Raw genomic sequence first — 115343 nt, 5'->3', positions numbered from 1 at the left:
CCTGTTCGTCGCGGCGACGCTCGCCGACGCCGGGGAGACGGCAGGCGCGTGATGCCGAGTGCCGCGGAGATCCAGCGCGCCTTCCAGGGAGCATGGGCGCTGCTCCTGAACCGCAAGGACGGGATGCTGGCGTTCGACCTGTCGATCGACGGCTTCTACCGGTCCTTCGGCGCGGTGTTCCTGGTGGCGCCGCTCTACGCGATCGCTGCGCTGGCCGAGGTCCGCCTCCTGCAGTTCGACGGCGCGCCGGTCGATGGCTTCCCGCTGGTCTGGTTCTTCTTCTGGAAGTTCGCCGGTCTCGGGGTCGACTGGCTGGCCCTGCCGATCGTGCTGGCGCTGCTTGCCCGCCCGCTGGGGCTCGCCGCCCGCTACGTCCCGTTCATCGTGGCGCGCAACTGGACCAGCCCGGTCGCCATGTCCATGTCGATCCTGCCGTCGGTGCTCTACGCCGCCGGGCTGGTCGGCCAGGAGCTGGCGGCGATCCTGTTCCTGGTCGTGGTGGTCGGGGTCATCCGCTACCAGTATCAGGTGGTCCGCATCGCGCTGCAGACCACCATCGCCATGTCCATCGCCGTGGTCGCCTTCGACCTGACGCTGAGCCTGGTGCTGGCCGAGCTGATGAGCCGCCTCGCGGGGTTCTGACGCCCCGTCGCTCCCGTCCCGCCGTGGCCTACCGGCCGAGCTGGCCCGGAAGCCAGGTGCCCAGCGCCGGGATCGCCACCACCAGGGCCAGCACGAACAGCTTGATGAGCAGGAACGGCGTCACCGCGGCGTAGATCTGGCGCATGCGGATCGACGGCGGCGCGACCCCCTGCATGACGAACAGCAACAGCCCGAACGGCGGTGTCAGGAGCGCGATCTCCATGGTCAGGAGGTAGACGACGCCCAGCACCAGCTCGTCGATGCCGGCCGTCCGCGCCAGCGGGATGAACACCGGGATCGTCACCATCAGCATGCTGATCTGGTCGATGAAGCAGCCGAGGAACAGCAGGATCAGGATCATCCCGACCAGGATCCACAGCGCCGAGAGGTCGAAGCCCTGGATCAGCCGGATCAGCCCGCCGGTGGCGCCGGAGAACGACAGGATCTGGCTGAAGGTCTGGCTGGCGGCGATGATGAACAGGATCATCACCGACAGCTTCACCGTCTCCATCACCGCGGTCGCCAGCGCGCCCGCCGACATCGACCGATAGCCGAAGCCGGCGACGATCGCGGCGAGGCAGCCGAGCGCGGCCGATTCGGTCGGCGTCGCGAGGCCCGTCAGCAGGCTGCCGATCACCACGATGAAGATGCCGGAGAGCGGCAGCACGTGGACCGCGAACGGCGTCCAGCGCTCGCGGAGCGTCATCGGCGGCTGTTCGTCGCTGGGCGCGAGGTCGGGGCGTATGGTGGCGGCACCGGCGATGAACAGCACGGCCAGCGCGGAGAGGATGATCGCCGGCACGATACCCGCCACCAGCAGCCCGGCGATCGAGATGCCGGCGAGCGAACCCAGCAGCACCGCCAGTGCCGACGGCGGGATCAGCATGGCGATTGCGCCCGACGCCATGATCGGGCCCATCGCCAGCGTCGGGTGATAGCCGCGCTTCAGCATCGAGGGCAGCAGCGTGGAGCCGAGCATCGCGGTGTTGGCGATGGTCGAGCCCGACAGCGCCGCGAAGATGGTGCCGCCGAACACCGTCACCACCGACAGCCGCCCCGGCACCCGCGTCACCACCCGGTCGATGGCGTCGATGGCGCGGTGGGCGACCTTGGTCTGGAACAGGATCTCGCCCATCAGGATGAACAGCGGGATTGGCGCCAGCGAGAACGACGAGACGGACTGGGTGGCGTTGCGCGCCATCTGGATCAGCCCGTTCTCGCCGCCGAGGATGAAATAGGCCCCGGCGATGTTGACGGCGATGAAGGCGAAGGCGACCGGCAGCCCGAGCGCCAGCAGCGCGACCAGGCCGCCGAGCATCAGGAAGAGGGTGGTGGACCAGTCCATGGGCTAGATGCCGCTCGCTTGCCTGTCGACGACGTCGACGCCGGCGATCGCGCGGCGGGCGAACTCGAGCGCCAGCAGCGCCCCGGAGATCGTCGGCGCCAGCAGCGGCCACCATTCGGGATAGACGAGGATGCCGCGGACCATCGAGCCGCGGCCGTAGCTGACGAGCACCGCCTGCAGCGCGCTCCAGCAGAGCGTCGCCGCGATCGCCATGCCCAGCACGCAGACGATGCGGGCGAGGCGCCGGCGGGTGGCGATCGGCAGCGCGGTGGTCAGCACGTCGACGGTCACGTGGGCGTTCTTCGACAGCACCCAGGGGGCGGCCAGGAACGTCGCCGCCACCATGCCGGCCTCGATGAGGTCGACCATGCCGTGGATCTGCGGGGCGTCGAGCGCCCGCAGCACGACGTTGGCGGCGATCGCCACCGCAATAAGAGAGAAGATCGCTCCCGCCAGAATGGCGAGAGCGTCCATCACGATCTGCAGCGTTTGGGAGAAGACGCGCATCCCGGCCGACTAGTTGGTCAGGCAGGCCCGCAGCTTCTTGGCGTTGTCCGCATCGATCGCCTCGATCGCGGCCCAGCCCTGCTCCTGCGCGGCCGTCAGCCATTTCTCGCGCTCGGCGCCTTCCAGGGTGATCGTCTCGATCCCGGCTTCGGCCTGCTTGGCGAACTCTTCCTCGTTGATCTTCGTGTTGTCGGCGTTCTTCGCCTCCACCCACTCGACCCCGCGCTGGAGGAGGTCCTTCTGCTCGTCGCCGAGGTTGTTCCAGGTGTCGAGGTTCATGATGAGGTCGACGTCCACCTGGTAGAAGCCCGGATCGACCCGGAATTTGGTCTGCTCGTCCCAGCCGAGGTCGAGCACGCCCTGGGCCGGCCAGCCGTAGCCGTCGATCGTGCCGCGCTCCAGCGCCGTGTAGACGTCGCCCGGCGCGGTGCGCACCAGGTTGCCGCCCAGCGACTGGAACATCGCCTGGTAGACGGGCGTGGTGCGGATCGTCAGCCCGGTGAGGTCGGCGCTCTCGATGGGCTTGGTGAGATAGAGGTGGAACGGGATCCCGTCGCCGGTGCGGCCGAGATACTTGGCGTTCATCTTCTCCTGGTGGAGCTGGTCGACGAGCTCGTAGCAGCCGTTCTTGCGCTGCTCCTGGATGGTGTTGGTGGCGAGCTTCAGCGCGTCGCCTTCCGGCAGCAGGTTCGTGTAGAAGGCCGCCGTCACGTTGGCGATGTCGATCACGCCGGAGGAGACGGCGTTGCCGGCCTCGAACGGCGGCACGGCCTCGGGGCCGCCGACCACGTTGATCTGCAGCACGCCCTTGCCGTTCTCGTTGATCCAGTCGACGAACGCCTTGAAGGGCCGGTCGAAGGTGGTGTCCGCGGCGAACGCGCTGGCGCCGCGCAGGGTGACCTCTTCGGCATGGGCGCAGATGCTGGTTCCCAGCAGCAGGGCGAGGCAGAGTGAGGTGCGTTTCATGGTGGTCCTCCCATCGCGCGCCGGGGCCTTCTCTTGAGGCTTTCAGGCGGCCGTGTGTTTCAGCAAGTGGCGCTATATTTCCATATTAGAATTGATATGGGCGGCACGTGAAGGCCGGACCTGCAATTTTGTGCATGTTTTCGGGGGGATTTGCCGGCCGCGCGCCAAGAAAAAACGCGCCCGGATTGCTCCGGGCGCGTTCGGCATTCTTAGGGTGTCGCGGGCTGGGATCAGTGCGCGACGTTGTTCCAGATCTTGCGCTTGGTGAAGTACAGGAGCCCGGCGAAGACGATGAGGAAGAGCATCACCTTGAAGCCCGTCTGCTTGCGCGCCTCCAGCTTCGGCTCGGCCGCCCACATCAGGAACGCCGACACGTCGCGGGAGTACTGGTCGACGGTCTCGGGCGAGCCGTCGGTGTACTCGATCTGGCCGTCGGAGAGCGGCGGCGGCATGGCGATCTGGTGCCCGGCCAGGAACGCCGTGTTGTAGTACATGCCCGGCGCCAGGGTGACGTCCTCCGGCGGCTCCTCGTAGTGGGTGAGCAGCGCGTGGATGTAGTCCGGCCCCTGCTCCTGGTACTGCGTGAAGGCGTCGAAGATGAAGGTCGGGAAGCCGGCGTGCGCGGCGCGCGCCTTGGCGATCAGCGACAGGTCCGGCGGGTAGGCGCCGCCGTTGGCGGCACGCGCGGCCTGCTCGTTCGCGAACGGCGAGGGGAAGTGGTCCGACGGCCGGGCGGGGCGCATGAACATCTCGCCCGAATCGTTCGGTCCGTCCTCGACCTCGTAGCCGTTGGCGATCTCCTTCACCGCGGCTTCCGGGAAGAAGGGGCCGCTCGGCGAACCCAGCGTGCGGATGGCGACGAATTCCATCGAGTGACAGGCCGAGCAGACCTGCTGATAGATCTTGAAGCCGCGCTGCAGCTGGGCCGGGTCGTAGTGCCCGAACGGCCCGGAGAAGCTCCAGCGCTCCCGCGGGATGTGCGGGCCTTCGCCTTCAGCGGCGTTGGCCGTCGAGGCAGCGCCCATCAGGAGGGCGCCGGTCAAACCGGCCGCAAGCGCCAGGCCGAGCCGAACGGTCATCTGAGTCTTCCGTTTCACGAGCATTCCTGGCTCACCCCTTGTCCGAAGGCGCGGCGGCGGATCCGGCCGGATGTGCGCTGCCACCCGACTTCTTGCCGAGCACCGATTCGGAGATCGAAGCCGGGAGAGGCTTGGTCCGCTCGACCAGTCCGAGCACTGGCAGGATGATGATGAAGAAGCCGAAGTAGTAGGCCATCGAGATCCGGGCGAGGATCACGTAGATGCCTTCCGCCGGCTGGGCGCCGAGCCAGCCGAGGAACACGCACACGGCCGCGAACACCCAGAAGAACTGGCGGAACAGCGGACGGAAGGCGCCGGAGCGGACCTTCGACGTGTCGAGCCACGGCAGGAAGAACAGGATGGCGATCGCTCCGAACATCGCGATGACGCCACCGAGCTTCGACGGGACGGCGCGCAGGATCGCGTAGAACGGCAGGAAGTACCATTCCGGGACGATGTGCGCCGGCGTCACCAGCGGGTTGGCCGGGATGTAGTTGTCCGCGTGGCCCATGTAGTTCGGGATGTAGAAGAGGAACCACCCGAAGAACAGGCAGAACACCACCATCGCGAACATGTCCTTGATGGTGATGTAGGGGTGGAACGGAACCGTGTCCTGCCCCGACTTTACCGACACGCCGGTGGGGTTGTTGTTGCCGGGAACGTGCAGCGCCCAGATGTGCAGGATCACCACGCCGAAGATCATGAACGGCAGGAGATAGTGCAGGGCGAAGAAGCGGTTCAGGGTCGGGTTGGCGATCGAGAAGCCGCCCCACAGCCACTGCACCACCGACTCGCCCACCAGCGGGATCGCCGAGAACAGGTTGGTGATCACGGTGGCGCCCCAGAAGGACATCTGTCCCCACGGCAGCACGTAGCCCATGAAGGCGGTTGCCATCATCAGCAGGAAGATCACCACGCCGAGCATCCAGAGGATCTCGCGGGGCGCCTTGTAGGAGCCGTAGTAGAGGCCGCGGAAGATGTGGATGTAGACGGCGATGAAGAACATCGAGGCGCCGTTGGCGTGCATGTAGCGCAGCAGCCAGCCGAAGTTCACGTCGCGCATGATCTTCTCGACCGATGCGAACGCCAGGCCGGTGTCGGGCGTGTAATGCATGGCCAGCACGATGCCGGTCAGGATCTGGACGACCAGCATCATCATGAGGATGGCGCCGAAGGTCCAGAAGTAGTTCAGGTTGCGCGGCGTCGGGAAGTCGATCGCCTGCGCGTTCATGAGGGTCAGGATGGGGAGCCGCGAATCAAGCCACTTCGCGAACTTGCCCTGCGGCTGATAGGTCGAGTGTCCGGACATCGTTACCGTTCCTTCTCGCCCGTCAACCGACCCGAATGACGGTGTCGGCGGTGAATGCATAGGTCGGGATCAGCAGGTTCTGCGGAGCAGGACCTTTGCGGATTCGGCCGGCGGTGTCGTAGACGGAGCCGTGGCAGGGGCAGAACCAGCCGCCATACTCACCGGACTCGCCGATCGGAACGCAGCCGAGATGGGTGCAGATGCCGACCATCACGAGCCAGGGCTCCTTGTCGGCGGCGGCCCGGTTGGTATCGATCGCCGGGGCATCTGCCTTCAGGTTCTCGTTCCGCGCGATCGGGTCCTTCAGCTCCTCGAGGGGCACGTTCTTCGCCTCCTCGATTTCCTGCTCGGTCCGGTAGCGGATGAACACGGGTTTGCCACGCCAGCTGACGGTGATCGACTGGCCCGGGGCCATGCTCGACACGTCAACTTCCGTGGTCGCCAGCGCCAGGGCGGCGGCGTCCGGGTTCATCTGGTCGATGAACGGCCACGCGACTGCCGCGACGCCCACTGCGCCGAACGCACCGGTTGCCAGATACATAAAGTCGCGGCGGGTCGGTTCCGACGAATCCATGCTCGCCAATGTCGGCTCCTCTAGATGCCGATGATGATCTTGTGTTCCGCGTGCGGGGCAGGCTCACAATGGCCTTGCAGCGTCCCCTCGACGGCCTTGAGGGATGCCGCATTTCACCGCGCGCGATCGGCTCTTTTAGAACCGCTTGCGTTTTTGCACCCCTTCATGCGGTTGTCCAGTAGCCAAGGTTGGCTTTGGACGGTTTGTCGCAAAATGCCAACGCATTGGCCGCGGTGCTGGATTTCCGGGCCGTTGTCATCCCCGGTTTGTTCCCGCGAAGCCGAATCCGCCCGCCATGCGCATCGCCCTCTTCCAGCCGGACATTCCCCAGAACACCGGGACCATTCTCAGAATGGCCGCCTGTTTCGAGGTGACGGTGGACGTCATCGAGCCCACCGGCTTCTCGCTCACCGACGGGGCGCTCCGGCGCGCCGGCCTCGACTATCTGGAGAAGGCGGCCCTGGTCCGCCACCTCTCGTGGGCGGCGTTCCGCGCGCATCACCAGGCGGCGGGCGGCCGGCTCGTGCTGTTCACCACGGCGGCGGAAAGCACCCACGCCGATTTCGCCTTCGCCGGCGACGACGTGCTGCTGTTCGGCCGCGAATCCGCGGGCGTTCCGGCCGAGGTGCACGCCGCGGCCGATGCCCGGCTCCGGATCCCGATGGTCGACGGCGCCCGCTCGCTGAATCTGGCCGTCTCCGTGGCGATCGCCGTCGGCGAGGGGCTCCGCCAGACCGGCGGGTTTCCGCCCGCCTGACGGGGCGCGGTGCCGGCGCCGCGCGGCGCTGCGGCGACCGATTTTGGGCTCGCGCGCTGATATCGCCGGCGATACCCTTCGGAGGCTCGGCCTGGACGGGAAACGGCAGGTGGGAAGGCGGAGGGCGGCATGATCTGTCGAGGGATCCGATGACGGACGACGGCGCGTCCTGGCCGCAGGTCATCCTCGTGAACGGGCCGTCGAGCGCCGGCAAGTCGACGCTCTGCCGGGCCCTTCAGGGCGCCATCGAGCACCCCTACCTGGTGGTCGGTTTCGACGATTTCATCTTCATGTCCGCGCCGCGCTACTATCTCGGCGCGGATACCGGCCGGCAGGATGCGCGGGACCGGTTCACGGCGCTGGGCGTCGAGATGGTCACCACGTCGCCGCCGGGGGCGCCGCCCGCCGTGGTCGCCCGCTTCGGCCCGGTGTTCCGCAGCCTGATCGACGGGATGGCGCCGGCCGTGCGCGCGCTGGTCGACGCCGGCAATTCCGTCATCTTCGACCACGTCCTCCACGACTGGCAGATGTACGAGAGCTTCCGGGCCGCCACGCAGGGGCTCGCGGTCTTCACGGTGGGCGTCACCTGTCCGCTGGCGGTGCTGGAAAGCCGCGAAGGCGCCCGCGGCGACCGCGTGATCGGCCGGGCCCGCGGGCTCAACGACGTGGTGCACGGCTTCTGCGCCTACGACGCGATGGTGGACACCGGCGCGCAGTCGCCGGAGGCCTGCGTCGCGCAGATCCTGCGCGCGCTGCCGGCGGCGGCCGCCTGATCCCCCGACTGGCGGTCTCGATCGATCGGACGCGGCCGCCCGGCCCGAAAGACGCGCCCGCAGGCATGTCTTTCGGGCCGAACGCTTGAGCCGCGACGGGGCGGGCGCCCTAGACCCCTTCCGGCTCGATCTCGCCGAGGAAGCCGCCCGACTGGCGCGCCCACAGCCGGGCGTAGATGCCGCCGGCCGCGATCAGGTCGGCGTGGCGACCCGTCTCGACGATGCGGCCCGCGTCGAGCACCACCAGCCGGTCCATGCGGGCGATGGTGGACAGCCGGTGCGCGATGGCGATCACCGTCTTGTCGCCCATCAGCGCCTCCAGGTCCTCCTGGATCGCCGCCTCGATCTCCGAATCGAGCGCGGAGGTCGCCTCGTCGAGGATCAGGATCGGCGCGTCCTTCAGCAGCACCCGCGCGATGGCGATGCGCTGCCGCTGGCCGCCCGACAGCTTGACGCCGCGCTCGCCCACGTGGGCGTCGAGGCCGCGCCGGCCGTTGAGGTCGACCAGGTCCGGCACGAAGCCGTCGGCGTGCGAGCGCTCCAGCGCCGCCTGGATCGACGCGTCGCCGGCGGCCGGCAGGCCGTAGCGGACGTTGTCGCGGACCGAGCGGTGCAGCAGCGAGGTATCCTGGGTCACCATGCCGATGGCCGCGCGCAGGCTCGCCTGGGTCACCTGCGAGATGTCCTGGCCGTCGATCAGGATCCGGCCGCCCTCCACGTCGTGGAAGCGCAGCAGCAGGTTGACCATGGTCGACTTGCCGGCGCCCGAGCGGCCGACCAGGCCCACCCGCTCGCCGGGGGCGATGGTCAGGTCCAGGTGGTCGATGACGCCGCGCGTCTGCCCGTAGTGGAACGACACGTCCTCGAAGCGGATCTCGCCGCGATCCACCGTGAGCTGCCCGGCCTCGGGCCTGTCGGTCACGGCATAGGGGCGCGAGATCGCCTCCATGCCTTCCGCCACCGTGCCCAGGTTCTCGAAGATCCCGGTCACCACCCACATGATCCAGCCCGACATGGCGTTGATGCGCATGACCAGGCCGGCCGCCAGCGCGATCGAGCCGATGGTGATCGCCTGCTCCTGCCAGAGCCACAGCCCGGTCCCGAGCGTCGCAACGATCAGGAAGCCGTTGATGCTCACCAGGGCGACGTTCATGCCGGTGATGCGCCGGGTCATGAAGTGGAACTTCGCGGTGTGGTCGACGATCGCCTCGCGGGCGTAGTCGTCCTCGCGCTCGGCGTGGGCGAACAGCTTCACCGTCATGATGTTGGTGTAGCTGTCGACGATCCGGCCCGTCAGCATCGAGCGGGCCTCCGACATCACCGTCGCCTGCTCCTTCACCTGCGGCACGAAGTAGGCGAGCACGCAGACGTAGGCGACGATCCACACGACCAGCGGCACGGCCAGCCAGAAGTCCGCCTGGGCGAACAGGATGAGCGCGCTGCCGGTGTAGATCGTCACGTACCAGATGGCGTCGATCATCGAGACCACCGCCTCGCGCAGCGACGGGCCCGTCTGGATGATCTTGTTGGCCAGCCGCCCGGCGAAATCGTTCTGGAAGAACGACAGGCTCTGGCGCAGCACGTAGCGGTGGGTCTGCCAGCGGATCAGGTTGGTCAGCCCCGGCTCCACCGCCTGGTGGACCATTAGCAGGTGCAGCGTCGCGGCAAGAGGTCGCAGGATTAGCGCCACGAAGCCCATCACCAGCAGCGTCGTGCCGTGCTGCGAGAACAGCTCGGCGGGCGGCGTGTCGGCGAGCATGTCGACGATGCGGCCGATGAAGTCGAACAGGCTGACCTCGATCAGCGCCACGCAGCCGGCGACCACCAGCAGGACGGCGATGACCTTCCAGGCCTGGCGGACGAAGTGCCAGATGAACGGCAGCATCCGGTCGGGCGGGCGCACCTGCGGCCGGTCGACGAGCGGATCGACGAGGGATTCGAAAAAGGAAAGCATCGGTAGGCTCCAGGCAAACGGCAGCGAACGGGAAAGAACCGCGCCGGATGCGGAGCCAGGCGGCCGTGAGGTGCGGCCGCGGAGCAGGCATGGGCGCGTCAGTGCGAGGGCGTGACGCGAATCTTCATGTCGTTCTCCATGTGGGGCGCCGGGCGCATCGTTCGAAGCGGTGCGGGCGGCGCGGCCAACGATCTACGCCAGGCGCGCGCGAAATTCACCCCCTGCTTCTCAGGATTTTGACGGCTGTGGCCTTCCGGCCACGGGCCGCCGTCCGCCCCGTCAGCCGAGCTCGAAGGTTGTGATGCCGAAGGTGCGGGCGGTTGGCAGGTCCGGCGCCGGTCCGGCGTACATGCGGGCCGTCTCGAACGACGGCGCCAGCCCGTGCCGTTCGGCCAGCGCGACGCCCTCCCGGTTGGCCTCCGGCACGTCGAGGCTGATCTCGGAGCCGGGGGCGACGGTGGCGGCGAGCGCTGAGAACAGCGCCTCGGCCACCGCCGGGTCGGCCGCGAACAGCGGCCCGATCTTGTGGCCGGCGCGGCAGGCGCGGATGACGCCGTACCCGACCAGCCGGCCGTCGCGCAGCGCCAGCCGGCAGCTTCGCCGCACGCCCGCTGCGGGCGCGACCCAGGCTTGCGTGAACGCGCTGCGGTCGGCCGGGAAGAAGGCGCGGTCGAAGGCCAGCACCGCCGCAACGTCGCCGGCGGCCAGCGGGCGTACCTCGACGCCGGAGGCGGGTGCGGCCGGCGGCTCCGCCGGTCCGGTGAAGCGCACGTTGCGGCCGGCCAGTACGAAGCCGCTCTTGCGGTAGTTGTCCTGCTGGGCCACCACGCCGTCGAGCCCGACCACGCGGTCGCCGAAACGCGCCATCGCGGCGTTCCAGATCGCCATCCCGTAGCCTTTGCCGCGCGCCTCCGGCACGACGATGTAGAAGCCCAGGAAGCCGTAGCGATCGCCGTAGCGGACGGCGGAGATGGAGGCCACCGGCCGTCCGTCGACGAAGCCGAGCAGCAGCCCCTCGGCATCGGCGGCGCGGAAGGTGCCCAGATCGTCGAGGCCGGGATTCCAGCCTTCGGCCGCCGCCCAGTCCACCGCGACGGAAAAGCCCTCGCCTTCGGCGGGTCGAATGTCGATCATGGGCCTGATCCTGCCGGTTCGTCGTGCTAGGTCGGACGTTGCGATGCCCCTCGGTCCGACGGCGCCAGTCTATCGGCGGCGAGGGGCGCTTGGAAACGGCGAACAGGCACCACGGGGGAACGACGATGGGGGACGGGACAGGCGGACCGCCGGACGGGGCGCGGCCGGGCAGGCTCGGCGCGTTCGGCACCGGCCGATGGGACGGGCCGGACCTCTTCCGCATCCTGGTCGACCACACCACCGACGTCCTCTGGCTGCTCGACGGGACCTACACGGCGCGGTTCGTCTCCCGGGCGGCTTCCTCGGTGCTGGGCTGGAGCGAAGACGAACTGATCGGCAGGACCCCGGCCGATCTGGTCCACCCGGGCGACATGCCGGCCATCGGAGCCTCGATGCAGCAGGCGATGCGCGAGGTCGTCGGCCCGCGCGCCCTGACCTGCCGCATCCGGCGGGCCGACGGCTCCTACCTGTGGGTCGAATGCCGCTCCCACGGCATCCGGCACCCGGACACCGGCGATGCGCTCGAGGGCGTCGTCATCGCCATGCGCGACATCTCCGAGCGGATCCGCTTCGAGGAGGAACTGGCGCGCCAGGCGATGACCGACGGGCTCACCGGCCTCGCCAACCGCCGGGCCTTCGACCAGGCGCTCGCGGCCGGCTGGTCGGAGGCGCTGGAGCGCGGCGCGGAGATCTCGCTGGTGCTGGCCGACATCGACTTCTTCAAGGTCTTCAACGACACCTTCGGCCACCAGGCGGGCGACGACTGCCTGCGCGTCGTCGGCCGGGCGCTGAGCCGGGTGGTGGAGGACACCCCCGGCGCGCTGGCCGCCCGCTACGGCGGCGAGGAGCTCGCCATCGTGCTGCCGATGACGCCGCTTGCCGCCGCGCTGGAGATCGCCGAAGCGGCCCGCGCCGCCGTCGAGGCCCAGGACATCCCTCACGGCCCCAACGCCTCCGGCCGCCGGATGGTCACCCTCAGCCTCGGCGTCGCCTCGGCGCTGGCGCGCGACGGCGGCACCATCTCGTCGGCGGAAAGCCTGCTGCTGGCCGTCGACGGCGCGCTCTACAAGGCCAAGAGCGAGGGCCGCAACCGGGTCGCCTCGTCGATCCTGATGGCCCAGAACGCCCATCCCGGCGGCGACGCGCCCGGGAGGACGTCGTGACCGTCCGCCGCATCGTCGCCAACCTCGCCGCCGCCGATCCTGCCGCCGCGGCGCCCTTCTACCGCGACGTGCTCGGCCTCGACGTGCTGATGGATCTCGGCTGGATCGTCACTTACGGCAGCGCCGCGGCGATGCCGGTCCAGGTGAGCGTCATGTCGGAGGGCGGATCGGGCACGCCGGTCCCCGACCTCTCCATCGAGGTCGACGATCTCGACGCGGTGCTGGCCCGGCTCGCGGCGGCCGGTATCGACCTCGTCTACGGCCCCGCCGACGAGCCGTGGGGCGTGCGCCGGGTGTTCGTCCGCGATCCGCTGGGGCGCCTGGTGAACATTCTCGTCCATCGCCCCTGACGCCGCGCCCGGCCGGCCCGATTGCGCCGCGGGCATTAATATAAGCTAATGCCGCACTGCCGCATGGCCGCTAGTATCCGCGCCGCTGCTGGAGCGGGGGCGCATTCCGGCAGCAGCACCCGCCGGGAACCGCGCGAGGGCCTAGGGCTCGCCGCGCAACCGGCCGTGCTACGATCCACGTCAAGGCCGATGACCGATGGCCCGCCGGCGGCCGAGCGCCGGCACGAGCCCGGCGTGGCTGGCCGTGGTGCGGCGGCGCACTGGCCGATCCGGCCATTTCTGACCAGGGGGCATGACGACATGCAGGCGAACGAGAACCCGATGCTGCGCAAGCTGCGCGTGCTCGAGCCGTTCTCCGAGGCGGAAGAACGCCTCCTCGACTCCCTCTTCACCCGCACCATCACCGTCGGGCCGCGCCAGGACATCGTCCGCGAGGGCGACCGGGCGCGCGAGTGCTGCATGCTCTTGTCGGGGCTGGCCTGCCGCTACTCGATGACGCCCGACGGAAAGCGCCAGATCACCGCGTTCATCGTGCCCGGCGACATCTTCGACATCCAGAGCTTCCTGCTGGAGGTGATGGACCACTCGGTTGCCTCCATCGCGCCGTCCACGGTGTCGATGATCCCCCACGAGGCGCTGATCGCCATCACCAAGGAATCCCCCCGCGTCGCCCGCGCGGTCTGGAAGGAGTCGCTGTTCGAGGCGGCGGTGTTCCGCGAGTGGATCGTCAACGTCGGCCGCCGCACCGCCTTCCAGCGCATCGCCCACGTGATGTGCGAGATGTACGCCCGCCACCGCCAGGTCGGCCTGGTCGACGGCCACACGGTCGTCTGGCCGATGACCCAGTCGGAGGTCGCCGACGCGACCGGCCTCTCGGTGGTCCACGTCAACCGCTCGATCCAGGCGCTGCGGTCCGACGGGCTGATCTCGCTCACCGGCGGCCTGCTCACCATCCACGACTGGAACGGCCTTGCCCGCGCCGGCCAGTACGACGGCCGCTACCTGCAGGGCGGCCTGCCGGAGGAGGCGCCGCGCGACACCGGCGACCGCACCCCCACGGGCATCTACGCCGAGCGGGTGAGGTAGACCGCGCCCGCCCTTGCGCTGCCTCGCCCTTTCCGCCACACCGGCCGCGTCATCAGCTGAGGGCGTGAGATCATGGTGAGTTCGAAGGTGCCGGACCGGCCGCTTCCCGACAATCTGGAGGAGAAGAAGGGCCGGGCGCAGGACTGGTTCCAGGCGCTCCGCGACCGGATCTGCGCGTCCTTCGAGGCGCTGGAGGACGAGGCCGACGGCGCGCCGGGCACCGACGGCCGCCCCGCCGGCCGGTTCGAGCGCGCGCCCTGGGACCGCACCGACGCCGACGGCGCCCATGGCGGCGGCGGCGTGATGAGCATGATGGGCGGCCGCGTCTTCGAGAAGGTCGGCGTCCACACCTCCACCGTCCACGGCACCTTTTCGGAGGAGTTCCGCAAGCAGATCCCCGGCGGCGACGAGGACCCGCGCTTCTGGGCCTCGGGCATCTCGCTGATCGCCCACCCGTGGAACCCCAACGTGCCGGCCGTGCACATGAACACCCGCATGGTGGTGACCACCCGCCAGTGGTTCGGCGGCGGCGCCGACCTGACGCCGGTGCTCGATCGCCGGCGTACCCAGGACGACCCGGACACGGTCGCCTTCCACGCCGCGATGGAGGCCGCCTGCGCGCCCCACGCGGTGGCCGACTATCCGCGCTACAAGGCGTGGTGCGACGAGTATTTCTTCCTGAAGCACCGGGGCGAGATGCGCGGCATCGGCGGCATCTTCTACGACTATCTCAGCACCGGCGACTGGGACGCCGACTTCGCCTTCACCCGCGCGGTGGGCGAGGCCTTCGCCGACATCTATCCCGTCCTGGTGCGCGGCAACGTCCAGACCCCGTTCACCGAGGCCGACCGCGACGAGCAGCTCGTCCGCCGCGGCCGCTACGTCGAGTTCAACCTGCTCTACGACCGCGGCACCATCTTCGGCCTGAAGACCGGCGGCAACGTCACCTCGATCCTGTCGTCCATGCCGCCCCTGGTGAAGTGGCCCTGAGCAATCCCAGGAAAAGTGCTCTTGCGGTTTTCCGTCCGGGATTGCGGGGAATAGAGCGGTCTTTAGCCTGCTCACGCCGAATGCGCTCACGCGCATCGGCTCCGCGAGGGCGCCCTGACCGGGCGGCGCGCGGTCGCGCGCTGGCGGGAGGTGTCCGGAAAGGCCTGTCGTGTGGCGGCCGTGCCATGCCCCACACTCCGCTCATTCCCGCGAAAGCGGGAATCCAGGGCCGCATACCGCAGCCTTCGAGTTTGTGGGAGGGGTCCGTAGAGGCCTGCCGTGTGTCAGCCGGGCCATGCCTCAATCTCCGCTCATCCCCGCGAAAGCGGGGATCCATAGGGCCTGTCAGGTGGTGCTGGCGGGATGACGTGGCATCCGGATAGGCCTGCCGTGTGTCACCCGGACCTCACCCCACACTCCGCTCATTCCCGCGAAGGCGGGAATCCAGGGCCGCATACCGCAGGCCCGAACCCTCCCTCCCGCACCGGGGATAGTGACGACGGCAGGCCCGCTTGCCCTCGCGCCGCCGTCCGGGATCGGCCAGAGTGGGCCGGCTGCAAGGTGGGGAGGCGGAGCCGGCCATGACCGACGTCGTACTGCAGGTGCTCTATCTGGTCGCGGTCAGCGCCGAGGCGATGACGGCGGCGCTCGCCGCCGGCCGGCGCAGCATGGACTGGTTCGGCGTCGCCGTGCTCGGCTGCATCACGGCGCTCGGCGGCGGCTCCATCCGCGACATGCTGCTCGGCCACTATCCGCTCGCCTGGGTGGCGCATCCCTCCTATCTCGCCGCCGCCATCGTCGCCGCCTGCGCCGCGATCGTCTTCGCCCGTTTCATGGAGCGGCTGCGCGGCATCTTCCTGTTTCTCGACGCCGTCGGCCTCGTCGTCTTCACCGTCATCGGCTGCAACGTCGCGCTCGGCATGAACCAGCCGCTGGCCATCGTCGTGGTGATCGGCATGATCACCGGCACCGCCGGCGGCGTGCTGCGCGACATCCTGTGCAACGAGATCCCGCTGCTGTTCCGCCGCGAGCTCTATGCCAGCGTGTCGATCGTCACGGCGGGGCTCTACGTGGGCGGGCTCGCCGCCGGCTTGCAGCACGACGTGGTGATGGGCGTCGCCATGGGCGTCGGGCTGGCGCTCAGGCTCTTGGCGCTGCGCTACAACCTGCACATGCCGCAGTTCGTCTACACCAAGGACCTGCATTGACCGCACGGCCGCCGCGCGGCACGGAACGACACCAGGACGGCGCGGCCGAGCGCGGAGAAGACGACGGGATGACCGACAGAGTGCAGCGCGCGGCGGACGCCACCCCCCTCAGATACCGCCATTCCCGCGCCTTCCACGCGGCGCGCACCGGCGTCGGCGTGCTGGTCTGCATCGGCCTGACCACGGCCCTCCACGTGCCCCACGGCCTGTGGACCACCATCTCGTTCCTGGTGGTCATCACCGGGCTGCAGCACCACGGCAACATCCGCCGCAAGGCGCTGGAGCGCGTCGTCGGCACCCTCGTCGGCGCCGGCGCCGGCCTGCTGGTGCTCCTGCAGCAGGAGTGGCTGCAGCAGATCGAGCTCACCTGGCTGCTGCTCGCGCTGTTCTGCGCCGCCTGCGCCTATCACGCGGTCGGCCGCGCCGGCTACATGGCGCTCCTGGCTGGCCTCACCCTGATCATCGTCACCGGGCAGGGGACCGATCCGCTGGACATCGGGCTGTGGCGGGCGCTCAACGTGCTGATCGGCGTCGCCGTGGCGCTGGCGCTCTCCTTCGTCCAGCCGCTCTACGCCACGTGGTTCTGGCGCGACGTGCTCGCCAACGCGCTGCTCCACTGCGAGGAGGCGCTGTCGGGCGCCGCGGAGGCCGTCCCGACGCCGGCGGGCGAAGCGGCCGCCAGGCGCGGGCTCGCCGGCATCGGCGGTACCCTGCAGAGCCTCAGGACGCTGATGCCCTCCGCGGCCAAGGAAAGCGGCGTGCCGATGCCGAAGATGGAGGAGATCCAGCGCAGCGTGCGCATCGTCGTCAGCTCGGTGGAGCTCCTCACCGCCTCCGAGATCGGCCCGTCCGACGTCGCCGCCCAGTGCCGGATGCTGCACGAGCTGGCGGCCGCCCTGCGCGCGGGCGCGCTCGGTGCCATGCCGGCCTTCGAGGCGGAAGCCGCCGCCGCCACCGCCGCGGACCGGCTGTCTCTGGTCCACGTGCTCGACGAGGAGCTGCAGCGGCTCCCCCGCCTCCTGGAAGCCGCCCCCGGCCTCTGGCACGGCTGAGCGGAACGCGCAAAAACGACAACTCGCCCCAGGAATGTCCTGTCGACCAGACTCCCCCAGCGCGCGACCGCGCGCCGGCCGGAGGCCGCGCCCGCGCAGCCGCGCGCTTCAGCGCGCTGGCGTGAGCGCAAGAGAAAGGCCCAGCCTCTCGACCAGACTCCCCCAGCGCGCGACCGCGCGCCGGCCGGAGGCCGCGCCCGCGCAGCCGCGCGCTTCAGCGCGCTGGCGTGAGCGCAAGAGAAAGGCCCCGCATCACCAGACCGGCAGCTCCAGGTGGGCGGCTTCCGGGTCCTCCAGCAGGTGCAGGCGGCTGGAGGCGAGCTGGGCGACCTTCAGCAGCATCGCCTTGCGGGTGGCGGCCGCCAGCCGGTGGGTCGGCGCCTCGCGCAGGATCTCCGCCTGGAAGCCGTCGGTGAGGATCAGGCCGGCCTCCTCCGGGAACGCGGCGGAGGGCACCTCGGGCAGGGTGGCGAAGAACAGCCGGTCGCAGTGCAGCCGGTAGAACGGCCACTTGGCGTCGGCGCGCAGGTCCTCCAGCGACGACTTGATCTCGACGATCCAGATCTCGCCGCCCTTGCCGATCGCCACCAGGTCGGCCCGCCGGCCCGAGGCGAGCCCCACCTCCGGCAGCGTCGAGAAGCCGTGCATGCGCAGCAGTCGGCAGGTGCCGCGGCGCACCTTCAGCGCGTTCTGCGACTGGCGGCCGTCCACCGGCGGGGCCGGGTACGGCACGGGGGAGGGATCGAGCGACATGGCGGCCTTCGGCAGAAGTTGAGGACCCGATAGTTCCGCTTTTGTTCCAGAAGCGCAACCCCGCAAACGGCCTTGATGCGGCGGGAGTGACAAGACATCGGCTATCGGTTTCAGCCTGATCCCCTCGCCAGGGACCTACAGCACCAACCCGCCGATGATGCCTGCGGCGATAACAACCGCCCACGGCGGCGCCTTCCACTGGGCGAGCGCCACGAAGGCGGCGACCGCGATGGCGAGCGCTAGCGGCGAGGTGATGCCGCGGGTGAACACCGGATCGTAGAGCGCCGCGGCGAGGAGCCCGACCACCGCGGCGTTGACGCCGGTGAGCGCGCGGCGCGCGTTCGGCCGGTGGCGCAGCGCCGACCAGAACGGCAGGGCGCCGAGCACCAGCAGCGCCGACGGCACGAAGATCGCCACCAGCGCCACGGCCGCCCCGGCGATCCCGGTCAGCGGCCCGTCGAGCACGGCGCCGAGGAACGCGGCGAAGGTGAACAGCGGACCCGGCACCGCCTGGGCGGCGCCGTAGCCGGCGAGGAAGTCGGATTCGGAGACCAGCCCCGGCGCCACCACCGACTGCTCCAAGAGCGGCAGCACCACGTGGCCGCCGCCGAACACCAGGCTGCCGGCCCGGTAGAAGCGGTCGACGATGGCGATGCCGAAGCTGTCGGTCGCCGCGGCTAGGATCGGCAGCCCGACCAGAAGCACGGCGAACGCCGCGAGCGCCGCGATGGCGACGCCGCGCCCGACCGGCACGTGCAGGCCGCCGGGATCGTCGGCCATGTCCGGCTTCGGCAGCACCAGGAGGGCGGCGGCCGCCCCCAGCACGATCACCAGCACCTGGGTCCAGGCGGTGGGGGCGACCAGCAGCAGGATCATCGCGCCGGCGGCGATCGTGGCGCGCGGCGCGTCGGGGGCGAGCGTGCGGGCCATGCCGAGGAGGGCGTGCGCCACCACGGCGACGGCGGCCGCCTTCAGCCCGGCGATCCAGCCCGCCCCCTCGGTGTCGCCGAGCGCCCCCAGCCCGTAGGCGAAGGCGGTGAGCGCGACCGCCGAGGGCAGCGTGAAGGCGGTGAAGGCGGCCAGCATGCCGAGGTAGCCGGCGCGGGAGAGGCCCACCCCCATGCCCACCTGGCTGGAGGCAGGGCCGGGCAGGAACTGGCAGAGCGCGATCAGGTCGGCGAAGGCGCTCTCCGACATCCACTTGCGCCGCTCGACGAAGGCGGTGCGGAAATAGCCGAGATGCGACACCGGCCCGCCGAACGAGGTGAGGCCCAGCACCAGGAACACGCGGAACACCTCGCCGGGCGTCCCGCGGCGGGTGTCGGCGTCCGAACTCGGGCGGTCCTGCATCGGGGCTGATCACGAACGAGGGGAGAACGGGGATCGCGTCGGCGGGCGAACCCGCACGCGCGCACCCAGCCTATATCCGCACCGCTACAGTTTTGCGACGGCCCGCCGCGCGCGAAAACGCGCAGGAACGCGCAGATTCGCGCAGGAACGCGCACCGTCGCGCAGCCGGAACGCGCGCGTGCGCACCGCGCGACACTTTGCGCGCGGCCTCCTGCGCTCGTTTCGGTCAGCGCCGGGGGTTCGGCCGAGGGATGACATTGGTGGAGCCGACGCCGGGGGCGGCCGGCTGCGGCGCCGCCTGCGGGGCCTGCTGCGGTTGCGGCTGCGGCGCCTGCTGCGGCTGCTGGCCGGTCAGGCTGCCGATCAGCGCGGCGGCGTTGCCGGCCTGGCCGTTCTGGCCCGCCGCCTGGCCGAGCAGGCCGCCCACCAGTCCACCGAGCACCTGGTTGGCGCTCGGCTGCTGCTGTTGCTGCCGGGGCTGCGGCTGTTGCGGCTGTTGTGGCTGGGCCTGGACCGGCGCGGAGGCGGTGCTCTGCTGGCCGAGAAGGCTGCCGATCATGCCGGTGACGATCTGGTTGGCATCCGGTGCCTGCGCCGGCGCGGGGGCCGGTTCGGGCGGCGGCAGCGTCTCGGCAGCGGGCGGCGCCTCGGCCGCCGGAACCTCGGTGGTCGGCACCGGCTGCGGCGCCGGCTGGGCATTGCCGCCGACCAGTCCGCCGGCGATCTGGCCGATGGCCGAGCCGATCATGTCCTGGGTCGAGCCGCCGGATCCCGCCGCCGGCTGGCCTCCGCCGAGCTGCTGCTGCACGGCGCTGGTCAGCGCCTGCTGGAGCCCGCCGCCGCCGGATCCCGCGGCATCGCCGCCGAGCTTGCCGATCTGTTGGTCGATGAGCGAGCCGATGGCGCCCTGGGTGTCGCCGGTGGCGAGCTTGCCGACCACGTCGGCCGCGCCGCCGAGCTGCCCGGAGTTGGCGAGGTCGCCCAGATTGCCGAGCGATTTCAGCTGTTCGAGCGCCGCCTGCGGGTTCTGCAGGATGCCCTTGATGTCGGGATAGATGCGCGGATCGGACCAGGGGCCCTCGATGATGATGGGAACGCCCAGGCCTTTGGCTTCCGCCTCACTGCCCTGGCCCTCCAGGCTCGCGACGATGCGCGGATCGACCCGAAACGACATGGTCTTGTCGGCGAGGTCGGCGTTGCCGGTGCCGGTCATGCGGACCAGCGGTCCGACCAGGCTGAGGTCGTTGGTCGTCGCCACGCCGTCGGCGATCTGGAAGGTCGCCCCGAACGCGGTGAAGTCGGTCTTCTCGTTCACGTCGGTCTGCCAGCCGCTCAGGATCGACGAGCTCAGGCTGCGCATCATCTGCGGGATGTTGATGCCGAGGATCGCGCCGTCGCGGATTTCCAGCGCGGCGCTGCCGTCGAGCGAATCGATCAGCCCGTAGACGCTTTCGCCCGCGCCGGTGGTGTTGAGCGCGAGCTTGCCCGTCCCGGCCAGCGCGCCGAAGCCGGCGGCGTCCTTGAACAGCCGGTGCACGTCCACGCCGTCGAGGGTGAACTCGGCGCTGGTCGTCGCGCCGCGGTCGTCGACCAGGGTGACGCGGCCGGTGCCCGAGCCGGAATAGAGCTCGAACCGCGACAGCAGCGCCTCGAGCCGGCCGTCGTTCAGCGTCACGCCGAGCGTCGCCGCGCCGGTCTTCAGCTCGTCGACGACGATGGAACTGGCGGTCAGCGACACCGAGGCGTCGAGGGCCTTCAGCACCGTGAGATCGATCGGATCGCGGCTCCAGCCGATGCCGTTCCCCGCCGGCTGAGGGGCGGATCCGCCGGCGAGATACGGCGTCAGGTTCAGGGTGTCGAAGGCGAGGTCCGCCTTCACCGACGGCCGCGTGCCGCCGAGCGCCACCGACCCGGCGCCGCGCGCCGAACTCTGGTCGATGCTGATGACCGCGTCGCTCAGCGCCACGCCGGTGGCGGTCGCCGTCAGCACGCCCTCGATCGAGGTTGCCTGCAGGCCGTCGCCCTCGCCGATCGGGCTGTCCAGCCAGGCGAGCAGCCCCCGCAGCGAGGGGGTCGACAGCCCGACGCGGCCGTTGGCCTGCCCGCCGAGCGTGATGGTGCCGGCGAAGCTCGTCGCCAGCCGGGGGGAACGCAGGTCCGCGTTGAGGTTGCTGGGCGCGCCGGAGAGCAGCACGCCGGGCGGCCCCGAGGTGCCGGTCACCGCGAACGTGTCGCCGCGCCAGCCAACGTTGCCGCTCAGCGAAACCGGGCTGTCGGTGCCGGCGAACCGTGCGTCCACGTTGATCGCGTCGAGCGTGCCGGCCGCGGAATCCCCCGGCACGGCCTGGGCCAGCGGCAGCCCGGTGACGCGGCCGTCGCGCAGGCCGATCGAGCCCTCCGCCGTGGCGTTGCGCGTCAGCGTGTCAGTCGTCGTGCCGCGGCTGGTGAAGCCGACGTCGGCGAACAGCATGCCGCTCGCGTCGTAGGGGGCGGGCGCGAAGGCGAGCACGGTGGCGAGCGGCAGCTGGGCGACGGTGGCGCGCCCGTCGATGGCTGCGGTGCCGCTGTCGTCCCAGGCGCGCGCGGTGAAGCCGATCGAGCCGCCGCCGAAGCCCACCTGCGGCACCTCCACCTGCAGCATCCCGTTCTGGAGGCTGACCTGTGCTGTGAGGCCCTTGAGCGTCAGGTTCGGCGCCCTGAGCTCCTCCACCGACACCGACACCTCGGCGTCGACCGACTTCAGCGCGGCCAGGTCGATCGGGGTGTCGGCGGCGGGCGCGTTCGCCGTGTCGGCCTGATCGCCGCTCCGGAAGGAGGCGAGATCGATGGTGTCGGCGGCGATGCGGCCGCGGACCTGCGGCACCTCGGTGGCGGTCGGCAGCGTCAGTTCGCCGGTGAACGCGGTGTCGTTCAGCTTTCCGGCGATGTTGGTGAGCGCCAGCGCCAGCGGGTTCATCACCGCCGTCGCCTTCAGCGACATGGCGCCCAGCGCCACGCCGGGTGCCGAGCCGCTGGCCCAGGCGATGGCGTCGGACAGGTTGTCGCTGGCGAGCGCCACCGTGCCGTCGAAGCTGAGGGTGGAGCCGAGGATCGCCGTGCCGGTGATCTCGCCCGTGGCCGGCCCCTCGCTCACCGCGATCGTCACGGCGGTGGGCGCCGTGTTGCTCAGCGTCTGCGGCGTGTCGATCTCGGCGGAAAAGGCCAGCGGCGCGCCGCGGAAGACCAGGTTGCCCTCGGCGTGGGCGGTCTCGTCGATGCCCGGCAGCCGCAGTTCCACGAACACCTTGTCGGCGGTCTCGCGCACGCCGGAGGCGACGTCCTCGATGACGACGACGCCGTTGCGCACGTTGAAGTGGGCGACGGACAGGCGCTCCAGGATGGCCAGCGGGTCGCTGTCCGCGTCGCCGGCGGCGGTGTCGGTCGCGGCGGTCCGGTGGGACAGGCCGGGCAGCGTGATCGACCCGTCCTCCAGGCGCTGCAGCGCGATGTGCAGCCCGTCGAGGACGATCTCGTTGACGTTGACGGTGCCGGTCAGGAGCGGGATCAGCGACAGGTCGGCGCGCAGGGTGGAGAGCGACATCACGTCGGCGCCGTCGGGCGCGCGCACCCGCACCGCGTCGGCCGACAGCGACAGCGTCGGCAGCGCGCGCAGGCTGACCGCCCCGTCGATGGAGATGGTGAGGCCGGTCGCCTGGCTGATCTGGCTGATCACCGTCTGCCGGACCCACTGGGTGGAGACGAACATCGGCAGCGCCGCGAGGATCGCGACGACCAGCAGGCCGAGGGCAGCAAGCCCAATCAGGGCGCGTTTCATCGCTCACTCTCCGGCACGCGCGAAATCGGAAAACGAATCAGAAACACACTCTACCCGATCGGGCCCGGCCGGGGGCATCTCCGACGCTGCGGGCAGCGTGCGCTCAGGAGGGGAGGGCGCTAGGTCGAGGTCGGTGCCGCATCCGCCGGACACTCGCCCGGAGCCGGATGCCGAGCCCAGACCCGGCTCGGCGTCGGAGCCGCTTTCGGGAGGAGACGATCCCCTACTCGGTCCGAAGTGCCCGAAGATTCAATGGCCTGGGCACTTTCGTCCCGGTCAGGATGAACCGATCCGACCGGGAAGGACCTAGCGCGGGGCGCGCTTCGCGAGGATCCGCTGCAGCGTGCGCCGGTGCATGTTGAGGCGGCGGGCCGTCTCCGAGACGTTGCGGTCGCACAGCTCGTAGATGCGCTGGATGTGCTCCCAGCGGACGCGGTCGGCCGACATCGGATTGTCCGGCGGCAGCGCCCGGTCGTCTGGGTTGCGGGTCAGCGCGATGAACACCTCGTCGGCATCGGCCGGCTTGGCGAGATAGTCGACGGCGCCGAGCTTCACGGCGGTCACCGCGGTGGCGATGTTGCCGTAGCCGGTCAGCACGACGCTGCGCGCCTCGGGGCGCACGTGGCGCAGCCGCTCGACCACGTCGAGCCCATTGCCGTCGCCGAGGCGCATGTCGACCACCGCATAGGCGGGTGCGCTCCGGTCGACCTTGCCGATGGCTTCCTCGATGGTCTCGGCCGTGTCGGTTTCGAAGCCGCGCTTCTCCATCGCCCGCGCCAGGCGCTGGACGAAGGCATGGTCGTCGTCGACGATCAGGAGGGTGGGGTCGGGGCCGAGGTCTGTGCTGTCTGTCATTACGCTACACGCCGGGTCTTCGCGGTCGCGCCGCCCTGATCCGTGACGCGGGCGTTCGACCGTCGCTTTCGTTGCTTTGTCCCAGTTATAGGGTTGCGGAACGGTTCGGCAAAGCCGCCGCCTGCGCGGCACGCCGGTCCGGGTGGCCTTCTCGCGTCGCCGGAAAGCGGCCGAGATCGATGGCGTCACGGTCCCAGTGCACCTTCACGACGGCGCCGCGGCCGGGAAACCGGCGGTTGCTGAACGTCAGGTGCGCCCCGGTCCGCTCGAGCAGCGTCTTGGCGATGAAGAAGCCGAGGCCGAGGCCGCCACCCGCGGAACGGCTGGATCTGCTGGTCACGTAGGGGTCGCCGAGCCGGTCGAGGACGGCCTCCGCGAAGCCGCGCCCGTCGTCCGCGATGGTGATGGAAACCTCCCTGTCGCTCCATTCGGCGGTCACCGTGACGCGTGCCTCGGCGAAGTCGACGGCGTTCTCCAGAAGGTTGCCGAGGCCGTACAGAATGGCCGGGCTGCGTGCGACGATTGGCTCCACCGGCGTCGTCTTTCCGCGCTCCACATCGACCTCGATTCCGAAGTCGCGGGTCGGCGCGACCACCTCCTCGATCAGTTGCGCGAGGCTCATCCGGTCGAAGTGGCCGTCCGGCTCGTCGGCCAGCGTGGTCAGCTTGCGCAGGATCTCGCGGCATCGGTCGGTCTGGGTGCGCAGCAGATGGATGTCCTCGGCGTGCGGGGAGTTCGCTTCCAGTTCCCGCTCCAGTTCGCTGGAAACGAGCGCGATGGTGGCGAGTGGCGTGCCGAGCTCGTGGGCAGCCGCCGCGGCGAGCCCGTCGAGGGCGCTCAGGTGCTGCTCGCGGGCAAGGATGAGCTCGGTGGCGGCCAGCGCGTCGGCGAGCTGACGCGCCTCCTCCGCCACCCGGAAGGTGAACATGCCCATCAGCGCCAGGCTGCAGGTGAGCGCCAGCCACACGCCGCCGACATAGAGCAGCGGCAGGGCCAGCGTCTCGCCGGCGTACCAGGGCAGCGCGTGGTGCCGGATCGCCAGAAACGTCGCCATCACGAGCACGAGGCTCGCCAGAAGCACCGTCTTCTGCGGCGGCAGCGCGGTGGCCGAGATCATCACCGGCGCGATCATCAGGAACGCAAACGGGTTGAAGAGCCCGCCCGTGAGGTAGAGCAGCCCGGCCAGCTGCAGGATGTCGAAGCCGAGCAGCATCGTGGTCTTCGGTTCGGACAGCCGGCGGCTCGACGAGAAACGCAGCCGCAGCGCGACGTTGAGGATCGCCGACGCCGCGATCAGCGCCAGGCAGGCCACCATCGGCAGCGGAAAGCCGAGCAGCAGCCCGACCGACAGCACGGTGGCGGTCTGGCCGAAGACGGCGAGCCATCGCAACCGGATCAGCGTGTCCAGCCGCACGTTGCGCTGGCCGAATGCGGGAGTGCCGTCGAGGAGGGCGGGAGCGGTCATGGCGTGCGTTTCCATCGTCCGGCAAGGCCGGTCTGTCTTGGCTGATGGCCGGCCGTCACGCAGCCATCGCTGGATTCTGGGCCGCTGTGGCCTGCCATCAGCACATATGGCGGCGTCCGGGCGGTCAATGGAACCTCTTTCGACGGCTGGCGCGGATTGGTCACAGCCGCTTGGGCGGTCGCGGAGGCGGTGCGACGGCGCCGCGTGCACTTGTGGCTCAGCGAGTAAACCCCATGTGATTCGCAGCACACGCGCGCACATTGTGCCCGCAACCGGAAGCGACGGCCGGACTCATCCCGCCCCATCACGTTGATCGTGCTCAGCTTCCTGCAAGCCAAGCGATCCAAAGTGCGTTGACTTGCCGAGCGCAGCTGCGCGCCGCTATTGTTTGTGCGGCGCGAAAGCCCCGCTCAAGCGGGCGATATCGCACATCCAACTTGGGACATTTCGTCGTGTACTATGAACTTTATGAATTGAACCATGCCGTCCTCAGCCCGTGGCGGGCGGCGGCGGATGCGACGCGCCTCTACTTCAAGAATCCGCTCAACCCGCTCGCCCACACCACGCTCGGCAAGAGCATGGCTGCCGGCAGCGAGCTGTTCGAACGGGTAACGCGCCGTTACGGAAAGCCCGAGTTCGGCTACGGATCGACGACGGTGGGCGGCACCCGCGTCCCGGTCCGTGAGGAGGTCGTCTGGGAGCGGCCGTTCTGTCGCCTCGTGCATTTCAGCCGCGGGCTCCCCGAGGGCCGGCGCAAGGATCCGAAGGTGCTGGTCGTGGCGCCGATGTCCGGCCACTACGCCACGCTGCTGCGCGGAACGGTCGAGGCGCTGCTGCCCAGCCACGACGTCTACATCACCGACTGGATCGACGCCCGCATGGTCCCGGAGACCGACGGCCCCTTCGATCTGGACGACTACATCGACTACGTCATCTCCATGCTGCGCTTCCTCGGCGGCAACACCCATGTGATGGCGGTCTGCCAGCCGGCCGTTCCGGTGTTCGCGGCCGTCGCGATCATGGAAGAGGACAACGACCCCTACGCGCCGCTGTCGATGACGCTGATGGGCGGACCGATCGACACCCAGGTCAATCCCACCGCCGTCAACGATCTCGCCAAGCAGCATTCCATCGACTGGTTCCGCCGCAACGTCATCATGCGGGTGCCGTTTCCGCATCCGGGCTTCCTGCGCGAGGTCTACCCGGGCTTCCTGCAGCTGACCGGGTTCATGAGCATGAACCTCGACCGGCACATGACGGCGCACAACGATTTCTTCCACCACCTGATCCAGGGCGACGGCGATTCCGCCGAGAAGCATCGCGACTTCTACGACGAGTATCTGGCGGTGATGGACCTCACGGCGGAGTTCTATCTGCAGACGCTCGAGAAGGTGTTCATGAACCATGACCTTCCGAACGGCACCTTCCTGCACCGCGACCGCCTGGTGAACCCGGGCGCGATCCGGCGCACCGCGCTGCTCACCATCGAGGGCGAGAAGGACGACATCTCCGGTGTCGGCCAGACCCAGGCGGCCCACCGCCTCGCGGTGAACCTGCCGGAGGAGAAGCGCTCCCACTACATGCAGCCCGGCGTCGGCCATTACGGCGTCTTCAACGGCTCGCGCTATCGCTCGGAAATCTGTCCGCGTATCTCCGACTTCATCCTGACCCACGAGCCGTCCGCGGCACGGAAGGCCAGCCCGGCTCCGGCCGCGGCCAAGGCGGCCGAGCCGAAGGCCGTGGACGCGAAGCCGGCTGAGACCAAGGCGCCTGCTCCGAAGGCCGCCGCCGAGGCGAAGCCCGCCGAGGCGAAGGCGGCCCCGAAGCCGGTCGAGGCGAAGGCGCCGGACACCAAGGCGAAAGCGTCGGCCGCCGCGACGGCTCCGGCCGCCGCGAAGTCCGAGACCAGGGCACCCGCCAAGGCCGCGCCGGCTCCGAAGGCCGCGCCGACCCCCAAGGCGGCCGCCCCGAAGGCGAAAGCGGCGCCCAAGGCCGCTGCGGTCCCCAAGGCGAAGGCCACGCCCGCATCACGGCCCGCGCCCGCGAAGACCGCCGCCAAGGCTCCGGCCCCGGCGAAGGCCGCGGCCCCCAAGCCGGCCCGCAAAGCGAAGCCGAAGCGCGGGTCGCTGGCCGATGTCGCGCTCGCCGCGCCGAACGGCACCGCCGACGACCTGACCCGCATCCGCGGCATCGGTCCCGGTCTCGCCAAGCGCCTGAACGATATGGGTATCTTCCATTTCGAGCAGGTCGCCCGGCTGAGCGCCGCGGCCATCGACGAGATCGACGGCGCGCTGTCGTTCCCCGGCCGCATCCGCCGCGACGACTGGATCGGCCAGGCGAAGGCGCTGGCTCCGGCCGAGACCGAGGGCAGCTGACCCCGCCGCGGTTCCCTGCGGCCGGATGGCGCCTCGTGCCGTCCGGCTTCATCTTCTGGAATTGATCGAAATCACGGAGCCCGCCGGCCGGTCGTGATCTGGTGGCCATCGCCACCCGCGTCACCGTCGCCGCCGGGCGCCCTGCTGTCCGGCCGGAGACCGCTTCCGGAGTGATCGTTCCCGTGACTGGACTCCGCCACCTCAGCATTCTCGCCCTCGTCGTCGGACAGGCCGTCCCGGCCTTCGCCGCCGGCGACGCCCGCGAAGGCCATGCGCTTGCCCGGCAATGGTGCTCCGAATGTCACGTCGTCGACGACGACCAGACGACCGGCAGCGCCGACGTGCCGCCGTTCGCGGCGATTGCCCGATCGGAAAGCCTGACGCCGGAAGGGCTTGCCGCGTTCCTCGCCGATCCGCACCCCGTGATGCCAAACCTGTCGCTCTCGCGCGCCCAGATCGCCGACCTCGTCGCCTACATCGAGGGGCTCAGGGCCGACTGAGGCGTTCCGCAGGACGTCAGAAGGCGAAGCTCGCCGACAGCGGCGCGTGCAGCGATCCCGGAAAGTCGTCGGGAACCGCGGTGTCGTCGATGAGGTCGGCGTTGTCGATGCGCACGTCGGTCAGGTGGGCGGCCAGCGCCCGGCTCATCAGGATGTGGTCGATCAGCTGCCGCCGGCCGTCGTGCAGGGTGGTGTAGCGCCGCTCCGCCGCCACCCGCGCCTCCGCCGCCGTCAGCGCGTGGCCGGAGAGGGCCGGGGTGCCCGTGTCGGCGTCGGCCGCCAGCAGCAGGCGCAGCGGCGTTTCCAGCAGGTCGGCGTTGAGGTCGCCCGCCACCGCGATCAGCCGGTCCGGGTCGTCGTCGAGGAGCAGGTCGATCGCCCTGCGGATCTCCAGCGCCTGTCCCATCCGTTTCATCGCCGCGAGGAGGTAGCCCTCGGCCCAGCCGCTGGTGCTGCGCCAGGTGTGGGCGTCGAGCTTCTCGCCCGGCACGGGGGCGGCGAGCGGCGCGCGCAGATGGGCGTTGAAGACGTCGAGATGCCGGCCGGGCGCAATCGCGACGGTCGCCTGCAGCACCGGCCGGTCGAACGTCACGTCGATGGGGGTCTCCGGGCCCGTCGGCAGGCGCAGCGCCGATGGCGGTACCAGGTCGTGCCACAGCCGCCGGTGGGCGACGATCGGGAGCCGCGACACCACGACGAGGTTGTGGCGGTCGCCGACGGGGCCGTTCAGCCCGGCGGAGACGCGCGGGCAGCCGGCGAGCGGGGTTCCCTCCAGAAGCAGGTCCAGGTCCGCCAGCGTCCGGTCGCCGCCACCGTGCGGCCGCTGGCCGTTGACCTCCTGCAGGCACAGGACGTCCGCCTCCAGCGGTCCGATCACGGCGCGCAGCGCGTCGAGGCGCGCGGCGGTGGGGGCAAGGCCCTCCCGGTCGCCGCCGAAGGATTCCAGGTTGAAGGTGGCGAGCCGCAGCGGGCCGCCGTGGGCCTCAGCCGTCTGCGCCGACATCGCCGCCGTCCGTACCGCCGGTCGCCGCCGCCTCCTCGCGCACCCGATCGCGGAACACCCGGCGGATGACCTTGCCGGTGGTGGTCAGCGGCATCTCGTCGACGAAGGCGATCTCGCGCGGATATTCGTGGGCCGAGAGCCGCTCGCGCACGTGGCCCTGGATGTCGCCGGCCAGCGCATCGCTGGGCTCGATCTCCGGCCGAAGCTGGACGAACGCCTTGACGATTTCGGTGCGCATCGGATCCGGCTTGCCGACGACGGCGGCGAGCTGCACCGCCGGGTGGGCCACGAGGCAGTCCTCGATCTCGGTCGGGCCGATCCGGTAACCGGACGAGGTGATGACGTCGTCGTCGCGCCCGACGAAGGTCACGTAACCCTCGTCGTCCATGGTCCCCTGGTCGCCGGTCATGAGCCAGTCGCCGCGGAACTTGTCGCGGGTGGCGGCGGGGTTGTTCCAGTAGGTGATGAACATCACCGGGTCCGGCGCCTTCACCGCGATGGTGCCCTGGACGCCGCGCGGCACCTCGCGGCCCTCGTCGTCGACGACGGCGACGGTGTGGCCGGGAACGGCCTTGCCGATCGCGCCGCCCTTGTTCACCCCGATCGCCGCGCACGACGACAGCACCAGGTTGCATTCGGTCTGGCCGTAGAACTCGTTGATGGTGAGGCCCAGCGCGGAATGGCCCCAGTCGAAGGTGCCGCGGCCGAGGCTTTCGCCGCCCGAGCCCACCGAGCGGAGGGCCAGACCCGGAGGCGGGGGCGCCGCCTTGAGCATCCGCAGCGCCGTCGGCGGGATGAACGCGTTGCGGACCTCCGCGTCGACCATCAGCCGCCAGGCCTCCTCCGGATCGAAGCGGTCGAAGCGGCGCGCCACCACGGGCACGCCCAGCTTCAGCGCCGGCAGCAGCACGTTCAGCAGGCCGCCGGCCCAGGCCCAGTCGGCGGGCGTCCAGATGCGGTCGCCGGGCTGCGGCAGGAAATCGTGGTGCATCTGCACGCCGGGGACGTGGCCGAGCAGCACCCGGTGGCCGTGCAGCGCGCCCTTGGGCGGGCCGGTGGTGCCGGAGGTGTAGATCATCATCGACGGTTCGTCGGCGCCGGTGTCGGCGGTCTCGAACCGGTCCGACGCCCTGTCGAGGAGGGATGCATAGTCTGCCGCGCCGTCCTCGGCGCCGTCGATCGACAGCACCAGCGAAAGCTCGGGGATGGCCGCGCGGATGCCGGCGAGCTTGGCGGCGCCGATGCGGTTGGTGACGATGGCTTTCACCCCGGCGTCGGCCAGCCGGTAGCGCAGCGCGTCGGGCCCGAACACGGCGGCCAGCGGCAGCGCCACCGCCCCAATCCGGTAGATGGCGAGGTGGGCGACGGCGGTCTCGGCGACCTGGGGCAGGAACACCGCGATGCGGTCGCCGCGGGCGAGGCCATGGGCGGCGAACACGTTGGCGAGCCGCGCCGTCTGGCGGTTCAGCTCGCCGTGGTCGATGGTACGCCGGCCGCCGTCCTCGGCGATCTCGATGATCGCCGTGCGGCCGGGCTCGCCGGCCGCCCAGCGGTCGTTGGCGTCGGCCGCGATGTTGTAGCGGTCCGGCACCTGCCAGCGGAAGCCGGCAACGAGGCTGTCATAGTCCGCCGCCTTCGAAAGGTTCGTCACGGGGCCGCCCTTCTTCTTGTTCGGTCGGTGAGACCGGCGGGCACACTATGGAAACCGTCGGCCCCGATCGCAAATCGCCGCGGCGCTACTCTGCCGGTTTGGCGAAGATCCCGGCCCAGAAGACCTTGTATTTCGACCCCGGCGCGTAGGCCGTGGCGATGCCGAAGCGGGTCACGTCCGGGTCCAGCATGTGGGCGTTGTGGGTCTTCAGCTCGCGCCAGCCGGAGAACGTCTCCGCCATGGTGCGGTAGCCGGCGCTGACGTTCTCCACCGCGTGGGAGGCGGGATAGCCGGCGGCCTTCAGGCGCGCGTCGATGGCGCGTTCGCCGCCGAGCGACACCTGGATGCTGTCGCGCGCCGCCAGCACGTCGGCCTGCTCCTGGGCGATGCGGTTCAGGGCCGGATCGACGGTGAGCGGCGCCAGCCCGTTGTTCTGGCGGTAGTTGTTGATCAGGTTGACGGCGGCGGCGGTATCGATCGCCGCGCTGGGCGAACCGAGGTCCTGATAGAAACTCGGCTTTTCCGGTGGCTTGGCGCAGGCGGCGAGGCCGGCGAGCGCAACCAGGGCCAGGAGGCGACAAGCGCGTCCGAGGGTCATGCGATGTGTCCTTGCGGGGATGGGGTCAGATCTCGGCGCCATCCCCGTCCGGGGCATCCGAGATGGCTTCGCGGGAGGGCGGGTCGGCCTCGTGCGGCGCACCCGCGGGAGCGGGCCGGTCGGCGGCCCTGTCGTTGATGTGCACGTCGCGGCGGGTGTAGGGGATCTCGATGCCGTTCTCGCGCAGCGTCCGGAACACCGCGAAGCGCAGCTCCGATTTCGCGCTCAGCATGTAGTCCACGTTGCCCAGGTAGCAGAACAGCTGGAACTCGAGCGCCGATTCGCCGAAGTTCGAGAGATACACCTTCGCCTCCGGATAGGCGAGGACGTTTGGATGCGACTGGGCGACCTCCAGCAGCAGGTCGTGGACCTGGTCGGGATCCGACTGGAACGGCACCCGCACGTCGACGATGACGCGGCCGGAATTGTCGTTGTGCATCCAGTTCTTCACGACGCCGGAGATCAGGTCGGAGTTCGGCACGATCACGGTGGAGCGGTCGAAGGTCTCGATCTCGGTGGAGCGCACGTTGATGCGTTTCACGTAGCCCTGGTCGGCGCCGACAACGATCCAGTCGCCGGCCTTGATGGGCCGTTCGGCCAGCAGGATCAGGCCGGACACGAAGTTGTTGACGATCGACTGCAGGCCGAAACCGACACCGACCGACAGCGCGCCGGCGATGATGGCGACGTTCTGCAGGTTGAAGCCGGCGACCGAGAACGCGACCATGCCGGCGACGATCACGCCCAGATAGCCGAGCCCGGTGCGCACCGAGGTCTTCAGGCCCACGTCCATGCGGGTGTGGGGCAGGAAGCGGGTGTCCAGCCAGCGCTGGAAGGCGCGGGTGGCGAGCATGCCAATCGCGAACACCGCGAGCGCGCCCACGATCGCGGTGGGGGAGATGGTCACCGAGCCGATGCTGAGCCCGCTCACGGTTCGCCGGAACGCGCTCGACAGGTCGTCGCCGTTCACACCGAAGGGCGCCAGCACGAGGCTGCCGGCGATCACGATCAGGAAGATCCGCGCCACGCCCGAGAGGATCGCGCCGAGTTGCTCGATGGTCGCCGGCCGGAGCCGCAGGTTGCGCAGCAGGACGTCGCCGACGGTAGTGCCCGCCCGGAAGGCCGCCGAGATCAGCTCGTCCGCCAGGATCAGCACGACGAACAGGATGCTGAGGATGACGGCCACCCAGGTGGTCTGGCCGACCAGGAACCAGCCGAGGGTCAGGTAGCCGGCGAGGGGCGCCAGCGCGGCGACGATGGCGGCGAGCCACGCCGGCGGCAGCAGCCACCGCCAGATCGCGATGGTGCCGCCGTCGGGGCTGTCGGAATCCTCGTTGAGGCCGCGGGCGACCGCGTGCAGCGTCCCCATCGACGCCGCCGCGGTGGCGAGCGCGAAGATGCCCTGCAGCCCCTCGATCACCGGCAGCGGCAGCGCCAGCACGTCCGACATCTGCACGATGAAGAAGCCGGCGCAGAAGATGCCCGCGTAGAGCACCACCCACTTGTTGATGTTGACCGCCGCGCCGTCGGCCACCGTCAGGTAGCGCCACGTCGGGCGGACCGGGGCGATGATCGCCTGGCTCAGGCCGCGGACCGTGGCGAACAGGCCGAGCGACTGGAGAAGCGCGAGCAGCGTGTCGTCGATGCGCTGTGGCGACAGGTCGAACGCGTCGAGCAGCATGATCAGGCCGCCGAGCAGCACCAGCACGATGCCGACGTTCACCGAGGCGATGGCGACCGCATGGGTGACCTTGGGGAGCGGCGCGACGTTGGTGGCGGTCGGGTCGCGGTTGGTGCGCCGGTCGAGGTAGCGGCGCACCGGCCCCACCACGATGATGACCACCAGGAACACGAGCAGCCCGCCCGCCGCCGAGGCGCCGCCGGCGCGCTCGCGCAACAGCTTCGTCCAGTCCTCCACCAGCAGGTTGAGGCTCATGATGGCGCGCGGCAATTCCGAGACGATGTCGCGCCAGAGGGACGGATCGAGGATGCTGCTGCGCCGCTCGCCGATCTCCTGGGCGAACAGCTGGCGGCGCCGGGCCTCGATGGTCGAGATCAGCTCTTCGGCGCGCAGCCGGATCGACTGGGCCTGCTTCAGCACGGCCTCGAGCGCCACCAGCCCGCGGGTCTGGGACTCGCGCTCCAGCTTCAGGGTTTCCGGTTCGAGCGCGCTCTGCTCCTCTGGCAGGCTCAGCTCGTCGAGCCGGGCCTTGAGCGTCTCGGCGCGCGGCTTCAGCCTCTCGATCAGCGGCTTGGTCTGGTCGCGGATCTCGATGACCGTCCGGCGCAGTTCGACCAGCCGCGGATCCGGGATGCGCTCCTGCTCCAGCGTCTTGGCGATCTGGTCGAGCTTGACCCGCCAGCCGTCGAGCAGCGCCTGGTCCGCGGCGTCCACCGTCGCGGGAGCGATCGAGACCGGGCGCGACGGCGGGTCCTTCGGGGGGGTGGCTTCGGGGGTCTCGGCGCTGGTGGACTGGTTGCCGGGCGAGATCGTCTTGCCCACCAGGTCCCGGATGCCCTGCGCCCGGGCGCCCGCGTGCGGCACCGCGGTCACGAAGACCGAGGCGAGGAGGAGGCTGATCAGGAAGGGGCGAAGCATCGGGCGCATCGTGGAACCAGGGCGCGTCGGAGGTCCGGTGGGGTCGGCTCACGGAGGCAAGGGCCGCGCCGGTCTGAGTGTGGCCGCACCGTGCAGCAGAAGGCGGCGCGGATAAGGCACGGGGTCAATCGGGTTCTGTCGCCGAAGCCGATCGGTGGGCTGTCCTATCGATCGGGCGCCTCCATCCGGCCGGCCGCGCCGCCCTCCAGGATGCGCGCGCGTTCGCCGGCCCGGTCCGGCTGGGCCGGCGGCGTCAGCGCGTCGGACATCCGCTCGGGGGTGACGACGCCCTTCAGCCGGCCCTCCTCGTCGATGACCGCGACCGGGTAGTCGGAGGCGAGGGTGGTCGGCAGCGCGGTCTCCAGCGCGTCCGACTGATGCACCACGGGATACTCCTTGGCGAGCTCGAAGATGGTCCGGGCGCCGTTCGGCTGGTCGATCGCCGCCTCGACGGCGTCCCGGGTGACGACGCCCCGGTAGCTCTCGCCCTCCACCGCGTAGCCGTAGGCCGCGCCCTTCCGGCGCATGTCGGCCAGCGCTCTCTCCAGGTTCTCGTCGGTGATGCGGTGCTGCGGCGGCTTCATCACCACGTCCACCGTCAGCACCCGCGCCCGGTTCACGTCGCGCACGAAGGCGCGCACGTAGTCGTCGGCCGGCTGCAGCAGGATCTCCGGCGGCGTGCCCACCTGCGACAGGCTGCCGTCCTTCAGGATGGCGATGCGGTCGCCGATCCGGAGCGCCTCGTCGAGGTCGTGGGTGATGAAGACGATGGTCTTGTTGAGCTCGGCCTGCAGCGCGATCAGCTGGTCCTGCATCTGGCTGCGGATCAGCGGGTCGAGGGCCGAGAACGCCTCGTCCATCAGCAGTATGTCCGCGTCGGTGGCGAGCGCCCGGGCGAGGCCGACGCGCTGCTGCATCCCGCCCGACAGCTGGCTCGGATACTGCCGCTCGAACCCCGACAGCCCGACCGTCTCGATCCACTGGCGGGCGCGGGCCTCCTGCTCCCTGCGGCCGAGGCCGCGCACCTCCAGCCCGTAGGCGACGTTCTCCAGCACCGTCCGGTGGGGCATCAGGCCGAAGCGCTGGAAGACCATGCTCATCCGCTGGCGGCGGAAGGCGCAGAGGTCGCGCATGGACAGGCCGATGATGTCGGTGCCGTCGACCAGGATCTTGCCGTCGGTCGGGTCGATGAGCCGGTTGAAATGGCGGATCAGCGTCGACTTGCCCGACCCGGACAGCCCCATGACCACGAAGATCTCGCCGGGCTCGATGGACAGCGAGATGTCGTCCAGGCCGAGGGTGTGGCCGGTCTGGGCCAGGAGCTCCTCCTTGCCCATGCCGTCCTTCACCCGGGCGAGCGCCGCCTTCGGGTTCGGTCCAAAGATCTTGGTGATGTGCTGGACGTCGATCAGCGCCATCTGGTTCCCTGCTGCTCCTGTGACCGCGGCCCGGACGGCGCGGTCAGGAATTGGCGACGTTGCGGTAGGCCTGGGCCCGCGCGCCGATCGACTGGCTGATGCGGTCGAAGACCACGGCGAGGATCACGATGGCAATGCCGCCGACCAGCCCCTGGCCGGAATCGTTGCGTTGCAGCCCGAGGAGCACCGTCTCGCCGACGCCGCGCGCGCCGATCATCGAGGCGATCACCACCATGGCAAGCGCCATCATCGTGGTCTGGTTGATGCCCTGCATGATGGACGGCAAGGCGAGCGGGATCTGCACGCCCTTCAGCAGCTGCCAGCGGGTGGCGCCGAAGGCGCGGCTGGCTTCGATCACCTCGGTGTCCACCAGCCGGATGCCGAGGTCCGTCAGGCGGATCAGCGGCGGCGTGGCGTAGATCACCGTCGCCAGGATCGCCGGAACCTTGCCGAGCCCGAACAGCATCGCCGCCGGGATCAGGTAGACGAAGCTCGGGATCGTCTGCATCAGGTCGAGGAGCGGATTGAGGACGGCGCGGACGGCGTTGGAGCGCGCCGACACCACGCCCAGCGGCACGCCGATGACGATCGCCAGGCCGACCGACACCAGCATGATGGCGACCGTCTGCATCGCCTGTTCCCACAGCCCCAGCGTGCCGATGAACCACATGGCGGCCATCATCGCCACCGACAGCAGGATCCGCCGGCTGGCCGCAAAGGCGATCAGCCCGACCGCGAGGATGACCAGCCACGCCGGTGCCCCGCGCAACGCCTGCTCCAGCGCGACGAGCACCGTCAGCAGCCCGTCCGAGATGCCCTCGAAGAAGTTGCCGTAGTTGACCACCAGGTATTTGACGAAGGCGTTGGTGGCGTCGCGGATGGAGCGCCCGACCGTCTCGCCGAGAAAGAAGCTTTCCTGGTTCATGCCTGCCTGTGTCCGTCCGATCCGGCACCCCGCCGCGCGTGACGGCTCAGCTGTTTCCGAGCGCGGCCTTGACGGTGTCGGCCACTTCCGCCGGGACCCACGGCGACCAGACGTCGGGGTTCTCCTTCAGGAAGTGGACGGCGGCCTCGTCGGCGGTCGCGTTGTTGTCCTGCATGTAGGCAAGCGCCTTGGAGACCATGGCGTTGGTGGTCTCGTAGCGAGACAGGAACTCGATGATGCCCGGCGCCGTCTCCGCGAAGCCGGTGTTGACCGCCTTGTAGACGGCGACCAGCGGATAGGCGGTCGCCTGCGTCACGTCGGCCGGGTTGGGCGCCTCCAGGAGCTTCGTCCAGATCGCCTCGTCGTAGGCAGGCTCCTCCAGCTCGACGATCTGGTCGCCCACCTTGCCCAGCAGCCAGGTGGGTCCCCAGTAGTAGAACACGATCGGCTTCTTGTTCTGGATGTCGGTCTCGATGGTCGACGCCAGCGCCGCCCCGGTGCCCGGGCGGTAGTTGGTGTAGCTGTCGGTGAGGCCGTAGGCGAACAGCTTCTTGGTGTTGATGACCTCGCATCCCCAGCCGAGTATGCAGTTGTAGAAACGGCCCTTACCGGGGGCGTCGGGGTCGGCGAACAGGTCCTTGTAGCGCGGCAGGTCGGCGACCGACTTCAGGCCCTTGGCCGGCGCGTCGTCGCCCTCCACCAGATATTTCGGCACGAACCAGGCCTGGGTGGCGTCGGGGAAGTTGACGCCGAGCGAGCGCACGGCGCCCCGGCCGACGGCCTGCTTCCACGCCTCCTCCACGTTGGAGCTCCACATCTCCATGGTCACGTCGATCTGGCCCCGCGCCATGCGGCTGAGCAGCGGGATCGTCGACCCTTCCACGTAGCTGGTCTGGCAGCCGTAGCCCTTCTCCAGGATGAAGCTCGCCACGGCGTTGTGGAAGGCGCTGGAATCCCAGTCGAGCGCGGCCATGACGATCGGTCGGTCCACCTCGCAGACGGGCACGGCCCGGATCACGTTCGCAATGGTGTCCTGGGCCGCGCCCGGCGCGGTGAACGTCGCGAGCCCGAGCGGCACGGCGGACAGCGCAACCGCCAGCGCGCGCTTCAGCGCGGCGGACGTCGTGCGCCAGCCTCGGTCGTCGGACGGCAATCCGGGGGGCATGGGCATCCCTGTGTTGTTGTCGGCCGGTGCCTTCTCGCGGGGCACCGCGGCCATCCTGCCCGAAAACGCGCGGATGACAAACCTGAGCGGCCCGGCGCGGAGGTCACGATGTCGCGCGTCCGGCCCGCCGTCGGCGAGCCCTGGCGCGGTTCCGCGGTCTCCGTCCGGTCGATGCCGGCACCGGCGGTGCCGCCGTCGACCGGGGAGGGCCGCGCCTCAGAGCGCGGCCTTCACCTTCTCCGCCACCGACGCCGGCACCCACTTGGTCCAGACGTCCTCGTGGGCCTTCAGGAACGACTTCGCCGCGAGGTCGGCGTCACCGCCGTTCGCCTCCATGTCGGCCAGCGCCTTGCTGGTGAGGTCGCTGGAGGTCGTGTAGGCCTTCAGGAAGGCGGTAAGGTTCGGCGCGCTGTCGGCGAATGCCTTGTTGGCGCCAATGATGACCTTGCTGACCGGATAGGCGGTGGCCGACTGCGGGTCGTCGCTCGCCATCATCTGGTCCCAGATCTCGCGGTTGAAGGCGGGCTCCTCGAGCTGCACGAAATCGTGCTGGCCCATCAGCGCGGTCGGCGCCCAGTAATAGAACAGGATCGGCTTCTCGCGCAGGTAGGCGGAGTTCACCGCCGCCGCCAGCGCCGCCCCGGTGCCCGGGCGGAAGTTGGTGTAGGAGGCGCCGAGACCGTAGGCGGCGAGCTTCTTGGAGTTGACGATCTCGCACTGCCAGCCGGCCGGGCAGTTGTAGAAGCGCCCTTTGCTGGGCTCCTCCGGATCGGTGAACATCTCGGCGTATTCCGGCAGGTCGGCGACCTGCTTCAGGCTCGGCGCGGGGGCGCCGTCTCCCTCGACCATGTAGGACGGCACGAACCAGCCCTCGACCGCGTCCGGGAAGGTGGTGCCGAGCGCCACCACCTGGCCGGCCTTCTCCGCGTCGACCCAGGCCTGCGCCGGGTTGGCGGTCCAGATCTCCATGATCACGTCGAGATCGCCGCGCGCCACGCCGTTGATCAGCGGGATCGTCGAGCCCGGCAGGTCGTCGACGGCGCAGCCGTAGCCGTTCTTGGCGATGAACTTCGCCACCGCGGTGTGGAACGCGCCGGATTCGTAGTCGAAGCCGGCGAACATCACCGGCCGGTCGACGTCGCAGGTGTCCTCGGCGGCGTTGGCGGTCGTGGCGGAGACGGCGGCAAGGGCGATCGCCGCAGCGATCGCGGACGCGGAGACGGCAGAAGCCATGATTCGAATTCCTGTCGTACTGGCGGGTCGGGAAAGCTGCTGCGTGCAACCCGTGAAGGCAGGCGCGGCGAAACGCCTGCGACAAAATCAGATGCAGACACTACCGGACCCGACCGTCCAGGCAAGACGCGATCGCCCGGAACAGAATGCCCCATCCCGGGTTGGGGGAGGTGCGGGCTACCTGGGCGTGATGAAACATTGAAGGGTAATGAGATGAAGATCCAAGCTTCGCTGGCCATTTTGGGCCTCCTCGGCGCGCCGCTGGCGGCTGCCGCCGCTCCCTCCGGCCTGACCGATGAATGCAAGGAGCTCTACGAGGCCTATCAGACGGCCGAAACGCCCAAGGCCTTCGCCACCGGCCCGGACGGGGCGTGCGGCTGGGCGTGGGAGGAGGGCATGGCCCTCGACTTCGTCCGGCAGAAGGCCGTTTCCGAGTGCCAGGAGCACACGGCGGGGCAATGCCTGGTGGTCGAGCAGGTGGTCCAGTAGACCCCGCCGATCGACGGCGGAATGCGCCCAGGGCCGGGGTCCGGCCCTGGGCGGTCTGATGGTTCGTCGGTCGCGCGGCGTCAGTCGTTCGCCCGACCGGCCTCGATCACGTCGTCGAGGGTGCGCAGCCCGGTGGTCGGTGCGGAGACCAGCACCGCCATGTTGCCGGGCGCGTGCTCGTTCTTCCACATCTTGGTGTGGGCGCGCGGGATCTGTGTCCACGGGAAGACCTCGCTCATGCACGGGTCGACGCGCTGGTTGAGCACGAACCGGTTCGCCTCGGTCGCCTGCTTCAGGTGGGCGAAGTGCGAGCCCTGCACGCGCTTCTGGTGCATCCAGACGTAGCGGGCGTCCATGGTCAGGTTGAAGCCGGTGGTTCCGGCGCAGAAGACGATCATGCCGCCGCGCCGCGCCACGAAGGTGGAGATCGGGAAGGTCGCCTCGCCCGGGTGCTCGAACACGATGTCGACGTTCTTGCCCTTGCCGGTGATGTCCCAGATCGCTTTGCCGAAGCGCCGCGCCTCCTTGGCCCACGTGTCGTATTCGGGGCTGTTCACCTTCGGCAGCTGGCCCCAGCAGTCGAATTCCTTGCGGTTGATGACGCCACGCGCGCCAAGCGACAGCACGAAGTCGCGCTTGGTCTCGTCGGAAATGACGCCGATGGCATTGGCCCCCGACGCCGCGCACAGCTGGATCCCGAACACGCCGAGCCCGCCGGAGGCGCCCCAGACGAGCACGTTGTCGCCGGGCTTCAGCGTGTGCGGCGGGTGGCCGTAGAGCATGCGGTAGGCGGTGGCGAGCGTCAGCGTGTAGCAGGCCGACTCCTCCCAGGTGAGGTGCTTCGGCCGCTCCATCAGCTGGCGGGCCTGGACGCGGGCGAACTGGGCGAAGCCGCCGTCCGGCGTCTCGTAGCCCCAGATGCGCTGGGAGGGCGAGAACATCGGGTCGCCGCCGTTGCACTCCTCGTCGTCGCCGTCGTCCTGGTTGCAATGGACCACAACCTCGTCGCCCACCTTCCAGCGGTTCACCTTCGAGCCGACGGCCCAGACGATGCCGACAGCGTCGGATCCGGCGATGTGGTAGGGCTGCTTGTGGCCGTCGAACGGCGAGATCGGCTCGCCCAGCGCGGCCCAGATCCCGTTGTAGTTGACCCCCGCGGCCATCACCAGGATCAGCACCTCCTGGCTGTCGATGGTCCAGGTGGGCACCACCTCGACCTGCATCGAGGTCTCCGGCGGTCCATGGCGATCCCTGCGGATCGCCCAGGCGTACATTTTCTCCGGGACATGTCCGAGTGGCGGGATTTCCCCGATCTCGTAGAGGTCCTTGTGGGCATTCGCCGGAGCGATCGACATCGTTTCCTCCCCAGTCGACGACATTGCTTTTATATTGCAGCGCAACATCCGCATGTCCAGCGGGCGCCGTGGTGTTGCCCGAGACTGGCATGCCGGAGGAGGGAGCGCAAAGGCCGACGCGGCGACCGTCTCGCGCCGAGCGTGTTGCCCGCCGGGCGAGTTGTGACTGGATTTATTGCGCTGCACGCTGTCATTGTGCGTACGAAACGGACATGGGAGGCGATGGCGATGACGGGCGGGACCCACGACGGCGCATCCAGGGACAAGCCCTGGATCTTCCGCACCTATGCGGGGCATTCCTCGGCGACGGCGTCGAACGCGCTCTACCGGTCGAACCTCGCCAAGGGCCAGACCGGGCTGTCGGTCGCCTTCGACCTGCCAACCCAGACGGGCTACGATCCGGACCATGCGCTGGCGAAGGGCGAGGTCGGCAAGGTGGGCGTGTCGGTCGCCCACATCGGCGACATGCGGGCGCTGTTCGCCGACATCCCGCTCGACCGCATGAACACCTCGATGACCATCAACGCCACCGCGGCGTGGCTGCTGGCGCTCTACGTCGCGGTCGCCGACGAGACCGGCGCGCCGCGCGCCAGCCTCACCGGCACCACCCAGAACGACATCATCAAGGAATACCTGTCGCGCGGCACCTACGTGTTCCCGCCGGCGCCGTCGATGCGGCTGATCACCGACGTGATCGCCTGGACGGGCCGCGAGACGCCGAAGTTCAACCCCATCAACGTCTGCTCCTACCACCTGCAGGAGGCCGGCGCGACGCCGACCCAGGAGCTCGCCTTTGCGCTCGCCACCGCCATCGCCGTCCTCGATGCGGCCAAGGCCTCCGGCGCCATCCCGGAAGCCGAGTTTCCCCAGGCGGTGGGCCGCATCTCGTTCTTCGTCAACGCCGGCCTGCGCTTCGTCACCGAGCTCTGCAAGATGCGCGCGTTCGTGGAGCTGTGGGACGAGATCTGCGAGACGCGCTACGGCGTCGATGACCCGAAGTACCGTCGCTTCCGCTACGGCGTGCAGGTCAATTCGCTGGGCCTGACGGAGAGCCAGCCGGAAAACAACGTCTACCGCATCCTCATCGAGATGCTGGCCGTCACCCTGTCGAAGACGGCGCGGGCCCGCGCGGTCCAGCTGCCGGCGTGGAACGAGGCGCTCGGCCTGCCGCGGCCGTTCGACCAGCAGTGGAGCCTGCGTGCCCAGCAGATCCTCGCTTTCGAGACGGACCTCCTGGAATACGGCGACCTGTTCGACGGCTCGGTGGCGGTGGAAGCCCGGGTGGCGGAGCTGAAGGTGGCGGCCAAGGACGAGCTCGCCCGCATCGACGCCATGGGCGGCGCCGTCGCCGCCATCGAGTCCAGCTACATGAAGCAGCAGCTGGTGGAGGCGAACGGCCGCCGGCTGGCGGCGATCGAGAGCGGCGCGCAGGTCGTCGTCGGCGTCAACGCCTACACGGAGTCAGAGCCCTCGCCGCTCGCCACCGGGGCGGGCGCCGTGATGACGGTACCGGAAACCGTCGAGGCGGAGGCGGTGGAGCGCCTTGAGGCGTGGCGCGCCGCGCGCGATGCCGACGCCGCCGCGGCGGCGCTGGCCGACCTCGAGGCCGCCGCCCGCGACGGCCGCAACCTGATGGAGCCGTCGATCGTCTGCGCCAGGGCGGGGGTGACCACCGGCGAATGGGGCACCACGCTGCGCCGGGTGTTCGGCGAGTTCCGCGCGCCGACGGGCGTCGGCCAGGCCATGCGCACCAGCTCCGAAGAGCTCGCCGCCATTCGCGACGAGGTCGACGCGGTGTCGGAGCGGCTCGGCCGGCGGCTGAAGTTCCTGGTCGGCAAGCCCGGCCTCGACGGCCATTCCAACGGCGCCGAGCAGATCGCCATGCGGGCGCGCGACTGCGGCATGGAGGTGGTCTACGAGGGCATCCGCCTGACGCCTGCGGAGATCGTCAATGCGGCGCTGGAAGAGGGCGTGCACGTGGTCGGGCTGTCGGTGCTGTCGGGCTCCCACGTGGCGCTGGTGAGCGAGGTGATGGAGCGCATGCGCCGCGCCGGCCTCGACGACGTGCCGGTGGTCGTCGGCGGCATCATCCCGCCGGAGGACGCCGAAACCCTCAAGGCGCGCGGCGTCGCCGCGGTCTACACGCCAAAGGACTTCCAGCTCTCCGAGATCATGCGCCAGATCGTCGCCATCGTCGCCGCCGGCGAAAGCGCCGCGGCGTGAGGGGGGCGGGGGCAGTAGCCGCCCGCTCATGCGCCCGAAGGTTGCTGACCAAAGAAATATGCTATAAATACGAGTGTTGAGCGCCAGAGCACAACTTTGTGGCGAATAGCGCTCGATGGTTCGATCGCGGGCCTGCCCGCTCTCGGATCTTTATCCCAACGGCCACAGTAAAGGGAGACGAGTGATGCGTTTGCTTTTGATCGCATTCACCGCCGCCGGCATCTTCACGCCGATAGCCGCAGCGCTCGCTGCTACGGTCATCCCATAGCGCCAGAGAAATGGTCCCCGTGGGATTACCAAGAGTCGGGCCCTAGTTCGCAAGGACTGGGGCCCGTTTACTTCGGAATTCGCGGGGTGCGTTTGCAGCCATCATATATAAGATGACTTTGAGAAGATTTTCTTATTCGAGGGGCGCCTAATATGTCGTGACCACGTCAGTTTTCGGATCTCTGGTCGACCACCTTTGTCAATCTCTTGATAAGTCGATCGATCTGCCGGCGCATGGCTTCAGTTCCTGAGGTTCCATCGACTATCTGAGTGTACCAGCTAGGCTCGCCACCGTCCTCGGTCTGGTTGAGGAAATCTTCAGCCTTGATTAGGTGACGTAACGCCTCCTTTTGGATCTGAAGATCGGAGAACGAGGTGTACGTGATTTTGCCACCCCAGAATTCTGACGCGAACAGCAAAACTTTTGCGAACTGAAGCTGGTAGCGGGCCTGCATTTCAAGCCCGCGCTGAAGGTTGCCGAGACCAAGCGTAAAAAGGCAGGACGGAATGTGAGCATTGCGCTTTGCGTAGTTGAAGACGCGGGCGTCCACGGAGTCTTCTGACAGAGCCTCTTCGACATAAAGATCAGTATAGCTAACGTAACTCATCATGAGGCGGGCTACAGCATTGCTCTCATTAGCGAAAGGTTTCTCGACTGCGTCAAGGTCATCCCAGTCGGATTCGAAATTCGGCTTTCGGCTCACAAAATCTTCAAGCGTCTGACAGCCCTTGTCGTCAACCCACAGATCCGGATCACGAAGGATGGCGCCAATTCCCTGTTGTTGAGCGTCGACAAAAAGTTCTTCCATATCAAGCGTAACTTCGCTGAGGAGGTCATGGCGTGCGTTGTGCATGCCCTCCATCGCAAGACTTATGGCGAGGTACTGCTTTGCTCGGATCTGTGCCCAACTTAGCTCGGTGAAGGCGCGATCTCTCTTAAGTAGATTTTTGTACCTTTCCTCAGTCTGATGTATCCACTCTGCAAGAGTACGTATAGAAGCTTCATGAGCACCTGCTGCCCCTAGCGCGAAGCTGACAAGTAGATTTTCGTAAAGTTTTTCAAATATTGGGTTCCTGATTCCCATTATTTCTTCGTCACTCTGTCTACTTGGGAGCCTTATTATGCATTTTTCAGCGAGTTGGTCCGGGATGGTAGCGGTGACTAGCGTGCTGGAATCGCTGAAGTGCTTTGCGAAAGAGTCGACTACGTAATTCCTTATCCATAAGTCCGATTCGGCGGGCATCTCTGTTGCGCCGGACTTCTTAAGAGTGTCGGACCTCAACCGGTGTATCGCTGGTCCGAAATAAGTATGCACCAGTAGCGGATCAAAACTGCCTTTCACGGCGTCGCGCAGGCAAGAAGAAAAGGCGGCCGTTCGAATCAATACACTCGGGGGCGAGGGGATCTGTTTCGGAAAAGTTTCGGATCGGAGTATCGATATATAATACGGATCTGAGATCGCATTATTCTCAAGAATCGGAATTGCAAATCCGGAGTAAAAATTCGCCCTTCCGAGTGCCGATGCCTGTTGTGCGGTCTCGTCTGACCCGTTCTTTCCTGGCCCAACGATAGCGCCTGCATCGTTTTCTGATTCCTGCCTCTGGGTGGGGGAGAAGGACAACTGAAGCGGCGCGGAGTTGATGGAAGTGATCCGCCCGAGGAGGGCGTCCACCGACGGGGCGAACAGCGTGACGATGAGCAGTGTCAGGAGTACAAGCCCCCAGCGGCCATGTGCCTTGCTGGTCTCTGGCCGTGACAGGAGCTCCGGTTTCATCAGAAACGAACTCCAATATCCGAACAGGTAGCCGAACACGGCGCCTACGATCGAACAATAGGCTATCGGCGTACTCATGAACCGGTACGCATGCCACACGTGGGTGCCGAGTTCGGTGTGTATCTCCGAGACGAAAATCATCAGGACTGCGGCGAGTGCCAGACCCGAGCCAATGGCAACCATGCCGACTAAGTTCGGACGAGCTGAAGATCGGCCGAGGACCCGGGATGTCTTGTCTCGCGTGAGATAGTAAGAGGCGAAGCCGAGCAGCGCCGCGAGCGAGAACGCGAGAACACTCATGGATGCCATTGGACGCCTCCAAATCTGAGGCAGACCAGCCGCCTGGACTGATCTGCCAGATAGCACGTATAGCGTGCTACTAATATCAAACAAACGCAATGCGTGTGTTTGCGGCCAATGATTGAGAGCTCTAGTGCCCGTCGTCCCACTTTTGGAAGAGGACCTCCCGCGACCTGACATGCGAACGCCGCCGGAGCGGGCTCCGGCGGCGTTGGGAATTCAGTCGGGATGGGTCAGGAGAGGGGGCCTCTCCGCCCCCGTCCTCAGTGCACGGTCACCATGTGCAGCTGGTTCTCGTAGGCGTTGGCGATCACCGCTTCGCGGGAATCGGCCAGCATGATCGGCGTGCCGTCGGCCGACAGCAGCGCCCAGAGCTTGTGCTCGGCCGAGAGCTGCGGCGCGTCGGGGAAGAGGCTCTGTACCTCGCTGCCGTTGAGCGGGCGCATGTAGGCGACCTGACCGCCGCCGAGCTGGGCGAGCGCCTGCTGGGAAATCACCGGCTTGGCTCCGCCGGTGTCGTCGATGGATCGGTTCATGACCTTACTCCTTACTGTCCACGCCGCCCGTCGCGATGACCGGGTCGGCGATGCCCCCATGATCGGCGGGCGGCTCCGTCTGTCGCGTGGCCGGACGGGACGTCCGGTCGCTCGGCATGCGGATCGGGTGGATCTCCGGGACGCGCGGCGCGTCGGCGCGGGAGATCGAAATCTGGCCTGGGCGTTCCCCGGTGGCGTGATCGGCGGCGGCCGTCGGGAAGGCGAAAGCGAAGGCTCGGCGCGGTTCCACGGGCTCCGCCTCGGGCGGAACGCCGTGCGTGCGGGGCGTTGCAAGGGCGCGCGCGGACCTCGGTGGTCCGGTCCTGCGCCGCGCTCCGTCCGGCCGCTGCCGGATCGCGCCCATCAGGGCTGCGAAGCGTTTCCCGTGTCCGGAATGGCCTCAGTCGTGGGCCGTGATGTCGATCCGCCGCACGATGCGCTCCTGCTCGGGGCGGACGAGGTCGATCGACAGCAGTCCGTCCTTCAGCTCGGCGCTGCGGATCTCGATCCCTTCGGCCAGCACGAAGGTGCGCTGGAACTGCCGGGCCGCGATGCCGCGGTGGAGAAACTGGCGACCGGTGTCGTCGTCGGTCTGGCGACCCCGGATGACCAGCTGATTCTCCTCCAGTGTGACATCCAGCTGCGCGCGCGTGAAGCCTGCGACCGCAAGCGTGATCCTCAGGATGTCGCCGCGGTCGGTTCCCGCGGCCAGGCGCTCGATATTGTAGGGAGGATAGCCGTCGTTCGCGGCCTTCGACACCCGATCGAGCACCCGCTCGATATCGTCGAACCCGAGGAGAAACGGACTCGAAAACGTCGTGAGACGTGACATGCACCAACAGTCCTTGTCCAAAGCGACCAAGCGGTGCCGGACCCGAAGCATGGCATCCGGCAGTCCGGGGCAGTGCCCGATCTGAAATATGGGGAAATTCGGGCGCCGTTCAAGCGCCGAACGGCGGGCGCCGGCGGTGGGCCGGTCAGCCGGCGTCGCGGCCGCGCGGCGCGGGAGGCGGCGACAGGAGGTCGGGCCGGCGGGCGCGTGTCAGCGCCTCGGCCTGCTGGCGGCGCCAGGCGGCGACCTTGCCGTGATCGCCCGACAGCAGCACCGGCGGGATCGGGCGCCCCTCCCATTCGGCCGGCCGGGTGTACTGGGGATATTCCAGGAGCCCGTTCTCGAAGCTCTCCTCGCTGGCCGAGGCGGCGGCCCCCATCACGCCGGGCAGCAGCCGCACGACGGCGTCCAGCAGCGTCATCGCCGCCACCTCGCCGCCGGAGAGCACGTAGTCGCCGACCGAGACTTCCGTCAGGCCGCGCGCCTCGATGACGCGCTCGTCGACGCCCTCGAAGCGGCCGCACAGGATCATCAGCCCGGGGCCGGCGGCGAAGCGCTTCACGTCGTCCTGGGTGAGCGGCTTGCCGCGCGGGCTCATCAGCAGGCGCGGCCGGTCGGGGGCCGCAGCACTCGCCGCGTCGATGGCGCGGGCGATGACGTCGGCGCGCATCACCATGCCGGGGCCGCCGCCGGCCGGCGTGTCGTCAACCGTCCGGTGCCGGTCGGTGGCGGAGGCGCGGATGTCGACGGCGTCCAGCGACCAGACGCCCTCGCCGAGCGCGCGGCCGGCGAGCGAGTGGCCGAGCGGGCCGGGAAACATGTCGGGATAGAGCGTGAGGACCGTGGCGTGAAAGCTCACGACCGCTCTCCGTCGGCCCCGTCCGGCGCGTCTTCGTCCGGCGCGTCGCCGCCCTTGTCGTCTCCGCCCAGCAGGCCGGGTGGAATGGCGACCACCAGGCGTCCGCCGGCGATGTCGACCTGCGGCACGCAGGCCTCGGTGAACGGCAGGAAGAAGCTCGCGGCGTCGGGACGGTCGATCTCGACCAGATCGCCGGCGCCGAAATCCTGGATGGTCTTCACCCGGCCGATCGGCTGGCCGTCGGTGTCCACCACGTCGAGGCCGAGAAGGTCGACGTGGTAGAAGGTGTCGTCCTCGTCGATCGCCGGCAGGCGATCACGCGGCAGCCACAGCGTCTCGCCGCGCAGGGTCTCGACCGCGGTGCGGTCGGGGACGCCCTCGAAGCGCGCGACGATCTTGCCGCCCGCGGTCTCCAGGCCGGTCACCTTCAAGGTGCGTCCGTCGGAGAGCACGAGCGGCCCGCAGTCGGTCAGCGATGCCGGATCCTCGGCAAACAGACGCAGCTTCGCCGCCCCGCGCACCCCGTGGGCCGCGCCGATCTCGGCGAGCACCACGTGGGCGGCGGGATCGGCCGCGGGTCCGGTCGGAACCGGCGCCCGCGGCGCGCGCGTCTTTCTGGGTCGGTCCGCCATCGCTCGGGCGCTCCGCGCCGAAGCTGCGGCTTACTCGGCCGCGGCTTCCTCGGTCGCGGGAGCGGCATCCTCGACCGGCTCCGGAGCCGGCGCAGCGGCGGCCTCGGCGGCGGCGGCGGCGGCCTTCTCGCGGGATTCGGCGCGCTCCTGGGCCTTCTTGCCCGGCTCGCCCTTCTTCAGGTTCTCGCGCGCCTTGCGCGGCATCAGGCCGGCGGCGTCGAGGAAGCGGTGGACGCGGTCGGTCGGCTGGGCGCCGGCTGCGAGCCAGTGCTTCACGCGCTCTTCGACGAGGGTGAAGCGCTCCGGATGGTCCTTCGCCAGCAGCGGGTTGAACGTGCCCACCTTCTCGATGAAGCGGCCGTCGCGCGGGGCGCGGGCGTCGGCGACGACGATGCGGTAGTACGGGCGCTTCTTGGCGCCGGAGCGGGTGAGGCGGATCTTCAGGGACATGCTATTTCCTTTTGTTGATCTTCAGATGTTCGGTTGATGGGTCGTGGTTGGTGAAAGGGGGAGCGCCGTCAGCGCTTCTTGAGCTTGAACTTCGGCTGGCCGCCACCGCCGCCGGGAAGCCCCGGCAGGCCGGGGAAACCGCCGCCGGGCGCGCCGGGGAAGCCGCCGGGCAGCTTCGGCATTCCGGGGGGCAGGCCGCCGCCGGGCATGCCGCCCTGCTTGGCGAGCTTCTCCAGCTCTGCCGGACCCATCTGGGGGCCGCCACCGCCGCCGCCCATCATGCCGGAGAACAGGCCCTTCTTCTTGCCGACGGTCTTCATCATGTCGGCCATCTGGCGGTGCATCTTGAGGAGCTTGTTGACCTCCTCGACGCGGGTGCCCGATCCGGCGGCGATGCGCTTCTTGCGGCTCGCCTTCAGGAGTTCCGGCTTGCGGCGCTCGGTCCGGGTCATCGAATTGATGATCGCGACCTGGCGGCCGATGACCTTGTCGTTGATGCCGGAGGCTTCCATCTGCTTGCGGGCCTTGCCCACGCCCGGCATCATTCCCATCAGGCCGGAAAGGCCGCCGAGCTTCTCCATCTGCAGGAGCTGGCCGCGCAGGTCGTCCAGGTCGAAGCTGCCCTTCTGCAGCTTCTTGGCCATCGCCTCGGCCTGCTCCTGGTCGATGGAGGCCGAGGCCTTTTCCACCAGGCTGACGATGTCGCCCATGCCCAGGATGCGGTCGGCGATGCGCTTGGGGTGGAAGTCCTCCAGCGCGTCGGCGCGCTCGCCCACGCCGATCAGCTTGATGGGCTTGCCGGTGACGGCGCGCATGGAGAGCGCCGCGCCGCCGCGCCCGTCGCCGTCGACGCGGGTGAGCACGATGCCGGTCACGCCGACGCGTTCGTCGAACGAGCGGGCGACCTTCACCGCGTCCTGACCGGTCAGCGAATCCACCACGAGCAGGATCTCGTGGGGCTTCGCCACCCGCTTGACCTCGGCCATCTCGTGCATGAGCGTCTCGTCGACGTGCAGCCGGCCGGCGGTGTCGAGCAGCACGATGTCGTAGCCGCCCAGCCGGGCGGCGGTCAGCGCGCGCTCGGCGATCTGCGGCGGCGACTGGCCGGGCACGATCTTCAGCGTCTCGATGCCGTTTTCCTCGCCGAGGATCTTCAGCTGCTCCATCGCCGCGGGACGCCGCGTGTCGAGGGAGGCCATCAGCACCTTGCGCTTGTCGCGCGTCGTCATCCGGCGGGCGATCTTCGCCGTTGTGGTCGTCTTGCCCGAGCCCTGCAGGCCGACCATCATGATGGCCACCGGCGGCGGGGCGTTCAGGTCGATCGGCACGGCCTCCTCGCCCAGCGTGGCGACGAGCTCGTCGTGGACGATCTTGACGACCATCTGGCCCGGCGTCACCGAGCGGACGATCTCCGCGCCCACCGCCTTCTCGCGGATGCGGTCGACGAACGGCCGCACGACTTCCAGCGCGACGTCGGCTTCCAGGAGGGCGCGCCGGATTTCACGCAGCGCGGCGTCGACGTCCTCGGCCGACAGCGCGCCGCGCCGGGTCAGACGGTCGAATATGCCACTCAGGCGGTCGCTCAGACTATCGAACATCGATCCTCGCATTCCTCTCCACAGACCGACCGAACAACCAACGCGAAACGCACCCGCGGGCGAACATCGCTGGCGGGTGGTGGCCTCCGGGATCGGGTCCCGGTCGGCGAGTCTCGCTGATCGCTCAGGATCGGTGGACCCCGCTACCTAGTCTTTCCGCGGCGCGCGGTCAATATTGGTGGTGCGATCGCGCGCCGGGCCGCCGGTCGGGCGACATCGTTCCGGCTTGTCAGGTGTGCGTGCGCCTGCAATCAGTCAACGCGTCACCCTCGAACCGTCGCGAAAGGAACCGCCATGCCCGCCGAGCTGTCGCTCTCGCCCGAGACTGTGCGTCTGATGGTCGACAAGGCCCGGACGGTGGCCGCCGAGATGACCGACACCTTCGAGGACGGCGGCGAGCACGACACCGAGTTCGATCCGGACATGCTGACGCGCAGCCATGCCCACGACGGCCTCGACGAGGAAGAGGAAGCCAACCTCACCGAGGAAGAGCTGAAGGAGCTCATCGACGACCTCAACGTCGACGAGGCGGCCGATCTTGTGGCGATCACCTGGGTCGGCCGCGGCGACTTCGAGGCTGCGGAGTTCGACCAGGCCCGGGCCGACGCGCTGGAGCGCGACGCCCGCAAGACCTCGACCTACCTGATGGCCATGCCGCTGCTGGCCGACTACCTCGAAGCCGGCCTCGACGCGCTGGAGCTCTGAGCAAGAGCGGAGAAGCGGGAACCGGCCTTCCGTCAGCGATCGCGGGCTGAGAAAGAGGGTTCTGCCGCTCGGTCGCGCGCGCCGTCGGTCCGCGCCCTAGTCCGCGACGAGGGCGTTGCACTCGACCTCGATGGCCGCGTTCATCGGGATTTCCGGCACGATGATCGTCGACCGGGTCGGCGGCGCTTCGGGGAAGACGTCACGGAAGACGGCGTTCATCGCCGGGAAATCGTTGATATCCGACAGCAGCACCATGCACTTGAAGGTCCGGTCGAGCGACGTGCCGGCGCCCTCCAGCATGGTCTTCACGTGCGCGAAGGCCTGGCGGGTCTCCGGCGTGATGCCGCCGGGCACGAGTTCCTTTCCGCCCTCCGCGGTGCCGAGCACCCCGCCGACATAGACGACATCCCCCGCGCGGACCGCGCCGGAATAGGGAAGACCCTCGACGGCCGTCGAGGGGTAGGCCTTCAGTTCCGGGGCGGCGGCGTTCGCCGTGCCGAGGCCGATGGCGAGCGCAATGGCTGCGGCTGAGAAAGTCCGGATCGATCGCGTCATGAGAGTGTCCTTTCGTGATGGCGGCCCGGCCCATCCGGGCTCGCCGCGGGTGGGTGGTGGGAAGGCCCGGACGCGCGTCGGCGCCGCCAGAAGGGCCGGTCGTGAAAGCGCGCCTCGCGTGCGTACACGGCCGCGCGCTCGCGGCTGAACCGCTCGACCCCCGTCCGGATCCGCGCTGCATAGCTCTCCGGCGCGGAGAGATCGCCGTCGAGGGCGGCCGCCGCCGCTGCCGCGCCGTGGATGCCGGTCCAGAGTGCCGTCGTCATGCCGTGCGCGGAGAGCGGATCGAAGGCCGCCGCCGCATCGCCGACGGCAAGCCAGCCGGGCCCGGAGGCCGCGTCCAGCCATGCGGTGCCGGCCGTTGCCAGGCGCGGCGCCTCGGCGAGCGCGTATCCGGCGGTCTCGAGCCACTGCGAGATGTAGGTCGTCCGGTCCGCCAGCTCGCGCCAGCGCGCGGGATCGCCGCGGAGCCCGCGCGGCATCAGGTCGGGGTCGGAATAGAACTGCACGACGAGCCGGCGGTCGGCCAGCAGCGTGGCGTACCACCAGCCGTCGTCCACGGCCTCGATCAGCGTCGCCGGTGTCGGGTCGATGCCGGCGTCCCGCTGCCGCAGCACGGTGCAGGCGGCCACCAGCCGGTCGACGCGTCGCACCCCGCTGTTGCGGCGGCCGATCGCGGCGCGGCGGCCCGTGGCGTCGATCAGGAACCGGGACGGAATCTCGTGACCCCCGTCGGTTGAAAGCGTCCACCCGGTGCCGGTCCGCCGAGCGTCGACGAGCGAGGCCTCGACGAGCCGGATCTTGCCGCCGCGGGTGAGCTCGAACAGGTCCGCCTCGAACCGGCTCCGGTCGAGGACCATGCCGAGGCCCCCGGGCTGGGCGGCGGCGTGCCGCTCGACGAGCGCCGCGCTCCCCCATGACGTGAAGCTGACGGTTGCCTGCCGGTGCGCCGGGTCGGCGAGGATGTGGTCCGCCGCAAGGTCGGCCAGAAGCGGCAGGGCCGCCGCGGCGAGGCTTTCGCCCGGCTTCTCCGCCGGCCGCTCCGCGACGATCCAGACGACGGGAACGTCGCGCCGGCTCAGGGACAGGCAGGCCGCGCAGCCCGCTATTCCGCCTCCGACGACCGCGACAGCAGGGACTGGGTCTCCATCGCCTGGCATCAGCCTACGGCAGCTGTCCGTCTTCGGGCGTCCAGTCGAAGCGCGCCTCCATGGGGCCCCGCCCGACCTCGACGTAGAGCTTCGCCGGAATGGCCTTCGGATGATCGGGATCGCTGGGGCCCGGCCGCTCCACGACGAAGCCCATCCGTTGCCAGAGGTGGATCATGTTGCGGATGCCGTCCCAGTAGCTGGCGTTGGCGTGGTAGCCGATCCCCGGCACCCCGCGCGCCCACCAGACGCGGTTCTGGAAGAACTTCGTCCGCTCCTCCGGCGTCAGGTCGGTTCGCATGAGCTGGTTGTAGAAGTCCTCCGGCAGCACGTCGACCGGCAGCAGCGCCGGCCACCAGACCGGAACGGGGAAGTCGTCCTGCAGGGCGACGCGCTGGCAGCTGAATGCGTCCGGCTGCCAGGGCAGGCCCATCCAGCGGGTCAGGTCGCCGGCCATCTGCGGCCCGATGGGCGGATTGTCGCCGCTGGTCGCCTTCGCGAAATCGAGGATCCGGCCGACATTCTGCACCAGCGAGGGCCTGTCGCCCCGCGCGATCCGGAACAGCTCCGCCTCGGCGTCGTCGTGGCGGGCGTAAAGCGCCGGCAGCCGCAGATAGTAGGAGAGTTCGACGCCGGGATGGAACGCGCCGCCGGAGCAGGGCTCCAGCGCGGCCCGGGTCAGCGCATGCGGGCGCTGCTCCACCGGCAGCTGGTCGATGCTGTCGACCGCATCCAGCGTGCCGTCGGTGAAGTCGTTCTCGAAATCGCCCTCCGCCCAGCGCCGCAGACGCTCGTACTGCAGCTTGGGGAACTGGAACCATTGCAGCGGGCTGCCGTCGTGGTCGACGCCGTCGCCCGGCATCATCGGCATCTTCAGATGCTCGTCCTTGAAGGCGTTGGGACCCAGATTGTACGGGTTGCGGAAACTCTCGAAGACCTTCTGCCGGAAGGGCCTGTTGGCCTCGCTCGGATCGGCGAGCTGGGCGAGGTAGGCCTCGCTGGAGAAGTCGCCGATGTCCAGCCAGCCCTGGCGCATGTTGGCCGCCGCGGAGACCCACTCCATCAGCGCCAGCCGGTAGAACGTCGGATAGACGTGCTGGCGGAAGGAGAGCGGCGAGGCGGGCGCCTCGCTCCATTTCTGCTCCCAGTTCATGCTCTCGATGACGTCGTAGAGCGTCGAGATCGCCGGGATTTCGGGCGCGAAATCGGGGCCGACGCAGGCGACCCAGGCGCCGTCGGCCTCCAGCACCTGCCCGTCGGCGAGCGTCACCGTGGCGTCGACCGGGCCGTCGCACCAGTCGTCGTACCAGCCGTCGTTGTCGGCGAAGTTGGTGATGGGCGCGCCGCGCGGCGCGGCCGCGACACCGTCCGCCGGCACCACGAGAAGCCGCCCGTCCTCGTCCGTGCGCACCTGCCCGAGACCGACGTCGACGGCGTTCCAGAACCGGCCCTTCATGGCATAGTCGGGAAGGTCGCCGTCCCAGTTGACCTTCGCGCCGCCGATGGCGACCGGCCCCGGATCCACCACCAGCATCGCCTCGCGCTGAGCCGTGGTGGTGAAATACTGGTTGCGCATCCGGGTCGGCATGCCCGGTCCATGCGCGTCGTTGTCGTGCGGATTGACGAAGCCGTACCAGGCCGCCTTGGTGTTGGCGACGTGCACGCGCCAGTCGATTTTCGCATCGGCCGAGGTCAGTTCCCTGACCACGCGCCCCTGGTCGTCGAAGCCGTAGATCCGGAAGCGCTGGACCTGCTTCTTGATGAGGGAGCGGCCGTCCTTGTAGCCGCCTTCGGGGCGCGACGGCACGCCGGGGATCTCCGGGGCGTAGAACCATTTCTGGCTGCCGCCGACCCGGCAGATCCCAAGCGCCGGATAGATCCCGACACGGGCGATCTTCGCATCGGCGGGGGCGGCCTCGGTGCGGGCGGTCGCGGCGACCGCCACCTTCGGCAGGAAGGGCAGCCCCGCCGTCGCCAGTCCTCCCACCGCGCCAACACCTGCCAGGAAATCGCGTCGTCGCATATCGGCCATTAAGCTTGCACCTTGGCACTAAGTTTTTGATGAAGCGCTGCAAATCCGAAGATCCGGCGGCAATGTGGCAGATCCGGTCGTTGCGGGTCAAGGCGCCGGCCGTGTCGACGCCACGCAGGAAAATCCGGTCAGACTTCAAACGTCTGAGAGACGTGGCCGGCTGGATTTGCGGTCACTTTCGAAGACCCGGGCCGCGCGGGCATCGGCAAGTATCTTGCCCGGGGCCGGCATGGATATTCGGTTGCAGGTTTCTCGCCGCTCACGCAGGTTGGCTTGGCTCACGCGAGTTCGCTGCGCTCACCGCTCCGCGATGGCGGCCTCCGGCCGGCGCGCGGTCGCGCGCTGGGGGGCGGTCCGGTTGGTCTGAGGGAGTGTCCCGCAGAGCCCACCCCAACCTCCGCTCATTCCAGCGAAGGCGAATCCAGGGCGTCAGGCCGCAGCCTTTGCCAGGGTGTTTCTGTTGTCGCTCACGCCGGTTCGCTGCGCTCACCGGCTCCGCGGGGGCGGCCTGACCGGCCGGCGCGCGGTCGCGCGCTGGGGGATGCGGTCGGCTAGTCTGAAGGGGGTGTCCCGCCGACAGTTCCCTTCGCGCCGCGCATTCCCGCCTTCGCCCTGTGCATGGAGGCGCGGCCCGCCCGCCGCCGGACGGCCAGGGCCAGCAGGTTCACCGTCGCCGCGACCACCAGCGCGCAGAGAGCCGCCTTGGAGATGGTCTCCATCGTCCCCTCGATCAGCAGCGCGTGGGCCACCACGCCGCCGACGATCACCACCGCCAGAGCCACATGGCCGGCCCGCCACCAGCGCGGCCGGATGCGCAGCGGGCGGCGCAGGGCGGCGAGCAGCGCCGTCGCGAACACCGCCCACATGGCGATCACGCCCCAGGCGGAGAACGGCGTCGGCGAGCGGAACAGGAGCGCGTCGACCGCGTCCGGCGGGCTGGTGATCCACAGCCCCGCCACGTGGACCACGAGCACCCCGACGAGGGCGATCCCGACCCAGCGGTGCAGGCGCCTGCGCCCGGCGGGCGACAGCCCCGGCAGGAAGCCGCCGATCGAGAGCGGCTGCAGGAGCAGCAGGCCGAGCGAAACGACCCCGGCGAAGCCGGCCGCGATGTAGACCGGGTCGCGCCAGGCGAGCAGCGGGCTGCGCGCGGCGAGCACGACCGGCACGACGACGGCCGCTCCCACGACGGTCCAGGTCAGGATCGCGCGGGCCTGGCGCATGCGGCGCGACGTCAAGCCGGTCAGGCCGGCTGCAGGACGAAGTGGGCCTCGAGGCTGGTGTCGCTGGAGCTCGCCATCACCGGCCGCAGGAAGACCGTCTCGAACGCGTCGCTGTCATAGGCGAGGTGGGCGTGGGCCTGGCCGAAGGCCGGGACGATCTGCGGCATCTCCAGCCGGAACACGCCGGACTCGTCGGTCAGCGTCGCCCCGTGGCTCTGCGGGTCGCGCTCGTAGCCTTCGGTCGTGTGGGCCCAGACCTGGATGCGCTGGCCGGCCAGCGGCGCCCCGTCGCCGGCGCGGCGCACCGTGCCGGTCATCCAGAAGCCGCCGCCGCCGATCCGCTCCACGATGGGCGCGCCGGGACGGTAGTTGTTGGATCCACCGCGCATCGAGGGCGTCGGCGCGAGGCCGGCGGCGCGGACGCGGGCGGGGAGGAGCAGGCCGGACGCGCCGGTTGCAAGGGCCGCGCCTCCGGCGGCGAGAAGCGCGCGGCGGTCGATCAAGCCGTGTCTCATGTCAGGACCTCCTGATGATCGCACTGTCGGGCGGGCCGGGGTCGTCGAACGGACAACGGCCGCCTTTGACACCGACCTAGGGCGTCTTCTGTCGATTACAAACGGAGGTGGGCATTTGCGCGGCGGCGCACACTCACAGTCGCGTGAGGCGGACGGCAAAGTTACGAAAAGGGCGTGCGGTTTTCCGTCCCCGACTGCGGGTGAGGCCTCGCACGTCCCAACGAGAAAAGCCGGCCATGAAGCCGGCTTTGCCGTCGTCCGGCAGTGCGATCCGTCGGTGATTGGTGTGACACCATTCCGCCTCCGCGTTTTCTCGGCGGCGGGATGGGATGCGCGAAGGTCGGCCGGCCCGTCCCTCGTCGCCTGATGCGGGCTCGTCTTTGATGAGCAGACACCGGAGCTCTCCGAAGACATCTCAGGCAACAGAGTCGGATCTTGTCCGGAATCCCCGGGTATTCTTGTCTCACCGATCCTTTATCTCGCCGTGTTGCCCCTACTTATTTCGAAAATTTGACAGTGATGCTTGATTGCGCGCAATTTTCGCGCATACGAAGCATCTTAATATTGACGGTTAAGGGATTTTATTTGAAAATGGGATCGGGCGTGGCGTTCTGTTCTTTCGGTTTGCTCCTCTGCGGTGATCCCCCCTTGGCATCACCACGTCAGTGCCGAGCACCGGACACCTCGTGTTATGCGCCAGCCATCCGCCCTTGGATTTTCATTTCACGTCAGTGGCAGCTCCAATGGTCGATGATTTTGGATTGGTGCCTCTCGTGCGGGCGCGGGGCTTCGGCCCGCTGCCGATGTTCGTGGAAAGGCGGGCCGGAGAAGCCGCGCTCCTGAATGTGTTTCGAGCGGCACGGCTTCCCCTCGCGCTCGAGACCGAGCCCGACACGCCGGTTCCGGTCACTGCGATGATGGAGCTGTTCGAGCGTGGCGAGCGCGAGGTGGGGAAGCGAACCTTCGGGTTGGAAGTCGGAGAGCGGATGACCCACCTCGGGTACGGGGACTGGATGCGCGTTAGCCTCCAGGCACCGAACCTGGTGGAAGGCCTCGCCCGCCTCTGCGCGACGAGCTGGTCGCATCAGCGCGGGTTCGCGCTGTCATTCGCGCGGTCGGGCCCGGTCTGGATCTGGCGCGCGATGCCGCTGTTCGGCAGCGGGATGCAGACCCAGTTTGTCGATCACCTCATCCCGCCGATGATCCAGTTCGTTCAGCATTATCTGGGCAGGGACTGGCGGCCGGTCTGGGTCGAGGTGACCTATCCGCGCGATCCGGGCGCCTTCGAGGTGGAGGATCGCATCGGCGCCCCCATGCGCTTCGGAAGACGCGGGGTGGCGGTCGCCATCCGGCCGGAAGACGCGCTCCGCGTGTCCCCGGTCGGTCTCGATGCCCGATGGTCCGGTGCCGATGCCTGCTCCGACTTTGTCGGCCTGAAGGACATCCTGTCCGGAATGGCCCCCGACGAGGCGTCGGAATCCGTGCGGTCCGTGTCCGCCGTGGTGGCTCTTCGCCTTCTCGACGGGCACAGCGACATTGAAGGCGCGGCCCGGCTCGCCGGCTTGAGTATTCAGACGTTGCAGCGTCGTCTTCGACAGGAAGGCTATTCCTATCGCCAGATCCTGAACGCGGCGCGGCAGGCGAAGGCGATGGCGCTTCTCCGCGACACGCAGCTCTCCGTTTCGGAGGTCGCCCAGTCGCTCGGCTACGAAGAGCACGCGAGCTTCACCCGCGCCTTCAGCCGCTGGATGGGCATGTCCCCGGTCGACTTCCGCAAAGGCTAGTCGCAACGGTGGCCGCCACCTGCGCCAGCGCGCGACCGCGCGCCGGCCGGTCAGGCCGCCCTCCCGGAGCCGATGCGCGCAGCGCATTCGGCGTGAGGGGAAACAACTCCCCCTCAGAACTTCCGCTGATCGGCGCTCCACGGGCCGGGGCCGGCGAACACGAAGTACAGGAACAGGAAGCAGAACAGGACGGCCGCGTCGCCGCCGTTGGTGGCGGGGAAGGGGTTCTGGGGGGCGTGCACCATCCAGTAGGCGACCGCCATCATGCCCGACGCGACGAAGGCGGCGGGGCGGGTGAACAGGCCGATGGCGATCAGCACGCCGGTGACGATCTCGATGACGCCGCCCACCCAGAACAGCGACAGGAAGGCCGGCGCGTTCTCGGTCGCCGGGATGCCGAACAGCTTCTGGGTGCCGTGCTCCAGGAACAGAAGCCCGGAGACGAGGCGCAGGATGCTCAGCACCCGCGGCGCCATCCACGTCGGAATTCCGAAAGCAGCCATATCGTCGCCCCCCGTTCAGCCCGTTGAAATCGTCTCAGCCACCAAGGGATAGCAAAGACGCAGGCGGCACGGAATGCGGAAAAAGGGGGTGGGGCGGTGGCGTTTTTCGCTCATACCTCCCTTCGTTCGCGGCGCCGTGGGGGGCGGCCGCCGGCCGACGCGCGGTCGCGCGCTGGTGGATGCGGTCCGGCAAGGCGGAGGTTGGCTTGCCGAAGCGTCAACCCAAGCTCCGCTCATTCCCGCGAAAGCGGGAATCCAGGGCTGCCGGCCACAGCCCGTCCCCTTGCGCTCGATGCGCCGTACCCCTCCGACCAGCGGACGACCGTCCGCCGGCCGGAGGCCGCGCCCGCGCGGCCGATGCGCGGAGCGCATTCGGCGCGAGCGCAAGGAAAACAGGCCGCGAAAGCGAACCCGGCGTGAGGGGAAAGGCGTGAGCGGATATGAGCCCGCCCCTAAACCAGCGCGCGACGGCGCGCCGGCGCCCCTGCGCCGCCCACCCGGAGCCGGTGGGCGCGAGCGAACCCGGCGTGAGGGAAAGGAGCCCCCCTACGCCAGGTAGTCGTGCACGACCTCGCCGAGCCCGAGCGTCAGGTCGGACAGGATGTGCGTCGCGCCGAGCACCTCCACCACCGGAAGCTGGGCCACCGGCGCCAGCGCGTGGTGGAACAGCTCGATCGCCGCCGGGCCGGTCCAGGCGCCTTTGAAGACGATGTCGGTCATGTGGTAGCGCACCAGCTCGCAGACCCGCGCGGTGCCGTCGACGTGGGGCACGATCTTCAGGAGGAAGTTCGGCGCCGTCAGCGACGGCATCACGTCGGCCTCGGCGAGATCCACGTGCTTGTAGCCCATGGTCGCGGTGCAGACGCGGACCGGCCCGAAGTCCAGCGTGCCGACCAGCGTCTCCTTCTCCACCTTCATGGTGGGCTTGGCGTACTTCTTCGGGAAGCCCCAGAGCTCGCGGCCGCCGAGGATCGGCGGGCCGTCGTCCAGGTACATGGCGTGGACGTAGGCGCCGCGCTCGCCCTTGTAGGTCACCGGGATCACCTGGCCGGTCTCGGTGTAGTCGCCGAAGCCGTTGGAGTCCGGCATGCGGATGAACTCGTACTTGACGATCGGGTCGGTGATTTCCAGCGGCGCCGGCACCACGGCGGCGAGCGCCTCCGGGTCGGTGCGGTAGGTGATGATGAAGAACTCCCGGTTGGTGAACCGGTAGGGGCCCTTGGGGAAGGCGGGCGAGGTGAACGGCATCGCGAAGGCGTTGGCCTTGATGGTCTCTTCGCTGATCATGTCGGGATCTCCGCTGGGTGACACGGACGGCAGGGGTCGGGCGCGCCGACGCCGCAACGGGTCCCGCGGGGCGGGGCCGCCGGCGCGGCGCCGGCCGAATTTCGGGCCGCGCGCGGCGCGGTCAGTCCTCCGCGTCGCGATCGACGTCGTGGGTGACGAACCCGATCTCCTGATCGGGCGGCGCGAACCACTCGGTGTGGCGCAGCGTGCGGCGCATCGACGAGGCGCCCGCCTGCCAGTGGTCGACCATGGTGTTGCGCGAGAACTCGTAGTCCTTGAACGCCTGGTCGTAGAGCTTGCGCCGGTAGATCAGGTGGAAGACGTTGACGCTCGCATTCAGGCCGAACGACTGCAGCCGCTTCACCTCGGGGCTGTCCATCATCTCCGGCGGCAGCTTGTCGAGCAGCTTGCCGACGGCCTGGCGCGCCTCCTGGATGCGGCGGAACATGTTGGTGTTCATGCGCGTCCGGCTGGAGAAGCGGATGTCCTTCTCGCGCTCCGAGACGTCCTGCAGGTTGCGCGGCCGCGGCCCGCGGGCCGAGAACAGGTCCACCTGGAACACCAGCGTGCCGTCGTACTGGCCGGAATCGATGATGTAGGAGAGCGGCGTGTTGGAGACGAGGCCGCCGTCCCAGTAGAGCTCGCCCTCGATCTCCACCGGCGGGAAGCCCGGCGGCAGCGCGCCGGAGGCCATGATGTGCTCCGGCCCGATCCGGCGGTAGGCGCTGTCGAAGTAGGCGAAGTTGCCGCTGCGCACGTTCACCGCGCCCACCGACAGCCGCATCGGCCCGTCATTGATGCGGTCGAAGTCGACGAGCTCCTCCAGCGTCGCCTTCAGCGGCGCGGTGTCGTAGTAGCTCATCGCCCCGTAGGAGCCGGCCGGCTGGAACATCGGCGCCGGGAAGCGCGGCGTGAAGAAGCCGGGCACGCCCATCGTCATCACCGCCATCGAGGCGGCCTGGTTGTAGGCGGCGCGGATGTCGTCGCCGTCGGGGATGTGCGGCCAGTTCACCCGGCTGGTCACCCGCTCCCAGAACTCGCGCAGCCGCTCGACGCGCTTTTCCGGCGGGTTGCCGGCGATCAGCGCGCAGTTGATGGCGCCGATGGAGATGCCGGCCACCCAGTCGATGTCGATCTTGGCGTCGTGCAGCACCTCGGCGACGCCGGCTTGGTAGGCGCCGAGCGCGCCGCCGCCCTGGAGGACGAGCGCGGTGGTCTTGTAGTTGGTCTCGATGGCCTTGCGGCATCCGGCGAACGGGTCGCCGGCGGCCATGTCTTCTCGATCAGGATCGATCACGCGCGAACCCCCCTTGTGGTTTTGCGCCACGCTTGCCGCCCCACTTCTAGCCCGCGACCTTAGTCGTTTCGTGAAGGGCGATAAAGAGGGCGTGTGCGGTGCAGCATGGCGCCGCCGCCGTGGCCCGCGTCCGCCCCGTTGGGCATTTTCCAACACGCTCCTGCTACCGCACGTTTCCGCCCCCTTGATTTGCAACGGTCAGTCCGCTTCACTCGGACCCAACAAAAAAAGGATTCCCGCAAGGACCGGCGTCAGACCGGCCCGGGGATCGCCAGAGGGTGGAAACAGATGGACGGAGCGGCCGCGACCGCAGCCGACGGCAATGTCACGTTGCCGCAGTTGCTGGTGCGAAATGCGACCGAGCTGGGTTCGCGTGCAGCGATCCGCGAGAAGACCTATGGGATCTGGCAGACCTGGACCTGGGCGGAGGTCCACGACGAGGTGCGCCGCGCCTCGATCGGGCTGTGCGAGCTGGGCCTGAAGCGGGGCGACCGGGTCGCGGTCGTCGGGCAGAACCGCCCGCGCCTCTACTGGACCTTCGCCGCCGTCCAGGCGTTCGGCGGCGTGCCCATCCCCGTCTACGCCGATTCCGTCGCCGAGGAGATGGCCTTCGTCCTCAACCACGCCGAGGTGAAGGCGGCCGTCTGCGAGGACCAGGAGCAGATCGACAAGGTTCTCTCCATCGCCGAGGACGTCCGCTCCATCGAGCTCCTGATCTACGACGAGCCGCGCGGCCTGCGCGACTACGACCACACCCGCCTGAAGAGCTTCGAGGACGTGCAGGAGGTTGCCGACCTTGCGATCGCCGAGCGGCCGGAGCTCGTCGATGCGTGGGCGGCGGAGATCGCCCGCGGCCGCGGCTCCGACCTCGCGGTGATGCTCTACACGTCCGGCACCACGGGCCAGCCGAAGGGCGTCATGCTCACTCACGACAACCTCGTCGTCTCGGCCCGCAACGCCAACGTCTTCGACAGCTTCACGCGCGACGAGGAGGTGATTGCCTACCTGCCGCTCGCCTGGGTCGGCGACCACATGTTCTCCTACGCCCAGAGCTACGCCGCCGGCTACTGCGTCTGCTGCCCGGAAAGCCCGGAGACGGTCAACGACGACCGCCGCGAGATCGCGCCGACCTACTTCTTCGCGCCGCCCCGGGTCTACGAGACGCTGCTGACCGCGATCATGGTGCGCATGGAGGACGCCAGCGCGCCGAAGCGCCGCATGTTCCATGCCCTGATGCGCCACGCCCGCAAGGTCGGCGAGCGCATCCTCGACGGCAAGCCGGTGCCGCTCGGCGACCGGCTGCTCTACTGGCTGGGCGATTTCCTGGTCTACGGCCCGCTGAAGAACCGGATGGGCTTCACCCGGCTGCGCGTCGGCTACACCGCCGGCGAGGCGATCGGGCCGGAGATCTTCCGCTTCTACCGCTCGCTCGGCATGAACCTGAAGCAGCTCTACGGACAGACCGAGGCCAGCGTCTACATCACCATGCAGCCCGACGGCACCATCGACGCGGAAACCGTCGGCACGCCGCCGCCGGGGGTGGAGGTGAAGATCGCCGAGTCGGGCGAGGTGATGTTCCGCTCGCCGGGCGTGTTCCAGGGCTACTACAAGAACGACGAGGCGACCCGGGAAACCCGGACCGAGGACGGCTGGGTGCACACCGGCGACGCCGGCATCTTCACGGCCGAGGGCCAGCTGAAGATCATCGACCGGGCCAAGGACGTCGGCCGGCTCTCCGACGGCAGCCTGTTCGCGCCGAAATACATCGAGAACAAGCTCAAGTTCTTCCCCAACATCAAGGAAGCCGTCGCCTTCGGCAGCGACCGCGACTTCGTGGCGGTGTTCGTCAACATCGACCTGATCGCGGTGGGCAGCTGGGCGGAGCGCAACAACGTCTCCTACGCCAGCTACCAGGAGCTGGCCGCCCTGCCGCGCATCTACGAGATGATCGCCGCCCACGTGGCCGAGGTGAACCGCAGCCTCGCCGCCGAGCCGATGATGGCGTCCTCCCAGATCCGCCGCTTCCTCGTGCTCCACAAGGAGCTCGACGCCGACGATGGCGAGCTGACCCGCACCCAGAAGGTGCGCCGCCGCTTCATCGCCGAGCGCTACCAGCCGCTGATCGACGCGCTCTACGACGGCTCGACGGAGAAGTACGTGGCGACCGAGGTGATCTTCGAGGACGGCCGCAAGGGCGTGATCGAGGCGACGGTGCGCATCGCCGACGCCGAGACGTTCCCGCCGGCGCAGGCCGCGCCCCTCTCAGAAGCCGCGGAATAGGGGCGCGCGATGGTGGCGATGGTGGACACCCGGACACACGAGGCCGATCCGGAGGGCGCCCGGCGCGAGGTGCTGCTGGAGGTCGCCCACGTGTCGCTCGCCTTCGGCGGCGTGAAGGCGATCTCGGACATCTCCTTCGACATCCGCACCGGCGAGATCCGCGCGATCATCGGCCCGAACGGCGCCGGCAAGACGTCGATGCTCAACGTCATCAACGGCTTCTACCATCCCCAGGAAGGCACCATCACCTTCGAGGGCAAGGTGCGCCGGCGCATGCGGCCCTACGAGGCGGCGCGCTCGGGCATCGCCCGCACCTTCCAGAACGTCGCGCTGTTCCGCGGCATGACCACCCTCGACAACATCATGTCCGGCCGCACGCTGATGATGCGCCGGAACTTCTTCTGGCAGGCGCTCCGCTTCGGCCCGGCGCTCGCCGAGGAAATCGCCCACCGCCGCCGGGTGGAGGAGATCATCGACTTCCTGGAGATCCAGCACATCCGCAAGACGCCGGTCGGCAAGCTGCCCTACGGCCTGCAGAAGCGGGTGGAGCTCGGCCGCGCGCTCGCCATGGAGCCGCGCCTGCTGCTCCTCGACGAGCCGATGGCCGGCATGAACCTGGAGGAGAAGGAGGACATGTCCCGCTTCATCCTCGACGTGAACCAGCAGTTCGGCACCACCATCGCGCTGATCGAGCACGACATGGGCGTCGTCATGGACATCTCCGACCGGGTGGTGGTGCTCGACTACGGCAAGAAGATCGGCGACGGCACCCCCGAAGAGGTGCGCGCCAACCAGGACGTCATCGACGCCTATCTGGGAGTGCCGCACGAATGATGACCGCGTGGGCCGACGGGCAGGGGCGGTGCGGCCGGTGCGCCGCCGCCGGGCGAGGGGAGCACTGAGGCGGTGGACACCCTCTATCTGATCTTCATCGATCCGTTCGTGCAGATGGTGCAGGCGCCGGACTTCCTGCTCCAGGTCCTGTGGGAGGGCTTCGTCTCCGGCGTCCTCTACGCGCTGATCGCGCTGGGCTTCGTGCTCATCTTCAAGGCCTCGGGCGTGCTCAACTTCGCGCAAGGCATCATGGTGGTGTTCGGCGCGCTGTCGCTGGTCGGACTGACCGCGCTCGGCATCCCGGCGCTCCTCTCCCTGGTCATCTGCATCGGCATCATGCTCGTGCTGGCCATGGGCATCGAGCGGATGGTGCTCCGGCCGCTGGTCAACCAGCCCGACATCATCCTGTTCATGGCGACGATCGGGCTCACCTATTTCCTGATCGGCCTCGGCGAGCTGATCTTCGGCGGCGAGCCCAAGACCATGGTGACCGAAGAGCTCATGCTGCCGACCGGGTCGACGGCCTTCGACATCCTCGGTGGCCTCCTGATCCTCCAGCACATCGACATCGCCGCCGCCGTCATCGCGCTGCTGATGGTGTCGGCGCTCGGCTTCTTCTTCTCCAAGACCCGCATCGGCCGCGCGCTGCGGGCGGTTGCCGACGACCACCAGGCGGCGCTGTCGGTGGGCATCTCGCTCAACCAGATCTGGGTCATCGTCTGGTTCGCCGCCGGCATCGTGGCGCTCGTCACCGGCATCATGTGGGGGGCGCGTTCCGATGTGTCGTTCGCGCTGCAGATCGTCGCCTTCAAGGCGCTGCCGGTGATCATCCTCGGCGGGCTCACGTCGATCCCCGGCGCCATCGTCGGCGGGCTGGTCATCGGCATCGGCGAGAAGCTCGGCGAGATCTACTGGGGGCCGCTGGTCGGCGGCGGAATCGAGAGCTGGCTCGCCTACATCATCGCGCTGGCCTTCCTGCTGTTCCGCCCGCAGGGCCTGTTCGGTGAACGCATCATCGAGAGGATCTGACCGATGGCCCACCAAAGCGCGCTGGAAGGGTTCGTGATCGACTGCCAGGTCGACGATCTGGACGCGGCGGCGGCGTTCTGGTCGGCGGCGCTCGGCGCCACGGCCAGGCCGGACGAGGACGGCAAGTACGTCCATCTCTCCGGCGCCTTCGGCGGGCTCGACCTCCTGCTCCAGGCCGTCGACCACGCGCCGCGCATCCACATGGACCTGCGCAGCGACGACATCGAGGCCGAGGCCGCCCGGCTGGAGGCGCTGGGCGCGCGGCGGGTCGGGGCGGTCCAGCGCTGGATCGTCATGGAGGCGCCCACGGGCCACCGCTTCTGCATCGTGCGCAGGGACGCATCCGAGATGGGCGGCGACGCCACAACCTGGGACGGGGATTGATGTTCTACCGCGAGGCCGGCCAGTACAAGACGACCTACGCCGCCGACCAGGCGGTGTTCCCGATCCGCCAGGACCGGATCGGGATCGCGGTGATCCTCGCCGTCGCCTTCGTGGCGATCCCGGTGTTCGGCAGCGACTTCCTGCTCACCTCGGTGATGATCCCGTTCCTGATCTTCACGCTCGCCACCATCGGGCTCAACATCCTGACCGGCTACTGCGGACAGCTGTCGCTCGGCACCGGCGCCTTCATGGGGGTCGGCGCCTACGCCTGCTACAAGCTCACCTCGATCTTCCCGGACACCAACATCCTGGTCTGGATCCTCGCCTCCGGCTTCTTCGCCGCGGCGGTGGGGGTGGTGTTCGGGCTGCCGAGCCTGCGCATCAAGGGCTTCTACCTGGCGGTGGCGACGCTCGCCGCCCAGTTCTTCCTGGAGTGGGCGTTCATCCGCATCCCCTGGCTCTACAACTACAATTCGTCGGGGGCGATCGAGGTGGCCAGCCGCTCGGGCTTCGGCGTCACCCTCGTCGGGCCGTCGGCCGGGGCGCTGCCGCGCTATTTCGCGGTGCTGGCGATCGTCGTCGCGATGACGTGGATCGCCTCCAACCTGCTGCGCGGGCGGATCGGCCGCTCGTTCATGATGATCCGCGACATGGACATCGCCGCCGAGCTGATCGGGGTCAGGCCGCTGCACACCAAGCTGATGGCGTTCGCGGTGTCGTCGTTCTACTGCGGCGTCGCCGGCGCCATGATGGTGTTCTTCTGGCTCGGCGCGGCGGAGCCGTCGGCCTTCTCCATCAACCTGTCCTTCCAGATCCTGTTCATGGTGATCCTCGGCGGTCTCGGCAGCCTGATCGGCTGCTACATGGGCGCCGCCTTCATCTGGATCCTGCCGATCCTGATCCGCATGGTGCCCGAGACGCTCGGCCTGTCCATCGAGGCGGCGACAATCGAGCACGTCAACTTCGTGATCGTCGGCGCGCTGATCATCTTCATCCTGATCGTCGAGCCGCACGGGCTGGCCCGCATGTGGCAGATCCTCAAGCAGAAGCTCCGCGTCTGGCCATTCCCCTACTGAGGAGGACCCATCCCGGCCGGGACCGCGGGGAGGCGGTCCGGGCCCGACAACGTCGGCTTGCAATGGTCGGCACCGCACTTAAGATCGACGGCATGGGGCCGCCAACGAGCTCCAGCTGACAACAAATCTGCGGCACACCCCGCAGCAGGGAGAAACAGCATGATCAAATCGAGGAGCGCGATCGCCGGTCTGGCGTTCGCCGCCACGGCCTTTTCCGGTATCTCCGCGCCGCCCGCGCTCGCCCAGGACGGCGAGCTCTTCATTCCGCTGCTCACCTACCGCACCGGGCCGTTCGCCGGCTCCGGCATCCCGATCGCCGACGGCATGCGCGACTATCTCACCATGCTCAACGAGCGCGACGGCGGCATCGGCGGCGTGAAGATCCGCATCGAGGAGTGCGAGACCGGCTACAACACGCAAAAAGGGGTGGAGTGCTACGAGAGCACCAAGAACCAGAAGCCGCTCATCTACAATCCGTACTCCACCGGCATCACCCTGCAGCTCATCCCCAAGGCGTCGGTCGACAAGGTGCCGGTCCTGTCGATGGCCTACGGCCTGTCGGCAGCGGCCGACGGCAAGCTCTTCCCGTGGGTGTTCAACCCGCCGGACACCTACTGGGACGGCGCCTCGGCGATCATCAAGTACATCGCCCAGGAGGAAGGCGGCGACCTCTCCAACCTGAAGGGCAAGAAGATCGGCTACATCTTCCTTGACGCCGGCTACGGCCGCGAGCCGATCCCGCTCTTGGAGCAGTTCGCCAAGGACTACGGCTTCACGCTGACCCAGTATCCGGTGCCGGCCGACCAGATGCAGAACCAGTCGTCGCAGTGGCTCAACGTGCGCCGCGACCGGCCCGACTACATGATCATGTGGGGCTGGGGCGCCATGACGCCGACGGCGGTCAAGGAAGCCGCCAAGATCCGCTACGACATGGAGAAGCTGATCGGCGTGTGGTGGTCCGGCGGCGAGGACGACGCGCGTCCGGCCGGCGACGGGGCGAAAGGCTTCAAGACCCTCAACTTCAACGCCGTGGGCCAGGATTTCCCGGTCATCCAGGACATCCAGACCTACGTCGTCGACAAGAACATGAGCCAGGTCTCCGACAAGTCCCGCGTCGGCGAGAACCTCTACAACCGCGGCGTCATGAACTCCTTCCTGATGGCCGAGGCGATCCGCACCGCCCAGAAGATGACCGGCAAGACGGTGATCGACGCGGCCGACATGCGGGCCGGCATGGAGAACCTCGACATCACCGAGGCGCGCCTGAAGGAAGCCGGCATGGAAGGCTTCATGGCCCCGCTGAAGCTCTCCTGCGAGGACCACTCCGGCGAGAACGACGTCTACGTCCAGCAGTGGGACGGCAAGACGTGGCAGAAGGTGTCGGACTGGTTCCCGCCGATGAAGGAGGTCGTCCGGCCGATGCTGGTCAAGGCTGCGGAGGACTACGTCGCCTCCAACCAGCCGTGGCCGGAACGGTCCGAGCCCTGCAACTAGAGCACCTTCAGGAAAAGTGGGAACCGGTTTTCCGTCCGAAGGTGCGCAGGAAAAGCACCTTCAGGAAAAGTGGGAACCGGCTTTCCGTCCGAAGGTGCGAGGGAAAACCCTGGCTTCAGGTTCCGGGCGGGCGATGCGATCATCGTTCGCCCGGGCCTTCCCGCTTCCCGCACGGCGCCCGGCGAGCCATGAGAGGTCATTTCTGTGCCGCATCGACGATGGCGCTCCATCCGCCGGCTGATCGTCCTGATCCTCGTGCTGTTCGGCCTCTTCTGGGGAACCGGCTGGCTCTATGACTTCAACGCCGAGCGCACCCATCGCCATTTCAACGATTTCGGCGCCGATGGCGTCATCGTCAAGGCGCGCGAGCGCGTGCTGGAGCGCGGCTCCCGCCGCCTCATCGTGCTGGTGCACGGCTTCGGGGCCTCGCCGATGACCATGGAGCCGCTGTTCGAGGCCTTCGCCGAGGAAACCGGGTCCGATCTCTGGGCGCCGCTGCTGGAGTATCACGGCCGCACGCTCGAGCGCTTCGCCGCCTTCGATGCCGACGCCATCCGCGACGATCTGGCCGAGCGCCTGAAGAAGCGCATGGAGCGCTACGACGAGGTCGTCATCATCGCCCATTCCTTCGGCGGCGCGATGCTCGCCGATCTCGTCCAGGCGGGCCGGATCCCCGACAGCGCCGTCGTCCTCCTGCTGGCGCCGGCGATCGACATCCGCTCCAACACCCGGCTGCTCGGGCTGGAGCTGAAGGCCTACCGGCTGTGGGCCGACTACTGCGACTTCGTCGAGATCGGCTGCAAGGTGCCGAACCCGGTCGGGGTCGACGCGGAGGGCGTCGAGGAGATCTACGCCCAGAACATCTTCTTCACGATCGTGCCGGACGCCGTGCTGCAGCTCTTCGACTATGCCGACCGGGTCGCTCCCCGCGTCGGCGGCATCGCCCGGCCCATCGACGTCGTCATGGCGAAGGACGACGGCGAGGTCGACTTCGCCGGCACCGCGGCGATCTGCGCCGCTCTCGCCGCCTGCCGCCTCTACGCCTTCGAGACCGGCGGCCACTCGCCCCAGTTCGGCGCCAACGCCGAGGCCGTCACGGCGCTGTTCGTCCGCCTCGCCGACGATCCCGCCGCCGGCTGCGAGGGACTGCCCTGCACCGTCACGCCCCAGAAGGACGCCCGCCGCGCGCCCGCCGCCCTGCCAGGCCGGCAGGCCGCGGCCTCCAGGGAGACCGCCAGATGGAACTGACCACGGAGACGGCGCCGGCGCCCGCGCCCGCCGCGGCTGCCCCGCCCATCCTCGACGTGTCCAACATCGAGGTCATCTACGACCACGTCATCCTCGTCCTGAAGGGCGTCTCGCTGGCCGTGCCGAAGGGCGGCATCGTGGCGCTGCTCGGCGCCAACGGCGCCGGCAAGACCACGACCCTCAAGGCGATCTCCAACCTGCTGCGCGCCGAGCGCGGCGAGGTCACCAAGGGCTCGATCAGCTTCGATGGCGAGCGGGTGGAGGCGCTGTCGCCCAACGCGCTGGTCACGCGCGGCTGCATCCAGGTGATGGAGGGCCGCCACTGCTTCGGCCACCTCACCATCGAGGAGAACCTGCTCACCGGCGCCTACACGCGCCGCGAGGGCTGGTCGGCGATCCGCGACGACCTCGACAAGGTCTACACCTACTTCCCGCGCCTCAAGGTGCGGCGCTCCTCCATGGCCGGCTACACCTCCGGCGGCGAGCAGCAGATGTGCGCCATCGGCCGGGCGCTGATGTCGCGGCCGAAGATGGTGCTGCTCGACGAGCCGTCGATGGGGCTCGCGCCGCAGCTCGTCGAGGAGATCTTCGAGATCGTGAAGTCCCTCAACCAGAACGAGGGCGTGTCGATGCTGCTTGCCGAGCAGAACACCAACATCGCGCTGCGCTACGCCACCTACGGCTACATCCTGGAGTCCGGCCGCATCGTCATGGACGGCGACGCCGCGGCGCTCAGGGAGAACGAGGACGTGAAGGAGTTCTATCTCGGCGTCGGCGGCGAGGGGCGCCGCTCCTTCCGCAACGTCAAGCACTACAAGCGCCGCAAGCGCTGGCTGTCGTGAAGGGGCGGGGAGGGTACCGATGAGCCTGTATTTCGACGAGCGTGAGATCCAGGACCGGCAAACGCGCGAGCACGAGCTGATGCGCCGCCTTGCCGCCCTCGTCCGCCACGCGGTCAACAACGCGCCCGGCTGGGGCCGGCTGCTGGAGGGCGTGGAGACCGGCTCGGTGTCGTCGCGCGCCGAGCTCGCCCGGCTTCCGGTGCTGCGCAAGGCCGACCTGACGGCGCTGCAGGCCGGCGACCCGCCATTCGGCGGCCTCGTTGCCGCGCCGCTGGAATCGCTCGGCCGCGTCTTCGTCTCGCCCGGCCCGATCTTCGAGCCCCAGCCGGTGGGCCCCGATCCCTGGAACGTCGCGCGCGCCCTGTATGCGGCCGGGCTGCGCCGTGGCGACCGGGTCCACAACGCCTTCTCCTATCACATGACCCCCGGCGGCTGGCTGATGGACGAGGGCGCCCGGGCGGTCGGCGCCACGGTGTTCCCGGCCGGCACCGGCGGCACCGACCAGCAGGCCGCCGCGATCGGCCACCTGAAGCCGGGCTTCTTCTGCGGCGTGCCGGACTTCCTGAAGATCCTGCTCGACAAGTGCGACGAGCTCGGCGTCGACGCGTCCTCCATCACCCGCGCGCTGGTCTCCGGCGGGGCCCTGCCGCCGTCGCTGCGCGCCGTCTTCGACGACCGTGGCGTCGCCGTCCTGCAGGCCTACGCGACGGCCGAGCTCGGCGTCGTCGCCTACGAGAGCGAGGCGCGCGAGGGGCTGATCGTCAACGAGGACGTGGTGCTGGAGATCCTGCGTCCGGGAACCGGCGAGCCGGTGCCCGACGGCGAGGTGGGCGAGGTCGTCGTCACCAGCCTGTCGCCCACCTATCCGCTGATCCGGCTCGCCACCGGCGACCTGTCGGCGATCCTGCCCGGCGACAGCCCGTGCGGGCGCACCGGCACGCGCATCAGGGGCTGGATGGGCCGGGCCGACCAGCGCACCAAGATCAAGGGCATGTTCGTCGATCCCGCCCAGGTCGACGCGCTGGTGAAGCGGCATCCGGAGATCCGCCGGGCCCGGCTCACGGTCACCCGCGACAACGAGCGGGACGTGATGACGCTGGCGATCGAGACCGACGCCGGCGAGGCGATCGCCGCGCGCGTCGCCGAGAGCCTGCGCGACCTCACCAAGCTCGGCGGCGAGGTCCGGGTGGTGGCGCCCGGCTCGCTGCCCAACGACGGCAAGGTCATCGCCGACGAGCGCCCGGTCGGCTGAGCCGGCCTCGGGGCCGGATGCGGCGGGCGGTCGGTGCCCGCCGCTCCGGGACCGGACCTACGGGACGAGAAACTCGAACGGCGCGCTGGGCTTCAGAAGCGGCGCCACGTCGCCGCCGGCGTCGCGGGGATCGTTCAGGTGCAGCGTCATCGCCGGGGCGCCCTCGGCGAGGTCGACCGAGCCCAGGTCGATCCACATCACCGTCGGGTTGATGACGGAATCGAAGTAGTAGCGCCGCGCCTCGTGCTCGCTCACCGTCCGCCACAGGGTGGAGGAGATGTTCGGCTTCACCGGGTCGTTGAGGCCCAGCGGAGTGCTGATCGCGCGCATCTGCGAGAAGATCGCGGCCAGCGCGGCGCGGCGGTCGGCGAACTTCGGGGTGGCGTTGAGATTGTAGCTGGCGCGTGCGAACCGGTCGGCGGCGGCGATGGTGCCGGGCAGGAAATGCTGGCCGCCGACGAGGCTCCAGTAGCTGTTGATGGCGAGTTGTTGCTCGTAGGTGGGCGAGTTGGTCATCACCCGGTAATCGCGGCCGTGGTGGATCTGCAGCGCGCCGTCGACGAACTCCAGGATCGCCGAATCCCCGCTTTCGTCCGACAGGCTCAGATGGACCGTCGCCGGCTTGCCGTTCGGCGCGTCGGCCGGGATCACCGTCAGCGGATCGGTCTCCATGGCAGCGATCGCCTCGGCGACGGTGGCGAAATTGTCGAGGATGTACTGCAGCCAGGCGCCGACGGAGATTGTCGGCTTGCCGCGCGCCGCCGGGTCCCCGTAGTCGGACTCGACCAGGTAGAGCAGGTTTCCGGCGAGCCCCGCCTCGTTCAGACCGTCGGAGGTGGCGAGGCCGTAGATGGAGACCACGGTCGAGCCGTAGATCGAGGTCCAGTGCACCGTGTCCGCCCCGGTTCCCCCGTCGCGCTTCATGCCGCGCGGAAAGACCCACAGGTCGGTGGCCATGCCGACGTCGCTCCAGTCCATGGTGCGGCCCGTCAGGTAGGTCCCGGATCCGGTTTCATAGAAGACTCGTGTGCACATGGGTTTGCCCTCTCTTGCCGTCGCGTCGGTCGTGCTGGCCTTTCGCCGCCCCGGCCTCAGTCGTAGCGCGTTTCGCCGCCGCGTTCGCGCGAAATGCGGGCGACGGGACGCCGCGGGCCGCGCCCGGGTCGGTGGCGGCGGGGGAGGGAAGCGCCTGCCGGAGGCTCCGTAAAAACGTCCGATTTGCCCTGTTTGAAGCATTTGGCGGGCAATTCGCTCCGGATTGGCGCCGATTTTCTGTCTGGAGCTCTTGAAATCCGGTCGCGAACTTCGCTATCTGCTGAGGATCGACAAGTTCGCCGCATCGGTGTAGACCGTCGAGCTGTTTTCCCGAGACCTATCGCTGCCATATGCGCCCCGTCGCAGGGCGCCGACGCCGCGCTCGTAAATGAATTGAGAAGGTAGAGTGCCATGAACGTCATCGAAGAGATCGAACGCGAGCAGATGGCGACCATCGAGGGCCAGCGGAAGCTGCCGCCGTTCCAGGCCGGCGACACGCTGCGCGTGAACGTGCGCGTGACCGAAGGAACGCGCACCCGCGTCCAGGCTTTCGAAGGTGTTTGCATCGCGCGGTCCGGCGGCGGCCTCCACGAGAACTTCACCGTCCGCAAGATTTCCTACGGCGAGGGCGTCGAGCGCGTGTTCCCGTTCTTCTCGCCGATGATCGAGTCGGTGGACGTGGTTCGTCGCGGCAAGGTCCGGCGCGCGAAGCTCTATTATCTGCGCGGCCGTCGCGGCAAGTCGGCCCGTATCGTCGAGCGGCGTGACCGTCGCGGCGAAGAGGGCCAGCGTTCGACCATCAAGCCGACCGCCGACGCCGCCGAGTAATTTCACTGCTGGACAGTCCGAACGGGCGGTCGTGATCCTTCGGGTCGCGGCCGCCCTTTCGTTCGTCCGCGGCCCGGCGGCGGCGAGCGCGTTCATCTCCCCAGCCGCGCGGCGCCCCATCCCGGCGCCGGGCGCCGGCAAGGGATTATTCTTCGACGGACCGACACGCTTGGCCCGGTTCATGCGATGATCCCCCGCATGCAGGCGCCTGCATCCCCGGTCCGGGCCTCCTTCCTCCCCGGTTCCTGAGCATCACGGCGCTGCTGCCGCGGCCGGGTCCACGCCCGTCTGCGCCGCCATCGGTCTGTTCGCCGGTGCCGGTGTCATGCATCTGGCATGCGCCGGCGTCATGGATTCCTGTGTGCGTTTGCGTCAGTCGTCAGTCCCCATGCCAGTTTTCGTCGCTTCGTTGCCGTGCGGTGCCCCCGGGCGGTCCGTGATGTCAGCCGTCGGATCCACGCGATCGCGCCGGACGGGCCGTCGTGCCGGTGCGCCGCCGATCCGGCCTGAGGCGGGTTCGGCCGGGGCGTTGGCGCCATGCTGAAGGCCGGCACCCTCGCGCTCACCGTTCTGCTGGCGCTGCTGCAGGCCGCCGGTCCGATCTCCACCGACACCTACCTGCCGTCGCTGCCGGCGATCGCGATCAGGCTGAACGCATCCGTCGCCACCGCCCAGCTCACGCTGTCGGTGTTCCTGGTCGGCTTCGCCGTCGCGCAGATCGTCTACGGCCCGTTCTCCGACCGGTTCGGCCGCAAGCCGGTGCTGGTCACCGCGCTGTCGCTCTTCGCCGTGGCCACGCTCGCCTGCGCGCTCGCCACCTCCATCGAGATGCTGATCGCCGCGCGCTTCCTGCAGGCGCTCGGCGCGGCCGGTCCGGTTGTGCTGTCGCGCTCCATCGTCCGCGATCTCTACGAGGGCCGGCGGGCGAGCACGGAGATGTCGCGCATGGCGACCATCATGGGCCTCATGCCCGCCATCGCGCCCACCTTCGGCGGCCTCATCGATGCGCTGTTCGGCTGGCGCGCGGTCTTCCTCGCCGTCTTCCTTCTCGGCGCGGTCATCCTTGTGGCGGTGATCTTCAAGCTGCCGGAGACGGTGCGCGAACGCACCGAGACGCCGCTGACGGTGCGCACCTTCTTCGGCGGCTTCGGTCCGGTGATCTCCGATGCCGGTTACCGCGTCCACGTGGCGATCGTCTGCTTCACCTACGCCGGCATCTTCACCTTCGTCTCCGCCTCGTCGTTCGTGTTCCAGAACATCTACGGCATGAGCTCGGTGAGCTTCGGGCTGGTGTTCGGCATCTGCGCGCTCGCCTACGTCTCCGGCACGCTGATCGGCCAGCGGCTGCTGCAGCGCCTCGGCGTCGCGGCGGCGCTGGGCATCGGCTGCGCCTTCCTCGCCGTCGGCGGGATCACCATGGTGCTGGCGCTGGCGGTCGGCTTCGACGGGCCGCTGGGCATCATCATCCCGTCGATGATCTACATGGCCGGAGTGGGCCAGGCGATGCCCCAGGCGATGGCCGGCGCGCTGATGCCGTTTTCGAAAGGCGCCGGCGCGGCGTCGTCGCTGCTCGGCTTCACCCAGATGGTGTTCAGCGCGTCCGTCGGCGTTGCGGTCGGCATCGCGATGGGCTCGACCGCCTGGCCGATGGCGCTGTTCCTCTGCGCCTGCGGCATCGCCGCGGCGCTCACCTACGCGCTGTCGCGCCGGATCCGCGCCGCCGGCCCGATCTGGTAGGGCGGGACGAGTACAACCTGAGTGCCTTTTTCGGCCGCGTTTCGCGACAGGCCATAGGCACTCTCAATCGTGGTTAGGGGAGGGAATTCCATTCTATAAAGCCTTTGCGTGCTTCATAGTATGATATCTGGTTGAGGTTGCATTGGATTGGGGGCATTCGGCGATGTCCAAAAACCAGATAAAGCTCAATTCTGTTTGGAGTCAGAGAGAGATTCCAGTTGTCTTGCGTCGAGCCGGCAAAGGTGAGCGTCTAAGGGTGCGCCTCCCGTTTTCTCACGATAATCGGCAATGGCTTCAAAACGGGAGACGAATAGGTCCTGAGTGGTTTGGTGGGAAGGACGCATATTGGGAACTTCCAAAATCATGGTTCAATGATTTTGTTGATCGTGCACTATCGCGTTACGGCAAAGTTTATATTGTACAGCCTTACCGCGAGCAGGAAATCTGTGCCCCTGCGTGTCAAGAGGCTAGTGGGCACGTGTGTCAGTGTTCCTGTATGGGCGCGAACCATGGTTCTGGACGCGATGGAAGTTGGTTTGAAGTGTCCGAAACCTTTTCCACTCGGTGGGGAGAGCGTGAAATTGCTTGCAGACTGCTAACTGCGCGGTAGAGGACGTGGCTGAATATTATTCCAGCCACTTCGTGATGCCTCCCCTCGCGATTTAGCATGCTGTGCAAGTCGATGGCCCTACCCACCAAAGAGCTTCTTGAAGAAGCCGGTGCCGACGTTGCGCTCGGGCGGGATCCAGGCGCCGTGGCTGGCGCCCTGCACCTGGCGGGTCTCGCCCGACCGCTGGGCCGCCGGGTAGGCGCCCGGGTTGGGGCCGTCGAGGGGCACGTCGGCGCTTGCCACCGGCACCGCGCCGCCGGCGTAGGCGCCCGGCAGGTCGGCCACCGCCATGCCCTCGTGCACCTTCTGCATCACCGCCCGCCACAGCTCGGCCGGGGCGTGGCCGCCGGTCGCGCGCTTGGTCGGCGAGTTGTCGTCGTTGCCGAGCCACACGCCGGTGGTGAAGTAGGCCGTGTAGCCGATGAACCACGCGTCCCGCCAGTCCTGGCTGGTGCCGGTCTTGCCGGCGGCCGGCCAGCCCTCGATCTGGGCGCGCTGGGCGGTGCCGGAGGTCAGCGCCTCCGACAGCATGGCGTTCATCTCGCCCACCTCCAGCTCCGGCAGCACCCGGCCCGGGCCGGAGCCCGTGCGCTTGTAGATTACCTTGCCGTCGTCGGTGCGGATGCGCTGGATCACGTGCGGCACCACGCCGTAGCCGCCGTTGGAAAACGGCACGTAGGCGGAGGTCAGCTCCAGAAGCGTCACCTCCGAGGTGCCCAGCGCGATCGAGGCGTTCGGGTCGAGCTCGGAGTGGATGCCGAGCCGGTGGGCGGTCTTCACCACGTTCGCTGGTCCGACGGTGGCCGCCAGCTTGGCGGACACGGTGTTGAGCGAGTTGGCGAGCGCCCGGGTCAGCGTCACCGGCCCGTAGTACTTCTTGGTGTAGTTCTGCGGCGACCAGTTGCCGATCTTCACCGGCTCGTCGACCACCACCGACTGCGGCGTGAAGCCCTGCTCCAGGGCCGCCAGGTAGACGAACGGCTTGAACGAGGAGCCCGGCTGCCGCTTGGCGGTGACGGCGCGGTTGTACTGGCTCTTCTGGTAGTCGCGGCCGCCGACCAGCGCCTTCACCGCGCCGCCGCCGTCCATGACGACGATGGCGCCCTGGCCGACGCCCATCTCCTTGCCGTCCTTGTCGAGCTTGGTCTTCAGCGCGTCCTGGGCCATCTCCTGCAGCCCGAGGTCGATGGTCGTCTCGACGACGATGTCCTCGTCCACCGCGCCGACATAGCCCGGCAGCACGTCCGCCACCCAGTCGGCCACGTAGCCGACGCTGGGCGAGGTCGCCCGCGTCACCACCTGGGCCGGGTTGGCGCCGGCGATCTTCGCCTCGATCGGGGTGACGTAGCCCTCGTCGGCCATCGCCTGCAGCACCACCTTGGCGCGGGCCGCCGCGGCGTCCGGATCGCGGGTCGGCGCATAGCGCGACGGCGCCTTCAGGAGGCCGGCGATCATCGCCGACTGGGCGAGGTCGAGCTCGCGCGCCGACTTGTTGAAATAGCGCTCGGCGGCCGCGTCGACGCCATAGGCGCCGGCGCCCAGGTAGACGCGGTTCAGGTACATCTCCAGGATCTGGTCCTTGGAGTATTTCGCCTCCAGCCACATCGCCATCAGCATTTCCTGCATCTTGCGCTCGATGGTCCGCTCGGGCGTCAGGAACAGGTTCTTGGCGAGCTGCTGGGTCAGCGTCGAGCCGCCCTCCACGACGCCGCCGGCGACGAGGTTGGAGAACATCGCGCGCGTCAGGCCGATCGGATCGATGCCGTAATGGTCGCGGTAGCGCCGGTCCTCGATGGCGATCACCGCGTTGGGGAGATATTTCGACATCTCCGACAGCGTCAGCGCCTCGCCGCCGGTGTCGCCGCGGTTGGCGATCAGCTCGCCGCGCTCCGACACGATGCGCACGTTCGGCGGCCGCTTCGGCACCGCCCATTCCGAGGTCGGCGGCAGCGTCGCGGCGTAATAGGCGAAGATGCCGACGACGGCGATCAGCCCCCAGATGCCGACGAACAGCGTCCAGCCCACCATGCGCCGCAGCAGGCTGCGCTTGCGGCGGCCGCTCTTGGTGGTCTTCCTGCGCCGCGGATCGCGGCGTTCCGGCTCGGCGGAGCGGCGGCCGTTGCCGCCGGCGGGCGGCCTGCCGCCGCCCGCTCCGCGCCCGCCGCCCGACGATCCGGTGCCGGATCCGCCGGTGCGGATGGGGTGCAGGTCGAGGGTCTTGCCCGCGTCGCTGGGCTTGCGGCGGGGAGGGCGCCCTTGCGGCGGCCGGCTGGATGCCATGTCGGTTCGGGTCCTTGGGTTGAGGGCCGCGCGCGCGGAATCGGCTGCGCCGGCAGTCCCGGTCTCCGGATGAAGGCCAGATGTGGCGATTTCTGGTCGCCGGCGCGGCCATCGGGCGGAGAACACGCACCGGCGCCGGCGGTGCGATTGCCCGCCCGCGCCCGCGTCCATGCGCCGCCCGTGCCTTCAGTGTGTGCGGTTATCCCTAAGGGGCGGTAAAAGAGCGGCGACGGCGGCGAGATTCGCCCTTCAAACCGATCCGAGCGGAAGGCATCATTCCCGACATGGCGACAGTGACCCCCAAAGCGATCCCGTTCACGCCGCGCGCCCCGAAGGCGGGCGACCATGTCTTCCTGGTCGACGGCTCCTCCTTCGTGTTCCGCGCCTACTTCCAGTCGATGAACCAGGACCGGCGGTACAACTACCGCGACGACGGGCTGCCCACCGGGGCGGTCCGGCTGTTCTGCAACAAGCTGTTCCAGTTCATCCGCGAGGGCGCCGTCGGCATCACGCCCACCCATCTCGGCATCATCTTCGACAAGTCCGAAGCCTCGTTCCGCCGCGAGCTCTACCCCGACTACAAGGCCCACCGGCCCGATCCGCCGGAGGACCTGGTGCCCCAGTTCCCGCTGATGCGCTCGGCGGTGAAGGCGTTCGGGATGATCCCCATCGAGCAGATCCGCTACGAGGCCGACGACCTGATCGCCACCTACGCGTGCCAGGCGCAGGAGGCCGGCGCCGACGTGCTGATCATCTCCGCGGACAAGGACCTGATGCAGCTCGTCCGGCCGGGCATCTCCATGTACGACCCGGCCTCGGGCGAGAAGAAGCGCGGCTCCTTCCGCGCCGAGCGCCGCATCGGCCCGGACGAGGTGATGGAGTATTTCGGCGTGCCGCCGGAGAAGGTCATCGACGTGCAGGCGCTCGCCGGCGACGCCACCGACAACGTCCCCGGCGTGCCCGGCATCGGCATCAAGACCGCCGCCCAGCTCATCTCCGAGTACGGCTCGCTGGAGGAACTGCTCGCCCGCGCCGACGAGATCAAGCAGCCGAAGCGCCGCGAGAAACTCATCGAGAACGCCGAGCTCGCGCGCATCTCCAAGACGCTGGTCACGCTCGTCTGCGACGTCGACCTTGAGGTCCCGCTGGAGAACCTCGCCGTCCACGATCCCGATCCGGCCACCCTGATCGGCTTCCTGAAGGCGATGGACTTCACCACCATCACCCGCCGCGCCGCCGAGGTCTATGAGGTCGATGCCACCGCGGTGGAGCCGGATCCGGCCTTCACCGGCCTGCCCGACGGCGTCGTCGCCGCGGTGCCGGAGGCCGAGGCGGCCGCCACCGCGGTCGCCGCCACCCTCGACGGCCCGGCGCTGGAGGGGGCTGCCGGGCTCGCCCAGCGCCGCCTCGCCGAGGCGACCGCGACGCCGGTCGACCGCGCCGCCTACCAGACCGTCCGCACCCTGGAGGAGCTCGACCGCTGGATCGCCGAGGCGCGCGAGGCCGGCGTGGTCGCCGTCGACACCGAGACCACGTCGCTCACCGCCATGAGCTGCGAGCTCGTCGGCGTGTCGCTCGCCACCGCGCCGGGCCGCGCCTGCTACATCCCCATCGCCCATCGCAACGGCAGCGCCGACCTGTTCGATTCCGGCGCGCTGCTGGAGGGCCAGATCCCCCACGACCAGGCGATCGCCCGCCTGAAGCCGCTCCTTGAGGACCCGTCGGTCCTCAAGGTGGCGCAGAACATGAAGTACGACTGGCTGGTGCTGATCCGCTGCGGCATCGACGTGGCGCCGTTCGACGACACCATGCTGATCTCCTACGCGCTGGACGCCGGCGTCCGCGCCCACGGCATGGACGAGCTCTCCAAGCGCTGGCTCGGCCACACGCCGATCGCCTACAAGGACGTCTGCGGAACCGGCAAGGCGCAGGTCACCTTCGACAAGGTCGACCTCGACCGGGCCACCGAATACGCCGCCGAGGACGCCGACGTGACGCTCCGCCTCTGGCGGGTGCTGAAGCCACGGCTGGTGGCCGACCGGGTGACGACGGTCTACGAGACGCTGGAGCGGCCGCTGGTCGACGTGCTCGCCCGGATGGAGCGGCGCGGCGTGGTCATCGACCGCCAGGTGCTGTCGCGGCTGTCGGGCGAGTTCGCCCAGAAGATGGCCGCCGTCGAGGCGGAGATCCAGGAGCTGGCCGGCGAGCCGTTCAATGTCGGCTCGCCCAAGCAGCTCGGCGAGATCCTGTTCGACAAGATGGGCCTGCCCGGCGGCAAGAAGACCAAGACCGGGGCCTGGGCCACCGGCGCCCAGGCGCTGGAGGACCTGGCGGCCGAGGGCCACGACCTGCCGGCGCGCATCCTGGAATGGCGTCAGTGGTCGAAGCTGAAGTCCACCTACACCGACGCGCTGCCCACCTACGTCAACGCCGAGACCGGCCGGGTCCACACCTCGTTCGCCATGGCGGCGACCTCGACGGGCCGGCTCTCTTCCTCGGAGCCGAACCTGCAGAACATCCCGATCCGCACCGAGACCGGGCGCGGCATCCGCTCCGCCTTCATCGCGGCGCCGGGGACCAAGCTGCTGGCGGCCGACTACAGCCAGATCGAGCTACGCGTGCTCGCCCACATCGCCGACATCCCGCAGCTCAAGCAGGCCTTCGCCGACGGCCTCGACATCCACGCCCTCACCGCAAGCGAGATGTTCGGCGTGCCGGTGGAAGGCATGGACCCGATGATCCGCCGCCGCGCCAAGGCCATCAACTTCGGCATCATCTACGGCATTTCCGCCTTCGGTCTGGCCAACCAGCTGGCCATTCCCCGCAACGAGGCGGGCGAGTACATCAGGCGCTACTTCGAGCGCTTCCCCGGCATCCGCGACTACATGGAATCCACCAAGGCGTTCGTCCGCGAGCACGGCTACGTGACCACGATCTTCGGCCGCAAGGCGCACTACCCGGAGATCGACACCAAGAACCCGTCGATGAAGGCCTTCTTCGAGCGCGCCGCCATCAACGCGCCGATCCAGGGCTCGGCGGCCGACATCATCCGCCGCGCGATGATCCGGCTGGAACCGGCGCTGGCGGCGAAGCGGCTCGGCGCCGGCATGCTGCTGCAGGTCCACGACGAACTGATCTTCGAGGTGCCCGACGACGAGGTGGAGAAGACGATCCCGGTGGTCCGCCAGGTGATGGTCCACGCCTGCGACCCGTCCCTGACCCTCTCGGTCCCGCTCGAGGTCGACGCCAACGCGGCGGAGACATGGGCGGCGGCGCACTGAGAGTTTTCTAGGCCCCTCACGCCGAATGCGCTGCGCTCACCGGCTCCGGGAGGCGGGGGTCTACCCGCTCACGCCGCGCCCTGCGTGCGCGGCTCCGCGAGGGCGGCCTCCGGCCGGCGCGCGGTCGCGCGCTGGTGGGCGAGATACGGCACAATCATAGGGGGGGCGCACCCGGCTAACCCCTTCTCCGCTCATCCCCGCGAAAGCGGGGATCCATAGGGAAGCGGCGACGGATACAGGCAGGACGAAGAGGCCCGGGCGGACAGGCTTGGTCGTGCGCTGCTGGGTGAGGCCGGGAAGCCAGAGAATACCGCCCGGCCGACCCAATTACTCCGCTCATTCCAGCGAAGGCTGGAATCCAGTTGCCGAGCCTGCGGCAGTCGGGAAACAAGTTGAGGCGCGGGGCGGGGACCGCGCATACTCTCCGGCCTGGATCGCCCCGATCCTCCGCCGTTTCTGGATTCCAGCCTTCGCTGGAATGAGCGGAGGATGAGGCTATCGCCATCCTCCCATCCAGAAATGGCAGAAAAATTCGCTTGCGGGTTGGCGCCCGAACTTGCGATCCGAAGGACACCCGGACCGGCTCGGTCCATCACGAATGGGAGACGGGACGATGAAGAAGACGATGCTCGGCCTTGCGGTCGCCGCCCTGGCGCTGGCCCCGGCCGCGCCGGCCCTCGCCGCGGGCAAGTCGGCCACGGTCTCGTTCGTGGTGCCGGGCGCCGACGAGGCGACGTCGACGAAGGCCACCTACACCTGTGGCGACCAGACGGTCGCGGTGGAATACGTCAACGCCGGCTCGGTCTCGCTGGCGCTGCTGACCCTCAAGGACGATTTCGTCGTCGCCGCCAACGTGCTGTCGGGCTCGGGCGCGCGCTATGCCGGCGCCCAGTACGTCTGGTGGTCGAAGGGCATGAGCGAGGCGACGCTCACCAACCTGATGACCGACACCCAGACCCCGGTCGAGTGCACGGCGACGAAATAGGTCTCGGCCTGACCGCAGGGTCGCGGCGCGTGCCTGAGGCAGACCCGAATCGCGTGAACTCTCCGTGCCCGCCCAAACCTCCGCTCATTCCAGCGAAGGCTGGAATCCAGTCGGCCTGACCGTCGGGGCCGGAGCATGCCGGTGAGGGCACGGGCGCGGCCGCCCCATCACCCCACATGCCCCTCGCCGTAGAAGCGCGGGCCGGTGGTGCGCCACCAGCCGAGCTTGCCGAGGCCGGAAAGCGCGATCGCCGTCGGGTGCGGCGGCCAGGCGCCGGTGAGGCGGCCGGCCAGCGCCAGCGGGCCGGCGAGCGCCACCTGCGCCGCCCCCTTCGCCATCTGCGCGGCCACCTCGCGCCACAGCGGCGGCTCCAGCAGCGACGGCACGAGGCAGCGGATCTGGCCGCTGGCGTAGCGCCGGCGCCAGATGTAGCCGTGGTCGAGGCGGGACGCCGGAACGTGCTCGACCACCGGCGCGTCGGCGCACCAGACGAGGCGCGCCCCCGCCTGCCGCAGGCGCTTGAACAGCAGCACGTCCTCGCCGCCGAGCTTGTCCAGGCGCGGATCGAACCCGATGCCGGCGTCGAAGCGGGCGCGCCGGAAAAGCGTGCCGGTGAGCGGAAGATAGTCGCAGCGCGCCGCCACGCCGGTGCCGGACGCGACGCCGAGGTCCTGGGTGAAGCTCGCCGCGAACCACGCCGCGTCGCGCTCGGGCGTGCGCTCCAGCACCGCGTGGCGGGGGCCGAACACCGCGTCGGCGCCGCTCGCCTCCATGCACGCGAGGCGCCGGGCGAGCCAGTCCGGCGGCGCCGTGCAGTCGTCGTCGAGGAAGCCGATCACGTCGCCACGGGCGGCCGCGAGGCCCGCGTTGCGGGCGGTGGCGACGCCCATTTTCGGCTCGTGGACGATGCGCAGCGACACGTCGCTGGCGCCCTCGGGCGCGGCAAGGGCCTGTTCCGCCCCGCCTTCCGGCGCGTTGTCGACGACGACGATCTCCAGATCGTGGCCGGCCGCGGCGGTCTGCGCGGTCAGCGAGGCGACCGCCCGCTTGAGCCCATCCGGCCGGCGCAGCGTCGGCACGATGACCGAGACGGTGGTCACGATCCGGCCCCCGGACGCCCGGCCGGGCCGGTCATGCGGAGGTGCCGACCGGGCGGCGGCGCAGCTCGAACTTCAGCGGCCAGCACAGCTTGCCGAGCGCGCCGGACAGCCGCAGCAGCACGTAGGCGCGGCGGTCGCGTCCCATCAGCGGGCTCGCCAGCGCGGCCAGCCCCAGCGCGCCGGACTGCAGCACGGCCTTCGCGAAGATCTTCGCGGCGGTCAGCGGCGGCGAGCCGGAATAGCGGATCTGCGTCCAGGCGAAGTGCTGGCCGCCGGCGAACTGGCGTTTCATGACGTAGCCGACGCGCACCCGGTCGCTCGGCACGTACTCGTAGGCGACCGCCTCCATGCACCAGCCGAAGGTGCGACCGCGCCTGTCGAGCCGGGTGAAGAAGTCGGTGTCGGAGCCGCCGGTGAACATCATGGCCGGGTCGAACGGGTGGACGTCGGTGGCGCAGGTGTCGCGGCGGAACAGCACCCCGTTGGAGGCGCGCCCGCCGGGAAGCCTGCGGTAGGAATCCGCGATCGCCGGCGGCGGCGACAGGTCCGGGTCGAAGTAGACCGGCTCGACGTTGGAGAACAGGCAGTCGACCTGCTGGCGCTCGAACGCCCGGGTCATCAGCTCCAGCCAGTCCGGCGCCAGCGTCTGGTCGTCGTCCACGTAGCCGACGAGCGGGCTGGTGGTGGCGCGGATGCCGGCGTTGCGGGCGTTGGGAATGCCGGGCTTCGGCTCGTGGACGTAGCGGACCGGCACGGGGGCCGCCGCGGCGACCTCCTCGACGAGCTCCCGCGCGGTGCCGGCGGGGTTGTTGTCGACCACCACGATCTCGAAGCCGCCGGGCAGGGCGGAGGTCTGGGTGACGCAGGTCGCCAGACAGGCGCGCAGCAGGTCGGGCCGCGCATAGGTGATGATGACGATGCTGACGGTGGTCATGTCCCCAACCCTGACACCTAGTGTTCCATGGTCCGCACCGGCGGTGCGCCGCCGCCCGGATCCGCTGACAGGATCCGTCCGGCGCTGAGCTGGATGATCCGGTCGCACAGCGTCATCGACGACATCTGGTGCGCCACGAAGAACATCGTGTAGGCGTCCCGCTCCAGCCCGGCGATCGCGGCCAGCACGTCGCGTTCGGTGTCGGCGTCGAGCGCGCTGGTGGCCTCGTCGAAGATCAGCACGCTCGCCCGCTTGTAGAGGGCGCGGGCGATGCCGATGCGCTGGCGCTGGCCGCCCGACAGCCGCACGCCGCGCTCGCCGACGATGGCCTCGAAGCCCTCCGGAAGCTTCGTGATCAGGTCAATGAGCTGGGCCCGTTCGGCGCACTCGCGCACCCGGGCCATGTCGATCGCCTCGCGCGGGCGGCCGAGCGCGATGTTCTCGGCGATGGTGCCGTCGGAGAGGAAGATCGACTGGGGCACGTGGGCGATCTGCGCCTGCCAGGCGCGGCGGTTGTCGCGGTCGAGGCGGGTCCCGTCGATCAGGATCGCCCCTTCGGTCGGGTCGATCAGGCCCATCATCAGGTCCATGAGCGTGCTCTTGCCCGAGCCGGTCTTGCCGACGATGCCGATGCGCTCGCCGCGGGCGACCGTCAGGTCGATGGCGTCGAGCACCGGCGCGTCGTCTTGGGTGTAGCGGAAGGTCAGGCGTTCGAAGCGGATCGCGGTCCGCAGCGGCATCGGCGCGGCGGGCTTCGCTGCCCGATATTCCGACGGGATCTCCTGGTCGAGGAAGACCAGCACGTCGAGGAGGACGGAGCGGCTGCCGGCGGCGCGGCTCCAGCCGGCGTAGACCTTCTGGGCGAGCGGCAGCAGCCGCTGCGCGCCCAGCGCCAGCGCGCCCAGCACCGGCAGCGAGGCGACGATGCCGGCGTCCGAGCGGCTGAGCCAGAGAGCGAGGCCGACGATCACGCAGATGCCGATGCCCTCCACGGCGAAGCGCGGCAGCACGGCCAGCGACAGGTTCGTCGACTGGGCCCGGCGCAGGCCGGTCTCCACCGCCGCGAACTTCGCGACATAGGCCTCCTGGGTGCCGTCCAGCAGGATGTCGCGGATGTCGCCCAGCCCCTCCTGGACGCACTTCACCCGGTCGGTCTGGGCGGCCGCGATGGCGACGCTGTTGCGGGTGAGCAGCGGTTTCACGAGGCGGGTGATGATCAGGTAGATGACGGCGAAGGCGGTGCCGGCGATCAGCGCGCTCGACGCGTCGATCAGCAGCAGCGCCAGGATGATGAACACCGCGACGAAGGCGGCGGAGAAGGCCTCGAAGAACGGCTGCAGCACGTAGAACAGCAAGATCTGCACCGAGTTCGTCACCGCGATGACGTCGCTGGAGTTCTGGTTCACGTGGTAGCTGTAGGGCTGGTAGAGCGTCTTGCGGTAGGCGTCGATGCCGAAGTCGTTGGCGACTGCGAAGACGTACTTGTAGAGCGCCCGGTACATCAGCACGCTGGTCGCCGAGGCCGTCAGCGCCAGCGCCATCAGCGCGAAGCTCACCACGTAGACCGCCTGACCCGAGGCGATCATACCGGCCGGCACGATGTCGTCGAGGAAGCCGGCGGCGCCCCCCTGCTGGGCCACGTCGGTGCCGAACAGCACCGCCAGGAACGGCACCACGGCGCCGAGCGTCACCAGCTCCGCCATGGCGCCCAGGAACATCAGCGCGAGCAGCAGGCCGAGCTGCTTGCGGCGGGGCGCGGACAGGTGTGCGTGGAAGCGCCGGAGAAGCGAGAAGAGGGACGCCTCGTCGGGTGCGGGGTGCGGCGCGGAGCTGGTCATGTCGGGCGCGGAACGGTCCAGGTGAAGCGCGGCCGCGATGGCCGAATTCCGGAAGGGCGCGCGCGAGACGCAGGCGCAGGATGAACGCGCAGAAAAACGCAAAAACGCGCAGAAACGCGCAAGCCCGATGACGCGCAGGCGCAGCCGTTCGCGCGCAGCGCGCGGGGTGCGACTGTAGCGCCGGCAGGACGCGCGCGCAGCAAAAAAGGCGTGCGCTGCGGAATTCGGTCGAGCGGTCGGAAAAACGGCGCTAGAAGGGCGATGCGATGGTTCGGGTGGCGTCCAGCGGGCGCCGGCCCAGAGGGATAAGGACCGCAAGATGTCGATCCTGAGCTCGGCGAAACAGGCGGTGCGGCGCGGGTTTGCCGGCCGCGACCGGGCGGTGCTGGGGCGCCTTGGCGCGCGCGGCGATGCCCGGACGGCCGCGGTCGTCGATGCCATCCTCGCCGTCTACGACATCAAGCGCCGGCCGCCGGCCTCGGTGCAGGCGATCGAGGCGGCACGGCGCGCGCGCGCCGCCGACACCCGCCCGCTGGTGGACGGCAGCCTCGGTCCGGCCGGCCCGTTCGACGACGGCGAGACCGTCGCCAGCGCCTGCGCGGTCAGCAAGCCGCCGTCCCAGGCCGTGCTGCTCCATGCGCTCACCTCCCGCCTGAAGCCCGCCTCGGTGCTGGAGCTCGGCACCAACATCGGCATCTCGTCGGCGTTCCTGGCGGCGGGCCTCGCCGACGCGGGCACCGACGGACGGATCCTCACCCTGGACGTCTCCCCCTACCGGGTCCGCACCGCCGAAACGCTGCATCGCGAGCTCGGCCTGACGACGATCGCCACCCGCGTCGGCCTCTTCCAGGACACGCTTGCCGGCGCCATCGAGGCGGCCGCGCCCATCGACATGGCCTTCATCGACGGCAACCACCACTACGAGCCGACGCTCGCCTACACCGACCAGATCGCGGCCAACTCTGTGGAAGGCGCGCTGTTCGTCTACGACGACATCCGCTGGTCGGAAGGCATGAAGCGCGCGTGGGCCTCGGTCTGCGACGACCCCCGGTTTTCGGTGGTGATCGACCTCTACCAGATGGGCATCGCCATCTATTCCCCTGGGGGCGCCACAGACAGGACCGTCACGCCCCCTCTCTATTCGGTGCTGGCGCGGGTCTGACGCCGCGACGAAGGGGGCCCAGTCGAATGTCGACCGACCGATGACCAAATCCACCCTGCGACTGCAGCACGTTTCCGAACTCCTGCGGGTGCTCGATTTCGTGGCGGTCATCGTCGTCGGCTACGCGGTCTACCTGATCTATCCCGGCAGCGGCATCGGGATGCAGTCGGAATACGCGCTGGCGACCCTCCTCGGCGGCGCCACCAGCAGCTGGTTCCTATGGTTGAACAAGGTCTACAACGATCAGCCGCACAGGGTCCGCCCCCGGCTGGTTCTACAGATCACCATCGCCGTGGTGTCGTCGGTGACAGTGCTCGCCGCGATCGCCTTCGTCTTCAAGGAATCGGAGACCTATTCGCGCCTGTGGGCGATCGGGTGGGCGGCCGCCTCCTGGGTCGTTCTGGTGGGCCTGCGGATTGGCGCCGCGATGGTCGTGCGGCGGATCATGCGGCGCGGCGGCCTGATCCGGCGGGCGGCGATCTTCGGCGGCGGCGACCAGGGCCAGCTGCTGATGCAGTACCTCGTGGAGGCACGCGATCCGGGCCTGCGCATCGTCGGCTTCTATGACGAGCGCGGCGACCGGGTGCCAGAGAACTTCGACGGCATCCCGCGGCTCGGCGGCCTCGCCGAGATGGAGGAGGCGGTGGTGCGCGGTGAGGTGGACACCGTGATCCTCGCGCTGCCGCTGAACGCCGTGGACCGGTTGATGGCGATCTCGAATCAGCTCGACCGTTATCCGGTCCTGGTGCTGCTGGCACCCGACCTCATCATGTGGCGCGTGTTCCAGCGCCGCTCCTACTCGCTGGCGGGCATTCCGCTGCCGCGCCTCCTCGACCAGCCGATCTTCGGCTGGGCCGGCGTGGCGAAGGTCATCGAGGACAAGGTTCTCTCGTTGCTTCTGCTGGTTCTGCTGGCGCCGGTCTATGCCGCGATCGCGCTGGCGATCCGCCTCGACAGCCCGGGGCCGGTGCTGTTCCGGCAGCCGCGCGCCGGCTTCAACGGCGAGCTGTTCACCATCTACAAGTTCCGCACCATGCGGACGGATGCCGAGGACGTGGCCGGCACGCAGCAGACCACCCGCGACGATCCGCGGGTGACGGCAGTGGGCCGCTTCCTGCGGCGCACCAGCCTCGACGAGCTGCCCCAGTTCCTCAACGTCCTGAAGGGCGAGATGTCGCTGGTGGGGCCGCGTCCGCACGCCCAGGGAGCGGTCCTCGACGACGAGCCCTTCGAGCGGTCGGTCCAGCACTACATGCAGCGCTATCGGGTGAAGCCCGGGGTCACCGGCTGGGCGCAGGTGAACGGGTGGCGGGGCGAAACGGACAGCGCGGAAAAGCTGCAGATGCGGATCCGCTACGACATCGAATACGTCGACAGCTGGTCGGTGGGCCTCGACCTCTACATCCTGCTGATCACGCCGTTCGTGGTGCTGTTCAAGCGCGACAACGCCTACTGAGGCGGTTGCCCCTCCGGCGCCGTCCTGGCGGGCCGGAGGGGGACGCCTCAGGCCGAGGGGCCGATCGGTGGCCCGGTGAACTCGCACCCGAAGCCGGCCGCGAGCACGCCGATCTCCGGCGCGTGCTGGGGGATCTGCAGGCCCCGGTTGGCGACGCTGGCGAAGAAACCCTCGAACCCGCCCGGCGTCATGCACGTCACGAAGCGCGCAGGTGTCTCGCTGAGGATGAAGAAGCCGTGCTCCTTGCCGCGCGGGATGAAGACGGTGTCGCCGCTGCCGCGCACGAAGCTCTCGCCGTCGAGCCAGAAGCGGACCTCGCCCTCGACGAGGTGAATGACCTCGTCCTCGTTGTGGTGAATGTGCCGGGGCGGGCCCGAGCGGGGCGCGCCGACGGCGGAGAACATGCCGAGCAGGCCGTTGGTCTCCTCGGGGGTGATGAGGATCCTGTAGACCGAGTGGAGCCAGGACACGGTGGTGCCGGCAGAATAGGCGTCGACGTTCACGTACATCGGTTCTGTCCTTGTCGTGTGGGACTGGTCTGTTCGAAGCGATGCCGGCCGGCGTCGTGGCGTGACATGTGCCGCGCGCACACTCATAATTGAAATCGATTGTTATGATCTCTGGTATCGACATGGTGAATTTCCGCGCCTTCGATCTCAATCTGCTGCGGGTGCTCGACGGCATGCTGGCCACGCGCAACACCACGCGTGTCGGCGAGGCGATCGGGCTCAGCCAGCCCGCGGTCAGTTCGGCCCTGCGGCGGTTGCGCGACAGCCTCGGGGACCCGCTGTTCGTTCGCGAGGGCAATGCGCTCGTACCGACCGACTTCGCCCTGTCGCTGCAGGAACCGGTGCGGAGTGCGCTCGCCAGCCTGGAGACGGCGTTCTCGGGAGGCGGGGGCTTCGATCCGGCCCGGCTGACCCGCAGCTTCGTCATCGGGGCCTCCGACTACTTCCAGGAAACGCTGATGCCGCAGCTGGTGGCCAAGGTCTGCGCCAGCTCGCCGAACGTGCGGCTGAAGATGCTGCCGGCGGGCATCGAGGAGTTTCCGGCGATGCTGACCGGCGGGCGGTTCGACATGGTGCTGTCCATCGGGGTGGAAACGCCCGACTGGATCCGCAAAGAGCGTGTCTTTCGGGCGTCCAACGTGGTCACCGCGCGCCCTGGCCACCCGCTGCTGGGCGGCCTGAAGTGGGGCGACCGCCTGCCGATGGATCTGTTCTGCGGGCTTCCTCACGTCATCTTCTCGGCGAGCGCCGACTTCGCGCATTTCGAGGACGCCGAGCTCGCCCGGCTGGGGCGGACACGTCACGTGCAGGTGACCGTCGCCGGCTATCACGGCGTCGGGCGCGTCGCCGCCCGGACGGATCTTCTCGGCGTGCTGCCCACGCGGTTCGCCCTGTCGGTGGCGGACCATCTGGGGCTCGACGTCTTCCGGCTGCCCTTCGACGAGCCGCTGGTGGAGATGTTTCTCTATTGGCGCGAGCGCGATACCGGCAGCCGCGACCAGCGCTGGCTGCGTGAGCTGGTGCTGGGCCAGCTTGCGCCGGTGGACGAGGTGCGGTTTCCGGTCACCGAGGCGGAGTTCGCTGCCCGCAACATCCGCTGATCCAGAAAGGTCCGGACGTCAGCCGAGCCATGCCCAAAGACCGGCCGCCGCGGCGACCAGAGCGAGCAACGCCGCGGGGCGCGCGACGCGGAGGGGCGCAAGGAGCATCAGGTCCATCAGGCTCCGCAGGAAGAGCCAGGCGAAGAGCCCGCCGAACAGGAGACCGAGCCAGCGGACGATCGCCAGGACCGAGGCGGGCGCGGGCGGGATCGGCCCGGGGAGATAGAACACCGCCAGGCAGACGAGCGAGAGCGCGGCGAACGCAAGCGCGCTCCTGGTCTCGGACCGGCGTGCGGCGGACGGTCGGCTCGGAAGCCGCCTGGGGGCCATCCGGGCGTCTCCTCAGATGACGGGAGCCTGGCCCGGCGCGCGCCGGTGCCGCTCAGGGCGTGTCGGTCCGATCGGGCGACGCATTCAGCTCATCGCCTCCACGAGGATGTATCCGCCGAGAAGCAGGATGGAGGCGAAGAACACCCGTCGAAAGACCGCTTCGGAGAGCCGCTTGCGGATGGCCTGTCCGGCGACCATTCCGGCCAGTGCCGGAGCCAGCGCAATTGCCGATGCGATGCCGATGGTCCCCGTGATCAGGTTGTTGGTCTGGAGGGCGAGGGCGAGCGCGACGGTCGAGGCCGTGAACAGCATGCCCATCGCCTGGATGAGCATGTCCCTGGAAAGCCCGATCCCCTGGAGGAACATGACGCCGGGAACCATGAAGGATCCGGTCATGCCGGTGAGAATGCCGTTCGCCACGCCGAACGCCGGACCCGCCCATGCCTCCCGGTGGGCCGGAATGACGAGGCGCACGCCCGCCAGGTTGATCACCGCATAGGCGACAAGGAGCAGGCCCAGCAGGCCCGACAGCAGGTCGAGATCGACCCGTGTCAGCGCGCTCGCGCCGATCCATACGGTCACCGTCGCCATCAGGAGGAACGGCCAGATGCGGGTCAGGATCGCCCTGGCGTTGCCGCCGGCGCTGGCCTGGAAGGCGTTCGTGACGAACGACGGGACGATCAGCAAGGCCATCGCGGTCGGAAGGTCGAGGGCCGCCGTCAGCAGGCCGAGGCTGACGGTGGGAAGCCCCAGCCCGATGACGCCCTTCACCGTTCCCGCCAGCAGGAACGTGACCGCAATGAGAATGAGGAGACCCGGATCCAGCATTGCAGAATGATAGATCGGAAGGCTTGGCGTCGGCAATTTGAAGCGTACGTGCCCCCGCTACGAAGTGCGGTACGTGCGATCGGGCCGAAACGATGCCATTCCTCGGCTGGCGCTAGCCCGGCAGCTCCGTTTCGGCGACCGGCTGGACGCGCAGCATGGTGATGCGGTTGCGCTCCTTCTTCTCCACCACGAAGCGGACCTTGTGGAAGGTGAAGGCCTGCTTCTCCTCCGGGATCATCCGGGCCTCGTGGATGACGAGGCCGGCGGCGGTGGTGGCCTCCTCGTCCGGAAGGTTCCAGTCCAGGGCGCGGTTGAGGTCGCGGATGGAGACGCCGCCATCGACCAGCAGCGTGCCGTCCGGCTGCGGTCGCACGCCCTGCACGACGATGTCGTGCTCGTCGGAGATCTCGCCGACGATCTCCTCCAGGATGTCCTCCAGCGTCACCAGGCCCATCACCTCGCCGTACTCGTCGACGACGAGGGCGAAGTGCGACTTGCGCTTCAGGAAGACGTTGAGCTGGTCGTGCAGGTTGGTGGTGTCCGGGACGAACCACGGCGGCTTGGCGATCGCCAGGATGTCGAGGCTGTCGACATCGCCTTCGGCGGCATGGAGCGCGCGCAGCAGGTCCTTGGCATGAAGGACGCCGACGATGTTCTCCGATTCGCCCCGCCACAGCGGCAGCCGGGTGTAGGGGCTCGCCAGCGCCTGTTCGACGATCTGGGCCGGCGGCTCGTCGGCGTTGAGCATCTGCATCGCGGTGCGGTGCTTCATCACGTCGGAGACTTCGAGTTCGCCGAGATCGAGGATGCCGCCGAGCCGGTCGCGCTCTGCCTTGTGCAGGCCGCCCTGGTAGTGCTGCAGGTCGACGGTGCCGCGGATCTCCTCGTGGGGCGAGATGCCGAGCGAGGCATCGACGTCGATGCCGAAGCGGCGCAGCAGCCAGCGCACGAAGATCTGCACGGCCATGGTGACCGGGCCGAAGACGATGACCACGATCCTGAGGATTGGCGCCACCGCGACGGCAAAGCGGTCGGGGGTGGAGATCGCCCACGTCTTCGGCAGCACCTCGGCGAAGATCAGCACCAGGAACGTCATCAACAGCGTCGCGTAGACGACGGCCGCATCGCCGAGAACGGTGATGAAGGCGCTGGTGGCGAGCGACGAGGCGAGGATGTTGACGAGGTTGTTGCCGAACAGGAGGGCGCCGATCAGCCGCTCGCGGATCTCGATCAGCTTGCCCGCGGTGCCGGCGCGCTTGTCGCCGGCCTTCTCCAGCTGGTGCATGCGGGCGCGCGACGCGGCCGTCAGCGCCGTCTCCGAGCCCGAGAAGAAGGCGGACAGGAGGAGCAGGACGACGATCGCGCCGGCGATCAGCCAGAGCTCGAGTGCGCTCATCGGGCGAGTTCCACCTTCAGGAAGCCGGCAACCGCGTCGCGGGTCACATCCCGCGCGATATAGGCCTTTCCGATGCCGCGTACGAGGATGAACGTCAGCATGCCCCGCTGGACCTTCTTGTCCTGCGCCATCAGGGCGATCAGGCGGTCGGCGTCGCGGGCCTCCGCCGGCAGGCCGGAGAGATCGGTGGGCAGGCCGACGGCGGCCAGGTGGCGCTCGACGGTCGTCGCGTCCTCGGGCGGGCAGAGGCCGAGCGCGGCGGAAAAGCGGAACGCCATGGCCATGCCGATCGCCACGCCCTCGCCGTGGATCAGCGTCTCGCCGTAGCCGAGGGCGGCCTCCAGCGCGTGGCCGAAGGTGTGGCCGAGATTGAGGAGCGCCCGGTTGCCGTGCTCGCGCTCGTCGGCCGCCACCACCCGCGCCTTGGCGCGGCAGCTCTGCTCGATGGCGCGGGCGAGCGCCTCGCCGCCGGCGAACACGTCGGACCAGTTGGCGTCGAGCCAGGCGAAGAAGTCCGGATCGTCGATCAGCCCGTACTTCACCACCTCGGCGTAGCCGGCCCGCATGTGGCGGTCGGGCAGGGTGGCGAGCAGGTCGGTGTCGATCAGCACCAGCTGGGGCTGGTGGAACACGCCGATGAGGTTCTTGCCGTGGGCGGAGTTGATGCCGGTCTTGCCGCCGACGGAGGAATCGACCTGGGCGAGCAGCGAGGTTGGCATCTGCACGAAGCCCATGCCGCGGCGCGCGACGCCGGCCGCGAAGCCGGCGAGATCGCCCACCACGCCACCGCCGAGCGCGATCACGATGTCGCCGCGCTCCAGCCGCGCGGCGAGGATGGCGTCGACGACCTTCTCGAACATGGCGAACGACTTGGTCGCCTCGCCCGCCGGCACGGTGATCGCCTCGCTCTCCACCCCGCCGGCCGAGAGGCCCTCGCGCAGCGCGTCGAGATGCAGGGCGGCGACGGCCTCGTCGCTCACCACCAGCACGCGGCTTCCCGGGGCGATCCGCGCCAGGTGGCGGCCGGCCTGGCCGACGAGCCCCGGACCGATGAGGATCTCGTAGCTGCGGTCTCCAAGCTCGACGGTGACGGTGCGGGGGCTTGTCGTGTCGAGCATCATTCGGGGGGCTCCTGGGAGGGCGTCTCGCGCGACAGATGCGCGGCGAGCGTCTCGATCATGGTGGTCACGATGGTCTCGTGGGGCGTTTCCCACGACTGGATGGTGAGGTCGGCGCCCGCGAACACCGGCTCGCGGACGGCCAGCAGCCGGCGCATCACCTCGTCGGGGTCGGCGTTGGCCAGCAGCGGCCGGTGGCTGCGCTTGCGGACGCGCTGCATCAGGGTGGCGAGGTCGGCGCGCAGCCAGACGGAGACGCCGGCGGCGGCGATGGCGGCGCGCGTCTCGGCGTTCATGAACGCGCCGCCGCCGGTCGCCAGCACCTGCGGCCCGTTGTCGAGCAGGCGGCGGATCACGCGGCGTTCGCCGTCGCGGAACGCAGCCTCGCCGTGCACCTGGAAGATGTCGGCGATGTCCATGCCGGCGGCCGTCTCGATCTCGTGGTCGGCGTCGACAAAGGGGATCCCCAGCCGCGTCGCGAGCCGTCGTCCGACGGTGGTCTTGCCGGCGCCGGGCATGCCGACGAGGACGATCGAGCGCTGGCCGAGCCGCGCCACGACCTGCGCGGCGGCGCGGTCGGGGGCGGAAGTCTGGCTCGGCGCGGAGGACACGAAAAACGCTCGCTCGGGTGTGAGGATGACGATCGTCTGGTTGAAAGGTGCGGCTAACGACCTGTCAAGTCTCGCCGGCTAGGTTCCTAGCACGCCCGGACCCCTCCGGCGCAGCCGTTGACGGAACTGAGATGGATCGGTCGGGGATCGAAATCGAGCGCTTCCTGGAGGCGATGGCCGTGGAGGCCGGCGCGGCGCACAACACGCTGGCCGCCTATCGGCGCGACCTGGAGGCGTTCGCGCGCTTCCAGCGGGCGCGCGGCCGCAGCCTCGACGCCGCCAGCGCCGAGGACGTCTCGGCCCATCTCTCCGACCTCGCGAGCCGGGGCTTCGCCGCGTCCAGCCAGGCGCGCCACCTGTCGGCGCTTCGGCGGTTCTTCCGCTTCCTGCACGCCGAAGGCGACCGCGCCGACGACCCGGCCGGCCGGATCGCCCGGCCGAAACGCGTCCGGCCGCTGCCGAAGATCCTCTCGGTGGAGGAGGTCGACCGGCTGATCGGCACCGCCAAGGCGGCCGCCGAGGGGGCGAATCTCTCGCCGGCACGGGCACTGAAGGCGCACCGCACCTACACCCTGCTGGAGCTCGTCTATGCCACCGGCATGCGCGTGTCGGAACTGGTGTCGCTGCCGGTTTCGGCCAGCCGGGTGCGCGACCCGGTGCTCCTGGTGCGCGGCAAGGGCGGCCGCGAGCGCATCGTGCCGCTCACCGCCGGTGCCTGCGCGGCGATGACGGCGTTCCGCGGGCTGCGCGACGCCCGCCCGCAACGGGCGAAGAGCCGGCATCTCTTCCCCGCCGACAGCGACAGCGGCCATCTGACCCGGCAGGCGTTCGCGCGCGACCTGAAGGACGTCGCCATGGCGGCCGGACTGGAACCCTCGCGGGTGTCACCCCATGTGCTCCGCCATGCTTTCGCCAGCCATCTCCTCCAGAACGGGGCCGACCTCAGGGTCGTGCAGCAGCTGCTCGGCCACGCCGACATCGGCACCACCGAGATCTACACCCATGTTCTGGCTGAACGGCTGGCCAAACTCGTCGGCGAGCACCATCCGCTGGCGCGCCCCGCAACTTGACTTCCCGGGCGGTGGGTCTCACGGTCCCGCCACCCTGACCGCCGAAGGAACCGACACGTCGCATGCATAGCTTTCTGGAGTTCGAAAAACCGGTCGCCGACCTCGTCGGGAAGCTGGAGGAACTGCGCGCGCTGGCCGCAAGCGACGAACGGTCGGTGGATGTCGCCGACGAGATCGCGCGCCTGGAGGCGAAGGCGAACCAGGCCCTCAAGGACATCTACGCCAAGCTCACGCCGTGGCAGAAGACGCTGGTGGCGCGCCATCCGGACCGGCCGCACGCGAGCGACTACATCGCGTCGCTGATTTCCGAGTTCACGCCGCTTGCCGGCGACCGGGCATTCGGCGAGGACAGCGCCATCATCGGCGGCCTCGGCCGCTTCCGGGGCACGCCTGTCGCCGTTCTGGCCCAGGAAAAGGGTCACGACACCGCCACCCGCCTGAAGCACAATTTCGGCATGGCGCGGCCCGAGGGCTACCGCAAGGCCGTGCGCATCATGAAGCTGGCCGATCGCTTCAAGCTGCCGGTGATCGCGCTGGTGGACACGGCCGGCGCCTATCCCGGCATCGGCGCCGAGGAGCGCGGCCAGGCCGAGGCGATCGCGCGCTCGACCGAGGCCTGCCTGGCGCTCGGACAGCCGAACGTGGCGGTGGTGATCGGCGAGGGCGGTTCCGGCGGCGCGATCGCGCTGGCGACCACCAATCGCGTGATCATGCTGGAGCATTCCATCTACAGCGTCATCTCGCCGGAGGGCGCCGCATCGATCCTGTGGCGCGATTCCGCGAGGGCCCAGGACGCGGCAACCAACATGAAGATCACCGCCCAGGACCTGCTGCGGCTGAAGGTGGTGGACGAGATCGTGCCGGAGCCGACGGGCGGCGCGCACCGCGATCGCGACGCGATCATGGCCGCGGTCGGCAACGCCGTGGAGGCGTCGCTCAAGCAGCTCGTGACGGAAGACGCGTCCAGCCTGAAGCGCGCGCGGGCCGACAAGTTCCTCGCGATCGGCCGCACGCTCGAGCGCTGAGGCCGACAAGCAGCCTCGCGTCACAACAACGCCGTATTTTCGGTGTGTTGCGAGGGATTGGAAAACCGTCGGGCACTGCACCGCGCACGGGTTGAACCAGTCGCCGGAATCGCGGTTACTGTTTGGCAACCCTGATCGGGTAGACTTGGCGTTCGAGACGGTCGAAGCCGTATCGCCGGACAAGCGCGCGTTACCTTTAACGCGGACGCCGCGCTCCGGTTCCTTGGATGTGATCAGTGCCGTTCCGCGTGTATGATGCGGGGCCGGGATCTAACCGAAGGGTGACTGTCGTGACGAGTTGCCGAGGCATTCTGTCGAGCTGGCGCGGGCTGGTTGCAGCCGCTGCGCTCGGACTCGCGCTGGCGGGCTGCCAGGTCTCCGACCTGCCCAAGCACATGAAGCCGCTCAGCCCCTCGATCATGGCGAAGATCAAGCGTCTCGACATGACGACGACGTCGCCGATCCTCGTCCGTATCTTCAAGGAAGAGAACGAGCTCGAGGTCTGGAAGAAGACGCGCGAGGGCAAGTTCGCGCTGCTTTCGACCTACGAGATCTGCGCCTGGTCGGGCGAACTCGGGCCGAAGAAGGCCGAGGGCGACCGCCAGTCGCCGGAGGGCTTCTATACGATCCGCCCGGCCCAGATGAACCCGAACTCCAGCTATCACCTCTCGTTCAATCTCGGCTTTCCGAACAGCTACGACGCCTCGCTGGGGCGGACCGGCTCGTTCCTGATGGTCCACGGCGACTGCTCGTCGCGCGGCTGCTACGCCATGACCGACGAGCAGATCGAGGAGATCTACGCGCTCGGCCGCGAAGCCTTCCGTGGCGGGCAGCGCTCCTTCCAGGTGCAGGCCTTCCCGTTCCGCATGACGCCGGAGAACATGGCGAAGCACCACGACGACGAGAACATGCCGTTCTGGGCGATGCTGAAGGACGGGTACGACCACTTCGAGGTGACGCACCAGGAGCCGCAGGTCGCGGTCTGCGAACACAAGTACGTGTTCGACGCCCAGGCCAAGGACGGCAAGTCCTTCCGCGCATCCGACGCCTGCCCGGCCTACGAGGTGCCCCAGGACATCTGGATCGCGGTTGCCTCCAAGCAGCGCCAGGACAACGAGCGCACCCAGCAGATCCTCGCGTCGCTCGAGCGCAAGGAGAAGCGCGAAGAGGACTGGGAAGCCCGCAAGTCGGTCATCGCCGGCATCATCAAGGGCAGCTCCGGCAAGGACGCCGCCGGCATGTCGCCGGCGCCCGCCGAGACCCCGCAGGCCATTCCCGCCGGGACCGCGCCGGAAGGCGAGCCCACCGACGACGCGGCACGCGTGATGGAGATCGCCTCCAGCGTTCCGGTGCCGCCCGAGTCGCCCGTGGCCCCCGGCGCTGCCGCGGCTCCGGCCGGCGAGGTCGAGGGCGACGAGGCCGCCAAGTCGACGGCGCTGGCGCTGGTTCCCGAGGAACAGCCCGCCGGTCCCATCGGCCGCATCGGCAGCGCCTTCAACCGCGTCAACTCGGTGCTGCCCTGGAACTGAGTTTCGCCGGGCCCGTCCGTCCGGACCCGCCAGACAGCTTCAAGAACCTCGCGACCCACCGGTCGCGGGGTTTTTTGTTGGGTGCAGGGGCGGGTACCGGACGCCGCGTTCCGCGCGCGCAACCAGACCGGCCGCATGGATCCCCGCATTCGCGCGGATGAACGGAATGCGGGGCAGGCGGCGGAGACTACTCCGCCGCGACGGCACCGGGACGGGCGCCAGACCTGAAGGCGCGGCGCAGCTCCTCGCGGGTGGCGTGGGCTCGGTCGATGGCGGTGTCCTTCACCGGACCGTAGCCGCGGATCTTCTCCGGGTAGGCGGCGAGCGCGACGGCCGCCGCATAGGTCTCCGGCGTCAGGCCGCTGACGATCTCGTCCAGCACCCCCTCGTAGTCGACCAGCACCTGACGCTCGCGCCGGCGCTCGTCGGTGCGGCCGAACACGTCCAGCGGGCCGCCGCGGAAGCGGCGCGCCCAGGCGAGCACCGGCATCACCTTGAGGATCCAAGGACCGAAGGTGCGCTTGGCCGGGCGGCCGGTACGCGGATCGGTTTTCGACAGGAAGGGCGGCGCAAGATTGAGCTCCAGCCGCTCCCAGCCTTCGAACTGGCTGGCGAGCTGCGCTCGGAATGCCGGCGAGGTGTAGAGCCGTGCGACCTCGTACTCGTCCTTGATCGCCATCAGCTTGAACAGCGAGCGGGCGACGCTCTCGACGAGATCGGTGCGGCCGGGCACCATCCGGGCTTCCAGCTGGCGGACCTGGTCGAGCCGCTTCAGGTAGCGGTTGGCGTAGTCGGCGTTCTGGTAGTCGGTGAGGATGCCGGCGCGGCGGGCGATCGTCTCGTCGAGATCGCCGGAGATCCGGCGGTGGTCGAGTTCCGGTTCCTTCCGGGCGCCGCCGAGACCCTCCGCGGCGGCGGGATCGATGGCCAGTCGCCGGCCGAAGCGGAAGGCGGCGAGGTTGAGCTTCGTCGCCACGCCGTTCAGAGAGATCGCCTTCTCGATGGAGAGCGACGACACTGGGATGGTCCCGAGCTGATAGGCGGCACCGAGCATCACCATGTTGGCGGCGATGGCGTCGCCGAAGACCATGGTGGCGATCTCGGTGGCGGAGAAGAATGCGGCGCGGTCCGGCCCGGCGGCATCGCCGAGCGCCTTGATGACGCGTCGGGTCGGCAGCGAGAAGTCGGGATCCTTCACGAAGTCGCCCGGCAGCTGCTCGTGGGTGTTGGCGACGATCCGCGTGCGGCCGGGATCGATGGCGCCGAGCTGCTTCGCCATGCCGGCCACCGCGATGTCGCAGGCGAGGACGAGGTCCGCCCCCGCGGTGCCGACGCGGATGGTGTGCAGATCTTCCGGCGACGGCGCCAGCTTGAGATGGCTGGTGACGGCGCCGCCCTTCTGGGCGAGCCCGGCCATGTCGATGATGCCGCAGCCCTTGCCCTCCAGATGGGCCGCCATGCCGAGGATCGCGCCGATGGTGACGACGCCGGTTCCGCCGACGCCGGTGATCAGGATGCCGTAGGGCCGGTACAGGCCGGGCAGCGAGGGTTCCGGCAGCGGGGTGGCGCCGGTGTCGTCGACGACGGTCTCGGAGCGGGTGTGCAGGCGTGCGCCGTGGACGGTGACGAAGGACGGGCAGAACCCCTTCAGGCAGGAGAAGTCCTTGTTGCAGCTCGACTGGTCGATCCTGCGCTTGCGGCCGAACTCGGTTTCCACCGGCTGCACGGCCACGCAGTTCGACTGGACCGAGCAGTCGCCGCAGCCCTCGCAGACCTCCTCGTTGATGAGGATGCGCTTGTCGGGATCGGGGAAGGTGCCGCGCTTGCGGCGGCGGCGCTTTTCCGCCGCGCAGGTCTGGTCGTAGATCAGCACCGTCAGGCCCGGCAGCTTGCGCAGGTCGCGCTGGACCTCGTCGAGGTCGTCGCGGTGAAAGACGCTGGTGCCGGACGGCCAGCCGGCGGTGTACTTGTCCGGCTCGTCGCTGACGACGACCAGCTTCTCCGGTCCGATGGCGGCCACCTCGGCGGCGATCTGCTGCACCGTCAGGCCGCCGTCGTTGGTCTGGCCGCCGGTCATGGCGACCGCGTCGTTGTAGAGGATCTTGTAGGTCATGGTGACGCCGGCGGCCTTGGCGGCGCGGATCGCCATGATGCCGGAGTGGTTGAACGTGCCGTCGCCGATGTTCTGGAAGACGTGGGGCGTGGTGGAGAACGGTGCCTCGCCGATCCAGTTGGCGCCCTCGCCGCCCATCTGGGTGAAGCCCTCGGTGGAGCGGTCCATCCACATGGACATGAAGTGGCAGCCGATACCCGCGAAGGCGTGGCTGCCGTCGGGCACCACGGTGGAGGAGTTGTGCGGGCAGCCGGCGCAGAAATAGGGGCGCCGGGTGGAGATGTCGGTGGTCTCGGCGAGCCGGCGCCGGGCGGCGCGGACGCGCTCCAGCTTCGCGGCGATGCGCTCGTCGCCGGTGAGCGCCACGATGCGCGCGCCGATCGCCTCGGCCACCATCGTCGCGTCGAGGGCGCCATTGGAGGGGAACAGCCAGGCGCCGGCGCTGTCGCGCTTGCCCTCGATGACCGGCCGCTCGGTGCGGGCGAACAGGATCTCCTTGAGCTGCGGTTCGATCAGGCCGCGCTTTTCCTCCACCACCAGGATCTGCGGCAGGCCGCCGGCGAACTCGACCGCCGCCTCGGGGTTGAGCGGCCAGGGGCAGCCGACCTTGCACAGGCGGATGCCGAGATGGGCGCAGTCGACCTCGTCGATGCCGAGGATGTCGAGGGCCTCCAGCACGTCGAGCCAGCTCTTGCCGACCGAGACGATGCCGAGCCGGGGGCGGCGGCCGCCCTGGGTGACGATCCGGTCGAGACGGTTGGCGCGGGTGAAGGCCAGCGCCGCCGGGATCTTGTGGGTGTGGAGGCGCTCCTCCTGGCCGAGCGCGTCGAAGCCCTGACGGATGTTCAGTCCGCCGGGGGGCATCGCGAAGTCGGGCCGCACGATCGACAGCCGGTCGAGGCTGCCGTCGATTGAGGCGGTCGATTCGATGGTGTCCTTGACGCACTTGAGCGCCGCCCAGGTGCCGGCGAAGCGCGACAGGGCAAAGCCGTAGAGCCCGTAGTCGATGACCTCCTGGACGCCGGCCGGGCTGAGGATCGGGATCATCGCGTCGACGAAGGCGAACTCGGACTGGTGGGCGGTGGTGGAGGATTCGCAGGTGTGGTCGTCGCCCATCAGGGCGAGCACGCCGCCCCAGGGCGAGGTGCCGGCGAGGTTGGCGTGGCGGAAGGCGTCGCCGGAGCGGTCGGCGCCGGGGCCCTTGCCGTACCAGACGCCGAACACGCCGTCGTGGCGGCCGGTGCCGCGCAGCTCGGCCTGCTGGGTGCCCCACAGCGCGGTGGCGGCCAGATCCTCGTTGAGGCCCGGCTGGAACAGGATGCCGGCCTCCTGCAGGCGCTTGCCGGCGCGGGCGAACTGCTGGTCGAGGCCCCCGAGCGGCGAGCCGCGGTAGCCGGTGACATAGCCGGCCGTGGACTTGCCGAGCGCGGCGTCCCGCGCCTGCTGCATCAGGGTGAGACGCACGACGGCCTGGGTGCCCGATACGAAGATGCGCTCGGTGGCCAGGTCGTACTTCTCGTCGAGCGTCACGGGGCGCGGAGCCATGGATGCGAACCTCGGGAACGGAAGGAAACGGCTTTCTGGAGAGACTCCAATTCTCGCCGGCCGGGGTCAACCGGAAACGGGACCGCCCGCGCCGTTGTGATGACGGCGCGGGCGGCCAAGCGGAGCGGCGGGGTCAGTTGCCGTAGATGACCGTCGGCAGCCAGGTGGAGAGCTGCGGCACGTACCAGAGGATGAGCAGCGCCAGGATCTGGATCAGCACGAACGGGATGACGCCCAGGTAGATCGACATGGTCTTCACCTCGGGCGGGGCGACGCCGCGCAGATAGAACAGCGCGAAGCCGAACGGCGGCGTCAGGAACGAGGTCTGCAGGTTCACCGCCATCATGATGCCGAGCCAGATCGGGCTCATGGGCTGGCCGTTGGGCATCTCCATCTGCAAGAGGACGGGGGCCACCAGCGGCACGACGACGAAGACGATTTCCAGGAAGTCGAGGAAGAAGCCCAGGAAGAACATCAGCAGCATGACGGCGAGGATCGCGCCGATGGTGCCGCCCGGCAGGTTGGAGAGGAACTCCTTGACCATCTCCTCGCCGCCGAGGCCGCGGAAGACCAGCGAGAACAGCGCGGCACCGATGAGGATCACGAACACCATGCAGGTGATCTGGGTGGTGCCTTCCAGCACCGGCTGCATGACGCCGGCGCGCAGCACCCGCAGGAAGGCCACGAGGCAGCCATAGGCGACGACGGCGCAGAGGGCGACGGCGACGTAGATGGCGAACTGGTCGCCGCTGTCGATGACCTCGCGGTTGACGCGCATGTCGACGGTGGACACCAGGATCAGCAGCCCGACCACCGCGAGGCCGGCGACGTAGATCGGGATCGGCCGGCCCTGGTCGAGCCGCAGCCCGCCGAGCAGCAGGGCGCCGACGGCGCCGACCGAGGCCGCCTCGGTGGGCGTGGCGACACCGGCGAGGATCGAGCCCAGCACCGAGACGATCAGCACGATCGGCGGCACCAGCGCGTGCATGAACTTGCCGAAGGTGACGTGCTCGCCCTCTTCCGGCGGCATCGCGGGGCTGGATTCCGGCCAGATCAGCGCGACGATCAGCTGGTAGGTGATGTACATGAACACCAGCATCAGGCCGGGAAGCAGTGCGCCGGCGAACAGGTCGCCCACCGAGACGGTTTCCGGGGAGAAGATCCCCATGTCGAGCTGGGCCTTCTGGTAGGCGTTCATCAGCTGGTCGCCGAGCACCACCAGCACGATGGAGGGCGGGATGATCTGTCCGAGCGTGCCGGCGGCGGCGATGGAGCCGCAGGCAAGCCGCGGGCTGTAGCCGCGCTTCAGCATCGTCGGCAGCGACAGGAGGCCCATGGTCACCACGGTGGCGCCGACGATGCCGGTGGAGGCGGCCAAGAGCGCGCCGACGATGGACACCGACAGGCCAAGGCCGCCGCGCATGTGGCCGAACAGCTTGCCCATGGTGTCGAGGAGTTCCTCGGCCACCCGCGAGCGCTCGAGCATCACGCCCATGAAGATGAACAGCGGCACGGCGACCAGGACCTCGTTGGTCATGGTGCCGAAGATGCGCTGGGGCAGGGCGGCGAAGAAGGCGATGTCGAACACGCCGAACAGCATGCCGATCAGGCCGAAGATCAGAGCGATGCCGGACAGCGTGAAGGCGACCGGGAAGCCCGACAGCAGCACGATGCATGCCGCCAGGAACATGAAGAGGTCGAGGAGATGGGCGAAATCTTCAAACGTCATGGGGGCGCTCAGGGCGTTTGCATCGGGGCGTCGAGAGCGGCGAGCTCCCGCTGGTCGCCGGCGAGCGCGAGAAGGGAGTGGCACATCATGGAAATGCCCTGGAGGCCGATCTGGACCGCGAAGGCGATGATCGCCGTCTTCAGGAGGAATACGCCCTGGATGCCCGACGATTCCCGCGAGCCTTCCAGGATCGCCCACGAGTTGGACACGTAGGGCCAGCTGATCCAGCCGATGAGGATGCAGACCGGCAGCAGGAAGAAGATGCAGCCGAGCAGGTTCACCCACGCCTTCCGGCGCGGGGTGGCCTCCCGGTAGAAGATGTCGATCCGCACGTGCCCGTCCACGCGCAGCGTGTAGGCGGCCGCCAGCATGAACAGGAAGGCGTGCATGTAGATGATCAGCTCCTGCATCTGGATGGAGCCGACGCCGAACACGTAGCGCATGACCACGACGACGAACTGGACGACGACGATGGCGAGGGCGAGCCAGGACAGGATCTTGCCCGTCCAGAGATTGAAGGCATCGATCACGGTGGCGATGGCACGCATACGGAATGTTCCTGCGGGGTCTGCGCGGGGATGCGGCGCGAGATCGTCACGGAAGCGGCGCGGCCGGATGCCGCGCCGTCCGATGGACGCCAGGGGGCGAAGCCGCCCCGTCGGGTCTACTTGCCGCCGATGATCCGGGCGCGGCCCATCGAGTAGGCCTGCTCGGAAATGTCGGTCCAGCCGGCCAGATCCTTCCGGGCCTTGATGTAGCTGTCGTAGATCCGCTTGCCGAGGTCGTCGTGCTCGGCGACCTTGGCCACCACCTCTTCGGAGGCGGAGCCGAAGGCATCGAAGATCTCATCGGAGAACTTCTTCAGCTGAACGCCGTGCTCGTTGATGAGGGTGGCGAGCGCCTGGCCGTTCTTGGCCATGAACTCGGCGTACATGTTGTTGTTCTCGTCGCGGGCGCAGGAGGTGACGATCGCCTTGTCGGAGTCCGACAGCTTGTCCCAGATGCCCTTGTTGAGCCCGACGCCGAGCGTCGGTCCCGGCTCGTGGAAGCCCGGGTAATAGTAGTATTTGGCGACCTTGTAGAAGCCGAAGGCCAGGTCGTTCCACGGACCCACCCATTCGGTGCCGTCGATGGCGCCGGACTGCAGGGCCTGGAAGATTTCGCCGCCGGGAAGGTTGATCACCGACACGCCGAGCTGGCGCAGCGCCTCGCCGCCGAGGCCCGGCATGCGGAACTTCAGGCCGCGCAGATCCTCGACCGTGTTGATCTCGTTGCGGAACCAGCCGCCCATCTGCACGCCGGTGTTGCCGCACTGGAACGGCTTGATGTTGAACTGGCCGGACAGCTCGTCCCACAGTTCCTGGCCGCCGCCCCACTGCACCCAGGCGTCCTGCTCGCCGGCGGTGAGGCCGAGCGGCACCGCCGCGAAGAACGCGAAGGCCGGGTGCTTGCCCTGCCAGTAGTATTCGGCGCCGTGGTACATTTCGGCGGTGCCGTTCTGGACCGCGTCGAACGATTCGAACGGCGGAACCAGTTCACCCGCACCGTAGAGCTTCACGGTGATGCGGCCGTCGGTCGCCGCGGTGATCTTGTCGGCGAAGCGCTGGGCGCCGGTGCCCAGGCCCGGGAAGTTCTTCGGCCACGTGGTGACCAGCTTCCACTCCTGCTTGCCCTGCGCGATGGCGGGCGCGGCCAGCGTGGCCGAGGCAGCAGTGGCGCCGGCGGCGACGCCTGCAGATTTCAGAAAAGATCGGCGATCCATGGGGTTCCTCCCGGTTGTTTCCCTTGGTGACGCACAGACCACTCGTTGCCGCGGCGAACGGCCAACGGTGGTTCTTCTCGTGCACCGAGCTTCGATTTAAATCGCATGTTTCCTGAACCGACAAGGGCGAGAAACGCGATTGGGCAGATTTCTGAACCATTCGTCATCTTGAGCGGGGAGGGGAGCCGCGGCGGCGGCGAAGTGATATGAGCATTGCCGAGTGTTGAGGCAGAGGAAGTCAGGCGAACCCGAATGTCAGCGCCCCTTATTCTCGTGACGTCGGACCAGAGGTCGTTCGACAAGTATGTGTGGGCAGCAACCCCCACCCAGTATCTGGAGGCCGTTGCCCAGGTCGCCGGCGGCGTTCCGGTGATCGTCCCCGCCCTCGACAAGCCGTTGGACGTCGACGCGCTGCTCGACCGAGCCGACGGCGTGGTGGCGACGGGATCGCGCTCCAACGTGCATCCATCCAACTATGGCGGCTCGCCGACCGAGGAAGCCGAACCCTACGACGAGGCGCGCGACGCCGTGTCGCTGAAGCTGATCGCCCGCGCGGTGGAGCGCGGCGTGCCGATGCTGGCCATCTGCCGGGGCATGCAGGAACTCAACGCCGCGCTGGGCGGCACGCTGCATCCGGCCGTCCACAAGATTCCCGGGCGTATGGATCACCGCCCGCCCGAGGCGGAGGACAACGCGGTGCGCTTCAAGCTGTGCCACGCTGTCGAGCTCGATCCGCAAGGCGAGCTGGCTGGGATCATCGGCGAGACCAGCTTCATGGTGAACTCGCTGCATCGCCAGGCGATGTTCACCCTCTCGGAGCGGCTCGCCGTCGAGGCCACCGCTCCCGACGGCACGATCGAGGCCGTGCGGGTAAAGGACGCCAGGGCGTTCGCGTTCGGCGTCCAGTGGCATCCGGAGTTCTGGGCACGTACCGATCCGCCGTCGCGGCGGCTGTTCGAGGCCTTCGGCGACGCCGCACGGGCGTATGCCGACAGCAAGGCGAAGGCCCCGGCGACCGTCTGACGTGGATGCCGGCCGCGCCGACGCATCTGCCGCAGTGACTTGCTTGCGGCTTCGTGGCATCGGATCTGAATGGGCAGGGTGATCGGCACGGTGAGGGTCGGCAGGTCCGCCGTTTCGGCGGCGGCGATCGTCTATCTATGCCTGCTGCAGGCGTTCCTCTGGGGCGCCGCGCAGGGGGCGATGGCGACGGTCGACCTCGACCCGCTGCAGGTCATCTGTTCATCGTCCGGGGCAACCACCGCCAACGGCGGGCCGGACGGGCCGGCCGAGCGGCGGATGGGCTGTCCGCTGTGTGCGCTCAGCCGCGTTGCCGCCACCGCACTGCCGGCACCGGACGTCCCGTGCGCCATCATCGGCCGGGCCGAGCCGGCGACCCTGGTGCGCGCCCAACCGCCCCAGACCGTGCCGTCGTCGCTGCTGCGCACCCGCACGGCCGAGGCCCGCGCTCCCCCGACCATCTCCTGACCGTCCGACGCAGACCGGCTGCCGCGCGCGGCGCCGATCCTCTTTCGATGTCAGGAGTTTTCCATGTCCCACGTCGCCTCCGGGCGCGGGCGCACCGACGCCGTGCGTTCGCCCAACGACCTCTATCGCGCCGTCTGGCGCTGGCATTTCTATGCGGGCCTGCTCGTCCTGCCGTTCATGATTCTGCTGGCGGTGACCGGCGGGATCTACCTGTTCAAGGACGAGATCAACGACGCGGCCTATGCCCGCCTGCGGCTGGTCGAGCCGGCCCCCGCCCCGCCGCTCGCGCCGTCGGCGATCGTCGCGGCAGCACTCGCCACCCACCCCGGCACGCTGAAGTCCTACATCCCTGCCGCAGCCCCCGATCGGTCAGCGGAGGTGAAGATCAGGGACGCCGACGGCGTCAGGGATACCGTCTACGTGGACCCGTACACGGGCGTGGTGCTCGGCAGCGCCTGGGACGCCGGCTCTTCCGGCACCGAGTTGATGTGGATCGTGCGGAAGCTTCACAGCCTCGAACTCGTCGGCTGGTGGGGCAATCGTCTGGTCGAGGCGGCCGCCGGCTGGGCCGTCCTGCTGGTGGCGACCGGCATCTTCCTGTGGTGGCCGCGCGGCAGGGGCGTGGGGGTGGTGCGGGTCCGCAACAGGCGCGGCCGGCCGTTCTGGCGCGATCTCCACGCCGTGACGGGGCTCTATGTGGGCGTCTTCATCGTGTTCCTGGCCATCACCGGGCTGCCCTGGTCGGGCTTCTGGGGCAAGCAGTTCTACGACCTCTCCTACGAGGCGGGCCTCGGCATGCCCGACGGGTACTGGGGCAAGTACCCGACCTCGGCGGTGCCCACCGGCACCGCGCTCGATCGCGCGCCGTGGATCCTCGAGCACCAGCCGATGCCGGTGTCCGGCGCAAGCGCCGGGGTGCCGGCGGGCCTCGACCAGATCGTCGCCACCGTCGAGGCGCGCGGCATCCATCCCGGCTATGCCCTGGACATGCCTGGCGGGCCCGAAGGGGTCTTCACCGCCTCGGTCTATCCCGACGACGTCACCCAAGAGCGGGTCATCCACCTCGACCAGTACATGGGCGAGGTCCTGTTCGACATGGGGCTGGCCGACCTCGGGACCCTCGGCCGGGCGGCGGAATGGGGCGTCAGCCTCCACATGGGGCAGGCGTTCGGTCTCGCGAACCAGCTGATCCTGCTCGGAGCCTGCATGGCGATCGTCCTCCTCGGGGTTTCGGGTGGGGTGATGTGGTGGCGGCGCCGGCCGGCCGGATCGATGGGCGTGCCGCCGCTGCCGCTCGACCGCCGGGTGTTTGCCGGGCTCATGGCCATGCTCGTCGTCGGCGGGCTGGTCTTTCCGCTGGTAGGGCTGTCGCTGGCGGTGATGCTGCTCCTCGACCAGATCTATGTCCGGGCGAGGGGGCGGCGGCGGACATCGGGACTGGGCGCGGCGTAGGCACATCTGTCCACCGGATCGGCGGGTCTTGTGGCCGCCGATCCGGCTCCGATATCGCCCAGGAGCTGCGCGGCGCGTCGGGTTGCCGCGCCGCGCGCGTTCGGCGAGAACGGACCGGCCATTGCATTCGCCCTTGCGCGGGCTATGGTCCGGCCGGCCGGGCGTCAGCCAGCCCCGGCGACCACATCTTCCTGACGGCGTACCGCGCGTGATGCAGCCACTCGAGACAGCCCCGCACCCGGCCGGCACCCCGGTCTACGGCCCGCACAGCGCGCCGGAGATCACCGTCGTGCTGCCGACCTACAACGAACGGGACAACGTGCCCGTCGCGATCGAACGCGTGGGCAAGGCGCTTCAGGGCCGCAACTGGGAGATCATCGTCGTCGACGACGATTCGCCCGACGGGACCGCGGATGTGGTGCATGCCCTTTCGGAACGGGACGGCCGGGTGCGCTGCATTCGCCGCATCGGCCGCCGCGGCCTCTCCGGCGCCTGTGTGGAGGGTATGATCGCCGCCGCGTCGCCCATCGTCGCGGTCATGGATTCCGACCTGCAGCACGACGAGACGATCCTGCCGGCCATGCTTGCGGCCATCGAAAGCGGCGAGGCGGAGATCGCCGTCGGCAGCCGCTACGTCGATGGCGGTGCCTCGACCGAGGGACTTTCCGCCGTGCGCCAGGCGGGCAGCCGGCTTGCCAACGGGCTGGCCCGGGTGCTGCTCGGCGTGCGCCTCAACGATCCGATGAGCGGCTTCTTCATGCTGAAGCGCGAGATGGTCGAGCGGCTGGAGACGAAGCTGTCGCGCCAGGGCTTTAAGATCCTGCTCGACATCGTCGCCTCGGCGCCGCGCTCCACGCGGATCGTGGAGATCCCGTTCTCGTTCCGCGAGCGGGTCGCCGGGGAAAGCAAGCTCGATGAGCTGGTGACCATCGAGTTCCTGGCGCTGATCCTGTCGAAGCTCCTGTTCAACGCCGTGTCGGTGCGCTTCATCCTGTTCATGGCCGTGGGCACGACGGGCGTCGTGGTGCATCTGGCGGTGCTCCGGGCCGGGATCGCCATTCCCGGCATCGCGTTCGGGGTGGCCCAGACCATCGCCACCGTGGTCGCCATGACCTGGAACTTCTTCCTGAACAACTGGCTGACATACCGCGACCGGCGCCTGCACGGGCTGGCGATGCTGCGCGGGCTGATCTCCTTCTATCTCGTCTGTTCGCTGGGCGTGGTCGCCAACGTCGGCGTCGCCAGCGCGGTGCACGGATCGGATCACGTCTGGTGGGTGGCCGGCATCGCCGGTGCGGTGGTGGGCTCGGTGTGGAACTACGCCGCCAGCGCAGCCCTCACCTGGCGCGTGCGCTGAGGCGGCCGCAGGTGCGCGCGTCGTCCGTCACGGCCGCTTCGGCCCAGCGTCGCCCGCTGGTCGACCTGTCGTCGCCCGGGACGATCATCGCGATCGTACTGGCGCTCACGGCGATCCGGCTGGTGGCGGCCGCGACCATCGAGCTGACCGAGGACGAGGCCTACTACCGCCTTTGGGCGCTGGCGCCGGCGTGGAGCTACTACGACCATCCGCCGATGGTGGCGTGGTGGATCGCCGCCGGCCAGGCGATCTTCGGCGACACGACCCTCGGCATCCGCTTCTTCACCGTGATCTCGGTCTCGCTCGGCTCGCTCGGAATCTGGCGGGCCGGCGCGATCCTCACCTCCGACGCCCGCATCGCCGGACGCGCGGTGGTCTGGTTCAACGCCACGCTGCTCGTCGGCATCGGCGCGATGATCGCGACGCCCGACGTGCCGTCGGCGTTTTTCTGGGGCCTGGCGATCTGGGCGCTGCTCGAGCTCGTGCATTCCGACGACGGCCGCTGGTGGCTGGCGGTCGGCCTGTTCGCGGGGCTCGGGCTGCTCGCCAAGTATTCCGGCCTGTTCCTCGGCGGCGGTATCCTGCTGTGGCTCCTCGTCGTGCCGGGGCAGCGCAAATGGCTGGCGAGCCCCTGGCTGTGGATCGGCGGCATCCTCGCCGTGGCCCTGTTCGCGCCGGTGGTGATGTGGAACGCCGACCACGAATGGGTGTCGTTCGCCAAGCAGTTCGGCCGGGTCGCCGGCAACCATCTCGACGAGCGCTTCATTCCGGAATTCCTGCTCGCCGAGATCGGGCTGATCGGCCCGCTGATGATCCCGTTCCTGGTGCTCGGCACCGTCGGCATCGTGCGCGAATCGCGCCGGCTCAACCCGGGGCGCTGGCTGCTGCTGCTCTCCAGCCTGCCGTTCCTGGCCTATCTGCTGGTACACGGGCTGCACGACCGGGTGCAGGGCAATTGGCCGGCGCCGCTCTATCCGGCGGTGGCGCTGATTTCCGCGGAGGCGGCCAGCCTGGCGCTGATCCCGGTCCGCCGCGAGCGCGTGTGGCTGGTGCTGCGGGCGCTGGTGGCGCCGGTGGGGATCGGCCTGGCGCTGCTGGCGATCGTCCATTCGGGAATGTCCGCCGGGTTCGTGACCACCAAGGACCCGACCAAGCAGTTGCGTGGCTGGACGACGTTCGCCGAGGAGGTGGACCGCATGCGCGTGGCGGCGGGGGCCGACTGGGTCGGCGCGGTGCACTACACCGTCACCGGCGAGCTCGCCTTCCACCTGCCGCAGGTCCCGGTGTTCGGCATCGTCGAGCCGTTGCGCTACGCCAACCTGCCGGCGCCCGACCTTTCGCTGTTCGAAAAACCCGGGCTGGTCCTGGACGAGCACCGCCGGCTCGGCACCGACATTCTCGGCGCCCGCTTCGACCACTTCGAGCAGATCGGAACGCTGACGCGGTCGGCGAACGGGGTGGCGATCGCCACCTACGACGTCTGGCGGGTCAGCGGCGCCAAGGGCGATCCGACCCGGCGCACGGATCTTCTGGAAAAGGCGGCCGACTAGGCCCTACTTGCCTTCCTCGCAGATCATTTCCACCCCGGAATTGCCGGTGCACGAGGCAATCGCGTCGTTGCGCTCAGCCGCCGCCTCGAGGCGCGCCGACAGGGCCGCCGCGTCGACCGGCAGGGCGAACTGCTCGTCGACGGCGAAGGCGCCGACCGCCTGGCGCACCTGTTCGCGATCGGTCCCGGAGGCGGACTGGGGCAGGTAGCGCAACTGCTTCAGGCGGCTGACGACGGCCGGATCGGAGAGCGCGGCGGACATGTCGGTGTCCGGGGCGGCCCGCTCCGGCGTGGCATCGCCGGGCGTGGGCTGGGTCGCGCCGTCGGCATTGGCGCCGCCGGGATAGATCACCCGGGACACCTTGTCGGCCTCGGTGATCTGCCGTGCCGGCGGGGTCTCTACCGGCGTCGTCGCCGTGGCGCCGATAACCTCGTTCTGGGGCGCAGCACCCGGCAGCGACGCGGTGGCGGTCTCTGTGCCGGCGGGCGGCGTGGTGCCGTTGGCGTCGGGCGTGCTGGCCGTCGCATCGGGAAGCGGCGCGGACTCGATCTCGCCCTGACCGGCGCCGGCCACGCCCGTGTCTCCGAAGGTGTCGGGGATCGGTACGCCGGCCGCCTGGCCGTCGTCCGGCGTCAGCGGCTGCGGCGTGCCGTTGGCGATGTCGGGCGACAGCGGCGGCAGCAGGCCCCGGTTGCGCAGCTCCTCCTCCGACATCTCCGGCACATTTTCCAGGCCGGGCTGGCCGTAGACCGGCGCCTCGGCGACGGCCGATTCCTGCGAGATGATCGTTTCCGGCTGTTCCATCGCCCACATGCCGCTGGTGTTGCGGCAGCGGAAGCCCTGCAGGACGACGCGCTCGGCCTGGTCGGCGCGGGTGTAGGTGACCTCGTAGCCCCGGCAGGGGTTGGCGCAGTTGATGCAGAGCGCGTTGGAGCGCCGCGAGACGGGCTCGAACGAGCGCACGACCATGCTGGCGCCCGACGGCGTGCGGAAATACTGGGGCACGTTGGGCGGCGCGACCTGGAGGATCGACTGGAGCTGCTGGTCGAGGGCGCCGAGATCGCGCGGTGGAATGGGGCCTTCCTGGGCCGCCGCCGGCGCGGCGAACAGGCCGGCCGACAGCACGGTCACGGCGAGCAGCGTCGCGGCGAGCGCTCCCCGAGGCTGGGGGAGGCGGCGCAGTCGCGCGAAAGGGGACAGGAATGCCATAGGCTCGTCCTTCTCGTGGTCGGTGCCCGGAAGCGCGGTGGCACCGGGCATGTCCACCCGTCGGCCCGATGGCCCAGGGTGTCAGGTCGCAGGCCGGGCCGCGACCGGGGTCGGGTTAGCTCGCCGGCCCCATCCATTCAAGCGGACTTCGGCGGTATGGTGGCGGCCATGCAATTTTTGCGGGCCACGGTGCCCCGCACCACCCGCCGAACATGAGGGACGGGCGATTTGAATCCCCGCACCCGTGGATTGCTCGCATTGGCCCCTTGCCGACGCGCGCCGTGCTCCTTATAACCCCGCCAGCGTTTGCGACAGCGAGCGTCGTGCGCCCTTCGTCTATCGGTTAGGACGCCAGATTTTCATTCTGGAAAGAGGGGTTCGACTCCCCTAGGGCGTACCATTCGCGTTCAAGCTGGCGGCTCCCGTCTCGCGGAGCATGGCTGTCGCATCCTCCACATCATCCCAAATCAGTCAGACTGCGGCCGCCGCGCGAATCGCGCGCGAGGTTCTTGGTTTCCTCGACCGAGGAACCGATCGGGCAGGCCGGGACAAGCCCCGGACCTGCCGGCAAGGGCCTCAGAGCCGCTTCAGACGGGCCGTGGCCGGCGCGTCCGCCCTGGAGGCGATCAGGGCGCGGCGGATCGACAGGTGGGCGGCGCGAATATCCAGGTTCACCGCCCGGCGCGCCGCGGCCCGGTCTCCCCGGGAAATGGCGTCCATGACGTCCTCATGCACCGAGTAGCCGATTTCGAACAGCCGCTCGAACAGCCCCTCGCTGTTGCGCGAGGCGGCCAGGATCGGCCCCGTCCGGAGCCAGAGGCTCGCCACGATGTCGACGAGCTGCGGGGAACTGGCCGCGCGGTAGATCTCGAAATGAAAGGCCTGGTTGGCCGCCAGCGCCGATTCGAAATCGCGCGCCCTGAGCGCGCGCAGCATGGCCTCGTTGTGCTCCCGGAGCCTGCCGATCATCTCCGGCGTCGCGGCCAAGGCAGCCCGCTCCGTCGCGTAACCCTCCAGCTGCATCCGGATCCGGATGTACTCCTCGTGCTCGGCGGCAACGTAGGGCGCGACGCGCAGCAGCCGGTCGGTGGACTGCTCGAACGCCTTTTCCGAGACAAGCCGGCGCACGGCCTCGCGCACCGGCATCGCGCTGGTCCCCAGGGCCTGGGCGAGACTGCGGATCGAGACCTGTTCGCCGGGCAGGAACTGGCCCCTGAGCAACGCGAGACGCAGGCTCTGATAAACCCTTTCCTGCACGGTCGAGACGTCGACAGGCTCGAGGGAGAACTTGGGCGGCTGGGGGTCCAGGATGGTCAACTCTCGATCTGCCTCGCTGCGGGGGATTCGGACATGGGTGCGGGATGCCGACCGCTTTCATAGCCTGTCTGGAAGGGGAGAGGCGAGTGGGGCCCTCGATCCGCCGCTGATAGGCCGCGTATCAGCCGCCGTCCCGCATCCGGCAATGGCCCGAGAAATCGCGCACTCCCGCACCAACTATAGTATTAGTATATTCTAAAGTGTGATCACGGATCGAAAATCAAGCATCGGCCATCTTTACATCGCCGTAGCATGGCGTAGTCTCGCGGTACACGCAAAGGGCGAAAAGTCCTTGCGGGGCGGACAGCCGGTGTCTCAGCCGGATGGCCGCCGAGTCATAAGAACCGGTTCCTGGGAGGGAATTCATCATGCGACACGAAGCCATCGCCGTGGCCCTGACCTCGGCCTGCCTGCTCGGCGCCACACCGCTCATGGCCGAGCCGCTGAAGATCGGCATCATCGAGAGCCTGTCCGGCTCGCAGACCTCGACGGGGCGCATGTTCGCCGCGGGGGTCCAGTACGGCGTCGACAAGATCAACGCAGACGGCGGCTTCAACGGCGAGCCCGTCGAAGTGATCGAGTACGACAACGCCGGTGGGCCGACCGAAGCGGCCGACAAATTCCGCCAGGCGGTCGCCGACGGCGTCGATATCGTCTTCCAGGGCGCCTCGTCCGCCATTGCCGGCCAGATCACGGAGGACGTGCGCAAGCACAACCTCCGCAATCCCGGCAAGGAGATCATGTTCATCAACATCGGTGCCGAGGCGATGGAGCTGACCGGCGCCAAGTGCCACTTCTACCACTTCCGCTACACCACCAGCGCCCCCATGCGGGTGAACGCGCTCGTGCAGGCGATGAAGGAAGCGGGCGACCTCGGCACCCGGGTCTATGCCATCAACCAGAACTACTCCTGGGGACAGGACATGCAGGCGGCCACCGAGGCTGCGGCCGAGGCCGGCGGCTACACCGTCGTCGAGGAGACCCTGCACGACGTCAACAAGATCCAGGACTTCGCGCCCTACGTCGCCAAGATCAAGGCGGCCGATCCCGACACCGTCATCACCGGCAACTGGTCGAACGACCTGCTGCTCCTGATGAAGGCCACCGGCGATTCCGGCCTCAAGGTGCGCTTCGCCACGGCCTTCCTCGACCAGCCCGGCAACATCGCCAATGCCGGCGATACGGCGCTTGGCCACTACCTGGCCAACAGCTACGTGAACTCCGCCGCCGACGGGACGTTCGCCGAGGAATACAAGGCTGCCCAGGGCCACTATCCGACGTTCGTGGAGCCGCAGGCGGCGTTTGCCGCGGGCGCGCTGGGACAGGCGCTGTCCGGCCTCGACTTCAAGGGCGGCGACATCGACGTGACGGCGATCGCCGAGGCGCTTGAGAACACCACCTACGAGAGCCCGGTCGGGCCGATCTCGGTCCGCAAGGAGGATCACCAGACGATCCGCCCGGTGGTCGTGTCCAAGGTGGTCAAGGACGCGAAGTACCCGGCCGACGACACCGACATGGGCTTCGAGACCGTTGCGGTCGTCGCGGGCGATCAGGCGATCTACGCGGTGCAGGATTCCTGCGACATGAAGCGTCCGGACTGATCCCGGAGACTGGCTTGTCCGCCGGTCAGGTCTGCCTGACCTGACCGGCGGACGCTTCAGG

Annotated in this window: 95 protein-coding genes and 1 tRNA gene (1 of these 96 cut by a window edge); 42 read left to right on the top strand and 54 right to left on the bottom strand. The window is 69.1% G+C overall.

Annotated features, from left to right (window positions below; translation table 11 throughout):
• Positions 1 to 52, top strand: partial view of a succinyl-diaminopimelate desuccinylase gene (dapE, locus tag AB7M35_RS10925; RefSeq protein ID WP_453959667.1) — the 3' end only. The gene continues 1157 nt to the left of window position 1, outside the view; the window shows 52 of its 1209 coding nt (coding positions 1158-1209); its start codon lies beyond the left edge, outside the window; it ends in the stop codon at positions 50 to 52.
• Complete coding sequence (locus tag AB7M35_RS10920; protein ID WP_453959665.1) at positions 52 to 642, top strand: hypothetical protein; 591 nt, start codon at positions 52 to 54, stop codon at positions 640 to 642. The genes dapE and AB7M35_RS10920 overlap by 1 nt, the downstream gene beginning before the upstream one ends.
• 28 nt (positions 643 to 670) lie before the next feature.
• Here the strand turns inward: AB7M35_RS10920 and AB7M35_RS10915 are convergent, their stop codons facing one another.
• The 6 genes from AB7M35_RS10915 to petA form a co-directional block, all read right to left on the bottom strand.
• On the bottom strand, positions 671 to 1987 hold the full coding sequence (locus AB7M35_RS10915) for a TRAP transporter large permease (protein ID WP_453959663.1): 1317 nt from the start codon (positions 1985 to 1987) through the stop codon (positions 671 to 673).
• Positions 1988 to 1990: 3 nt separating this feature from the next.
• Positions 1991 to 2461 (bottom strand): TRAP transporter small permease, encoded by a 471-nt coding sequence (locus AB7M35_RS10910; protein WP_453959662.1) that lies wholly within the window; start codon positions 2459 to 2461, stop codon positions 1991 to 1993.
• Positions 2462 to 2503: 42 nt separating this feature from the next.
• Entirely contained in the window at positions 2504 to 3460 is a 957-nt protein-coding gene (gene dctP / locus AB7M35_RS10905) for a TRAP transporter substrate-binding protein DctP (RefSeq protein WP_453959660.1), read from the bottom strand.
• A 230-nt stretch (positions 3461 to 3690) separates the two neighbouring features.
• The gene (locus AB7M35_RS10900) at positions 3691 to 4539 is read right to left on the bottom strand and encodes a cytochrome c1 (RefSeq protein ID WP_453959657.1); all 849 of its coding nucleotides are present in this window, start codon (positions 4537 to 4539) and stop codon (positions 3691 to 3693) included.
• A 31-nt stretch (positions 4540 to 4570) separates the two neighbouring features.
• Positions 4571 to 5848 carry a cytochrome b gene (locus tag AB7M35_RS10895; RefSeq protein ID WP_453959655.1) on the bottom strand — a complete coding sequence of 426 codons (1278 nt, stop codon included), beginning with the start codon at positions 5846 to 5848 and terminating at the stop codon, positions 4571 to 4573.
• A 22-nt stretch (positions 5849 to 5870) separates the two neighbouring features.
• Complete coding sequence (gene petA, locus AB7M35_RS10890; protein ID WP_453959653.1) at positions 5871 to 6422, bottom strand: ubiquinol-cytochrome c reductase iron-sulfur subunit; 552 nt, start codon at positions 6420 to 6422, stop codon at positions 5871 to 5873.
• A gap of 295 nt (positions 6423 to 6717) precedes the next feature.
• On the opposite strand from petA, the gene AB7M35_RS10885 reads away from it, so the two are divergent.
• Positions 6718 to 7179, top strand: a complete 462-nt coding sequence (locus tag AB7M35_RS10885) for a tRNA (cytidine(34)-2'-O)-methyltransferase (protein WP_453959651.1) — start codon at positions 6718 to 6720, stop codon at positions 7177 to 7179.
• A 149-nt stretch (positions 7180 to 7328) separates the two neighbouring features.
• Entirely contained in the window at positions 7329 to 7952 is a 624-nt protein-coding gene (locus AB7M35_RS10880) for a chloramphenicol phosphotransferase CPT family protein (protein ID WP_453959649.1), read from the top strand.
• A 109-nt stretch (positions 7953 to 8061) separates the two neighbouring features.
• Here the strand turns inward: AB7M35_RS10880 and AB7M35_RS10875 are convergent, their stop codons facing one another.
• Both AB7M35_RS10875 and AB7M35_RS10870 read right to left on the bottom strand, forming a co-directional pair.
• Positions 8062 to 9906 (bottom strand): ABC transporter ATP-binding protein, encoded by a 1845-nt coding sequence (locus AB7M35_RS10875; protein ID WP_453959646.1) that lies wholly within the window; start codon positions 9904 to 9906, stop codon positions 8062 to 8064.
• Positions 9907 to 10185: 279 nt separating this feature from the next.
• Positions 10186 to 11040 (bottom strand): GNAT family N-acetyltransferase, encoded by an 855-nt coding sequence (locus tag AB7M35_RS10870; protein WP_453959645.1) that lies wholly within the window; start codon positions 11038 to 11040, stop codon positions 10186 to 10188.
• Positions 11041 to 11165: 125 nt separating this feature from the next.
• Between AB7M35_RS10870 and AB7M35_RS10865 the strand changes: the two genes are divergently transcribed.
• The 6 genes from AB7M35_RS10865 (at position 11166) to AB7M35_RS10840 (ending at position 16889) form a co-directional block, all read left to right on the top strand.
• The gene (locus AB7M35_RS10865) at positions 11166 to 12203 is read left to right on the top strand and encodes a GGDEF domain-containing protein (RefSeq protein WP_453959644.1); all 1038 of its coding nucleotides are present in this window, start codon (positions 11166 to 11168) and stop codon (positions 12201 to 12203) included.
• Positions 12200 to 12553 (top strand): VOC family protein, encoded by a 354-nt coding sequence (locus tag AB7M35_RS10860; RefSeq protein ID WP_453959642.1) that lies wholly within the window; start codon positions 12200 to 12202, stop codon positions 12551 to 12553. The genes AB7M35_RS10865 and AB7M35_RS10860 overlap by 4 nt, the downstream gene beginning before the upstream one ends.
• 189 nt (positions 12554 to 12742) lie before the next feature.
• Positions 12743 to 13639: a Crp/Fnr family transcriptional regulator gene (locus tag AB7M35_RS10855; protein ID WP_453959641.1), complete on the top strand. Its 897-nt coding sequence runs from the start codon at positions 12743 to 12745 to the stop codon at positions 13637 to 13639.
• A gap of 72 nt (positions 13640 to 13711) precedes the next feature.
• Complete coding sequence (gene hemF, locus AB7M35_RS10850; RefSeq protein ID WP_453959639.1) at positions 13712 to 14629, top strand: oxygen-dependent coproporphyrinogen oxidase; 918 nt, start codon at positions 13712 to 13714, stop codon at positions 14627 to 14629.
• Positions 14630 to 15210: 581 nt separating this feature from the next.
• Positions 15211 to 15837: a trimeric intracellular cation channel family protein gene (locus tag AB7M35_RS10845; RefSeq protein WP_453959636.1), complete on the top strand. Its 627-nt coding sequence runs from the start codon at positions 15211 to 15213 to the stop codon at positions 15835 to 15837.
• 68 nt (positions 15838 to 15905) lie between these two features.
• Entirely contained in the window at positions 15906 to 16889 is a 984-nt protein-coding gene (locus tag AB7M35_RS10840) for an FUSC family protein (protein ID WP_453959634.1), read from the top strand.
• 252 nt (positions 16890 to 17141) lie between these two features.
• On the opposite strand, the gene AB7M35_RS10835 is transcribed toward AB7M35_RS10840, so the two are convergent.
• The 5 genes from AB7M35_RS10835 to AB7M35_RS10815 all read right to left on the bottom strand — a co-directional run bounded on the left by AB7M35_RS10835 (position 17142) and on the right by AB7M35_RS10815 (position 25126).
• Complete coding sequence (locus tag AB7M35_RS10835; RefSeq protein ID WP_453959632.1) at positions 17142 to 17642, bottom strand: MmcB family DNA repair protein; 501 nt, start codon at positions 17640 to 17642, stop codon at positions 17142 to 17144.
• A gap of 135 nt (positions 17643 to 17777) precedes the next feature.
• Positions 17778 to 18992, bottom strand: coding sequence for a chromate efflux transporter (gene chrA / locus AB7M35_RS10830; protein ID WP_453959630.1), 1215 nt, complete (start codon positions 18990 to 18992; stop codon positions 17778 to 17780).
• A 226-nt stretch (positions 18993 to 19218) separates the two neighbouring features.
• Entirely contained in the window at positions 19219 to 22806 is a 3588-nt protein-coding gene (locus AB7M35_RS10825; RefSeq protein ID WP_453959628.1) for an AsmA family protein, read from the bottom strand.
• A gap of 306 nt (positions 22807 to 23112) precedes the next feature.
• Positions 23113 to 23661, bottom strand: coding sequence for an ActR/PrrA/RegA family redox response regulator transcription factor (locus tag AB7M35_RS10820; protein WP_453959627.1), 549 nt, complete (start codon positions 23659 to 23661; stop codon positions 23113 to 23115).
• An 85-nt stretch (positions 23662 to 23746) separates the two neighbouring features.
• Positions 23747 to 25126, bottom strand: a complete 1380-nt coding sequence (locus AB7M35_RS10815) for an ActS/PrrB/RegB family redox-sensitive histidine kinase (protein WP_453959625.1) — start codon at positions 25124 to 25126, stop codon at positions 23747 to 23749.
• Positions 25127 to 25578: 452 nt separating this feature from the next.
• On the opposite strand from AB7M35_RS10815, the gene phaZ reads away from it, so the two are divergent.
• Both phaZ and AB7M35_RS10805 read left to right on the top strand, forming a co-directional pair.
• Complete coding sequence (gene phaZ, locus AB7M35_RS10810; protein WP_453959623.1) at positions 25579 to 27501, top strand: polyhydroxyalkanoate depolymerase; 1923 nt, start codon at positions 25579 to 25581, stop codon at positions 27499 to 27501.
• A 182-nt stretch (positions 27502 to 27683) separates the two neighbouring features.
• Positions 27684 to 28001 carry a c-type cytochrome gene (locus AB7M35_RS10805; RefSeq protein WP_453959621.1) on the top strand — a complete coding sequence of 106 codons (318 nt, stop codon included), beginning with the start codon at positions 27684 to 27686 and terminating at the stop codon, positions 27999 to 28001.
• A gap of 16 nt (positions 28002 to 28017) precedes the next feature.
• Here the strand turns inward: AB7M35_RS10805 and AB7M35_RS10800 are convergent, their stop codons facing one another.
• The 8 genes from AB7M35_RS10800 to AB7M35_RS10765 form a co-directional block, all read right to left on the bottom strand.
• Positions 28018 to 29004 (bottom strand): endonuclease/exonuclease/phosphatase family protein, encoded by a 987-nt coding sequence (locus AB7M35_RS10800; RefSeq protein WP_453959619.1) that lies wholly within the window; start codon positions 29002 to 29004, stop codon positions 28018 to 28020.
• The gene (locus AB7M35_RS10795; protein ID WP_453959617.1) at positions 28985 to 30655 is read right to left on the bottom strand and encodes an AMP-binding protein; all 1671 of its coding nucleotides are present in this window, start codon (positions 30653 to 30655) and stop codon (positions 28985 to 28987) included. Before AB7M35_RS10795 ends, AB7M35_RS10800 begins: the two co-directional genes overlap by 20 nt.
• An 85-nt stretch (positions 30656 to 30740) precedes the next feature.
• Positions 30741 to 31253 (bottom strand): CAP domain-containing protein, encoded by a 513-nt coding sequence (locus AB7M35_RS10790; protein ID WP_453959614.1) that lies wholly within the window; start codon positions 31251 to 31253, stop codon positions 30741 to 30743.
• Positions 31254 to 31278: 25 nt separating this feature from the next.
• Complete coding sequence (locus AB7M35_RS10785; protein ID WP_453959612.1) at positions 31279 to 33852, bottom strand: DUF3772 domain-containing protein; 2574 nt, start codon at positions 33850 to 33852, stop codon at positions 31279 to 31281.
• A 164-nt stretch (positions 33853 to 34016) separates the two neighbouring features.
• Positions 34017 to 35270, bottom strand: a complete 1254-nt coding sequence (locus AB7M35_RS10780) for a quaternary amine ABC transporter ATP-binding protein (protein ID WP_453959609.1) — start codon at positions 35268 to 35270, stop codon at positions 34017 to 34019.
• 43 nt (positions 35271 to 35313) lie between these two features.
• Positions 35314 to 36195 carry an ABC transporter permease gene (locus AB7M35_RS10775; RefSeq protein ID WP_453959606.1) on the bottom strand — a complete coding sequence of 294 codons (882 nt, stop codon included), beginning with the start codon at positions 36193 to 36195 and terminating at the stop codon, positions 35314 to 35316.
• A gap of 46 nt (positions 36196 to 36241) precedes the next feature.
• A complete protein-coding gene (locus tag AB7M35_RS10770; protein ID WP_453959603.1) occupies positions 36242 to 37366 on the bottom strand; it encodes an ABC transporter substrate-binding protein in 1125 nt (374 codons plus the stop codon).
• A gap of 210 nt (positions 37367 to 37576) precedes the next feature.
• Positions 37577 to 38593, bottom strand: a complete 1017-nt coding sequence (locus AB7M35_RS10765; protein WP_453959601.1) for an ABC transporter substrate-binding protein — start codon at positions 38591 to 38593, stop codon at positions 37577 to 37579.
• A gap of 213 nt (positions 38594 to 38806) precedes the next feature.
• Between AB7M35_RS10765 and AB7M35_RS10760 the strand changes: the two genes are divergently transcribed.
• Positions 38807 to 39082, top strand: coding sequence for a hypothetical protein (locus AB7M35_RS10760; RefSeq protein ID WP_453959599.1), 276 nt, complete (start codon positions 38807 to 38809; stop codon positions 39080 to 39082).
• Between the two features lie 80 nt (positions 39083 to 39162).
• Here the strand turns inward: AB7M35_RS10760 and ccrA are convergent, their stop codons facing one another.
• The gene (gene ccrA, locus AB7M35_RS10755) at positions 39163 to 40437 is read right to left on the bottom strand and encodes a crotonyl-CoA carboxylase/reductase (RefSeq protein ID WP_453959597.1); all 1275 of its coding nucleotides are present in this window, start codon (positions 40435 to 40437) and stop codon (positions 39163 to 39165) included.
• A 228-nt stretch (positions 40438 to 40665) separates the two neighbouring features.
• On the opposite strand from ccrA, the gene AB7M35_RS10750 reads away from it, so the two are divergent.
• Positions 40666 to 42660 carry a methylmalonyl-CoA mutase family protein gene (locus AB7M35_RS10750; protein ID WP_453959595.1) on the top strand — a complete coding sequence of 665 codons (1995 nt, stop codon included), beginning with the start codon at positions 40666 to 40668 and terminating at the stop codon, positions 42658 to 42660.
• Positions 42661 to 43094: 434 nt separating this feature from the next.
• Here the strand turns inward: AB7M35_RS10750 and AB7M35_RS10745 are convergent, their stop codons facing one another.
• The 7 genes from AB7M35_RS10745 to ffh all read right to left on the bottom strand — a co-directional run bounded on the left by AB7M35_RS10745 (position 43095) and on the right by ffh (position 49909).
• Entirely contained in the window at positions 43095 to 45011 is a 1917-nt protein-coding gene (locus tag AB7M35_RS10745) for a hypothetical protein (RefSeq protein WP_453959593.1), read from the bottom strand.
• 254 nt (positions 45012 to 45265) lie between these two features.
• Positions 45266 to 45538 carry a BQ00720 family protein gene (locus AB7M35_RS10740; RefSeq protein ID WP_453959591.1) on the bottom strand — a complete coding sequence of 91 codons (273 nt, stop codon included), beginning with the start codon at positions 45536 to 45538 and terminating at the stop codon, positions 45266 to 45268.
• Positions 45539 to 45938: 400 nt separating this feature from the next.
• The gene (locus AB7M35_RS10735; protein ID WP_453960701.1) at positions 45939 to 46370 is read right to left on the bottom strand and encodes an Hsp20 family protein; all 432 of its coding nucleotides are present in this window, start codon (positions 46368 to 46370) and stop codon (positions 45939 to 45941) included.
• 145 nt (positions 46371 to 46515) lie between these two features.
• On the bottom strand, positions 46516 to 47229 hold the full coding sequence (gene trmD / locus AB7M35_RS10730; RefSeq protein ID WP_453959589.1) for a tRNA (guanosine(37)-N1)-methyltransferase TrmD: 714 nt from the start codon (positions 47227 to 47229) through the stop codon (positions 46516 to 46518).
• Positions 47226 to 47861, bottom strand: coding sequence for a ribosome maturation factor RimM (gene rimM, locus AB7M35_RS10725; protein WP_453959587.1), 636 nt, complete (start codon positions 47859 to 47861; stop codon positions 47226 to 47228). Before rimM ends, trmD begins: the two co-directional genes overlap by 4 nt.
• A gap of 30 nt (positions 47862 to 47891) precedes the next feature.
• On the bottom strand, positions 47892 to 48311 hold the full coding sequence (gene rpsP, locus AB7M35_RS10720; protein WP_453959585.1) for a 30S ribosomal protein S16: 420 nt from the start codon (positions 48309 to 48311) through the stop codon (positions 47892 to 47894).
• Positions 48312 to 48379: 68 nt separating this feature from the next.
• Positions 48380 to 49909 (bottom strand): signal recognition particle protein, encoded by a 1530-nt coding sequence (gene ffh / locus AB7M35_RS10715; RefSeq protein WP_453959583.1) that lies wholly within the window; start codon positions 49907 to 49909, stop codon positions 48380 to 48382.
• Between the two features lie 294 nt (positions 49910 to 50203).
• Between ffh and AB7M35_RS10710 the strand changes: the two genes are divergently transcribed.
• On the top strand, positions 50204 to 50614 hold the full coding sequence (locus tag AB7M35_RS10710; RefSeq protein WP_453959582.1) for a DUF3775 domain-containing protein: 411 nt from the start codon (positions 50204 to 50206) through the stop codon (positions 50612 to 50614).
• 96 nt (positions 50615 to 50710) lie between these two features.
• Here the strand turns inward: AB7M35_RS10710 and AB7M35_RS10705 are convergent, their stop codons facing one another.
• The 5 genes from AB7M35_RS10705 to AB7M35_RS10685 form a co-directional block, all read right to left on the bottom strand.
• Positions 50711 to 51169, bottom strand: a complete 459-nt coding sequence (locus tag AB7M35_RS10705; RefSeq protein WP_453959579.1) for a RidA family protein — start codon at positions 51167 to 51169, stop codon at positions 50711 to 50713.
• On the bottom strand, positions 51166 to 52329 hold the full coding sequence (gene goxB / locus AB7M35_RS10700) for a glycine oxidase maturase GoxB (protein WP_453959576.1): 1164 nt from the start codon (positions 52327 to 52329) through the stop codon (positions 51166 to 51168). Before goxB ends, AB7M35_RS10705 begins: the two co-directional genes overlap by 4 nt.
• A 4-nt stretch (positions 52330 to 52333) precedes the next feature.
• On the bottom strand, positions 52334 to 54349 hold the full coding sequence (gene goxA, locus AB7M35_RS10695) for a CTQ-dependent glycine oxidase GoxA (RefSeq protein ID WP_453959575.1): 2016 nt from the start codon (positions 54347 to 54349) through the stop codon (positions 52334 to 52336).
• A 551-nt stretch (positions 54350 to 54900) separates the two neighbouring features.
• Positions 54901 to 55572: a ferric reductase-like transmembrane domain-containing protein gene (locus AB7M35_RS10690; RefSeq protein ID WP_453959573.1), complete on the bottom strand. Its 672-nt coding sequence runs from the start codon at positions 55570 to 55572 to the stop codon at positions 54901 to 54903.
• 20 nt (positions 55573 to 55592) lie between these two features.
• Positions 55593 to 56087, bottom strand: coding sequence for a twin-arginine translocation pathway signal (locus tag AB7M35_RS10685; protein ID WP_453959571.1), 495 nt, complete (start codon positions 56085 to 56087; stop codon positions 55593 to 55595).
• A 710-nt stretch (positions 56088 to 56797) separates the two neighbouring features.
• Between AB7M35_RS10685 and AB7M35_RS10680 the strand changes: the two genes are divergently transcribed.
• A complete protein-coding gene (locus AB7M35_RS10680; protein WP_453959569.1) occupies positions 56798 to 57871 on the top strand; it encodes a helix-turn-helix domain-containing protein in 1074 nt (357 codons plus the stop codon).
• A 113-nt stretch (positions 57872 to 57984) separates the two neighbouring features.
• Here the strand turns inward: AB7M35_RS10680 and AB7M35_RS10675 are convergent, their stop codons facing one another.
• The 3 genes from AB7M35_RS10675 to AB7M35_RS10665 all read right to left on the bottom strand — a co-directional run bounded on the left by AB7M35_RS10675 (position 57985) and on the right by AB7M35_RS10665 (position 60934).
• Entirely contained in the window at positions 57985 to 58374 is a 390-nt protein-coding gene (locus AB7M35_RS10675) for a DoxX family protein (protein ID WP_453959568.1), read from the bottom strand.
• A 546-nt stretch (positions 58375 to 58920) separates the two neighbouring features.
• Positions 58921 to 59661 (bottom strand): acetoacetate decarboxylase, encoded by a 741-nt coding sequence (locus AB7M35_RS10670; RefSeq protein WP_453959565.1) that lies wholly within the window; start codon positions 59659 to 59661, stop codon positions 58921 to 58923.
• Positions 59662 to 59782: 121 nt separating this feature from the next.
• Positions 59783 to 60934, bottom strand: a complete 1152-nt coding sequence (locus AB7M35_RS10665; protein ID WP_453959562.1) for a patatin-like phospholipase family protein — start codon at positions 60932 to 60934, stop codon at positions 59783 to 59785.
• Between the two features lie 312 nt (positions 60935 to 61246).
• Here AB7M35_RS10665 and AB7M35_RS10660 point away from each other — a divergent pair, with 312 nt between their 5' ends.
• From AB7M35_RS10660 to AB7M35_RS10620, 9 genes are all read left to right on the top strand, one after another.
• A complete protein-coding gene (locus tag AB7M35_RS10660; RefSeq protein ID WP_453959560.1) occupies positions 61247 to 63238 on the top strand; it encodes an AMP-binding protein in 1992 nt (663 codons plus the stop codon).
• Positions 63239 to 63256: 18 nt separating this feature from the next.
• Positions 63257 to 64072: an ABC transporter ATP-binding protein gene (locus tag AB7M35_RS10655; RefSeq protein WP_453959558.1), complete on the top strand. Its 816-nt coding sequence runs from the start codon at positions 63257 to 63259 to the stop codon at positions 64070 to 64072.
• A gap of 72 nt (positions 64073 to 64144) precedes the next feature.
• Entirely contained in the window at positions 64145 to 65101 is a 957-nt protein-coding gene (locus AB7M35_RS10650; RefSeq protein ID WP_453959556.1) for a branched-chain amino acid ABC transporter permease, read from the top strand.
• Between the two features lie 3 nt (positions 65102 to 65104).
• The gene (locus AB7M35_RS10645) at positions 65105 to 65485 is read left to right on the top strand and encodes a VOC family protein (protein WP_453959555.1); all 381 of its coding nucleotides are present in this window, start codon (positions 65105 to 65107) and stop codon (positions 65483 to 65485) included.
• Positions 65485 to 66561 (top strand): branched-chain amino acid ABC transporter permease, encoded by a 1077-nt coding sequence (locus AB7M35_RS10640; protein ID WP_453959553.1) that lies wholly within the window; start codon positions 65485 to 65487, stop codon positions 66559 to 66561. Before AB7M35_RS10645 ends, AB7M35_RS10640 begins: the two co-directional genes overlap by 1 nt.
• Before the next feature lie 159 nt (positions 66562 to 66720).
• Positions 66721 to 68055 (top strand): ABC transporter substrate-binding protein, encoded by a 1335-nt coding sequence (locus tag AB7M35_RS10635; protein ID WP_453959551.1) that lies wholly within the window; start codon positions 66721 to 66723, stop codon positions 68053 to 68055.
• A 204-nt stretch (positions 68056 to 68259) separates the two neighbouring features.
• A complete protein-coding gene (locus tag AB7M35_RS10630; protein WP_453959549.1) occupies positions 68260 to 69303 on the top strand; it encodes an alpha/beta hydrolase in 1044 nt (347 codons plus the stop codon).
• Complete coding sequence (locus AB7M35_RS10625) at positions 69294 to 70145, top strand: ABC transporter ATP-binding protein (RefSeq protein ID WP_453959548.1); 852 nt, start codon at positions 69294 to 69296, stop codon at positions 70143 to 70145. The genes AB7M35_RS10630 and AB7M35_RS10625 overlap by 10 nt, the downstream gene beginning before the upstream one ends.
• A gap of 19 nt (positions 70146 to 70164) precedes the next feature.
• Positions 70165 to 71397 carry a phenylacetate--CoA ligase family protein gene (locus tag AB7M35_RS10620; protein ID WP_453959546.1) on the top strand — a complete coding sequence of 411 codons (1233 nt, stop codon included), beginning with the start codon at positions 70165 to 70167 and terminating at the stop codon, positions 71395 to 71397.
• Positions 71398 to 71454: 57 nt separating this feature from the next.
• Here the strand turns inward: AB7M35_RS10620 and AB7M35_RS10615 are convergent, their stop codons facing one another.
• Positions 71455 to 72432, bottom strand: coding sequence for a linear amide C-N hydrolase (locus tag AB7M35_RS10615; protein ID WP_453959545.1), 978 nt, complete (start codon positions 72430 to 72432; stop codon positions 71455 to 71457).
• 411 nt (positions 72433 to 72843) lie between these two features.
• On the opposite strand from AB7M35_RS10615, the gene rplS reads away from it, so the two are divergent.
• Entirely contained in the window at positions 72844 to 73260 is a 417-nt protein-coding gene (gene rplS / locus AB7M35_RS10610; protein WP_453959544.1) for a 50S ribosomal protein L19, read from the top strand.
• Positions 73261 to 73797: 537 nt separating this feature from the next.
• Positions 73798 to 74997, top strand: coding sequence for a multidrug effflux MFS transporter (locus AB7M35_RS10605; RefSeq protein ID WP_453959542.1), 1200 nt, complete (start codon positions 73798 to 73800; stop codon positions 74995 to 74997).
• 688 nt (positions 74998 to 75685) lie between these two features.
• Here AB7M35_RS10605 and AB7M35_RS10600 read toward each other — a convergent pair.
• Entirely contained in the window at positions 75686 to 77887 is a 2202-nt protein-coding gene (locus AB7M35_RS10600) for a transglycosylase domain-containing protein (RefSeq protein WP_453959539.1), read from the bottom strand.
• Positions 77888 to 78171: 284 nt separating this feature from the next.
• On the opposite strand from AB7M35_RS10600, the gene polA reads away from it, so the two are divergent.
• Both polA and AB7M35_RS10590 read left to right on the top strand, forming a co-directional pair.
• The gene (gene polA, locus AB7M35_RS10595; RefSeq protein ID WP_453959537.1) at positions 78172 to 81168 is read left to right on the top strand and encodes a DNA polymerase I; all 2997 of its coding nucleotides are present in this window, start codon (positions 78172 to 78174) and stop codon (positions 81166 to 81168) included.
• Between the two features lie 613 nt (positions 81169 to 81781).
• A complete protein-coding gene (locus tag AB7M35_RS10590; protein WP_453959535.1) occupies positions 81782 to 82153 on the top strand; it encodes an MliC family protein in 372 nt (123 codons plus the stop codon).
• A 167-nt stretch (positions 82154 to 82320) separates the two neighbouring features.
• Here the strand turns inward: AB7M35_RS10590 and AB7M35_RS10585 are convergent, their stop codons facing one another.
• The 3 genes from AB7M35_RS10585 to AB7M35_RS10575 are packed head-to-tail and all read right to left on the bottom strand — an operon-like array spanning position 82321 to position 86025.
• Positions 82321 to 83253: a glycosyltransferase family 2 protein gene (locus AB7M35_RS10585; protein ID WP_453959533.1), complete on the bottom strand. Its 933-nt coding sequence runs from the start codon at positions 83251 to 83253 to the stop codon at positions 82321 to 82323.
• A 31-nt stretch (positions 83254 to 83284) separates the two neighbouring features.
• A complete protein-coding gene (locus AB7M35_RS10580) occupies positions 83285 to 84187 on the bottom strand; it encodes a glycosyltransferase family 2 protein (RefSeq protein ID WP_453959531.1) in 903 nt (300 codons plus the stop codon).
• A gap of 17 nt (positions 84188 to 84204) precedes the next feature.
• On the bottom strand, positions 84205 to 86025 hold the full coding sequence (locus AB7M35_RS10575; RefSeq protein ID WP_453959529.1) for an ABC transporter ATP-binding protein: 1821 nt from the start codon (positions 86023 to 86025) through the stop codon (positions 84205 to 84207).
• A gap of 319 nt (positions 86026 to 86344) precedes the next feature.
• On the opposite strand from AB7M35_RS10575, the gene AB7M35_RS10570 reads away from it, so the two are divergent.
• Both AB7M35_RS10570 and AB7M35_RS10565 read left to right on the top strand, forming a co-directional pair.
• Positions 86345 to 87187 carry an O-methyltransferase gene (locus AB7M35_RS10570; protein WP_453959528.1) on the top strand — a complete coding sequence of 281 codons (843 nt, stop codon included), beginning with the start codon at positions 86345 to 86347 and terminating at the stop codon, positions 87185 to 87187.
• Positions 87188 to 87227: 40 nt separating this feature from the next.
• Positions 87228 to 88643 (top strand): undecaprenyl-phosphate glucose phosphotransferase, encoded by a 1416-nt coding sequence (locus tag AB7M35_RS10565; protein WP_453959526.1) that lies wholly within the window; start codon positions 87228 to 87230, stop codon positions 88641 to 88643.
• A gap of 47 nt (positions 88644 to 88690) precedes the next feature.
• On the opposite strand, the gene AB7M35_RS10560 is transcribed toward AB7M35_RS10565, so the two are convergent.
• On the bottom strand, positions 88691 to 89152 hold the full coding sequence (locus AB7M35_RS10560) for a cupin domain-containing protein (protein WP_453959525.1): 462 nt from the start codon (positions 89150 to 89152) through the stop codon (positions 88691 to 88693).
• Between the two features lie 104 nt (positions 89153 to 89256).
• On the opposite strand from AB7M35_RS10560, the gene AB7M35_RS10555 reads away from it, so the two are divergent.
• Positions 89257 to 90252, top strand: a complete 996-nt coding sequence (locus AB7M35_RS10555; protein ID WP_453959523.1) for a LysR family transcriptional regulator — start codon at positions 89257 to 89259, stop codon at positions 90250 to 90252.
• A gap of 18 nt (positions 90253 to 90270) precedes the next feature.
• Here the strand turns inward: AB7M35_RS10555 and AB7M35_RS10550 are convergent, their stop codons facing one another.
• The 5 genes from AB7M35_RS10550 to AB7M35_RS10530 form a co-directional block, all read right to left on the bottom strand.
• Positions 90271 to 90582, bottom strand: coding sequence for a hypothetical protein (locus AB7M35_RS10550; protein ID WP_453959522.1), 312 nt, complete (start codon positions 90580 to 90582; stop codon positions 90271 to 90273).
• An 84-nt stretch (positions 90583 to 90666) separates the two neighbouring features.
• On the bottom strand, positions 90667 to 91410 hold the full coding sequence (locus tag AB7M35_RS10545) for a sulfite exporter TauE/SafE family protein (protein ID WP_453959521.1): 744 nt from the start codon (positions 91408 to 91410) through the stop codon (positions 90667 to 90669).
• Between the two features lie 112 nt (positions 91411 to 91522).
• A complete protein-coding gene (locus tag AB7M35_RS10540) occupies positions 91523 to 92806 on the bottom strand; it encodes an HlyC/CorC family transporter (protein ID WP_453959520.1) in 1284 nt (427 codons plus the stop codon).
• Positions 92803 to 93924 (bottom strand): 3-dehydroquinate synthase, encoded by a 1122-nt coding sequence (gene aroB / locus AB7M35_RS10535; RefSeq protein ID WP_453959519.1) that lies wholly within the window; start codon positions 93922 to 93924, stop codon positions 92803 to 92805. The genes AB7M35_RS10540 and aroB overlap by 4 nt, the downstream gene beginning before the upstream one ends.
• Positions 93924 to 94535 carry a shikimate kinase gene (locus AB7M35_RS10530; protein ID WP_453959517.1) on the bottom strand — a complete coding sequence of 204 codons (612 nt, stop codon included), beginning with the start codon at positions 94533 to 94535 and terminating at the stop codon, positions 93924 to 93926. The genes aroB and AB7M35_RS10530 overlap by 1 nt, the downstream gene beginning before the upstream one ends.
• 131 nt (positions 94536 to 94666) lie before the next feature.
• Here AB7M35_RS10530 and AB7M35_RS10525 point away from each other — a divergent pair, with 131 nt between their 5' ends.
• From AB7M35_RS10525 to AB7M35_RS10515, 3 genes are all read left to right on the top strand, one after another.
• Positions 94667 to 95605, top strand: coding sequence for a site-specific tyrosine recombinase XerD (locus AB7M35_RS10525; RefSeq protein ID WP_453959516.1), 939 nt, complete (start codon positions 94667 to 94669; stop codon positions 95603 to 95605).
• A gap of 62 nt (positions 95606 to 95667) precedes the next feature.
• The gene (locus AB7M35_RS10520) at positions 95668 to 96630 is read left to right on the top strand and encodes an acetyl-CoA carboxylase carboxyltransferase subunit alpha (protein WP_453959515.1); all 963 of its coding nucleotides are present in this window, start codon (positions 95668 to 95670) and stop codon (positions 96628 to 96630) included.
• A 290-nt stretch (positions 96631 to 96920) separates the two neighbouring features.
• Positions 96921 to 98159 (top strand): L,D-transpeptidase family protein, encoded by a 1239-nt coding sequence (locus AB7M35_RS10515; protein ID WP_453959513.1) that lies wholly within the window; start codon positions 96921 to 96923, stop codon positions 98157 to 98159.
• Between the two features lie 187 nt (positions 98160 to 98346).
• Here AB7M35_RS10515 and AB7M35_RS10510 read toward each other — a convergent pair whose 3' ends face one another.
• The 4 genes from AB7M35_RS10510 to AB7M35_RS10495 form a co-directional block, all read right to left on the bottom strand.
• Positions 98347 to 101817, bottom strand: a complete 3471-nt coding sequence (locus AB7M35_RS10510; protein WP_453959511.1) for an indolepyruvate ferredoxin oxidoreductase family protein — start codon at positions 101815 to 101817, stop codon at positions 98347 to 98349.
• Between the two features lie 133 nt (positions 101818 to 101950).
• Entirely contained in the window at positions 101951 to 103546 is a 1596-nt protein-coding gene (locus AB7M35_RS10505; RefSeq protein WP_453959509.1) for a TRAP transporter large permease, read from the bottom strand.
• Positions 103547 to 103554: 8 nt separating this feature from the next.
• Positions 103555 to 104094, bottom strand: a complete 540-nt coding sequence (locus tag AB7M35_RS10500; protein WP_453959508.1) for a TRAP transporter small permease subunit — start codon at positions 104092 to 104094, stop codon at positions 103555 to 103557.
• Positions 104095 to 104210: 116 nt separating this feature from the next.
• On the bottom strand, positions 104211 to 105308 hold the full coding sequence (locus tag AB7M35_RS10495; RefSeq protein ID WP_453959506.1) for a TRAP transporter substrate-binding protein: 1098 nt from the start codon (positions 105306 to 105308) through the stop codon (positions 104211 to 104213).
• Between the two features lie 252 nt (positions 105309 to 105560).
• Here AB7M35_RS10495 and AB7M35_RS10490 point away from each other — a divergent pair, with 252 nt between their 5' ends.
• From AB7M35_RS10490 to AB7M35_RS10470, 5 genes are all read left to right on the top strand, one after another.
• Positions 105561 to 106331, top strand: coding sequence for a gamma-glutamyl-gamma-aminobutyrate hydrolase family protein (locus AB7M35_RS10490; RefSeq protein ID WP_453959505.1), 771 nt, complete (start codon positions 105561 to 105563; stop codon positions 106329 to 106331).
• 69 nt (positions 106332 to 106400) lie between these two features.
• Complete coding sequence (locus AB7M35_RS10485; RefSeq protein ID WP_453959503.1) at positions 106401 to 106796, top strand: DUF2946 family protein; 396 nt, start codon at positions 106401 to 106403, stop codon at positions 106794 to 106796.
• Between the two features lie 63 nt (positions 106797 to 106859).
• Positions 106860 to 108248 carry a PepSY-associated TM helix domain-containing protein gene (locus tag AB7M35_RS10480; RefSeq protein WP_453959502.1) on the top strand — a complete coding sequence of 463 codons (1389 nt, stop codon included), beginning with the start codon at positions 106860 to 106862 and terminating at the stop codon, positions 108246 to 108248.
• 211 nt (positions 108249 to 108459) lie between these two features.
• Positions 108460 to 109605 (top strand): glycosyltransferase, encoded by a 1146-nt coding sequence (locus AB7M35_RS10475; RefSeq protein ID WP_453959500.1) that lies wholly within the window; start codon positions 108460 to 108462, stop codon positions 109603 to 109605.
• Between the two features lie 11 nt (positions 109606 to 109616).
• Positions 109617 to 111155: an ArnT family glycosyltransferase gene (locus AB7M35_RS10470; protein WP_453959498.1), complete on the top strand. Its 1539-nt coding sequence runs from the start codon at positions 109617 to 109619 to the stop codon at positions 111153 to 111155.
• Positions 111156 to 111158: 3 nt separating this feature from the next.
• Here AB7M35_RS10470 and AB7M35_RS10465 read toward each other — a convergent pair whose 3' ends face one another.
• Positions 111159 to 112415 (bottom strand): hypothetical protein, encoded by a 1257-nt coding sequence (locus AB7M35_RS10465; protein WP_453959497.1) that lies wholly within the window; start codon positions 112413 to 112415, stop codon positions 111159 to 111161.
• A gap of 274 nt (positions 112416 to 112689) precedes the next feature.
• Here AB7M35_RS10465 and AB7M35_RS10460 point away from each other — a divergent pair.
• A tRNA-Glu gene (locus tag AB7M35_RS10460) sits at positions 112690 to 112764 on the top strand.
• 176 nt (positions 112765 to 112940) lie between these two features.
• On the opposite strand, the gene AB7M35_RS10455 is transcribed toward AB7M35_RS10460, so the two are convergent.
• Entirely contained in the window at positions 112941 to 113681 is a 741-nt protein-coding gene (locus AB7M35_RS10455) for a GntR family transcriptional regulator (RefSeq protein WP_453959496.1), read from the bottom strand.
• Between the two features lie 368 nt (positions 113682 to 114049).
• On the opposite strand from AB7M35_RS10455, the gene AB7M35_RS10450 reads away from it, so the two are divergent.
• Positions 114050 to 115282 (top strand): branched-chain amino acid ABC transporter substrate-binding protein, encoded by a 1233-nt coding sequence (locus tag AB7M35_RS10450; RefSeq protein ID WP_453959495.1) that lies wholly within the window; start codon positions 114050 to 114052, stop codon positions 115280 to 115282.
• The last annotated feature ends 61 nt before the right edge of the window (positions 115283 to 115343 follow it).

This window comes from Amorphus suaedae, assembly GCF_053629675.1.
The sequence above is the reverse complement of the archived record's forward strand: the minus strand, read 5'-3'. Positions and strand labels throughout refer to the sequence as shown.

Coding starts and splice junctions, on each gene's coding strand:
- AB7M35_RS10495 (WP_453959506.1), bottom strand. CDS start 105,308: ATGGATCGCCGATCTTTTCTGAAATCTGCAGGCGTCGCCGCCGGCGCC.
- AB7M35_RS10665 (WP_453959562.1), bottom strand. CDS start 60,934: ATGGCCGCCGGCGACCCGTTCGCCGGATGCCGCAAGGCCATCGAGACC.
- AB7M35_RS10835 (WP_453959632.1), bottom strand. CDS start 17,642: ATGTCGCTCGATCCCTCCCCCGTGCCGTACCCGGCCCCGCCGGTGGAC.
- AB7M35_RS10760 (WP_453959599.1), top strand. CDS start 38,807: ATGAAGATCCAAGCTTCGCTGGCCATTTTGGGCCTCCTCGGCGCGCCG.
- AB7M35_RS10685 (WP_453959571.1), bottom strand. CDS start 56,087: ATGAGACACGGCTTGATCGACCGCCGCGCGCTTCTCGCCGCCGGAGGC.
- AB7M35_RS10465 (WP_453959497.1), bottom strand. CDS start 112,415: ATGCCCGGTGCCACCGCGCTTCCGGGCACCGACCACGAGAAGGACGAG.
- AB7M35_RS10910 (WP_453959662.1), bottom strand. CDS start 2,461: ATGGACGCTCTCGCCATTCTGGCGGGAGCGATCTTCTCTCTTATTGCG.
- AB7M35_RS10690 (WP_453959573.1), bottom strand. CDS start 55,572: ATGCGCCAGGCCCGCGCGATCCTGACCTGGACCGTCGTGGGAGCGGCC.
- AB7M35_RS10735 (WP_453960701.1), bottom strand. CDS start 46,370: ATGTCACGTCTCACGACGTTTTCGAGTCCGTTTCTCCTCGGGTTCGAC.
- ccrA (WP_453959597.1), bottom strand. CDS start 40,437: ATGTCGATCGCTCCGGCGAATGCCCACAAGGACCTCTACGAGATCGGG.
- AB7M35_RS10670 (WP_453959565.1), bottom strand. CDS start 59,661: ATGATCAGCGAAGAGACCATCAAGGCCAACGCCTTCGCGATGCCGTTC.
- AB7M35_RS10605 (WP_453959542.1), top strand. CDS start 73,798: ATGCTGAAGGCCGGCACCCTCGCGCTCACCGTTCTGCTGGCGCTGCTG.
- AB7M35_RS10915 (WP_453959663.1), bottom strand. CDS start 1,987: ATGGACTGGTCCACCACCCTCTTCCTGATGCTCGGCGGCCTGGTCGCG.
- AB7M35_RS10450 (WP_453959495.1), top strand. CDS start 114,050: ATGCGACACGAAGCCATCGCCGTGGCCCTGACCTCGGCCTGCCTGCTC.
- goxB (WP_453959576.1), bottom strand. CDS start 52,329: ATGCCAGGCGATGGAGACCCAGTCCCTGCTGTCGCGGTCGTCGGAGGC.
- AB7M35_RS10480 (WP_453959502.1), top strand. CDS start 106,860: ATGTCCCACGTCGCCTCCGGGCGCGGGCGCACCGACGCCGTGCGTTCG.
- rplS (WP_453959544.1), top strand. CDS start 72,844: ATGAACGTCATCGAAGAGATCGAACGCGAGCAGATGGCGACCATCGAG.
- AB7M35_RS10855 (WP_453959641.1), top strand. CDS start 12,743: ATGACCGATGGCCCGCCGGCGGCCGAGCGCCGGCACGAGCCCGGCGTG.
- AB7M35_RS10600 (WP_453959539.1), bottom strand. CDS start 77,887: ATGGCATCCAGCCGGCCGCCGCAAGGGCGCCCTCCCCGCCGCAAGCCC.
- AB7M35_RS10660 (WP_453959560.1), top strand. CDS start 61,247: ATGGACGGAGCGGCCGCGACCGCAGCCGACGGCAATGTCACGTTGCCG.
- rimM (WP_453959587.1), bottom strand. CDS start 47,861: ATGGCGGACCGACCCAGAAAGACGCGCGCGCCGCGGGCGCCGGTTCCG.
- AB7M35_RS10550 (WP_453959522.1), bottom strand. CDS start 90,582: ATGGCCCCCAGGCGGCTTCCGAGCCGACCGTCCGCCGCACGCCGGTCC.
- AB7M35_RS10900 (WP_453959657.1), bottom strand. CDS start 4,539: ATGACCGTTCGGCTCGGCCTGGCGCTTGCGGCCGGTTTGACCGGCGCC.
- AB7M35_RS10640 (WP_453959553.1), top strand. CDS start 65,485: ATGTTCTACCGCGAGGCCGGCCAGTACAAGACGACCTACGCCGCCGAC.
- AB7M35_RS10750 (WP_453959595.1), top strand. CDS start 40,666: ATGACGGGCGGGACCCACGACGGCGCATCCAGGGACAAGCCCTGGATC.
- AB7M35_RS10555 (WP_453959523.1), top strand. CDS start 89,257: ATGATCTCTGGTATCGACATGGTGAATTTCCGCGCCTTCGATCTCAAT.
- AB7M35_RS10540 (WP_453959520.1), bottom strand. CDS start 92,806: ATGAGCGCACTCGAGCTCTGGCTGATCGCCGGCGCGATCGTCGTCCTG.
- AB7M35_RS10845 (WP_453959636.1), top strand. CDS start 15,211: ATGACCGACGTCGTACTGCAGGTGCTCTATCTGGTCGCGGTCAGCGCC.
- AB7M35_RS10485 (WP_453959503.1), top strand. CDS start 106,401: ATGGGCAGGGTGATCGGCACGGTGAGGGTCGGCAGGTCCGCCGTTTCG.
- AB7M35_RS10705 (WP_453959579.1), bottom strand. CDS start 51,169: ATGACGCGATCGATCCGGACTTTCTCAGCCGCAGCCATTGCGCTCGCC.
- polA (WP_453959537.1), top strand. CDS start 78,172: ATGGCGACAGTGACCCCCAAAGCGATCCCGTTCACGCCGCGCGCCCCG.
- AB7M35_RS10895 (WP_453959655.1), bottom strand. CDS start 5,848: ATGTCCGGACACTCGACCTATCAGCCGCAGGGCAAGTTCGCGAAGTGG.
- AB7M35_RS10645 (WP_453959555.1), top strand. CDS start 65,105: ATGGCCCACCAAAGCGCGCTGGAAGGGTTCGTGATCGACTGCCAGGTC.
- AB7M35_RS10815 (WP_453959625.1), bottom strand. CDS start 25,126: ATGACCGCTCCCGCCCTCCTCGACGGCACTCCCGCATTCGGCCAGCGC.
- chrA (WP_453959630.1), bottom strand. CDS start 18,992: ATGCAGGACCGCCCGAGTTCGGACGCCGACACCCGCCGCGGGACGCCC.
- AB7M35_RS10865 (WP_453959644.1), top strand. CDS start 11,166: ATGGGGGACGGGACAGGCGGACCGCCGGACGGGGCGCGGCCGGGCAGG.
- AB7M35_RS10710 (WP_453959582.1), top strand. CDS start 50,204: ATGCCCGCCGAGCTGTCGCTCTCGCCCGAGACTGTGCGTCTGATGGTC.
- AB7M35_RS10580 (WP_453959531.1), bottom strand. CDS start 84,187: ATGACCACCGTCAGCATCGTCATCATCACCTATGCGCGGCCCGACCTG.
- AB7M35_RS10570 (WP_453959528.1), top strand. CDS start 86,345: ATGTCGATCCTGAGCTCGGCGAAACAGGCGGTGCGGCGCGGGTTTGCC.
- ffh (WP_453959583.1), bottom strand. CDS start 49,909: ATGTTCGATAGTCTGAGCGACCGCCTGAGTGGCATATTCGACCGTCTG.
- AB7M35_RS10885 (WP_453959651.1), top strand. CDS start 6,718: ATGCGCATCGCCCTCTTCCAGCCGGACATTCCCCAGAACACCGGGACC.
- dctP (WP_453959660.1), bottom strand. CDS start 3,460: ATGAAACGCACCTCACTCTGCCTCGCCCTGCTGCTGGGAACCAGCATC.
- AB7M35_RS10780 (WP_453959609.1), bottom strand. CDS start 35,270: ATGGCGCTGATCGACGTCCAGCACATCACCAAGATCTTTGGACCGAAC.
- AB7M35_RS10775 (WP_453959606.1), bottom strand. CDS start 36,195: ATGAACCAGGAAAGCTTCTTTCTCGGCGAGACGGTCGGGCGCTCCATC.
- AB7M35_RS10510 (WP_453959511.1), bottom strand. CDS start 101,817: ATGGCTCCGCGCCCCGTGACGCTCGACGAGAAGTACGACCTGGCCACC.
- aroB (WP_453959519.1), bottom strand. CDS start 93,924: ATGCTCGACACGACAAGCCCCCGCACCGTCACCGTCGAGCTTGGAGAC.
- AB7M35_RS10560 (WP_453959525.1), bottom strand. CDS start 89,152: ATGTACGTGAACGTCGACGCCTATTCTGCCGGCACCACCGTGTCCTGG.
- AB7M35_RS10565 (WP_453959526.1), top strand. CDS start 87,228: ATGACCAAATCCACCCTGCGACTGCAGCACGTTTCCGAACTCCTGCGG.
- rpsP (WP_453959585.1), bottom strand. CDS start 48,311: ATGTCCCTGAAGATCCGCCTCACCCGCTCCGGCGCCAAGAAGCGCCCG.
- AB7M35_RS10770 (WP_453959603.1), bottom strand. CDS start 37,366: ATGCCCATGCCCCCCGGATTGCCGTCCGACGACCGAGGCTGGCGCACG.
- goxA (WP_453959575.1), bottom strand. CDS start 54,349: ATGGCCGATATGCGACGACGCGATTTCCTGGCAGGTGTTGGCGCGGTG.
- AB7M35_RS10880 (WP_453959649.1), top strand. CDS start 7,329: ATGACGGACGACGGCGCGTCCTGGCCGCAGGTCATCCTCGTGAACGGG.
- AB7M35_RS10490 (WP_453959505.1), top strand. CDS start 105,561: ATGTCAGCGCCCCTTATTCTCGTGACGTCGGACCAGAGGTCGTTCGAC.
- AB7M35_RS10920 (WP_453959665.1), top strand. CDS start 52: ATGCCGAGTGCCGCGGAGATCCAGCGCGCCTTCCAGGGAGCATGGGCG.
- AB7M35_RS10745 (WP_453959593.1), bottom strand. CDS start 45,011: ATGGCATCCATGAGTGTTCTCGCGTTCTCGCTCGCGGCGCTGCTCGGC.
- AB7M35_RS10870 (WP_453959645.1), bottom strand. CDS start 11,040: ATGATCGACATTCGACCCGCCGAAGGCGAGGGCTTTTCCGTCGCGGTG.
- petA (WP_453959653.1), bottom strand. CDS start 6,422: ATGGATTCGTCGGAACCGACCCGCCGCGACTTTATGTATCTGGCAACC.
- AB7M35_RS10825 (WP_453959628.1), bottom strand. CDS start 22,806: ATGAAACGCGCCCTGATTGGGCTTGCTGCCCTCGGCCTGCTGGTCGTC.
- AB7M35_RS10740 (WP_453959591.1), bottom strand. CDS start 45,538: ATGAACCGATCCATCGACGACACCGGCGGAGCCAAGCCGGTGATTTCC.
- AB7M35_RS10525 (WP_453959516.1), top strand. CDS start 94,667: ATGGATCGGTCGGGGATCGAAATCGAGCGCTTCCTGGAGGCGATGGCC.
- AB7M35_RS10615 (WP_453959545.1), bottom strand. CDS start 72,432: ATGTGCACACGAGTCTTCTATGAAACCGGATCCGGGACCTACCTGACG.
- AB7M35_RS10820 (WP_453959627.1), bottom strand. CDS start 23,661: ATGACAGACAGCACAGACCTCGGCCCCGACCCCACCCTCCTGATCGTC.
- AB7M35_RS10765 (WP_453959601.1), bottom strand. CDS start 38,593: ATGGCTTCTGCCGTCTCCGCGTCCGCGATCGCTGCGGCGATCGCCCTT.
- AB7M35_RS10505 (WP_453959509.1), bottom strand. CDS start 103,546: ATGACGTTTGAAGATTTCGCCCATCTCCTCGACCTCTTCATGTTCCTG.
- AB7M35_RS10520 (WP_453959515.1), top strand. CDS start 95,668: ATGCATAGCTTTCTGGAGTTCGAAAAACCGGTCGCCGACCTCGTCGGG.
- AB7M35_RS10790 (WP_453959614.1), bottom strand. CDS start 31,253: ATGACCCTCGGACGCGCTTGTCGCCTCCTGGCCCTGGTTGCGCTCGCC.
- AB7M35_RS10625 (WP_453959548.1), top strand. CDS start 69,294: ATGGAACTGACCACGGAGACGGCGCCGGCGCCCGCGCCCGCCGCGGCT.
- AB7M35_RS10620 (WP_453959546.1), top strand. CDS start 70,165: ATGAGCCTGTATTTCGACGAGCGTGAGATCCAGGACCGGCAAACGCGC.
- AB7M35_RS10785 (WP_453959612.1), bottom strand. CDS start 33,852: ATGCTTCGCCCCTTCCTGATCAGCCTCCTCCTCGCCTCGGTCTTCGTG.
- AB7M35_RS10545 (WP_453959521.1), bottom strand. CDS start 91,410: ATGCTGGATCCGGGTCTCCTCATTCTCATTGCGGTCACGTTCCTGCTG.
- AB7M35_RS10575 (WP_453959529.1), bottom strand. CDS start 86,025: ATGACCAGCTCCGCGCCGCACCCCGCACCCGACGAGGCGTCCCTCTTC.
- AB7M35_RS10475 (WP_453959500.1), top strand. CDS start 108,460: ATGCAGCCACTCGAGACAGCCCCGCACCCGGCCGGCACCCCGGTCTAC.
- AB7M35_RS10800 (WP_453959619.1), bottom strand. CDS start 29,004: ATGTCGGCGCAGACGGCTGAGGCCCACGGCGGCCCGCTGCGGCTCGCC.
- AB7M35_RS10590 (WP_453959535.1), top strand. CDS start 81,782: ATGAAGAAGACGATGCTCGGCCTTGCGGTCGCCGCCCTGGCGCTGGCC.
- AB7M35_RS10635 (WP_453959551.1), top strand. CDS start 66,721: ATGATCAAATCGAGGAGCGCGATCGCCGGTCTGGCGTTCGCCGCCACG.
- AB7M35_RS10500 (WP_453959508.1), bottom strand. CDS start 104,094: ATGCGTGCCATCGCCACCGTGATCGATGCCTTCAATCTCTGGACGGGC.
- AB7M35_RS10675 (WP_453959568.1), bottom strand. CDS start 58,374: ATGGCTGCTTTCGGAATTCCGACGTGGATGGCGCCGCGGGTGCTGAGC.
- hemF (WP_453959639.1), top strand. CDS start 13,712: ATGGTGAGTTCGAAGGTGCCGGACCGGCCGCTTCCCGACAATCTGGAG.
- AB7M35_RS10655 (WP_453959558.1), top strand. CDS start 63,257: ATGGTGGACACCCGGACACACGAGGCCGATCCGGAGGGCGCCCGGCGC.
- AB7M35_RS10840 (WP_453959634.1), top strand. CDS start 15,906: ATGACCGACAGAGTGCAGCGCGCGGCGGACGCCACCCCCCTCAGATAC.
- AB7M35_RS10875 (WP_453959646.1), bottom strand. CDS start 9,906: ATGCTTTCCTTTTTCGAATCCCTCGTCGATCCGCTCGTCGACCGGCCG.